This is a genomic window from Mariniflexile jejuense (genome assembly GCF_042675665.1).
GTDB lineage: Bacteria > Bacteroidota > Bacteroidia > Flavobacteriales > Flavobacteriaceae > Mariniflexile > Mariniflexile jejuense.
Window position 1 is genome coordinate 230,687 of sequence record NZ_JBHTJI010000042.1, and the last position, 115,343, is coordinate 346,029.

A 115,343-nucleotide genomic window follows, 5' to 3' on the forward strand; every position below is an offset into this window, starting at 1 on the left:
TGTTCTATTAAATAGTCAAAATCTTCACGCGAAATTTCAAGCTGCTTTGCAACACCTAATAAGAAGTTATATTCTATATTCTTTATATCTTTGTCATACTTCGCAAAAGCTATCATTTCAGACAAAAGACTTAATTTTTCTACTCTATTAATCATATCTAAAGGGATTAATTAAACTATAACATAAAGATACACACAAGAGTAATTTAATAATCGTAGATAATATGTAACTTATCGAAAACACAAACGTAGTTGGTCGTGAATTTTATTTATTTCATCAATAAAAAAAATAAAAGCACTTTAAAAACAACCTGTTTTTAACATCATTTTTAAAATGATTTACAACATTTTAAAATTTTAAATTGCTGATAATCAATTATTTGTGTTTTTAAAAATTATACAATGTTAAATGAACTTTAATGAAATTTTAAGGTATCTTTACCAAAAATTAGAAAAACGCTAGAAAAGCACCTTCATAAATACATTATCGATAAACGGTAAGGGTAATTTTAGCTTAAATTTTAAGAATATGACAAACAATGATATATTAAAAAAACTACGTGTTGCATTAAAGCTTAGAGATGATGATATTGTAAAAATTTTAGAGCTTGTAGACTTTAGGATTTCTAAAAGTGAATTAGGTGCTTTTTTTAGAAATGAAGATCATCCGAAGTATATGGAATGCGGCGACCAAATTTTAAGAAACTTTTTAAATGGTTTGGTTATTCATTTACGCGGACCAATGCCTGCTAAAAATTCTAACAAAGAAAAAGACGCAAATTCTAAAACTGTATCTCAACAAAGCGAAGCTTCCGCGAAAGCGCCACAGAAAAAATTTGTAAAGAAGAAAAGTTTATTACATTCTAAAACAAACAAAAAGAGCAACGGTTAAGGTTGCTCTTTTTTTATAATAATATTTCTGCTTCCGCAGAAACGATTAAGCCAATACTTGTTGCACTTTATCTGCAGCTTCTTGAAATTCTGTAGCACTTAATACTGCTAAACCAGAATTATCAATTAATTCTTTTGCAATATCTGCGTTTGTTCCTTGTAAACGTACAATAATTGGTACATTAATAGTTCCCATGTTTTTGTAAGCATCAATAACACCTTGCGCCACACGATCGCAACGTACAATACCACCAAAAATATTGATTAAAATAGCTTTTACAGCTGGATCTTTTAATATGATTTTGAAGGCAGCTTCAACACGAGCAGCATCAGCAGTTCCACCAACATCTAAAAAGTTTGCTGGCTCGCCACCTGCTTGTTTAATTAAATCCATAGTTGCCATTGCTAAACCAGCACCGTTAACCATACATCCAACATTTCCATCTAAATCTACATAGTTTAAGCCTTTTTCGCCAGCTTCAACTTCAATAGCGCTTTCCTCACGAATATCTCGTAAATCTACATAATCTTTATGACGATAAAGTGCATTATCATCTATAGTAACTTTAGCATCAACAGCTAAAATTTTGTTATCGCTTGTTTTTAAAACTGGGTTAATCTCAAATAAAGATGAATCCGATTTTACATAAGCAGTATATAAATTGGTAACAAACTTTGTCATTTCTTTAAAAGCTGTACCAGATAATCCTAAATTAAAAGCAACACGTCTTGCTTGAAAAGGTAAAAGTCCAACTGCAGGATCTATTTCCTCGGTAAAAATTAAATGAGGTGTTTCTTCAGCTACAGTTTCAATATCCATTCCACCTTCGGTAGAATACATAATCATATTACGACCTGTTCCTCTATTTAACAATACAGACACATAAAATTCGCTTGTTTCACTTTCACCAGGATAGTAAACATCTTCAGCAACCAACACTTGGTGTACTTTTTTACCAGCAGCAGACGTTTGAGGCGTAACTAGGTTCATACCTATTATATTTCCTGCAATTTCTTCTACTTCTTTAATGTTCTTAGCAAGTTTTACACCGCCACCTTTACCACGACCACCTGCATGAACTTGTGCTTTTATAACATACCAACTTGTGCCAGTTTCTGCTGTTAATTGTTTTGCTGCTACTACCGCGTCTTGTGCATTTTGAGCAACAATACCACGTTGGATGCGTACTCCAAAGCTGCTTAATATTTCTTTACCTTGATATTCGTGTAAATTCATAATTTGCTAAATAGTTTAAGAAGCGCAAATGTAATGTTTAATTATGAAATATAAAATACGTATTATGAATTGTACTTGATGATTTTGAATTTTTTCATTAATTAATATTTCATTCCATATATCAATTGTTAAATAATTAACTTTTTGTTTAATTTGTTTAATTTTTGATTTATTTCTTTTTTATTAATTCTAAAGAAATATCTTTGACGAAAATTTTAAAATTATGTTGGAAAATCAATTGCTGAAAATTGCACAAGATTTTGGAAGTCCGGTATATGTTTATGATGCCGAAAAAATTGAGTATCAATACAAAAGATTAACAAATGCTTTTAAAAATGTAAAGCATCTTAAAATAAACTATGCAGTAAAAGCATTATCAAACATATCTATATTAAAGTTATTTAATACGTTGGGTTCTGGTATTGATACGGTTTCAATACAAGAAGTTCAATTAGGTTTAGCTGCTGGTTTTACGCCTGAGCAAATTATTTTTACACCAAACGGTGTTTCTTTAAATGAAATTGAAGAGGCTGCAAAAATGGGCGTAAAAATTAACATTGATAACCTTTCTATTTTAGAGCAATTTGGCACAAAACACCCAAAAACACCCGTTTGTATTCGTATAAATCCTCACGTTATGGCTGGTGGAAATGCTAATATTTCAGTTGGTCATATCGATTCTAAATTTGGAATTTCAATTCATCAAATACCACACATTTTACGTATTGTTGAAAATACTAAAATGACCATTAACGGTATTCATATGCATACTGGTAGCGATATTTTAGATATTGAAGTATTTCTTTATGCAAGTGAAATTTTGTTTGAAACTGCAAAACAATTTAAAAATTTAGATTTTATTGATTTTGGTTCTGGTTTTAAAGTGCCATACAAACCTGGTGATATTGAAACGAATATTGAGGAATTAGGCGAAAAACTATCGGCTAAATTCAATTCGTTTTGCAAAGAATATGGTAAAGATTTAACCTTAGCTTTTGAACCTGGTAAATTTTTAGTGAGCGAATCTGGAAGCTTTTTAACTAAAGTAAATGCTATAAAACAAACAACCTCAACAGTTTTTGCACAGGTAGACTCTGGATTTAATCATTTAATTCGCCCAATGTTTTATGGTTCGCACCACGAAATTATTAATATTTCAAATCCTAAAGGACGCGAGCGTTTTTATACCGTTGTAGGTTATATTTGCGAAACAGACACCTTTGGTAACAACCGTAGAATAAACGAAATTAATGAAGGTGATGTGTTATGCTTCAAAAATGCCGGTGCATACTGTTTCTCTATGGCGAGTAACTATAACTCTAGATTTCGTCCTGCAGAAGTATTATGGTACAACAATGAAGCGCATTTAATAAGAAAAAGAGAAACATTTGATGATATTATAAATAATCAAATAGAAATAAATTTTGCTAGTAAAAAGGAAAAACAACTTGTTAAATAAACTTTACCAACCAAACCTTTTTGTAAAATGCTTAACATTTGTTAAGCATTTTTTTGTTAAATAACATTTTTCATTAATATTATTGAAATAACTTGTTAATTTTCAATATTTTCTTTAATATTAAGGTAATATTTCCCTAAGTCTTTTTTTATTAATAGCATTAAACAAAAAAGACACTATGTATTCGCACTCTCAACGTATCTCCGTAAATTATCTACATATATTTTATTACTTAAAATGAATTTGTTCAATATTTAAACAATGAAAACAAATCAAGCAACCAAAATATTAATTGTAGAAGACGAAATGATAATTGCCGCTAACATGTCGTTACAACTTGCTACGCTTGGTTACGATGTTACGGGTATTATGCTAAAAGGCGAAGATGCTTTAGTACATATTAAACAAAACATTCCAGATATTATTTTATTAGATATTCAACTAAAAGGTACACTAGATGGTATAGAAACAGCACAAATAATACAGCAAGATTATAACATTCCTATTATATATGTTACTGCAAATTCAGATGATGCTAATTTTAATAAAGCAAAATCTACAAATCCTTACGGTTTCATATCAAAACCTTTTAAAAAGCAAGACTTACAACGCAGCATTGAATTGGCTTTAAACAGGTTTTATTCTGAAAATGAACCACAACCAGAACTAGAACATGACGAAGAAAACACTGCGCCATTTATATTAAGCGATTGCATTTTTGTACGCCACCAAGATAAAATGGTAAAAGTTCAAATAGATGATATTCTTTATATTGAAGCAGAACGAAACTATTCGCGTATCCATTCTAAAAACAAAGAATATTTATTGGTAGTAACACTTAAAGATTTGGAAGACAAACTACCCGAAAATCACTTTATTCGCATCCATAGATCATTTATTGTAAACCTCTCACAAATTGATGAAATTGCAACATCACATATAGTTATTTCAAAAAAAGCAATTCCTATAAGTGCAGAATCAAAAAAACAACTACTTCAACACATTCAAAAAGTTTAAAATAGCTATGAAAAAATTAGTGTTCATTCTTATTTTTTTCTCGGTTTGTGTATTTAGTCAAGATAACAGCATCGATGTTTTACAACAAAAACTAAATTCTGAAAAACAAGCAATTAAGCAATTAGAACTAATAAACGAGATGGTTGCTGTTGCCTTTAATCAAAATATTGCAGAAGCTTTAAAATACGCAAAGCAAGGTGTAAAACTATCAGAAGAAATAGGTGATAAAAATTGGCAACCCAAATTTTATGAAATGCAAGGTAGAATGCATGCCAATTTACTAGAATTAGACGCTGCTACCTTATTCTTCAACAAAGCTATAAAAGGTTATGAAGCAGTAAAAAATGTACGAGGAAAAGCAACAACTTTATTCAAGTTATCTTGGGTTGATAAGAAAAAGGGCAATTTAGAACAAGCATTACAAAAAGACCTTTCTGCATTAAAAATTATGGAAACTTTAAAAGACAATCAAGGTATTTGTGATGCTTTAACCAGAGTTTCAGAAGATTTAACACGCCAAAATAGATTAACTGAAGCTTTACAATACGCCGAAAAAGCAATTGCTATTGCAGAAAAACATAACCTAACTTCTGAAAAATTTTATGTAAATTTTAATGCCGCTAATGTAGCAATGGCAAAAAGTAATTATGCACAATCACTTGAATATTACAATCATGCTTTAGCTATTTGCAAAACTCAAAATATGGGTTTAGCCACCGAAGCAGATGTAACGAATGGTGTTGGAAATGCATTAAAACGACTAGGAAAATACCCTGAAGCGTTAGAAAGTTACAAAAGCTGTTTAGCATTAGCCAAAGCCGCCAATTACCCAAACGCTATTTCAACAGTAACAGCAAATTTGGGTGAAATTAACATGCTTTTAGGCAACTTTAAAGAAGCCTTAAACTATCAATTAGAAACTGTAAAATTACAGGAAAGTAATAACGATTTTTCTAATTTAATTGAAAATTACAACCACGTAAGCACAATTTATACCAATTTAGGTGATTTTAAAGCTGCCTTAAAATACAAGCAAAAAGCATATTTATTAAAAGATAGTATAGCATCCATTGAAAGTGATGCTAAAATGTCTGAGCTATTAACCCAATACGAAACCACCAAAAAAGAAGAAACAATAGCAAATCAAGAAGATAAAATTTCGCAACAAAAACGCATTCAAACTTTAAGTTTTGGTTTACTAGTGTTATTAATTGGCTTACTCATTTTTGGTTTTATTAGTTATAGAAACCGAAGTAGAGCAAACAAACTATTGGCTTCAAAAAACACTGAAATAGAACTATTATTAAAAGAAGTACATCATAGAGTAAAAAACAACTTAGAAATTGTTTCTAGTTTACTGGCGCTTCAATCTGCCCAAATAGAAGACCCAAACACCAAAGAAGCCATGGTTGAAAGTCAAAATCGTGTTAACTCCATTGGCATTGTTCACCAAAAATTATACAGAGGTACAAATTTAGGCGCCATTGAAATGAAAGATTATGTTCTAAATTTAAGCGAAAACATACTTGATAGTTTTGGTGCTGAAAATAAAGTCCAGTTAAATTTAGCCATGAACAATCTTGATTTAGATATTGATACAGCTGTTCCTTTAGGCTTAATTATTAATGAATTACTAACAAACACCATTAAATACGCTTTTCCTGAAAATAGTAATGGTACAATTACTATCAAGCTTGAAAAACAAGAAAATAACATGTTACACCTTGAAGTTGCCGATAATGGTATTGGAAAATCTGGCGTTACACATGGTACTGGTTTTGGGTCTCAATTAATCACATTACTTACGCGCCAATTAAATGGTACTGTTAAGGAAGATTATTCAAATGGCACGTCAATTAAATTCAATTTTCAATTAGGTTAGCCTTACAAAACAATCACCATTTCAATATCAAATTCATTTTCAACTATTTACATCATTCGATAATTAAACAGTACGTTTCGGACAGAATAACACCCACTTCGTCCTAACCCGCTTTTTATTACAGTTTTATATATGTTACTTAGGGTAAGTTTATAATTATGAGTTAGTCACTTTTTATAAACCAACCAAACCCTAACCTACAAGCTTATGTGCTCTAAAAATACTAGTGAGCATAAACTTGTAGGTTTTTAATTTTTTAAAATGAAAAAAACAGGCATCATAGGCGGTTCAGGTTTTATTGGCAGTTATATAACCAAGCAATTTCTAGACCATGGTTTTCAAGTAAAAGTATCGACAACCGATATTGCTCGAAAAGATAAGTACGAACACTTGATGGTTTTTAATCATTCGGATAACCTATATATAAGTGAATTAAATGTTACTGATAAAGTTGCTTTAAAAGATTTTGTAAGCGATTGCGATGTGGTAATACATTGTGGAACGCCTTTTATTTTAGATTTTGAAGACCCAAAAGTTGAATTATTTGCCCCAACAATTAAGGGAACAGAAAATTTCTTAGCCGTTGTTAATAATACGCCAAGTATTGAAAAAGTGGTATTTATAGCATCTGTTGCTGCCTTTAATACCAACTTTCCGTTTCCGGCAGGCACAAAAAGTTTTACTGATACTTTTGATGAAACTGACACGCCTTTTTATAGCGATGAAAGTCATCCGTATGCACAAGCTAAATTTATAGCAAATGAAACTGTTGAAAATTTCATAAAAAAAAATACCGATTTGCATTTTGAAATTAGCACCGTTTCACCAGTTATGGTCATTGGGAACTCATTATCTAAACGGGAAGATTCAACTTCGGGCAGTTTACAATTTCTCATAAAAAACAACATAGCACCAAACGATTTTTTAAAAGTTGTATTTGATAACGATGTACCATTTGCTATGGTAAATGTTGAAGATGTGGCTATTGCTACATACAAAACTGCAATTACAAAAGAGTTACATGGTAAAAACTATTTATTAAGTAGTGAAACTTATAAAGTATCAGATATTCATGAGATGCTTAACAAAAAAGAACCTAAAGAAAATTCAAAAATTATTTATAAAAACAAATTAGCTGAACAGGATTTACATTTTCAATTCAAAACTGTAAAAGAAACATTAAACAATTATTTAAATGAATAAAATGAAAACATTAATTAATCACATAACTTAAAACCATTCAAAATGAAAACAAAAACACTTTTATTAGTACTCGCTTTTATAAGCACAACAACATTATTTGCACAGAAAAAATCAAACGGCACGGTTTATATTGACCATCCTGCTATTACAACCGTTGAAGCCATGACCAAAGCTTTTGTAGCTGGAGATTCTACTAAAGTAGCCAGTTATTTAGCTGATGATTTTAAATCCTATAATGGCGTAGGCACAAGAACCAATGACAAAGGTCAAGATAAAGCTTCCTTTCTAAATAGTGTAAAAGGTTGGAATAATGCACTTGATTATTTTTCAATAACCCGTACAAAAGGTGCTTACCCAGACGCTATTGAATACAAAGAAGATAACCAAAAAGATGTGGTTTGGGTTCAAACCTGGGAAGATATAAAAGGTGTACACAAAAAAACCGGCGTAAAAGTTAATATGCCAGTACACAGACTATATGTAGTAAACAAAAACAACAAAATACAAACAGTAATAAGCTACACCAACGAAAGTATTTTTGATGAAATAGGTGCTAGTAATGCAAATAGAACTAATGGCACTATCTATAACCATCATGATAATATTAATACTGTTAGAAAACTAACGTATGCTTATGAAAATGGCGATCTTGAAGCAACCATGAGCTACTACAGTGATGATGCTAGATTTAGCGACATAAACGATGAATTTGGGAAATCGCACACTAAAGAAGAAGTTAAAAAAATGTGGAAAAAGTTTTTAGATGATTATGAAATAATAAGTATAGACATGATAGGCTACCCTGATTATTTGGAATATGAAATGAGTAATGGCCGTGAAGTATTATCATGGTGGAATTACCATTTAATTCGCAAATCAGATAAAAAACGACTTACAGTACCTTTCCACTTTAGTGATAGCTTTGATGCAGATGGAAAGATTGTTGGCGAAATGGCATATTACAGTTTACCACTACTAACTGCTAAATAATAAATTCAAATAAAAAAGGTAGCTTGAAGTATTAAGCTACCTTTTTTTAAACCTAATTTCACTTATAAAACGAAACCATATGAAACCTTCAATAATATTATTTCTGATAGCAACAGGATTTTCTTTTTTGTCCTGTGATAATGCAAAAACTGATAAAAACATTAAAATGTACACACAAGTTTGGGATGATATAGTTAATAAAGGAGACATTGATAAAATTAACACGACCAATTTTGATGAAAATATCACAGCCATATCAAGTCCTGAAAACATTGTAGGTATTGAAAATTTCAAAGCCTACTACCAAAACTTCATAACAGGATTTTCAGATATTAAATTTACTGTAGTAGATGTTTTTGGTGAAGGCGACAACATCATGAAACATTGGAATTTTAAAGGAAAACATACTGGCGATTTCTTTGGGATTCCACCAACAGGAAAACAAGTTGATATTGAAGGTGTTACCATAACAAAAATGAAAAACGGTAAAATTGCACAAGAACAAGATTTTATGGATAACACGGTATTTATGCAACAACTAGGCATTGCATCATCACCAGAAAATGTTAGTTTAATTAATTCATTATATAACTTTTTTGCCGTTGGAGATATCCCTAATGTGTTAGCCAATTTAGATGCAAATGTTGTATGGAACGAGGCAGAAGGTAACACCTATGCAGATAAAAACCCGTATATAGGACCAGATGCTGTTTTAAATGGTGTGTTTGTTCGCTTAGGTAATGATTGGAACGATTTTAAGTTGACTGATATTAAATTACACGAAATGTCAAACAACCAGGTATTAGCAACGTTGCGATACAATGGTACTTACAAAAAAACCAACAAACCCATAAATGCTCAAGTTGCACATTTATGGACTCTTAAAGATGGTAAAGTGACTGCTTTCCAGCAATTTGTTGATACTAAACAATTGGCAAATGCCGAGAAAAAATAAAGTTTACCATAAGTAAATAGCACTTAGTCTGTAAAAAAACTTAATATTAAATACATTAAAAAAGTTGAAATATTCTCAAATGGTTAGTTTTATTATCTTTAACATAAAGCTAACCATTTAAAATTATTAAATTCAATATGAATGTAGCTAAACCAACCCGAATAGAATCCATAGATATTTTAAGAGGTATTGTTATGGTAATAATGGCTTTGGACCATGTTAGAGATTATTTTCACATTTATGCTTGGACAGACAACCCATTGAATTTACAAACAACCACTCCAGCACTTTATTTCACGCGTTATATTACCCATTTCTGCGCGCCAACATTTGTTTTTCTTTCTGGCGTTTCTATTTATTTACAAAGCTTACGAAAAACGAAACCCGAATTAAGTACTTTTTTAATGAAACGTGGTTTATGGCTTATTTTTATTGAATTAACCATCGTTTCTTTTGCGTGGTCATTCAATCCTAACTTCGAGCGTTTTCCACTTGGTGTAATTTGGGCAATTGGTATTAGCATGTTTTTACTAGGTTTTCTTATTCGATTACCTTATAAAATAATTTTAGGATTAGGATTGCTAATTGTTTTCGGGCATAATTTGTTAGATTATATTGAAGCTTCAAATGGATTTAAAGGTGGTTTTTGGATGGATTTATTGCATAGTAGTAGATGGTCGTCTTATCAAATTATTGGAGATTACAACCTAATAATAGCATATCCATTTCTACCATGGTTGGGCTTAATGCTAATGGGTTATTGCATTGGAAAACTATTTGCACCACAATTTGATAGTTACAAAAGGAAGAAACTTTTAACCCAAATGGGAATTGGTTTGCTTATTTTATTCGTCATTTTAAGAAGCTTCAACATTTATGGAGATCCTGAACCATGGTCGCAACAACAAAACGGATTATATACTTTCTTTTCTTTTATTAATATTTATAAATACCCGCCATCTCTCCTGTATATGTGTGTAACAATTGGCTGTGTGTTATTATTATTGCCTCTTTTTGAAAATTTGAAAAATAGATTCACCAAAATTATGATAGTTTTTGGTCGTACTGCTTTCTTTTATTACATCTTGCATTTATACCTAATACACATTTTGGCAATGATTAGTTTTTATATTCATGGGCATACTTTGGCTGAAATTGCTGAAGGTGAAAGTATTTTTAGATGGAAATTTGTAGTACCTGGTGAAGGTTTTGACTTATTTGGAGTTTATGCTGTTTGGATTTTTGTAATTATTTGTTTGTATCCAATTTGCAAATGGTATGACACCTATAAAACCAAACATAAAGAAAAATGGTGGTTAAGTTATTTGTAAAAGTTATTGCTTAACCTTTCCGCTAAACAAATTTACTTTAGAATTAAATGGGTTTCCAGATGCACGGCGCAACAAAACCACCTGTCCGCAATGCCACAAAGTATCGGAAATTGGACCATTTATAATATTCCAAAAAGGTACTTCTGAATCTTCTAATTTATAAGCTTCAGAAGTATTTATTAAAGTTTCAGAAACTAACTTAAAATTCCATAACGTTTGTTTTCGCATAGATTCAAAATCAAGTTTTTCTTTATTAGCATCTTTATTATTTGTTAAAACACTATTTCTAATAAACTTAGATAAATTATAAATATGCTCAATAGTCTCAATTGTTTCTCTACCTGTTTCACTTGGTTTGTAATTCAAATCGTCTTTTCGCAATCCTTCTGTTGCCCAATAATAGCGAAAACCTAAACCATCAACCATTCTAGCAGTTACAGAATTTGCTGTGTAAGTTTCATTATAATCGGGTATTTCATAGTATGGCAATACTTCATCTGCTTGAGCTTTCATAATAACAGAATTAAATAACATAAAAATTAATACCAAGTACTTCATTATTAGTGGTTTATTGTTAAAATATAAATTATTTAATTCCGTATTTATCAAACAAATACACCAAAGCTGTCATTGTTGCAGCACCAAGCTCTAATTCGCGTTTATTAACAGCATCAAACGTGTCATTACTAGCGTGATGATGGTCGAAATAGCGTTGTGAATCTGGGCGTAAGCCTGCTAAAACATTTTTTTCTGATTTAAGCGGACCAACATCTGCACCACTTCCACCCTTCTCAAAATAGTGAATTAAATAGGGTTTAAATAGTTGTTGCCAACTTAACACCTGATTAAAATTTGCATCATTACAATCGAAACTAAAACCTCGAGGTGTAAAACCACCAGCATCACTTTCTAAGGCAAATACGTGGTTTTCATTTTTTTGTTTGGCTTCTTCGGCATATTTATTACCACCACGTAATCCGTTTTCTTCGTTCATAAATAAAACCACGCGAATACTACGTTTAGGCTTAATACCACTTTCTTTTAAAAGTCTTAGTACTTCCATTGATTGTACAACGCCTGCGCCATCGTCATGCGAGCCATCACCCAAATCCCAAGAATCTAAATGACCGCCAACAACCATGTATTGATTAGGAAATTCGCTACCAGTTATTTCGCCAATAACGTTATATGATTGTACATCTGCAAGTTGCTTACAGTTTTGTTTAAAATAAAGCTTTATATTTTTATCAAGTTCTAACATGGTACTTAATACTTCGGCATCTTTAGTACTAATGGCTGCTGCTGGAATTCGCTTTTCAACAGGAATATCATCATAAGTCATGCTTCCTGTATGTGGTAAATCGTCTAATCGCAAATTCATAGACCTTACAATAATACCTACTGCACCATATTTTGAAGCTTCAACAGCGCCTTTGTACCGCTGATTTACGCAACCGCCGTAAGCATCAAACGTGCTAATTAAATCGGCTTGCATAGGGCGATTGTAAAACACAATTTTACCTTCAATAGTTTCTTTTCCTAAAGTTGCTAATTCTTCAAAATTATTAACCTCAACAATTTTTGCTTTTATACCTAATGCTGGTGTTGCAACCGAACCACCTAAGGCACAAATGTTTACGGTATTCGTTTTACCAGGTATTGTTTCAATATAAGCATATTCTTTTGCGCCTCGAACCCAACGTGGAACCATAACGGGTTGTAACCAAACTTTATCTAAACCCAGTTTTTCTAATTCTTCTTTTGTATAGGTTATGGCTCTTTCTGCACCTAATGATCCTGATAAACGACTCCCAATTTGGTTTGATAAATGGTTTAACCAATCGTAACTTTTACCATTTGTTAACGATGTATTGTATATTTTTTTTATGGTAGCTTCATCGGTTTGAGCTTTTAAATTTGTGAAAATTATTAAACAGATTATTAGTGCAAAGGTTCTTATCATAGCTTTAAAATTCAAAAGTTTAAAAATAGTATTTATTAAAAGCTACTAGTCTAAAAGAAATCATAAAAAAATTTAAACTTTCAAAAATTATTCGCTTTCTAATTCTTTTTTATACAATTCAATATTTGCTTTAATGGCATCATCCAATTCTGGTTCTTGTATATCGGTATATTTAGATAAGGTATCATACATAATTTTAGCAACTATATATCGGGCAGTATCTTTATCATCTGCTGGAATAATGTGCCAAGGCGCATAAGGTTTTGAGGTTCTATTTATAGCATCTTCATAGCAGAATTGGTAGTTATCCCAAAGTTTTCGCTCTTTTAAATCGCCTGCTGAAAATTTCCAATTTTTTTCCTGCTTTTCTAAACGACGAAGTAATCTGCTTTTTTGTTCTTCTTTTGAAAGGTTTAAAAAGAATTTGAAAATAATAGTTCCATTTTCTGCAACATGCTTTTCAAAATTATTTATTTGTTCAAAACGTGTATCCCAAAAAGCATCATTTATATCATCAACCGAATTAATAGTTGGTATATTTTCACCTAAAATATAATTTGGATGTACACGCGTAACCAATACATTTTCATAATGCGTTCTATTAAAAACCGCAAACTTGCCTCGCTCAGGAAGCGCAATATAATGTCGCCATAAATAATCATGACTAAGTTCAAGCTCTGTTGGTACTTTAAAACTATGCACTACAACGCCTCTTACATTAAACTCCTTAAAAACTTCTCTAATTAAACTATCTTTTCCTGAAGTATCCATACCTTGTAAACACACTAAAACCGAATATTTATCATGTGCATACATGGTATCTTGAAGTTTACCTAAATCTTTACGTAAATCTTCTAATTTCCTATCTGCTTTTTTTATTACAACTTTAGTTTTGGTGTTTTTTAATGAAATTGATGTTGTTACTTTATATTTCTCGATTAAATTATCTTCCATGTGCTGTATTTTGTTTTGCTAATTATATCCTATAAATATAGTAAATCCAATAATTTCGACGAACTACACAGCTATGTTTTATGTTTTTGATACTTTAGCCCAACCTATTTATGATTTAACCCTAACCTATATGAAACACTTTTACCTATTTTTTGTTTTAATTACCTCATTATCAATTAACGGACAAACCGATTGTGATAACGCCAATTATTACCTTGTAAGTGCTTATTCGCATGTAAAAACATCCTATGATGCCAATAATATTAGTCATTTAAAATATTCTGCAAACCGCTCGGTTGAATCGTTGAAACTTTCTAAAAAAACCCTAGCCAACTGTAATTGTGAAAAAGCTCTAGAACTTGCTAACAAAGCTATTGTATTATTAAGTAAAGTTGAAGCTGCTGAAACCTATGAAGATGGCAGATATTTTGTGAAACAAGGTAGAGATATTTGTAAAGAAAGTGTTATTGAAATTGACAGATGTGCAACAACTACATATACTATTGAAACAACAACTACCTCGCAAACATTAAGTGATTTAGAAAAAGAACAACTAAAACTAAAGCAACAACAAGAAGTGTTAAAACTTAAAGAAGCTGAAATAAAAATGAAATTGGCTGAACAAAACGAAAAAGAAGTTTTGCTAAAAAAAGAACAATTAATTTTGAATTACAAAACACTTATAGCTTCAAATATTAAAACCTACAATGAAACTTTAAAAAGCTGTGGCTGTAACCATAAAACCATTTCTAACAATGATACTTTAGAAAATACTTCAAACAAAAGTTTGGACGATATTAAATTGTTTTATGTAACAAACTTAAAAACCTTGGCTTCAAATTATTTGGCAGAATTGAATAATTGTAATTAATAATTAATTTGTTTTTGTTCTCCATTAGTCATATTTACACTAATGGTATTAGCATCCTTACTAACGTTTATATTTCGTATTGGCATTAACTCTTTGTTGGTAAAAACATCTCCAGATTTTTTCCAAAGCATTAAAGTTGCATAAATTTTATTTGAACTTTTATTAGAAACAACATTAATTACTTTGCTCGATTCACTTTCAGGGTGAAGTCCTTTAGTTGAAATTACCTCTGTTGCTTCCCAACCCAAAAGTGGTATCATGGCTAATTGGTATTTACCGTTATCAATAATTGTAACTTCAAACCCTTTAACTTTTTTGGTTACTGCTTTTATTTCACTACCTAATTGAGGTAATGCATAATGCCCTAAACGCATTGCTATTGGCTTGTTACTATCATTAGTATCAACTCTTAAAATTCCATTTGCTAAAGGCACATCAGCTAAACGAAATTTGATAGTTTCGTCGGTTTCTAAAACCACATCTCTATAATAAACACCAGCTTCAAACTTTTTAAAAGTATATAAACGAAAGGCTTCCCAATTAAGTTGATTGTTTTTAATAACGTAATTCATAGCTACTTCACCATCATCACCATCAGCTTGCCAAGGAAATGCGCTATTGTATGATAACCGATTATAGTTTTCTGTAGAACGAAATTTTTGCCAATCGTCTTTTACTTTTTCATGACACCAAGCTCTAATTTCCGATGCGCCAATATTGGGATAGTTGGTTATTAAAATTTCTGAAGCTTTTTGATACTTATTATAAACTTCATCCTTTTTAAATTCAGTTTCCCAAGCACCGTTATTTTCTGTAGCTTTCCAAAACAGATTTTCGTCTGGAATTAACAATCCTAAAAATGCTTTTCCCATCCAATACACACTTCCTCTGCAACTATAATTTTGAACAGCTGGCTCAAAAGCACCATAAAAACCTAAAGTTGGCACCTTATCATTCATAAAATCTGGATGTGTAAAAAACTGTTTGATAACTCCTGAAGAAATACGGCGCATCCAACCATAATTTATGTTTTCATTAGGATTTAACCCCATAAGTGGAAACGGAATAATAGCCCCAATTCTGTAACTTATGCTTCTACCATACATAATCATTGTTCCATTTTCACTAAACAAATAGGGATAATTAGTTTTTAAATCGTTAAAATTATTTTTGAATTTTAAGGCAATTTCAGGATAGTATTTATTTCCAAAGTATTCAGACCATATTGCACCATACATTTGAAATGCCCACATGCTGTAATAATCGTAAGCAGGACTGTCGTTATACCACCCTTGTCCGCGATAGTGTGTTAATGATTTTTCTAAATACTCTACTAATAATTTTTCATTAACAACATAACCCTGTTCCTTAAAAAAACTAAGCACAAAAATGTTAAAAAATTTCCAGTTAGAATCTACCGTTGGACCATCGCCGTAACTAAGCATTGTATTTGCTAAAGCATCTTTTTGATGTTGCGGTAGCGGATTCCATAGAACTTCAGGATTAATAAGCATTGAAACAGCTAATGCACCAAACTCAACTAAATTTTGACTTGGACCACCATTTTTTGCTCTTGGTATAATGTAGGATTCACTTGAAAAATCTACCAATTTTGTTATTTGGTATCTATAATAATCGGCTACTTTTATATTGTTTATTATTAAGTTAGGATTATCCTTTAATAATGGCGCAGCTACAAACAAAGTTCTACATAAGCCTTCTAATTTTTCGGTGGGAATTTGACTTTCTTTTTGCGGATAACTTTTACCAGATTGTTTAGGGAATTTCATCGGGTCATCCAACGTATGTATATAGCTAAAAGCACCTTCTAGTAAATACATAGCTGCATCGCGCCAATGTTGTTTGGTCATGCCTGTATAAGGACTTACTTTATAATCTGGATTAACTATTTGAAAAACTTTTGAACCTTCATTTTGAGACCAAACACTTAATGACAAAAAGCTACAAAGTAAAACAACTAATAATCTGCACATTACATTAATTACTTTTAAACCTGATAATTGAAAACGAATACGCTGGCATTTTATAATTAAACGCATTTGAAACTTTGATAGTTGAAGTTACAGGCTTTTGATGTTCATCATTAGGTTGTCCTTGTAAAACTGTTAACGTTGCATCTAAACCATTAGCAACAATATTATTTAAATTGATGTTTGAATTAACCTCAACCGGAAGTACATTTACCAATTTAAGAATTAAGTCGCCCGTTTTAGAATCTTTCACTACCGATGATGCGATGCGCTGTTTTACTTTAGCATCTTGGTTTGATAATTTAATATCGCTAGACATATACGTTTCTCCATAGTTATTACCATAAAGTTGTTGCACATAATAATCAACTGTTGGAAACACTTCTGTATTATTAAAATATATGAGGTCTGGATTCCATTGTGTATGTCCATGTTTTGCTAATAAAGGTGCAAAAGAGGTCATGCTAACCACATCGCCATTACGCTCTACCGATGCTAAATATAAAGCTTCAGCAAGTGCTGTTTGGATATTCATTCGTCGATTAGGAACATGAGCAGCATATTCACCTAAATATACTTTAGATTTACTTCTATCATACGAATCATAAAAATCTTGATTATTTATAAACCAACCTGGAGGCTGATAATAATGTTCGTCTACCATTGGTACTTTTAATTTGGTAGCAACATCCCAACCTTCTTCATAATCGGTTCCCATGTAAAAAGGGCCAACAGTACCTATAACAGTGATTTCTGGGTATTTTTCTTTTATTGCATTGAAAATCATAGTAAAACGTTCTTCGAAAACATCAGTTATTAAATCTTCATTACCAATACCAATATATTTTAAATTGAAAGGTTTAGGATGCCCTAACTTAGCTCTTATATTTCCCCATTTGGTGTTTACACCACCATTTGCCCATTCAATTAAATCTAAAATATCTTGAATGTAACTATCCATATCATCCATAGAAACGCCACATTGTTGACCATGACCTCCTGTTGAAGAATTTTGACAAGGCACACCTGCCGCAATAACTGGTAATGGTTCTGCATTGATATCTTCACAAAACTGAAAATATTCAAAATAACCTAAGCCAACGGTTTGATGATAACGCCATATATTGGGCTGAGGTAAACGTTCTTCTAAATTACCAATGGTGTTTTTCCATTTGTAAATATTATCTATACCATCGCCATGCGCTACACAACCACCTGGAAATCGTACAAATTTGGGTTTTAAGTTTGCAATGGTTTCAGCTAAATCTTTACGCAAACCATTAGGCCTATTTTTATAGGTTTTTTGGGGAAATAACGAAATCATATCCAAAGCCAATTTACCTGTTGTATTGGGTGCAATTTCAATAATGGCATTGTTTACTGTTTGTGTTGCTTTTATAACACCTTTGTATTTACCCCATGTGTTTCCAATATTTTTCAACAATGTTTGCCCGATAATTGTCCCATTTTCATCTTTTAACTGAATGTTTAAATGCTTAATTTCTTTGTTATATGATTTTGCAAAAAGTGAAATGTTGTAGGCTTCATCTTTTTTTATTGGAATGCCATCAAACCCTTTATTAATTAAGCCATAACCTGCTTTTTTCACATCAATTACAGCATAATTAGGGTTGTTTTTATGTATAGGAGTGTCATTATTAATAACTATAGTCATGGCTTCTGGGTTTATGTACCATGCTTTGGTGCTTGTCCAGGTAGTATCTCTATTTTTTGTATCAGACAATTTGTATTCAAAATCACGATTTTGAATTAATTCAGCATATAAACCACCATCGGCTGCGTAATTAATATCTTCAAAAAACACACCTATCAACAAATCGCTTATGGATTTTGTGTGTTCAGGAAGTAAAGTGATGTTTGCCTCTATTGGCTTTAAATTGCTAAAACGAACTGGGTCATCGTTTAAATTTTCATCTCTTTCGCTATTATGAAACTTAACCCATTGTTCATTCTTAATAAGTTTATCAACTAAATCCCAAGTTACTTTATGTATGATACCTTGGTACTTTTTCCCATTAATTACGACATCTTTCCGTTCATTTTTTCTATTTGATAGTAACATTTTTTCTGCCTTTGAATAGCTTTTAAAATTAGTTGTAGTCATTTTAAAAGCTTCTTTTTCAGAGCCATTACTTTTACTTATCCATGAAATTACATAATTATTTTTAGTACTATCAAAAAACACTTCAGGTTCTAAAAAATTATTAGTGTCATCAATTTGCGGGTAAGATTGCCTTTTCCATTCATATAAATTACTAGAAGCGGCATGAGCAAACATGTTAACCTCTTCATTTAAACTCCATATACAATGCCACAAACCTTCTTTATCTTGAAATAAATAAGGCGAATACATGCGTTTTTGAGAACCCCAACTGCCAAAATCGGAAGCTAAAAATGTATGATTATCTCCTATGGAATGCCATGTAATTTCATCGATGCTCCACGCAAAATTCAAACCACTTTTCCCGTCGTTTGATGCGTAAGCAAACAAATAAACTTGACCCGGATTTATTGTTAAATTCGTAGCCTTTAAAAATTTAATTTGAAATACGCAAAGTACTATTAGTATAAGTTGGTTTAATTTCATGATATAATAAAACGATGTGTTTTTTAAAAATTTGGTTTTTCTATAAAGCGTTTAAATACAGTATTAAAAGAACTTTAAAATATAACTATATGAATAGTTGCCATCTTCTAAACGATACGGCTTATGCGGATATGCTCCCCAACTGGTATCGCCACCTACACCACGTTGCTTAAAATCGATATGCAAATATACTTTATCGTTTTCAACATGAATATCAGTAGTATGTGTTTGAGATTTTTTTTCGCCGCCATCTAATGTTTCGGCACTCATATTTAAGGCACTAAAACATAAAGGTTGTTCTCCTACTATTTTTAAAGTTTGATTGTTTTTGTCACTTAAAGTTAGCCATCTTACATCGGTTTTATAACCTGCTTCTTGTGGCCGTATATACTCCCATGTATATTGGTTTTCAACTTCATCTTTGTAAATACCTAAAAATGACGCTGTATTTCTATCAGAATAATTTTCCCAAGGACCTCGACCATAATATGACAAATTATCATAACTACCATCTAAAAGCATTCGCATACCAAATCTAGGTAATTCAGGTAAGTCTTTTCCTGTGGTGTTCATACTTGCTGTAATTTTTATGGAACCATCATGGTTAATAATATAATTTACGGTATACGAAACATTTAAATTTGCAATGGTAAAATTAACTGTAATGGGTAATCCTTGTGCTGTTATTTTTCCAACTGTAACGTTATCAACTTTTAAATTGCTGTGTGCATATTTCCAAACACCCAAACGCTCAGGCATTTTATTGCCGTAATCATTATCGGTAGGTGCGCGCCAAAAATAGGGTTCTGGGTAGTTTAAAATTGATTTATTATTTTTGTCTTCTAGTAATTTATAAAGGATTAATTTACCTTGAATCAAATCGAAACTACCAACTATATTACCGCTTGCAAAATGTAATGTTTTACGGATTGTTTTATACTCCAACTTACCTTTGCTTTCTGTTTTATTATTAAAAAACGCGGTGTTTCCTATTTTAAATTGTTCTCTAGCAATTTCGTAATTAGCTGGTATTGTTTTAGTTTCTTGTTTTGTAAACGCATAAACCTCTAGATAATATTCGTTTTCTTTGTTTAACTCAGGTAGTTCTACTACAATATCTATAGCTGCATTTGAAGTTGCTGATACTTGAAACGTACGTTCTTTAACAACTTCGCCATTGGCTTTTAATATCCATTTAAAATTGAAATTATCTAAATTGGTGAAATTATAACGATTAGAAACTGTTAATATGTGGTTTTCGTTTAAGCTAAATGCAATGTCCTGATATACTTTTTTTACTTCATTAAGTGCAGGATGCATTGTTCTGTTGGCTGATACTAAACCGTTAGCACAAAAGTTTTGGTCGTGTTGCAAGTTTTCAGCACCTAAATCGCCACCATAAGCCCAAAAAGTTCTACCATCTTGTGTTTTTGTTTTCAAGCCTTGATCAACCCAATCCCATACAAACCCACCTTGCATTTTCTTATTTGTGCTTATAACATCAAAGTATTCTTTAAAATTACCATTACTATTGCCCATTGCATGCGAGTACTCACACATAATAAATGGTCTTATTTTAGCTGGATTTGACGCATACTCATTCATGCTTTTAATACTAGGATACATTGGAGCTACAATATCAGTATTACTATTTTCATCGGCTTGTTCAAACATAACAAAACGTGTTTCATCTTGCTGCTTTAGCCATTTATATGCATCATAAAAAACAGGTCCGTTGCCACACTCATTTCCCATAGACCAAACAATTATAGATGTATTATTTTTATTCTGTTTATACATCCGTTGTATTCTATCTAAATGTGCTGCTGCCCATTCTGGTAAATATGCAGGATGTTTTGTTTTATCAAACTTGCCTTGTTTTTCTGCACCCATAGCATGTGTTTCTATATTAGCTTCATCAACAATATACATACCATATTCATCACACAATGTATATAAGTAAGGATCGTGTGGATAATGGCTCATTCGGATGGCATTGATATTATTTTGCTTCATCAATTTTATATCTTCTAGCATCGTTTGTTTGTCTGGTGCATGCCCTTTTGTTTCATGATGTTCATGAAGATTTACACCATTTACCATTAAAGGTTGCCCGTTTACCATTAATTGAGATGCTTTAATTTCAACTTTTCTAAAACCTATTTTTTTTGAAATAACTTGTGTTTGTTTTTTATCAGATAATTTCAAAACATATCTGTATAAATTAGGCTGTTCTGCACTCCATTTTGAAACTTGGTTTAAGGTAGATGAAAAACTAATTTTGGTGTCTGAAGATTTAAGTTTTTTTTCTTCAGAATAAACTACATGCGCATTTTCATCTAAAAGACTAATAGAAAGTGTTTGCTTTTTTGATGGTTTGCTTGCAAAATTTCTTAAATCTGCTTCAACTTTAAATATTCCATTAGTGTAAGTAGCATCTAAATTTGCTTCAACAAAATAATCCCAAATAGTTGATTTTGGCATTGCTTGCAAATACACATCTCGTTCAATACCACTTAATCTCCAAAAATCCTGGTCTTCTAAATAACTACCATCATGCCAACGAAATACTTGAACTGCTAGTAAATTTTCACCTGCTTTTAAAAATTTAGTTATATTAAATTCTGCTGCTGTTTTTGAAGCTTTCGTCATACCTACTTCTTCATCATTTATAAATATTCTGGCATAACCCGAAATAGAACCAAAATGCAGAATCACTTCTTTATGTTTCCAATCTTCAGAAATTTTAAAGGTTTTTCGGTAGCTACCAACAGGATTATAAGCACCATCTATAAAAGGTGGATTTTTAGGAAAAGGATACACAATATTCGTATAAATAGGCGTATCAAACCCTTGTAATTCCCAATTTGAAGGCACTTCAATTGTTTTCCAATTTGAATCGTTTATGGTTGTTTTATAAAAATCTAATGGTCTTTCTGATGGTTTTTTAACAATATCAAACTTCCAAGTTCCATTTAAACTTTGGTATAGCTTAGACGCTTCTGGTTTGCCCTCAATTGCTGAAGCTTCATTGTGATATGAAACAAAAAAAGCACGACCTTGTTCTTTATTTCTATCAATTATTTGAGGATTTTCCCATTCGTTTGCATGTTCTTGAGAAAAACTTAAATTAAAAAAAAGCAATAATATGGATGATGCAATTAATTTAGACATTTCTTATTTAGTATTTTATAGTTGGTTTAATTGGTTTTTATAGCGTATCATGGCTTCTATTAAATAATAATCGCCATACGAAAGTGGTGTGTCAATTTCGGTTTTTTTAGGCATATTACCAACACCATGTTTTAGTAAGAACCCGCCGTTTTTACCCATTTCAGATATATATTCTGGTGTTAATAAGTTATCAAGAATAGTTTTAGCTTCATTAAAATAATGCTTTTTGGTTTTTTTATTTGAATATTCACTTAACTCTAACAAAGCTGAAGCAATTATAGCTGCTGCTGAAGAATCTCTTAACGCATTTGGAATATTTGGTGCATTAAAATCCCAGTACGGAATTTTATCTTTTGGCAAATTAGAATGATTTAAAATATAATTTGCAATGCGTTGCGCATGTTTTAAATATTTAACATCCTTTGTTTCTCTATACATTACTGTATATCCATACAAACCCCAAGCTTGACCACGTGCCCACGACGAATTATCGGCAGCTCCTTGGTTGGTAATTTGTGCTTTTACTTTACCCGTTTTCTCATCATAAATAACCTCATGAAACGAACTGTAATCATTTCTAAAGTGATTTTTAAGTGTTTTATCGGCATGATTTACTGCAACATTATAATACAAACTATCACCACTTTGCTTGGTTGCCCAAAAAAGCATTTCTAAATTCATCATATTATCTATAATAACTACTAAATCATCTTCGCCTGCTTTATTCCATGAAGCACTATCCCAAGAGCGAATACATTTTACGGTATCATTATATCTTGAAGCTAATGATTTTGCACTATTCATCAACACGTTTTCATATTCAGTATTTGCATTTAATCGTATAGCATTTCCAAAACTGCAATACATCATAAAACCTAAATCGTGTGTTGATTTATTATATTGTTCTTTTTTTAAATCGTTTAAAATACTTTTAATATCCGAAGTGAAAATTTGACTATTTGAAGCTTCGTTTAAATAAATTAAAGTACCTGGATAAAAACCACTGCACCACCAACTTGAAGTACTAGTTTCTAATTTATCATTGTCTGAGTGATACGTTTTTGGATATAAACCTAATGGTACGTTAGTCTTTAAAAAACTGTACTGTTTAATTGCTTCGGTTATGGTTTTATCAATTTTAAAGCCCAATAAATCTTTTTTTTGAGCCCAACTATTTGATACTATAAGTACCAAAATTACAATTAGCAACTGTTTTTTCATTTATTACAAAATCTTAATTTATTTTTTTTAAATGTTTAATTTCCAATACATTTACACTTGAAGCATTTTGATTTGCAATACCTTCTCCATCAATTTGCAATACATTTTGCATAAAAACATGTAGCTTTTTTTTATTATTCCATAAAGCGATGTCAAAATTTGGTTCCCAATCGCCTACCGATAGTTTGCTTAAATCTGTAACATGCCAATTAGAAATTTCATTTAAACTTGAATAAGCTAAAGATACTTTATTACCTCGTTCTTCATCCCTAAATAATATTGATACTACTGTTTTATTATTTATGTTATCAATAAAAATATCGGGTCTAGATATTGGAAGTTTTTTTGTTCCACCGCCACCTAAATTGAAAGTTGAATTTCTAAATCCTGTATTTACTTTTTTCCAATTGCCAGCTTCTAAATATACTATTTGATATTGTGTTAAACCATTTTCATTCCAATAGGTTGCAATATAAGGATTGCTGTTTTTATCAAAACTTATAGATGTTTGATTTATAAGATTACTTTTTTGCGGAATTTTACAAGCATATTCTGCTGAAGCTAATGTAATTGGCAATAGGTATTTTTCACCTTTAGATGTTTCCCAAGTTTTACCGCCATCGTTTGAACGAGCGTAACACATATCATGATTTGTTTCTACATCCCACGTTTCTCTCCAAACCCACGAAACATGTATTGTTCCTTTACTATCAACACAAGCTTGCCAATAAGCGCTTCGGATGTTTTCACCATCAATAAGATTACTTTGTAATTGCGTCCATTTTTTAGAAGCTACATCATAAGAATTGATTACCAAGTTACCTCTGCCCGATTCACCAGAACGGTAAAAAAACAATACATTTCCGTTTGGTAAATTATAAAATTCAGGATAGGTAACTTTGTCTTCTTGCTTTCCAGTCATTATTAGTTCTTCACCTAACTCTAAGCCTAAAGGCATTATACTTTTAGCGTAACGAAGTTTTGTATTATGATGGTCCCAACTTACATGCAAATAGCCATTTCCATCAACTGCTAAACTGATGCTGTTATGAGCATCCTTAACGTTGCCTTTAAATGTTGTTACATGAGTTGTCCATGTTTTAGAATTTAGTTTTCGTTTACCTAAAACTAAATATCCAAATTCATTATAATAACCCACAAACTGTGTATTGCCAAAGGTGGTTAAAGCATGCTTTCTAAATTTTACTGCATTAACGGAATTACTACTCCAACCTTGACCAATATATGAAGATGATATATTTTTATTACAAGCTGTTAGACTGAAGAATATAATGATAATAACTAATGGTATATAATTTTTAAGCATTAAAATTAATTTACCATTAGTCATGTTAATATTTTAAATTACTTTGAAGCAAAAAGTTTCACATCTTGCTCACTTACTTCTGTACCGCCTAAAATAATTAAGCGTTCTACTACATTGCGAAGTTCTCTAATATTTCCTGTCCAATCGTAATCTTGAAGTAATTTTATAGCTTTATCTGAAAATGTTTTTTTGGCAGTACCTTGTTCGCTTGCTATTTTTTCGGTGAAATGATTTATTAACAACGGAATATCATCACGTCTGTTATTTAACGCAGGAACTTGTATTAATATAACGGCAAGTCTGTGGTATAAATCTTCACGAAATCTGCCTTCACTAATTTCTTTTTTTAAATCTTTATTAGTTGCTGCAACTACACGCACATTTACCTTAATATCTTTATCGCTACCAACACGTTGTATTCTACTTTCTTGTAATGCACGAAGTACTTTAGCTTGTGCAGGTAAACTCATATCGCCTATTTCATCTAAAAAAATAGTACCACCATTGGCAGCTTCAAACTTTCCTGCTCTATCTTTTACAGCACTTGTAAATGCACCTTTTACATGACCGAATAATTCACTTTCTATTAATTCGCTTGGTATTGCGGCACAATTTACTTCAATCATTGCGCCATTGGCACGTTCACTTTTTTGATGTAGCCAATGTGCTACTAATTCTTTACCAGTACCATTTGGACCTGTAATTAATACACGTGCATCGGTTTGAGCTACTTTTTCAATAATTTCTTTTATATGAGAAATGGCGTCACTTTCACCAATCATTTCAAAATTTTTGCTCACTTTCTTTTTAAGCAATTTATTTTCAACAACCAGTTCTTTTCTATCTAAAGCATTTCTAACAGTATTTAAAAGTCTGTTTAAATCTGGTGGTTTTGAAATATAATCAAACGCTCCTAAACGCATGGTATTTACGGCGGTATCTAAATCGCCATGACCAGAAATCATTACCATTGGTATTTCAGGTTTTATTTTTTTTGTAGCTTCTAATACTTCAACACCATCCATTTTTGGCATTTTTATATCGCATAGAATTAAATCGTAATCGTCGTTTTTTATTTTTTCTATACCAATTAAACCGTCTTCAGCTTCTTCTACTTGGTATGTATCATTTTCTTCAGAAAGAATTTTTACTAATACACGTCTAATTGCTGCTTCGTCTTCTATTATTAAAATTTTTGGCATCTATTTTTAGATTTTTAGAAATTAGATGAAAGATAAAAGACATCTACATTTCCTTGATTTATTAATTTTTAATTATTGAATACTAATTTCCTTTAATCTTTACTTAAATTATTGTTCAATTCGGCTTGGTCAAACCTTAAACTTAAGCTTTGTTCTGGTTTTTGAATAATATGAATATCGCGTTGCGGAAACGGAATACTAATATTGTTTTCTCTAAAAAGTCTATCAATTTCAAATCTGATGGCACTTTTTGGGAAACGTGCATTAAAACTATCATCAATAGTAAATGCTATTTTAAAGTTAAGAGAACTTTCGCCAAAATCTGTAAATAACACAGCAGGTTCTGGTTCTTTTAAAACATCTGGCTGACTTAATGCCGCTTGAAGCAATAACTTTTTTACTAATTGTACATTGCTGCCATAGGCAACACCAACCTCTACACTTTCTCTGGTGGTTGTGCCATTTTGTGTCCAATTATAAAGGCTATTTTCTAGATACAAATGGTTTGGTATTATTAATATTTTATTATCGGCAGTTATGGCTCTTGTGGTTCTTAATTTTATTTCTTCAACACGACCTACTTTACCTTCTAATTCAATTATATCGCCTACATGAACTGTTTGATCAACTAAAATAAAAACACCTGAAATTATATCTTGAAACAGCGTTTGAAGTGCTAAACCAATACCTATCATTAATGCTGCCGAAGCTGCAAAAACTGCTGTTACATCTACACCAACAGCATGCAGTGTAATTAATAAAATTAGCAAATACACTAACCATCTAAAATAGCCAAATACGACGTTAAATTTGCCTTTATCATCATCAGGAAGTTTTCTTGTTATTACTTTTAAAACAATTCTTAAAACAACCGTAGTAGCAAAAATAACAGCAATAATAATTAGAACATCTTTTACTGAAATACTTATATGATCATTAAATTCATAGTGCTGATTTAGAAATGATGTCATCTTATTCCAAATTGAACTTTGCTCTACAACTTTTTCTATCTTTACTATTTCTTGTTGCGTCATTTTTTAATATTTAATCCATTTTATAAGTTCCTTATAACTTGGTTTTTTACCATACATTAAGATACCAACTCTATAAATTTTGGCAGCAAACCAAACTGTAAGCATAAAGTTAGCAATTAATAATAACAACGCTACCACTTGTTGCCAAATAGGTACACCAAACGGAATACGCATAAGCATAACCACTGGCGATGTTAATGGTATAAATGAAAATACGGTTGAAACTGTACCGTGCGGATCTTCAATAACCGTAAAAAACCCAATATAAACCGCCAAAATTAATGGCATAATAATAGGCATCATAAATTGTTGTGTATCCGTTTCATTATCAACAGCAGCACCAATAGCGGCGTATAATGAACTATATAGTAAGTAGCCGCCAATAAAAAATAATATAAATGCAATTATTAAATTAGCTAAAGGTAAATTGTAAAAAGCTGTAATTAAATCTTGTACTTGCATGCTTAACTCTGGGTTTGCCATAGCCTGCTCCATCATTTCCTTTTGTGGCGTTTGTACTTGCGACATATCTATACCAAAAATAATAGAAACAACCGTTAACAAAACACCACCTATAATAAGCCAAACTACAAACTGTGTAATGCCTGCCAACGAGGTTCCTATAATTTTACCTAGCATTAATTGAATTGGTTTTACTGAAGAAATAATAACTTCTATAATACGGCTTGTTTTTTCTTCAATTACACTTCGCATAATCATATTACCATAAATGATAATGAACATGAATAATAAATAGCCTGCTACACCGCCAAAAGCAAGCTTCATAACGCTATCAATTTTTGATGTTTTTTCGCCTGCAAAACTTTCTTGTGCTATGTTAACACTTATTTTTGAAGCGTTTATTTTTACCACATCAACACCGTTGTTTTGAAGGTTGATATCGGTTAATTTGTGTTCTAGTTTGCTTTCTAAATCTGAAATTAAACTAAGTGAAGGCGATTCTTCCGAATAAAATTTAATATGATTTTTAATATTAGTTACATCACTAACCTTATCTACATACAATAATCCATACGCATTTGTTTCTTTTACTAATGCTTTTGCATCATTAAAAGTCATGTTTTCTAAAACATTATATGTGGTGTGTTCTGTACTTTCAAAAGCATCTTTTATTAAACCCGATTCATCAAAAATAGCAATGGTGCGTACTTTATCATTATTTAATTGTGATAAATATGCAACTACCGAAATAAGTACAATCATAATAATTGGACTCATAAAAGTCATTACTATAAACGATTTGTTTCTAACCTTTGTTAAGTATTCGCGTTTTATTATAAGTGGTAAATGGTTCATTATGCTAATTGTTGCGCTTTACAGTTTGAATAAAAATATCGTTTACACTTGGTATCAATTCTACAAAATGAGATACTTCGCCTTTAGATGTTAAAAAGTTAAGTAAATCGTTTGGTTTGCTACCTTCAGAGAGTTTGATGTTTAATTTTAAATCATCATCCAATGTTCTAAAATTTGCTGTTGATATTTCAAATTTATCTGATAATTCGCGTTGTAAAATTTCATTGTTATCAGTTTTAATACCAACTTCAAATGTGTTAATTTTATATTGACGTTTAATATCAACCAATTTTCCGTCAAGAATTTTGTTTGATTTATGAATTAATGCAATATCATCACACAATTCTTCAACCGATTCCATACGGTGTGTTGAAAAAATAACCGTAGCACCTTGGTCTCGTAAATGCAAAATTTCATCTTTAATTAAATTCGCATTTATTGGGTCGAAGCCCGAAAAAGGTTCATCAAAAATTAACAGTTTTGGTTGATGCAACACAGTTACAACAAACTGTATTTTTTGCGCCATTCCTTTTGATAGTTCTTGAATTTTTTTGTTCCACCAGTCGCCAATTTCTAACCGCTCGAACCAATATTTTAAACGCTCTTTAGCTTCGGCTTTACTTAAGCCTTTTAATTGTGCTAAATACAATGCTTGCTCGCCTACTTTCATCGATTTGTACAAACCGCGCTCTTCAGGTAAATAACCAATATCCTTAATATGTGATGGGTTTAGTAAGGTGCCATCTAAATGAACCGTACCGGTATCTGGCATGGTAATTTGGTTAATAATTCTAATAAGAGTTGTTTTTCCAGCACCATTTGGACCTAATAGTCCAAAAATACTGCCTTTGGGTACTGAAATTGATGCGTTGTTAAGTGCTTTAAAGTCTCCAAAATTTTTAGAAACTTGGTTAACTTCTAGTAAGTTGCTCATTTAGTGTTTTATTGACTTGTAGATTGTAAATATATTAAATGTTATGCGAGAAGTTTTATGATTTGTACATAATTTATGAATAAATCCTTTTTTTAATGTAGCCACAAATACACGAATATTTATGCTTTACTGATAGCTGAAAACATATGGCAAAACCACTAAGATGCAAAGCTAAAAAGTATCCAAAAAAAAAACACTTATGTTAATATAGAAAAACATTCGTGTATTCGTGGCAAAATTTCACTAACTATATTAAAAACAAAACCCACCCTTAAAAAAGATTAAGGATGGGAAAAAAATTGCTATGAAAAAGAAAAATTACCACTAATGTTAATTAGTGATATTCAAATATAGGTTATTTTTTCTAAAAACTGTTAAAATTATTTAGGAACTTTTTAAAAAATAATCGATTACCTTAAATTTCTTTTCCACATTATTTTTATGAAAACATATCTTTTACCTTTTCAAAAAAAGATTTATCTGTGCTATCTGGCTTTGGTTCAAAATGCTCATCATTCTGCATAGCTTCAAAAAACTCTTTTTGCTGTTTGCTTAATGTTTTGGGTGTCCAAACATTAACATGTACCAACAAATCACCTCTGCCATAACCGTTAATACTAGGAATTCCTTTTCCGCGTAAACGTAAAATTTTACCAGATTGTACACCTGCTTCTACCTTAATACGTACTTTACCTGTTACGGTATCAATTTCTTTAGATGTACCTAAAACCGCATCGGGATAACTTACATACAAATCGTAATGTAAATTATCGCCTTCACGTTGCAGTTTTTCGTGTTGTTCTTCTTCAATTACAACAATAATATCACCCGAAATACCATTTCCTGGTGCTTCATTTCCTTTTCCAGATACTTTAAGTTGCATACCATCAACAACACCTGCTGGTATTTTGATAGATACCGTTTCTTCTGAAACTTTTAAACCTTGAGCATCAGCATCAGCAGGCTTTTTATCTATAGTTTGTCCTGCGCCACCACATACATTACAAGGTGCCGATGTTTGCATTCTACCTAAAATAGTATTTGCTATACGCGTTACTTGACCAGTACCATGGCAAGTAGAACAGGTTTTATAAGTAGTTCCTGGTGCTTGAACTTTACGTTTTACTTTTATTTTTTTCTCTACACCATTAGCAATTTCTTCTAAAGTTAGTTTTACGCGAATACGTAAATTACTGCCTTTAACACGACGTTGGCCACCGCCGCCACCAAAACCAGAAAAGCCGCCACCAAAGCCGCCGCCGCCAAAAATATCACCAAACTGACTGAATATGTCGTCCATATTCATACCGCCACCGCCAAAACCGCCGCCGCCTTCAAAGGCTTGATGACCGTATTGATCGTAACGTGCTTTTTTATTATCATCACTTAAAACCTCATAAGCCTCTGCTGCTTCTTTAAATTTTGCTTCAGCATCTTTATCATCTGGGTTTTTATCAGGATGAAATTCTATTGCCTTTTTTCGGTATGCTTTTTTAATTTCGGCAGCACTAGCACCTTTGCTAATACCTAATATGTCGTAGTAATCTTTTTTAGCCATGGTTTTGTTTTATTGCCCTATTACAACTTTAGGAAAACGAATTACTTTATCTCCTAACTTATATCCTTTTTCTATAACATCAATTATTTTACCTTTTAAATCGGGTGTTGGTGCAGGTATTTGTGTAATTGCTTCGTGGTTATCTGCATTAAAAACTTCGCCTTTATCAACTGCTAGTGCTTTAAGTCCTTTTTGCTCTAATGTTCCAATTAATTTATTATAAATTAGTAATACACCTTTGCGTAATGCTTCAGCTTCTTTATCATCGTCAATATGACTTAATGCACGTTCAAAATCATCTAAAACTGGCAGTAATGTTTTCATAACATCTTCACTTGCTGTTGAAAATAATTCGATGCGCTCTTTTGAGGTACGACGTTTATAATTTTCAAACTCTGCAAACAAACGTAAAAACTTATCTTTTTCTTGTTTTAATTCATTTTGAAGTTTTTCCTCAACTGTTTGTTCTTCAACAACTTGCTCTTCAACTTCTACCGTTTCATTTTGAACAGCATCTAGTTGCTCATTTTCTATATCGTGTTCTTTATCTTTTTTACTCATTGCTGTATCTCAATTTTATATAAATACTTAAATTGGTTGGCAAAAGTACTGCCATTCTTTTAAAAATGTCATAATGTCATTAAAATATTTTTTACCAAATTACACACTAAGTAAGAAAAAATACATTAAATTCGTTTGAATAACCTTTAAGTAAAATATTTAAATGAAAGAAAAAATACTATTGTTCTTAATTATATTTCTAAGTATTAATTGCTACTCACAAAACAACTTCAAAAGAGGATATTACATTAATAATTCTGATGAAAAAATAGAATGTTTCATCAAAACTAACTCCAGACTTAACCCTAAAGAGCTAACCTATAAACTAACTGAAGATTTAAATGAACAAATTGAAACAATTAAATCTGTTAAAGAATTTGGAATTTATGATGAATTAAAATATGTAAGAAGAACTATTGATATAGATACTTCTTCAAATATTTTGGCTAACTTAAGTAATGATTTATACCCCAATTTTAAAGAGAAAGAAATATTCTTAAATGTTTTGATAGAAGGTAAAGCTAATTTGTATTCATTTGAAAATAAATCTATAATAAGATATTTTTACAATGTAAATAATTCGGATATCATTCAACTTGTTTATAAACGATATAAAAAAATAAATGAAAATGTAGTTAGAAAAAATGAAGAATATAAAAGACAATTATGGAATGATTTAAAATGTGAAAACATTTCAATAAATGAAGCAAACAAGTTAGAATATAAAAAACAAAACTTGGTTGATTTTTTTATTAAATACAATACATGTAGCCGCTCAGAATTTTTACGCTTTGATAAAAAAGGGCAAAAAAGCGTATTCAATATTACCATAAGACCTGGCTTAACTAGCTCTTCTTTATCATTGCATGAAAATTCTACTAGAAAAACTACAGATTTTGATGATGAATCAGGCTTTAGGTTAGGTCTAGAAGCTGAATTTATTATAAACTCAATAAAAGCAAATAAATGGGCAATTTTTGTAGAACCTACGTATCAATTTTATAAATCGAGAAAAGAATGGCAAAATGCAAGTGGACAACAAACATATTACTTTAATATTGATTATAAATCGGTAGAAATCCCAATAGGAATAAGACATTATTTTTCTTTAAATAGGAAATCTAAAATTTTTGCCAATGGAGCAATTCTTTTTGACATTCCATTTAATTCATCATTAAATTCTAATTTTAGTCCAGGCCATTTAGATATTGAAACAAAATTTAATTTTGCTTTTGGACTAGGATATAAATATCATAACAAATTTAGTTTGGAATTAAGATCCATGACTAATCGAAATTTAACAAGTCATTATCTTAATTGGAAAGCAGATTACAATACATTATCAATAATTATAGGTTATACCTTATTATAAAAATAAGCTTTTATCAAATCAACAAATCCTCCAAAGCAGGTTGCAAGTGGTGGTATTTAAAATGAAAACCAGCATCTTCAATTTTTTTTGAGCTTATTCGTTGACTTTCATATAATAGTACATGCATTTCGCCTAAGACAAGTTTCATAAAAAATTTGGGGATATTAGGCAAAAACAAAGGCTTATTCAAAACAGTTGCGATGGTTTTTGTTAGTTCTTGGTTACTTACAGGGTTTGGTGCTACCGCATTGTAAACGCCTTCTAATTTATGATTTAAAACATACAAGAAGAGTTTAGCTAAATCGTTAATATGTACCCACGATTGCCACTGTTTACCACTGCCAAAGGCTGAACCAAAACCAAATTTAATGGGTTTTACCATTTCTAAAAGTGCACCGCCTTTATTTGATAATACTAAACCAATTCTAACTTTTGAAACTGTAATATTTAATTGCGAAAACACATCAACTTCACTTTCCCATACGTTTACAACCTCACTTAAAAAAGAGGTGTTTGAGGTTTTAAACGTTTCATCATAATAATTGGTTAAAGAATCTGGATACACACCAATAGCACTTGCTGAAACTACTTGTTTTATTGTATGCTTTGTGTTTTTTAAAGCATTAACCAACACTTGGGTGGTTTCTTTTCGGCTGGATAGTATTTCTTTTTTATAGGTAGACGTCCAACGCTTAGACACAGTTGCTCCAGCCAAATGAATAATGGCATCAACACCCGTAAAACAATTTTCATCAATAATTTGTTGTTTAGGATTCCAGTAAAAACCTTGATAATTTGACTTATTATTAATTTTCGATTTACTTGTTGTTAAATAATTTACTTCAATAGCATTTTTTAAACAAAGTTTTACAATCTCTTTTCCTATCAATCCTGTTGCACCTGTAATTAAAACTTTCATATTCAATTTTAGTATAAAGTTACGAAACGAGATTACTACAAACCATGATTTTGTATTAGGTTTAACAAATTAATTGACGATTGACAATGAATAATTAACAATTAAAAATAAAGAATGAATAACTAAATTGTTTAATAAAACTGTAAACTGAAATTAAAAACTATTTCGATTTTCTTAGCATTTTTCTCAAAATACTATTTTCCTTGAATCACAAAATGCTTCGTTGCGTGAAGCATTTTCCTCACGCCAAATGTTCAGAGTCTTTTCGTGGCTCTGAGCATTTCTCGTTTACCTGGTGGACCAGGTAGTTTTTCAACAAAAAAACCAACTGCTTGCATAGCTCTACGTACGCTACCTTTGGCTGCGTATGTTACTAAAACACCATTTTCTTTTAAGGCATCATACATTTTTTGAAATATGGTTTCGGTCCATAATTCGGGTTGAACGCGTGCTCCAAAGGCATCAAAATAGATTATATTGTAACCGTCTTTTTCTTTAATTTCTGAAAAAAATCGGTTTTGTTTTATTAAAAAAAAGTGCTTTGTAATTTCATGACTTTCTTCCCATGACGTTTCATGCATTGTTTTAAAAAGTGATGCTTTAATAGTAGCTTCTAGTTGTGTTGGATAATTGAGTTGTACTACTTCATTCATTGCAACAGGATAACCTTCAACCCCTAAATAGTTTACGTTTATGTTTAATTTTTCGGCTTCCAATAAGGTAATGAAAGCATTTAAACCTGTACCAAAACCAATTTCTAATATTGAAATATGATGTTTTGAGTTTGAAACTAGTTTAGAATCACAAAAATGATGCAATCCATGTTTTATAAACACATGATAAGCTTCTTGTATAGCACCGTGTTTGGAATGGTATTGCTCATCCCACTCTGGTAAGTGAATGGTTGACGAGCCATCGGCAGTAATAACAACTTCTCTTTCCAAACTATTGTTTTATTAATACACCATCTGCTTCAAAAGACAATGTTTTTTTAGGTTGTGTTATACTAGCAATTTCTTCGGCAGTTTTACCTACATCTTCAGCGTAATGACGTTGTTCATCAACCGAAACTTCTTCAACAAAAGCGTTTCCATTTACTATTACATATTCACCTGCTATATCTTTTGGGATAAAAAAACCATAGTCTTTAAATTTCACCATTACTTCGTTGCCATTTTCCAAATCCAAACGCATCCAACAGCCTTTTGCTTGACAAACACTATTAACTTTTGCTATTATTTTTGTGTTTATGGTATCGCCAACCTTCATAGTTTCATATTTTGATGCTATTAAAGACACATCGGCAGCAGCATCACTTATTATTTCCTTTCCAAAAGATTTATATACAATTTCTTCGGCTTGAGCCTCGGCTTTTTGTTTGCAGGAACTTAACATAAATACGCAAACGCATGCAAATAACACATTCTTCATAACTAAATTTTAAATTTTTATACGATTTGTTGTAAATATAAGTCTTTTTTAAAAGCGATTTTACTTAAATTTGTGACATAAAACATGGAGATTTATGAGCGCATTAATCAATGACATCGAGATTATAAAAGCAAAAACTACCAAAATAAATGAGGTAGACTTTGATAACTTAACATTTGGAAAAGTATTTTCAGACCATATGCTTGAGTGCGATTTTAAAAACGGAACTTGGCAAGCACCTAAAGTTGTACCTTACCAAGCTATTACTTTAGACCCATCGGCGAAAATTTTTCACTACGGGCAATCTGTTTTTGAAGGTATGAAAGCTTATAAAGATGCTAATGAAGATGTCTGGTTATTTCGCCCGTTAGAAAATTTTAAACGCTTAAATATTTCATCAAAACGTTTAGCAATTCCTGAATTGCCAGAAAGCTATTTTATGGAAGGTTTAAAAGCCTTGTTGGAAGTAGATAAAGATTGGATACCAACAAAAGAAGGTAGTTCATTATACATTCGTCCGTTTGTATTTGCTTCTGGAAATGGCTTTCATGCTTCGCCAGCAGATGAATATAAATTTTTAATTTGTACAGCACCATCTGGAGCTTATTTCTCTGGAAAGGTAAAAGTTTTAATTGAAGAAACGTATTCACGTTCTGCAAATGGTGGTGTTGGTTTTGCTAAAGCTGGTGGCAATTATGCTGGTCAATTTTACCCAACACAATTAGCTGTTGAAAAAGGTTACCAACAAGTTATTTGGACAGATGATACCAACCATGAATTTATAGAAGAAGCTGGCGCCATGAATATTTTTGTACGTATAAATGACACTTTAATTACAGGACCAACTAGCGATAGAATTTTAGATGGTATTACCCGTAAAAGTATTATTGATATAGCTAAAGCTGAAGGCATTCCTGTTGAAGTTAGAAAAATAGCTGTGAAAGAAGTTGTTGAAGCTGCCAAAAACGGTAGTTTAAAAGAAATGTTTGGTGCTGGTACAGCAGCTGTAATTTCGCCAATTTCTGGATTTGGATTTAAAGATACTGATTACGATTTACCAGAATTAGCAAACTCTTACGGTTCAAAATTAAAGAAAATTATAACGGATATTCAAACAAACAAATCTGAAGATCCTTTTGGATGGCGATTTAAAGTTGAATAACTTTTTAATAGTATTAATTATAACAAAAAAGAGAAGCATTTAGCTTCTCTTTTTTGTTTGTATTTATTTCTCTAAAATAGATTGAATATTTGGCTTAAAATAGTTTGGTCCTTTTAGTACTTTACCATCTTCACGATAAATTGGGTTACCATCTTCACCTAATTTACTCATATTGCTACGTTGTATTTCATCAAACACTTCTTCAATTTTGTATTGCATACCATGTTCTATAATAGTACCACATAAAATATAAAGCATATCGCCTAAAGCATCGGCAACTTCAACTAAGTCGTTATTATTGGCTGCTTCAAGGTATTCTTCGTTTTCTTCTTTCATTAAATTGAAACGAAGCCTATTTTTTTCTTTACCTAAATCTGCTTTTAATGTTTCGCTATGTCCTAATTTAAATGCCGTATGAAATGCTTTTACTGCTTCTATTTTATTTTTCATGTGTAATATTTATTGTTTTTCAATGGTCACATACTGTTCGCTATTTGTCATTACGTTAAATGAAAAAATTTTGAACATGCTCGTTTCATATATAATATTCTTATTTTTGTATAAAAATAACCATATGTTTAGTAAAGGTCAAATCATTTTCGGAGTTTTATTTTTTATTGTCTTCGCTATCATTATAGCATACACTTACCGAAAAGATTTAAAACTACATAAACGCTTTTACGCTGGAAGTATTTGGGTTTTAATTGCTTTTATTGCATTTATTTTATTAATTACTGCTATTAAGTTTATTTTTAAGTAACTATTTTTCAATAGAATAAAACATTTTTTAATTATTGTTGAAATTAGTTTAATAATTTAACGCAACCTTTTTAAAAACGCTGCATCTAATTAATAACTAAACACCAATAAAAATGAAAGTACTAATTATAATTAGCGTTCTTATTGTTATTAATCTTATTTTACTAGCTTTTAGTGTAAACAAAAAAACAGAACCTTGAAAGATTCTGCTTTTTTATAAAATTTAATTGCTTTAATTAATTCACTTCTGGCAAGAAATTATACTTTTTACTATACTCAAGCATTTGACCTGAAAACGTAGCTAGTTGTACTACTTTAACATCAATAATATCGCCTGCTTTATTTGTAACTGCTTCTAAAACTGGATTTACAAACCCTGAATATGGTGCCGATGTAAATTGTTTATTACGCTCTAAAACTTCAGCATGTAATTTTTGGTCTACTTTTACACCGTAACCTTCTACTAAAGCCTCAACTGCTTTATAATCGCCTTCAGATTTTATACGCTGTGTTTCGCGTAATAATTGCCCAAACAAATTTCTTAATTTGGCATAATCTGTAATGTTGTAATAGGTTTTTCCGTTGCGGGTTATTTTTTCAATAACATTATCTGCTTTTCCTTTTTCAAAAACCCAAGCCGAAACCCATTGACGGTTTCGCATGTGTGCTTCTTCAACATCATCGCCTAAATTTAAACGAATTAATTGCATTACAAGTCCGTTGCGTATATAATCATTATATGCCGCTTTTCCTGTTTTATCCCAATTATCTGTCAATCCTAATTCTTGAATTTTACTATCGTATAAATAGTATAACGCTACTAAATCTGCACGACCTTCTTCCAAGGTTGATGCGTAATTTTTTAAGGTTTCTTTAGTTTCACCAACTCCAGGATTTAATTGACCCGATGCATGCCCAACTACTTCGTGCAATGCTGTGTGTAATTTATCAGCTAATTTTCCGTATGTTTCATCTAGTTCTAATTCTTCAGCATCATTTACAAATTCTTTCAATCTATCTGAACTTCCTGCATTATCATAAGCGTCAACAATATTTCCTAACGATACCGATTTGCTTCCAACTGCCGCACGTATCCAGTTGGCATTTGGCAAGTTTACACCAATTGGTGTACTTGGTGAAGCATCGCCAGATTCGCCTGCTACATTAACCGTTTTATATGAAACACCTACAACGTTTTTCTTTTTGTGAGCGTCCATTAACGGTGAATTGTTTTCAAACCATTGCGCGTTTTCTGATAAAACTGCCATTTTTTTAGACATATCAAAATCTTTGATTTGTATGATAGATTCATAAGAACCTCTGTAGCCTAATGGGTCGTTATACACTTCTATGAAGCTATTTATATAGTCAATATTACCTTCGGTAGCAGCTGTCCAAGCTACATTATAATCGTCCCAAATTTGTAAATCGCCAATTTTATAATATGAAATAAGCAATCCTAAAGCATTGGCCTGCTTTTCGTTTTCTGCAACACCTTTGGCTAGTTCTAACCATTTTACAATTTCATCAATAGCCGAACCATATAAACCACCTGATTTGTAAACGCGTTCTTTTAAAACACCATTTTCTTTTACCAATTGCGAGTTTAACCCAAATGATAATGGTTTAGTAGCATCTGGTGATTTTTTTGACGCATAAAATGTTTCAACATCTTTATTTGTAACGCCATCGCCATAAAAATTAACAGCCGATAAACCTACATTATCAATACCTTTAGCTTGATTTACTTTTTTGAAATCGGCTTCATTAAAAATAACATTAAAAGCATCACCTTCTAAAGTGGTGTTGGTTTCAGAAAATAGTTGTTTTAAATAATCTGAAGAAAATTCAGGTTTAATTTTATCGTTTGAATAATGGTGATGAATGCCATTACTAAACCAAACGCGTTTTAAATAGGTTTCAAAAGCTATCCAACTTTCACTTGTTTTATCACCAGAAAACTTAGTGTAAACGTTTTCTAAAGCTTTTCTAATTTTAAGATTGTGTTTGTAGTTTTGGTCCCAAATAATATCACGCCCAGACAAACCTGCTTGCGTTAAATAGTACACCAACTTTTTTTCTTTCAAGGTCAAATTTTCCCAACCAGGAATTTGATAACGCAGTACTTTTATATCTGCAAATTGCTCTACGTTATAATCAAAAGTAGTTTCTTCTGTTGTTAATACTTCTTGGTTTTCTTTGGGTTTATCTTTACCACAAGAAAACAACAAGGTGCTTGCTATTGCTACACCAAATATCAATTTTAGTTTCATTTGTATATATTTATTTGCTTTTGTTTGTTTTAAGAATTGTAATGCGTTTTTCATTTAAATACGATTTCTTATAAAAAAAGTACATTTATTCAATCTAAATTATTGATTATTTTATTATAACCCTTTTTGTTTGTTGAATATTTATTTTTTAAAGTACAAATGTAATAATTTATTAACGAGAATTTTAAATTGTTTATCTTTGATTTTATTCTCCCTAAAGAAAAAAAATAAATGAAAGCTTTTAAATACATAGCCTTTTTATTATTAATTGCCATAATAGGAACTTCTATATATATTTCTGTGCAACCTAACACGTTTGAAGTTACAAGAACGCGAACTATTAATGCACCTGTTGAAGTTGTTTATAACAATGTAATCGATTTTAAAAATTGGGCTAGTTGGTCGGCTTGGGTTGAAAAAGACCCAGATATGAAAATTACATTACCAAATAAAACGAGTGGTGTTGGAGGTTCTTATACATGGGAAGATAAAGATGGTATTGGCACAATGAAAACTGTTGAAACCATAATTAATGCCTTAATTGTACAAAAAATGCAATTTGCCAATTTTCCTGCTTCGGATATTAACTGGACGTTTAAACCGAATAAAAATGGAACAACCAATGTAACTTGGACTATAACTGGAAAAGATTTACCATTTGGTTTTAAAGCTTATGCCATTTTTTCGGGCGGAATGGATAAACAAATTGGACCATACTACGAACGAAGTCTTGAAAAACTTGAAAATGCCATACTTGAGGAAATGAAAAAATATAGTATTACCGTAAATGGCGTTACAAACCATAGCGGTGGTTACTTTTTGTACAATACGGCATCTTGTAAAATAAGCGAACTTGAAAGTAAAATTCAAGAAATGTTGCCTAAAGTTATTGATTATGCCAAAAGAAATCATGTAACAATTGCAGGTGTGCCATTTGTAAATTATCATAAATGGGATGAGGCTAACAATGCTACAATATTTTCTTGTGGTGTACCAACTATTGAACAAGTAATAACTGCTGAAGGCGATAACATTATAACCGGAAAATTTGAAAGTTTTAAAGCTGTAAAAACCACATTAAAAGGTAATTATAGCCATTTAAAAGAAGCTTGGGAAACAACAAAAAAATACATTCCTAAAAATGGTTTTGAGTTTTCTATTGATGGTCCAATGCTTGAAACATACATTAACAACCCCGAAAACACAATTAATCCTGCCAATTTAATTACAGAAATTTATATTGCAATAAAGGAAAAAGATACTTTAAATATAGAATGAAGCAACTAGTATTTGTTTTTTTAGGTGGTGGTTTTGGTAGTGTGCTTCGATATATAATTGGAAAATATTTGAATAATACTGAAACAGGTATTCCTTACGGCACATTTACTGCAAATATTTTAGGCAGTTTATTTATTGGTATTATACTTGGCTTAGCTGCTAAAAACAACACCTTATCACAAAACCAAACGTTGTTATTAGCCACAGGATTTTGTGGTGGTTTTACAACCTTCTCAACCTTTGCTTATGAAAACCATGTGTTTTTAAAAGCGGGCGATTTTACAAGTTTTGCTATTTACACTATAGCAAGTTTTATTATTGGATTTTTAGCAGTGTTTTTGGGAATGTATTTGGTTAGATTGTTAGAAGGGTAGATTGATAGAAATGTTAGATTGTTAGACTTTTAGAAAGATAGATTTTAGAGACAAGAACCAAGAGCCAAGACTTAAAAACTCAACAATAAACGACTAACAACTAACAACCAACTTAATGTTTTCCAAAAGCCATAACACCAGCTTCAACTCTGGTTTTTAAATAATTTTCTCTAGGTACTATTGGGCAAGAGTATTTATCATTATAAGCACAATATGGATTATATGCTTTATTAAAATCAATTTCCATGGTATCCCCTTTTGGAATTCTAGCATCAATATAACGTCCGCCACCATAGCTTTCTAATCCGCTAGTTTCATCTATAAATGGTAAAAACAAATAATCTTCATACCCTTCACGAGTCATCAACTCCAAATTTTGATATATGTTTAATTTATAAGATTTTCCTTTTAATTCAAAAGTCAATTCACCATACTTTACATACATCGGGCGTCTTTCGGTAGTGGTCTTCATTTCAAACGGTTTTTCATCAGGAAATCTCTTAAAACTTGCTTGTACAACATAAGCTGTATCAAACTTAAAAAATGCTAAAGTTTCAAAATCTTTTCGGTCTTTATCTTTAAGTGGCGATGTACTTGCGTCTTTATAAGCAGCATTTAAATCTCGCTGAAATTCAGTTTCACCAAGAATTGGTTGCTTTTTTTGTGCGCAACTTGTTAATGAAATTAATACTACCAAGAATGTTATTAAAGGCTTCATCACATATAATTTAGGATTCAAAAATACAACTTACAATTATTTTCTATATGTTTGTAATTGAAAAAAATAAATATGCGTAGCAACGTCACAATTTGTAAAATGAAATCGACCACTTCTTGTTTAAGAAGTCGGACTCATTATATAATGTGATGCTATAACTATATAATATTGCACAATATAAAAGTCCGACTTCACAGTCGGACTTTTTGTTTTTAATCAATTTACAACCTCATTAAACTATATTATAAAAATGCAACAATTATTTAAAAACTACATAAACACGTTTAGAGGCTTATCAAAAGAAATATGGTGGCTTGCTTTAATAACGCTAATAAATAGAGCTGGTACTATGGTTATTCCATTTTTGTCACTATACCTAAAAGAAGATTTACATTTTACTGTAAGTCATGTGGGTTGGGTAATGAGTGCTTTTGGGTTAGGATCGGTTGCAGGTTCTTGGCTAGGTGGCAAATTAACAGATATGTTTGGGTTTTATAAAATAATGATTTGGAGCTTATTAGCAACTGGATTTTTATTCATCGCACTACAATTTATAAATACCTTCGAATCTATTTGCATAGGCATTTTTATAGTAATGATGGTTGCAGATGCTTTTAGACCTGCCATGTTTGTTGCTCTAAATGCTTATAGTAAACCTGAAAATAAAATACGGTCGTTAACACTTATTAGATTAGCAATTAACTTAGGTTTTTCAGCAGGACCAGCTATTGGTGGTCTTATTATTACTGGACTTGGATATGCTGGCCTATTTTGGGTTGATGGTTTAACTTGCATAATTGCTACTTTGGTTATGATAAATGTGTTGCATCCTAAAAAAGCAAAAGTTTTAGATGAAATAAAAAATGAGTATCCAATTTCAGCTTATAAAGATGGTACGTTTCTAATATTTTTACTTGCTATGGCACTATTTGGTATTGTATTTTTACAATATTTTTCAACTATAACTATTTATTATAAAGACATTCACAGCTTAAGTGAACTGCAAATTGGATTAATTTTAGGCTTAAACGGGTTGCTTATTTTTATTTTTGAAATGCCTCTTATAAAATGGCTTGAAAACACAACTTACACAAAACTTAAACTGATGCTGTTTGGTGTGGTTTTAACAGGTTTAAGCTTGTTAGTACTTAATTTAACAAGTTGGTCTGGAATTTTAATAGCAGGTATGATTTTAATGACTATTGGTGAAATGATAGCATTCCCATTTTCTAATGCCTTTGCTGTTGAAAGAGCTCAAAAAGGCAACCAAGGAGAATATATGGCGTTGTATTCAATATCATTTTCAATAGCACATATCTTTGGGCATAATGCAGGCTTACAAATGACTTATAAATTTGGATTTGATATTACTTGGTATCTTGTAGCATTAGTAGCATTTGTTTGTGCCATCATTTTGTATTTTTTAAACAAAAAGTTAAAAACAATAACAAACTAATATTATTTAACAGGCTTTACCTCCTTAAAACGGGTAACATGTGATAACACAATTTGCGTTTTTGTTTCTCCATAAATAATAAGCTGATCGATAAACGTTTCTAAGTGCTTTTGGTTTTTTAAAAGCACTTCCATAACAATGTTTTCATTACCTGTAATTCGATAACAATTTAAAACTTCATCATACGTTTTTACTTTTTCAAGAAATGGTTTTAGCTTACCAATAAACGCATGCAATGTAATAATAGCTTTTAATTGATATCCCATATCTAATGGCGAAACTACCGTTTTATAACCTAAAATAATACCGGCATCTTCCATTCGTTTAATTCGCTCGGAAACTGCTGGAGAACTTATACCAACATTTCTACCAATTTCAGCGTTTGATTGTCGTGCATTTTCTTGCAAACACTTCAAAATCTTCCAGTTAAGTGCATCTAAATCCATAATTAAAGAATTTTAACATCAATAAATTAATATTTAAAGTAAATATACACTTTTACTTTAAATATTAAAGCTATATGTGATTACTTGTGAGTAATTTTGATAAAGCTGCTAAGAAAAAAAGAATATGTTATCTAATACCCCATCAAACCTATCGGAATTACCGATTTACAAAAAAGCCATTGAGATATTTGCCTTATCTCAGAGTATTTCTATGTATTTAAATCATGACCTTTCAACATTAAAAAATGATGGATCTGAAGATATAAATATTTATTTTTCAGGAGATATTGTTCAACAATCAGTATCATTAGCTCCAGAAATTGTAAATGCTGAATTAGAACGTTATTCAGATAGAAAATACAAGCACATAGCTTCTTTAAGACGTCTTACAAACATGCTTTATAAAAATTCTTACCGTTTAGAACATTCAAATAGTAACGGAAAAGATTTTTTACCCATTCTTAGAAGTGAATTGAAAAAGTTTAAGCAATTACAACGCAGTTGGATGTTAACGCTTTAAAAACTCTAATTTGATAACTAAATTATAAAATAGTTAAAGTATCAAATATTTACTTACCTTTGCCGCTTGAAATAATTCCTCAGAGTGAGGATGTGTTGCTAGAAGGTTAGGTTTAAGTATGTCGATTCGCTTCTTATGTAACACCACATAATACAATCGAATACTTATACAACAGAATGAGCACATTCCAAGATTTAGGTCTTAATGACGACCTATTACAAGCCATTACCGACTTAGGTTTTACAAAACCAAGTGAAGTACAAAGTAAGGCAATCCCAATTCTATTAGAAAATGAAACCGATTTAGTAGCATTAGCACAAACAGGTACTGGTAAAACAGCTGCTTTTGGTTTCCCAATGTTACACAAAATAAATATTGATAGCCGCACAACACAAGGCTTAATATTATCACCAACGCGTGAACTTTGTTTACAAATTACCAACGAAATGAAATTGTATGGTAAATACTGTAAAGGTCTTAACGTAGTTGCAGTTTACGGTGGTTCTAGCATCACAGATCAAGCAAGAGATGTTAAAAAAGGTGCTCAAATTATTGTTGCAACACCAGGACGTATTAAAGATATGATTAACAGAAAGTTAGTTGATATTTCTAAAATTGAATACGCCGTTTTAGATGAAGCTGATGAAATGTTAAATATGGGTTTTTATGAAGATATAACCGATATTTTATCAAACACACCAGAAGATAAATGTACATGGTTATTTTCTGCAACCATGCCAAAAGAAGTTTCTGTGATTGCAAAAAAATTCATGGAAAACCCACAAGAAATTACTGTTGGAAATAAAAATGAAAGTACCAGTCAGGTTACTCATGAATACTATTTGGTAAATTCGAGAGACCGTTACGATGCTTTAAAACGTTTAGCAGACGCAAATCCGGATATTTTTTCGGTAGTTTTCTGTAGAACTAAAAATGACACACAAAAAGTTGCCGAACGTTTAATTGAAGATGGGTATAGTGCTGGCGCTTTACATGGCGATTTAAGTCAAAACCAACGCGATTTGGTTATGAAATCGTTTAGAAATAACCAAATACAAATGCTTGTAGCGACAGATGTTGCTGCGCGTGGTATTGATGTAGACGATATTACACACGTAATAAACTACCAACTTCCTGATGAAATTGAAACTTACACACACCGTTCTGGTCGTACAGGTCGTGCAGGAAAAACAGGTGTTTCCATGGTTATTGTTTCAAAAAGTGAAGTGCGTAAAATAAAAAGCATCGAACGTATTATTAAACGTGAATTCGAGAAAAAAGATATTCCAGATGGTTCTGAAATTTGTGAAGTACAATTAATGTCGCTTGCCAATAAAATTCACAATACAGAAATAAACCATGAAATTGATAAGCATTTAGCAAGCATCAATGCATTGTTTGAAGACACTTCAAAAGATGAATTAATTAAAAAATTCTTTTCGGTTGAGTTCACACGTTTCTTCAATTATTACCAAAAATCTAAAAACTTAAATATATCTGAAGGTGATATTCGCGATAGAGATGGCGGACGTGATGGTGGTCGTGATTTTGGAGGCAATTCAGATTCTACGCGTTACTTTATTAACGTTGGTAGTAAAGATGGTTTCGATTGGATGCAATTGAAAGATTTCCTTAAAGAAGTTTTAGAACTTGGTAGAGACGATGTTTTTAAAGTGGAAGTAAAAGATAGCTTCTCTTTCTTCAATACTGAAAATGAATTAAAAGATAAAATATTAGCCTTCTTTACCGATTACAAACATAACGGACGCTTTGTAAATGTTGAAGTTTCTGAAAACCGCGGTGGCGGAGGAAGACGTAACGACAGACGTGGTGGCGGAAGACGTGATGGTGGCAACCGAAGCGATAGACGTAGTGGTGGCGGTGAACGTCGTTCAAGTTCAAGAGGCGATTCTGGAAATAGAGGTGATAGAAGAAGCGGTGGCGATGAATCAAAACCAAGACGTTCAGGTGAATTTAAATCTGATAACTCAGGTTCAAACAGAGCTGCAAGACGTTCTGGTGGTGAATTTAAACCAAAAGATACTAGCGTTTCTAGACCAAGACGTTCTAGACGTTAATTAAACCGTTTTGTTAATTTTAAGTCAAAATAAAACCTGTACATTTATTTTTCAGGTTTTGTTTATTACTTTTATAACCATATTTAGCGTAAACCAATTAATTGCATGAAGAATTATTTACTCCTTTTTATTTGCCTATCTATTTCTACCATAACTATGGCTCAAGAATTAAATAGCGTGATGGGAGTTGTTGTAAATGCTTCAAATGGCGAAGCACTTGAAAATGTTAACATTGTTAACCTTAATCAAGTAATTGGTACAGCTACAGGTAAGGAAGGAAGTTTTCAAATTGCAGCTAAAGCAAACGATACATTACATTTTTCGTATTTAGGTTTTAAATCAATAAAAGTTAGGGTTACTAACGATTGGTTGAAATTTGGTAGTTCTAAAATTGAACTTACCGAATTAGCTTTAGCACTTGAAGAAGTAGTTGTAAATCAACTAAAACTAACGGGTTATTTAGAAGTAGATATAAAACAAGTACCAATAATAAATAACAATTACCGTTATAGTATTTCAGGTTTGCCTAGTGGTTATGAAGCTTCAAAACCTTCAACCATAACCAAAATTATGGGTTCAATTTTTAATCCGGTAGATTTTTTACATCGTATGTTTGGTAAAAACCCAAACGAAATGCGAAAGCTAAAAAAGATGAAGGAAGATGATGAAATTAGAAACCTACTATCATCACGCTTTGATAGAGAAATGCTAATTGCTTTATTACAAGTAGATCGTGTAGATTTAGATGAAATTGTGAGTCAATGCAACTATTCTAAAGAATTTATTAGAACAGCAAACGATTTACAAATTCTTGACGCCATAAGCGAATGTTATGAAGAATATAAAGTTTTAAACAGAAACCGAGGTAATAAAATATAACTAAAAAGGGAAGCAAGTTGCTTCCCTTTTTTATGTTTATACGTTTGTTTTTATTTTTCTAATATTTGTTTTAAACTAGTTAAACCTTCTTCAAAATCTTTTCCAACGGTTTTATCTATATTAAAAAATAACATAAAAATATTAAATGGTATTGGGTTTTTACCTGAAAACCCCCAAGTTACTGTAGTAATACCACTTGTTAAACTTTCAATAGTTAAATAAGCATCTGATTCAGATTTCCAAGGTTTCAAAAAACGCAATTTTGTTTTAATATATTCATTTTCACTAATGCTTAAAATTTCTTGTTCACCCATTCCTACATCTTTATTGCCTTGCCATTTTGAAATAAAGCCTACTTGACCATCTTCACCTAAAAATGTTTGTTTCATATTTGGGTCTTTCTTTTTCCAAGGCGACCATTCATCTTGATTTTTGATGAATTTTAAATACTGAAAAACTTCATTTTTTGGTTTGTTAATTACTATATGTCTTTTAATATCATACTGTTTGGGAGCTATCAACACCAAAATAATTAACAAAAAAACAATAGCACTTAAAATATAAAACACTATCATCATAACTTACTAGTTTTTAGAATATTAAATGTACAAAAAAAAGTTATTCAGCATAATATCTAGCCACAATATCATCATAACTTTTTATTGTTTTTTTTATCCAATCTAAACGCTTTTCAATCACTTCATTTTCAGTTAGTTTCCAATTTAAATTTGATTGTCTCAATTTGGTAGTAACATGCTGTAAAATGATGGCTGCCGATACCGATATATTTAAACTTTCAGTAAAACCAACCATAGGGATTTTCAAATAACAATCTGCTGCATTTAAAACATCATCAGAAAGTCCTTCGGTTTCTCTTCCAAAGAAAAAACATGATTTTTTAGTTACATCAAAATCATGTAATTCACAATCGTTAGTATGTGGCGTGGTTGCAACTATTTGATAGCCATTTGCTTTTAAATTGGCAATACAATCTTTAACTGTATGAAACCTATTCAAATCAACCCACTTTTGTGCGCCCATAGCAATTTCTCTGTCTATGCGTTTAGAGTTTCGCTCTTCAACTATATTAACTTCTTGAATTCCAAACACATCACAACTTCTTATTACCGCACTTGTATTATGTAATTGATACACATCTTCTGTGGCTACCGTAAAATGTTTGGTGCGTTGTGCTAAAACTTTTTCAAATTTTTCTTTTCTAGAATCTGTTAAAAAGGTTTCTAAATGGCCTAGTAATTTTGTGTCTATCATGAATCAAAAATAATAAACATTTTGGCATTACTAAGGAAATTTGATTGAAGTAAACCTGTAACATTCTCTCTTAAATTTATTAAATTCAGAATTAACAGATTGCTTCACACCTCACATTAACGGAAAATTTGTTTATTTTTATTAAATGAAAAAACACATAGTTGTATTAACTGGCGCAGGTATAAGTGCCGAAAGTGGTATTAAAACCTTTAGAGATGCCGATGGGTTGTGGGAAGGACACGATGTGATGGAAGTTGCAACACCTGAAGGTTTTGCGGCAAATCCTGAATTAGTTTTAAATTTTTATAACCAACGTAGAAAACAATTATTTGAAGTAGAACCTAACCAAGCTCACAAAGATTTAGCTAGCTTAGAAACTCATTTTAAAGTAAGCATCATTACCCAAAATGTAGATGATTTACACGAACGTGCAGGAAGTACCAATGTAATTCATTTACACGGTGAATTATTAAAAGTAAGAAGTACCATTAATGAAACTGATGTTTTTGAATGGAAAACCGATTTGCTTTTAGGTGATTTGTGTAGAAATGGACATCAACTTCGTCCGCATATTGTATGGTTTGGGGAAGATGTTCCAATGATTGAAACTGCTATAAACATATGTGAAACTGCCAATGTTTTAGTAATTATTGGTACTTCTATGCAAGTTTATCCTGCTGCTGGTTTAATGCATTATGTACCCGAAAATACGCCTACTTATTTTATTGACCTAAAACCAAATATTGCTAGTAAAAAGCATTTAACGGTTATTGCAGAAAAAGCAACTATTGGTGTTAGTCAATTATTCAATCTATTAACCCGTTCATAATTTAATAATTTCTGTGCTTCTTTTTGTTAGTAATTTAAAATCTTACATAAATTAATATAGAAAATTTAACTTCTTTCTTTTAAAAATCATATACTTTTGACCCAATGGTCTATTAGTGAATACCATAATTTTTGTAATACTTTAAAAAGTATGTGGTTACGTGTTAGTTTCGATTTGGTTTTTGATATAGAAATACCAACACCTTTTATCTTAATGTTACGCCCTAGAAGTGGCGCACAACAATGGGTAGCAAGAGAATCGTACAAAATAGAACCTAATATTCAAGCTTATGAATATACCGATGCCTTTGGTAATTTATGCCAACGTGTTATAGCACCTTCTGGTTTATTTTCTATTCAAACTGAAGCTGAAATTAAAACAGCAACCTATGTAGATGAAGCTCCAGATGCGCCTTTTGTAGAAATACAAAATTTACCAGATACCGTTTTAAGTTATTTATTACCAAGCAGATTTTGTGAATCGGATAGATTTAGTGATTTAGCAAATGCCATTACTGCTAATGCTTTACCAGGTTACAACCAAGTTGTAGCTATAGAATCTTGGTTATGTAATACAATTAGCTACATACCAGGTAGTAGCGATTATGCTATTTCTGCTATTGAAGTAAACAATAAGCAATGTGGCGTTTGTAGAGATTTAGCGCATTTAGGAATTGCACTTTGCAGAAGTTTAAGCATTCCTGCGCGTTTGGTGGTAGGCTATTTACATAATTTAGAACCTATGGATATGCATGCGTGGTTTGAAGCTTTTGTTGGCGGACGCTGGTATATTTTTGATGCTACACAATCTGGCAAAAAAGGTGGTTACGTATCTATAGGCTATGGAAGAGATGCAGCCGATGTGCCATTATTTAACCAATATGGACCAGCTGTATATCCCATAAAACATTTAGTGAAAGTTGAGCAAATAGCTAAAGAAAATTAATTTTCACCAACTATTTTAAGCGTGATTTTTTAATTTTTTCAAATTTACATTGTGATGAATAGTAAACCGAACGACGTTCCTGTTATAAAAATCAACACCTGATGGCCTTTGCTGAAACGCATTAAAATAACCCAATTCAAGTCCCATAATTTTTGTAGGCATGTATTGAATACTTCCTCCTACTCGATTCTGGTCAAACACATTGTTTACAATTTTTCCTCCAGCATTTATAAAAACTTCATCAAAAGCTTTTAATGTTACATTTTGAATAACATTATATTGTAATTCTAATCGATACCTTGCTCTTAAATTATTAAATTCGAAGCTTCCATCTGGCTGCTCAAAAAACCTAAAATCTGTCCAATACCGGTGTTCTAAGGCTAATTTATTTGACAATGTTTGTTTGTTGTAAACTTCAAATTGTGGCGTTAACTCTGTAATATTGTAATAGTTTTTAACTTCAGGATTTGTTGGTAATGACTGCTCTATAACTGTAAAACCCACTGCAGCTTTCCAACGGGTATTAAATATGCGTTCTAAACGTGTTCTTGCTAAAAATTGATGTTGGCGCCATGGTGACACAAAATTACGTTCATCAAATTCTTGTGTTATTTGATAAGAATCGTTTAATTTTAATTTTAGGTTATAGCGCAACCATAACAATTGCTGATTTTCTATATTTTTTTGAGCATGCACTTTTGCTATAGCAAAAAACACAAGTAACAAACTAATCAGCTTATATCTAAACATAATTTTCTTAATTATTTTTCACAAATATATTAATTCCTATTAAATATATAGAAATAATAGGTGTTAATTTATCCGAAAGCATTAATTAATTAAAAATAAGCATGTTACTTCTTTAAATCAATCTGTTTTAAATTCTCAATTCGGTTTCTAATTAAGAAATCGTCAATAGTTTCAAAATGTTCAATAACACGTTGGTCTTTAAACTCAAATACTTTTTGTGATAAACCTTGAAGAAAATCGCGGTCGTGTGACACAAGTATTAAAGTACCATCAAAATTCTTTAAAGCTTCCTTTAAAACATCTTTCGATTTTAAATCTAAATGGTTTGTTGGCTCATCCAGAATTAACAAATTGACAGGTTCTAAAAGCAATTTCACCATAGCTAATCGGGTTTTTTCACCACCAGAAAGCACACTTACTTTTTTATCAATATCATCGCCCTTAAACATAAAACCTCCTAATATGGTTTTTATTTGTGTGCGGATATCGCCTTCGGCAACTTCATCAACCGTTTGGAAAATAGTTAAATTTTCATCTAATAACGATGCTTGATTTTGTGCAAAATAACCAACCTTAACATTGTGTCCTAAAGCACATTTGCCTTCAAAATCTATTTCTCCTAAAATAGATTTAATCATGGTAGATTTTCCTTCACCATTTCTACCTACAAATGATACCTTTTCACCTCTGGATATAGACATGTTAGCATCTTTAAACACCACATGATCGTCATACGATTTTGATAAATCTTTTACCGTTACTGGATAATCGCCGGAACGTGGTGCTGGTGGGAAACGTAATTTTAACGCCGAAGTATCTACTTCATCTATTTCTATAATTTCCAGTTTTTCCAACATACGCTCTCGCGATGTAACTTGGTTGGTTTTTGAGTATGTTCCTTTAAAACGTTCTATAAACGCCACATTATCAGCTATAAATTTTTGTTGTTCTTGGTAAGCTTTTACTTGGTGTGCTCGTCTATCTTCGCGTAGTTGTAAATAGTGTGAATAGTTGGCTTTATAATCGTAAATACGACCCATAGTTACTTCTATGGTTCGGTTTGTAATATTATCAATAAAGGCTTTATCATGCGAAATAACCATGACTGCTTTGGCTTTGTTCAACAAAAAATCTTCCAACCAAATTACCGATTCAATATCAATATGGTTAGTAGGCTCATCTAAAAGAATTAAGTCTGGTTTTTGTAGTAAAATTTTAGCCAACTCAATTCGCATACGGTAACCACCACTAAATTCGCTGGTTAATCGGGTAAAATCATCGCGTTTAAAACCTAAACCTGTTAAAGCTTTTTCTACTTCGGCATCATAATTTACATCTTCTAAAGCATAGTATTTTTCACCTAAATCGGAAACCTTTTCTATAATTTTCATGTAGTCATCAGACTCATAATCGGTTCTTACTTCCAATTCTTTGTTTAAGCGTTCCATTTCATCACGCATTTCAAAAACATGTTCAAAAGCTTTTGATGCCTCTTCAAAAACGGTACAATTATCTTCAGTTAATAAATGTTGTGGTAAATAAGCTATTACAGCATCTTTTGGGTAGCGTACATTACCGCGACTTGCTTTTTGCTTGCCTGCAACAATTTTCATCATGGTACTTTTACCTGCACCATTTTTCCCCATAAGGGCAATTTTATCATTTTCATTTATGGTGAAAGATACCTCACTAAATAAGGCTGTTCCGCCAAATTCTACTGCTAAATTATCAACTGAAATCATAGTAATTTTTTAAAGTTGCAAAGCTATAAAAAGAAGTTAGATTTTAGATGATAGACATAAGATTTTAGCACTCAGAAAATAACGCTCAATTTAAACTTATTATCTTTTGTCTTTTATCTGATATCTAGTATCTTAAAAAATAGTATATTCGCGCCTTGTTTTAAAAAAATCACACTATGAAGCGCATCAACGAATACAAAAAATTATTTAACGTTGAAAAAGATATTGACCTTAAACAACTAAAATCTAGTTATAGAAATTTAGTAAAAGAATGGCATCCAGATAAGTTTCAAGCTAGTGATGAAAAAGCTATTGAAGCCGAATTAATGAGTCGTCAAATTATAGATGGTTACCATTTTTTAGTGAGTATTGCACCAGAAACCAAAGCGGCTAATTTAGATGAATATAACGAAACCATTAATAGTCCAATTATAGATTGGCAACATAAAGGTTTGGTTTTAGAAATTACTTTTTTAGATGGTAATACGTATGAATACTTTGGTGTTAATAAAGCTTTGTATATTAAACTTTGTCAATCTGACAAATTAACACGCTTTGCAAAACGCAATATTTTCAATTCGTTTACTTACAGAAAAATAAAGAAAAGTGAAGTTGAAGCTTAATTAAAAATTCTTACGCAACCTTTTCCCTTTTTACACATCTAGATAATAAAAACTGACCATGAAACAAAAACTGATTCTATTATTTTTTATTACCTCTTTTTTTACCTTGAATTTAAGTTGCGACACAAATAACACTTCAAAATCCAAAAGTATAGCAAAATACAAATCGAGTTTAAACGATTGGAATACCTTAAAAAATTTATATGAAAACTCTTATAAATATACCGTAAGCTCTAGTTCTGTTTTTGGGTTTGGCACTAATACCACAATTACAATTGTAAATAATATTGTTATTTCAAGAATGTACGAAGCTTTTTCAGTTTTTGATAAAAACAACAACTATATTGGCTATGAAAATAGATTAGTTTTTGAATCTTACACTGAAAATGCTGAAACTTTAAACGAACATGATTCGGGAGCAATAGCAGTTACAATTGATGCGCTTTATGAAACCTGTTTAAGCGCTTATTTATCAGTTGATTCAGACTCAAACAGCATTACATTTAATGTTGACAATAACAACCTTATAAAAGATTGCTATTATATACCGAATGGTTGTCAAGATGACTGTACTTTTGGTATAAAAATTTCTAGTTTTCAGTGGTTAAACATAGCTAGTAATTAATCTTTTTTATTCTTTTCTTCAATCCATTTACTCATAAACTTGGTGCTTTGCATGGTATTATGTTGTAGCATTTGTCCTGTGAAGTTGTTTAGGCGTTTGTGGTGAAGTTGTTGCCTTGTTTCTTCTAAAACAAGAGCGAATTGTTTTTGAAATTCTACCTTATTGAAACGTTTGTTTATTATTTTAAATCCGTTTTGCTGTTTTTCATCCCAAATATTTTCATGTTCATGTAATAAAACTGCTTTGTTTGCAAAAACTTCAGGTTCATCTTCAACAAAACCATTAGTGTCTAAATTACCATACATCCCTTCTGCTCCAATTGAAGTTGTTATACTTGGTGTACCATTTTGCATAGCATCAATTAATTTTCCTTTTAAACCTGCGCCAAACCTTACAGGTGCTAAACATACTTTAGCTTGTTGCATTACTTCATTCACATTATTAGCAAATCCTTTAATTAAAAAACCATCTTTTTGGTTGTGAAGTTGATTTACTTTTTGAGAAGCATATGCACCATAAACATGCATTTCGGCTTTAGGAAGTTGCTTTTTTATTAATGGCCATATGGTTTCTTTTAAATACAGAACTGCATTGTAATTAGGTTCATGCAAAAAATTTCCAATGGTTATAAAATGATTTCTTTCTTTAAATTTTGGAAGCGTTTGAATCGTTTCTTCTTTAATTTCATCTAGCATAAAGGGTAAATACACTAATAAATCGTCGGGTACATTAAAGTCGTTTTTAAGCATATCCAGTTCAACTTCAGAAATAATAATACTTAAATCGCTTCTATAAATACTTGCTATTTCGCGTTTAGCAAAATCGTTAAATAAATACGATTTATCAAATAGATTTCCATCTTTAAACGCTTGATGTCTGCCTTTTCTTAAACAATGTAAATCTTCGGTGTCTATAATTCTAATAGCATTTGGACATTGTTCTTCAACGCGCCAACCAAATTGTTCTTCCATCATAAAACGGTCAAACAATACAACATTTGGGTTTAATTGCTTTACAAAAACATCAAAACTTGAATTATTTAATTCAACTGTTTTTTGCAAAACACCAATAGTTTCTAAGTTAAATGCATTGTCGCTTTTTGCACATGGGCTTGCAAATGTAATTTGATAATTCTCTGATTGAAAAAAATTAATCAATTGCATCATTCTACTACCAGCCGCAGAACTTTTAGGTTCTGGCCACACAAAACCAATAATTAATAGATGCTTACGCATTATATTGTTCGATTTTTAGATATCTCATTTAAAAACCTACTCTGGTTGCGGCATTAAACTATAGGTTACACGAACTCTTTTTGCCCAATCTATGACAGCTTTTACTTGTGCATCTGTTAGTTTTGCTTCAGAATGTGCCCAAGTGTAAGATTCTAAAGGCATTTCTTTTTCTTCAACCATTTCAATAAGTTCTTCAAATTTATGGTCTTTACGTTTTACCGAATTGCCTTCCCAATTTGATATGTTGAAATGTTTTTTTCCATCCTTTACATGTGCTGCCAACCAATAATTTACAGGTGTAATGTTGTTATACCATGGATATTTGGTTACGTTACTATGGCAATCATTACAAGCTACTTCCAAAATTTGTTTTACATCTGCTGGCGGATTAGTTTCTGCATAAAACGCATCGATAGATGCTAAATCCCCTTCATTTTTTTCAGGTCCAAAAAATTGTGCAATAACAAATACTACTAATAAGAATAATGCGATTTTTTTTGCTAATTTCATGTGGATATATATTTTTAAATAATTAGTTTTAAATGTTCTTAGTTAAATATTTTCGATAATTTAAGCATTAAAAATAGCAAAATATAAATGATTTTAGCTGCATTATACCCAGAATTATCTTCAATAACCGCTTCGCGTGCAGATAGATTAAAATACGCAAATTTGGTTTTGAATGATTTAACCATATTACCAAAGCTTTTGGATATTGTTTTTATGGTTAATGATAAAACATCGTGTCGTGCTGCTTGGGTTTTGGAATTTGTTTGCGAAAAAAACAGTTATGCTATAATTCCTTATTTAGATGATTTTACGGCTAATTTAAAAAAACTTCATCTAGATTCTTCCATTAGACCTATGGCTAAAATCTGTTTTTTTATAGCCCAAAAACACAGTAACAGCAAACCAGATACCTTAAAAAGCAAACACAAAGAACTAATAATTGAAGCCTGTTTTGATTGGATGATAGGCAACCAAAAAATTGCTGCAAAAGCCTATGCTATGGATGCCTTATATTTACTCGGAAAAGAGTTTTCTTGGGTTCATCCACAATTGGTTGAAATATTAAAGCAAGATTTTCAATCGCAAAGTGCTGGATATAAAGTGAGAGCAAAACGCATTTTAAAAAAACTAAAAAATACTTGCTAAATTTAAATACTGCATATAGATTTCTACTTTTAACACGTCTTTTTTTCAACTTTAAAAATCATCAATCGTTAATCGTCATTCGTCAATCTATTTCATATCTTTGCAACTTCAAAAAAACCAAATAACACATGCCATTATCATCATTAAACGCCATCTCACCAATTGATGGACGCTATAGAAGTAAAGTAAACGAATTAGCACCTTTTTTTTCTGAGGAAGCCTTAATAAAATATCGTGTTCTTGTTGAAATCGAATATTTTATTGCACTTTGCGAAATTCCGTTACCACAACTTAAAGGTGTTAATGCAAGTGTATTTGATGATTTAAGAGCTATTTACAAGAATTTTTCTACGGAAGATGCTTTAGCCATAAAAAAGATTGAAAGTGTTACAAATCATGATGTTAAAGCCGTTGAATATTTTATAAAAGAAAAATTTGATGCTTTAAGTTTATCTCCATTTAAAGAGTTTATTCATTTTGGATTAACGTCGCAGGATATAAATAACACTGCCATTCCTTTAAGTATAAAAGAAGCTGTAAACACGGTTTATGTTCCAGAATATACTATTGTTTTAAACAAACTAAAAACATTATCAAAAGATTGGGCTGCAATTTCAATGTTGGCTAGAACCCACGGACAACCGGCATCTCCAACCCGACTTGGTAAAGAAATTGAAGTATTTGTAGTTAGGCTACAAGAACAGTTTAATTTATTGAATGATATACCAAGTGCTGCTAAATTTGGTGGTGCAACAGGAAATTTTAACGCACACCATGTAGCATACCCAAACATTGATTGGAAGGCTTTTGGAAGCAAATTTGTTCAAGAAAAATTAGGCTTACACCACTCATTTCCAACAACGCAAATTGAACATTACGACCATATGGCGGCATTGTTTGATACATTAAAACGCATTAACACCATTATAATTGACTTAAACCGAGATATTTGGACATACGTATCTATGGATTATTTCAAACAAAAAATTAAAGCAGGTGAAGTTGGAAGCTCTGCAATGCCACACAAAGTAAACCCTATTGATTTTGAAAATAGCGAAGGAAATTTAGGCATTGCAAATGCACTTTTTGAATACTTATCAGGAAAACTACCTGTTTCAAGATTACAACGCGATTTAACTGATAGTACCGTTTTAAGAAATGTGGGCGTTCCTTTTGGGCATACTATTATTGGTTTTAAATCTACTTTAAAAGGTTTAGATAAATTATTGTTGAATGAATCAAAATTTGCTGAAGATTTGGAAAACAATTGGGCGGTAGTTGCCGAAGCTATTCAAACTATTTTACGTCGTGAAGCATATCCAAATCCATATGAAGCTTTAAAAGGTTTAACACGTACCAACGAAAAAATAAACCAAACATCTATTTCAAATTTTATTGATACTTTAGAGGTATCTAACACAATAAAAGACGAATTAAAACGTATTACACCTAGTAATTACACAGGAATTTAATTTAAAATCATGCTTAACGACAGACAATCTTTAATACTTTGTGGCTTTGTAGCTGTTGGAATTTTTGTGTCTGGTATTTTAGATGTTTTAGATAATTACATTGTTAAAACCATTTTAACCATTATTTTTTTAGTGATTTTAGCTAACTTTTTTGTAGTCTATTCCAAATCAAAAAAAGAAGAACAAAACGATTTAAAATAAAAAAGGTTTGCCAAATTTGGCAAACCTTTTCTCTATTAACATTATTATAAGTTACTTAAAGAAATTCATAATATCTTTAACTTTTCCTTCATCAACATTGGCACTTTGTAAAACGCTTACTAAAGTTACCATTTTATCAGGACTCATATCATCACCTAATAAACGAACAATTCCGAATCCTAATTCTTTCGAGCTTCCAAAAACAATAACTTCATCTGCAACATCATCAGTACCAACATATTTCACAACTACTTTGTTTCCTTTGTCACTAAACTCCATGAGGTCGTTATATTTTTCATCTTTTAAAATTGTTTTAACTTTTGCTAATTCTAATTTTAAAGTTTCAGCATTGGTTTCATTTCCCTTAAAGCCTAAAAAATTTAACCTTTTTACTGAATTATAAGCTGCTTTTTGCTCGCTAGATAATTTAGACTCATCTATATTCAGCATTGTAATTGGAATATCTTGTGTTATAAAATTTTTAGACTCTTGGTTATCTACAAAATAGCGTTGTAAACTACCACTATCATTACAACTCACTAAAAATGATGCTGTAAATAGAATTGTTATAACATATTTAACTGTTCGATTCATAATTGATGATTTATTTTTTCTTTTTCTCTAAATGACTACCACCTGGTATATTCATTTTTTCGGTTAATTTAGAGATTTCATTTAAATTAATATCACCAGTAAGCGACACAATTACAGTTTCAATTCGGCGTTGCTGCCCATTAATATCAACCGATTCTTTAATAACTTTATCTATGCCGTTTACAAAAATTAAAAGCTCTTTAACATGGTTGGAATCTTTACCTTCTTTTACATAAAATTTCACTTCCGAACCGTTATCTTTTACTTGCATAAGCTCTTCTAAAGAACCAGAACGCGATTTTACCCATTTACTTATGTCGGCAGAAATAGTTTTATTATCAGTCATTATTGTTTTAAAACTGGTAATACTTTTTACCATATCCATATAAGCTTTTGCTTCAGGATCGCCTTCATTAATGCCCATTTTTGCAATCATTTGAAACATTTTTGGTTTTATGGATACAAAGGTTACATCGGAATTATCACTATATTTTTCAAAAATATCTTGTGCCATTCCTGATAGCGGCAATAACATAATTGCCATTACTAATACTATTATTTTCTTATTCATTTTTACTTGTTTTTAATATTAATTTGTTCGACTTTTTACTGAAAAACGTTCAGCTCGTTTTTTGTATTTATTTAAATATGATGCTTTTTGTGTTTTCAATTTCATTTAAATAATCGAGTGTTGATGTCCCTTTTTTTACTTCATCAAGGTAATTTACGGTTGAAACTCCTTTATTAAAATGAGTTGAAATCATTTCTAAATGTTTTGTAACTTCATTAAGCGCATCTTCAGGATTATTATAGGTTCCATAAGCATATTCTTCATAAGAAGAAACAACTGGTGTTTTAAAATAATACCCTAGTGTAAGAACAACAACAGCGGCAACAGCAATCCATTTATAGTTAAATACCTTTTTAGTTTTTAATGGAAGGGCTTTAGTAAATTGTTCTTGTTGGTTTACTAAAAAATAGTGAAACATAGGTTTGTACATTTCTAAATGTGGCGCTACAGTTTCTTGCGAAAAATAGTTTTTTAACTGCTGCTCTTCTTTAAGCGATGTTTCTCCGTTTTCATACTTTTCTAGTAACTTTTCTATACTATTTAATACCATAATTATGTGTATTAGTTAATTTTTCTCTTATTGTTTTTCTAGCTCTAGATAAGGCTACACGTACTGCAGTATTATTCATGTCTAACATTTTTGCAATCTCATCTAAATCATACTCTTCTATATCTCGTAATTGAATGACTAATTTTTGTTGTTCGGGCAAGTCTTCAATTATTTTTTCTACCCAAGTTACACTATCATTTAACTCAACTTGTTTTTGTAAAGATGCATTACCATCTTCATAATTATTATGCACAATTTTTAAATTTTGTGCTTGCTTTGATTTTAATTTATCAAAACAAAAATTCTTAGTCATAGTCATTGAAAATGCTTCAACGTTTTTATAATCTTCAATTTTTGTTTTGTTACTCCATAACTTCAACAATACCTCTTGTGTAGCATCTTCAGCTTCCTCAGTAGATACTAGCAAACGTTTTGCCAAACGAAATACTTTATCTTTAAAAGGCATCACAATATTTAAAAACTCTGTTTGAGTCATTTTTTTGGTTTGTTTTGGTTGGTTTAAAAGAACCCTTAGTAAGGTTATTTGATATTACGACGAACGATAATCTAATTTGTTACAAAATATTTTTAATTATATAATAATGTAATTACATTTACAGTTAAGGATTTTAAAATTTCGATTCATGAAAATAGAAAAGCTACTTTTAAATTTATTAATTATTTCATTTTTTTTTACCAATACTTTTACAAGTTGTAGTAAAAAAGATGAAACTGAAACAGAAGAATTAATAGAAACAACGCCAGTTGCTTTAAACAATGAAATTAATGATTTTGTTTGGGCTGGTTTAAATGAGGTTTACTTATGGCAACAAAATGTACCTAATTTAGCAGATGATAAATTTGCTTCCCAACACGATTACTATACCTTTTTAAATGGATATAATACTCCAGAAAATTTATTCAATTCTTTGTTATATAAAAAAGATGTGATTGACAAATTTAGCTTTTTAGTTGATGATTATATTGCACTAGAAAATTCATTTGAAGGCACAACAAAAACTGACGGATTAGATTTTGGTTTAGTACGTTTTTCTGGTTCAGATAATGTTTTTGGTTACGTTAGATATGTTGCTAATAATTCAAATGCCTCTACTAAAAATATAAAAAGAGGTGATTTTTTTTTAACTGTTGATGGAGAACAACTAACTGTTAATAATTATGCTAATTTATTATTTGGGAATAACGACACTTATACTTTAGGTATGGCGAATATTATAAACAATACTATTTCTTTAAATGGAAAGATAGTTAGCCTTACAAAATCAGAATTCACCGAAAACCCCATATTAATAAACAAAGTTATTGAAGTAAATAATATAAAAATTGGTTACTTAATGTATAATAGTTTTATAGCCAATTTTGATACTGCTCTAAATAACGCCATTGCTGAATTAAAATCTCAAGGTATAACAGAACTAGTATTAGATTTAAGATACAATCCAGGAGGTCGAGTTAGTTCTGCTATTTACTTATCAAGTATGATAACAGGACAATTCAATGGTGAAATTTTTTCTAAAGAACAATGGAATTCTAAATATCAAGCTTATTTTCAAACTAATTTTCCTGAAGACTTAATAAACCGTTTTACTGATAAATTATCTGACAGTACACCCATAACATCACTTAATTTAAATAAGATTTATGTTTTAACTACCAAAGGTTCTGCTTCTGCAAGCGAATTAGTAATAAACTGTTTAGATGCCTACATTAATGTAATACAAATTGGAACAAATACAACTGGTAAATATACCGCCTCGGTTACTTTGTATGATTCTCCTAACTTTGGAAGAGACAATGCAAATCCTAGACACACTTATGCTTTACAACCTTTAGTCTTAAAATCCGCAAATGCTAAAGGTATATCTGATTATTACAATGGTCTAATTCCTGACCATTTAATTACTTATCAAACAAGTTCAGGTACTACTGCTGAAGGTGAAAATATACTTAATTTAGGTGTTTTAGGTGATATTAACGAACCCTACTTACAAAAAGCAATAGCCTTAATTACAGGATCTACAACCAAAATTAACAATAAAAATACTAGTAAATTAATTAGTATAGATGTTGAACCAGTTGCTGATAAAAAAGATTTTACACCACTAGGAAAAGGTATGTATAAAACTTTAAAACTTAATAAATCACTATAAACCATGTTTATTAAACATATTTATGCTTTTCATATTAAACCTTTTTAGCCTAAGTTGTTATGAAAACACTAAAAGCCCTAATCCTACTATGTGCTATATCGGTTTTTACCACTAGTTGTTATGAAGATAAAGATGACACCCAAGTATCTGCTAGTGAGATAAATGATTTTGTTTGGAAAGGTATGAATGTTTTTTACCTGTATAAAGACAATATTCCTGACTTGGCTAACAATAGATTTACTTCAAACAAAACTTATGCTGAGTATTTACGTAGTTTTTCTAAGCCTGAAGATTTATTTGAAAGCTTAATTTACGAACGAGAAAGCATAGATAAATACAGTTGGATAGTTGATGATTATATAGCTTTAGAACAATTATTTAGTGGTGTTTCAACCAGTAATGGCATGGAGTTTAGGCTATTTTTACAACCTAATAGCTCCACAAATTTAATTGGTATAGTGCGTTTGGTTTTAAATGGCAGTGATGCCGAAAGCAAAGGTTTAAAACGTGGTGATGTTTTTAATGCTATAAATGGCACGCCTTTAACCACAAGTAATTATACAAGTTTAATTGCACCAAGTTCTTACACAATAAACTTAGCTACTTATAATACCAATGGAACACCAGAAAACACTGATGACACGGTGGTTTCCAACAATACAAGTATTACGCTCAATAAAGTTCAATATGCTGAAAACCCTATTTATAAAACTAAAATATTTACAGTAAAAGGTGAAAATGTTGGTTACCTAATGTATAATGGGTTTACAGCTAATTATGATACGCAACTTAATGCTGTTTTTGCCAATTTTAAAGCCAACAATGTAAAACACCTTATTTTAGATTTAAGATATAACCCTGGTGGTTCTGTAAATTCAGCCATTATATTATCAAGCATGATTACTGGGCAATTTAATGGTGAAATTTTTAGTACTGAACAATGGAATACCGAGTTTCAACAAGCTTTTGAAAACGAAAACCCAGAGTTATTAATTAACCGTTTTACTAACAACAATAAAGGTGCAGCATTAAACAGTTTAAACCTTAATAAGGTTTATGTTTTAGCAACAAATGCATCAGCTTCAGCCAGTGAACTTATTATAAATAGTTTAGACCCATACATAAATGTTGTACATATAGGCGATTTTACTACTGGAAAATACCAAGCATCAACAACATTATATGATTCTGATGATTTTGGACGTGATGGTGCTAACCCAAATCATGCATACGCTATGCAACCACTTATTTTTAAATCGTTAAATAAAGTTGGAAATACAGATTATTTTAACGGTTTAACACCCGATATTGAACTTAAAGAAAGCTACCTAAATTTAGGCATTATTGGTGACGAAAACGAAAAACTATTAGCTGCTGCTTTGGCTACAATTGATGGATCTATAAGCAAACTATCTGCTATAAAATCAAAACAGGTTGAAACCATTAAAGCGTTTAAAGATAGTAATAGCTTTGAACCGCATGCAAACGAGATGCATATTTACAAAAAACTGCCAAATGAGTTGATAAAAAGATTGAAATAAAAAAAGCCCAGTTGAAATTAAACTGGGCTTTTTGCTTTTTTATAAATTAATATTCAATCCTAAATTAACGTTTCTTCCTTTGGTTGTAAAATCTACTATTTCAATATAATCTTTGTTTAAAATATTTGTTACACCTACAAACAATTTCAACTTATTATTTTTTAATTTCTGACTGAAATAAAAATCAAATAATGAAAAATCGCCCAGTTTAACAACTTGGTATGTTGCATAATCGGTATCATTTCTACTACTAACAAACTGATAGTTTAAAGATGCAAACGTGTTGTTTGAAAAATTATACCCAAGATTAGCATTTACCTTATGCTTAGGTAATCGTAAACGCGAACCTTCTTTTAGCTCAGTAAACGTATAATTTGTGCTAATTGCTAAATTTTCAATTAATTTAACTTCAGCTTCTATTTCTACACCATGCACAGTAGCATTGGTTGTCGCATTCATATAGCCGGTTGTATAAATAATTGAATTTTCTTCTTTTCTGTTAAAGTATAACCCATTAATTCTAAATCCGTTTCTATTTGAAAATTCTATACCACCTTCAATTGTTATGTTTTCTTCTGGTTCTAAATCTGGATTTGCACCAAAATAACCAAATAATTGCGATAAATTAGGTGCTATAAATGATGTTGCATAAGAACCCATCAATTTAAAATATCCTGTTTCTACAGGTAAACTATACGACGGATTTAAGCTATAAACTAGTTTAGAACCATACGCACTGTGGTTATTAAAACGTGCGCCAGCATTTAAATTTAAGCCAAAACTAGACACATAAACAGCGTTTATGTATGGGTCTGTATTTGAAAAGCTTTCTTGAGTTGCAAACAAACTTTTAAAATTAGAGTGATTTACCCCAATAATGGTATAAAACGTTTTATTAAAAACGTATTTATTGAAAGCATCAACCACATAGGTTTCAGATTCATTTGTTGTTGGGAAATCTGAGATTGTTTCTCTGTTTATTTTAGAATAAGCTGCATTAATTTGGATGTTTCCATTATGGTAGCTAAACTTTGGTGCCAAAGCAATTCTAGTTTGGTCGGTTGCATAACTATCAAAGGTATCTCCTGGCGCGTATGTTGGCGCAGGATAACCATCAATATCCGTTTTTAAATTATCGTAACTTGCTAAAGCTGTAATTTCAAAAGCATTTGTTATTTGGTAGCCAATTTTTACATTGGTAGTATATCTTGAAAAGGCATCTTTTTCAGCATTATCAGCTTTAGCTGCCGATAATCCATCAACATATCTGTTTCCAAAGCTTGCTAAATAGCTTAATTTATTTGTGCTTCCGTTTACCGAAACATTGTTTGTAAAACTTGATGCATTATAATTCAAATCGTCTTGCGATTGATTTGTACCAACAACTGTTAAAAAGTTACCTGAAATGGTTTTTTTAGATGCTTTTTTTGTGGTGATACTAATTACTGCGGTTGCAGCGGCATTTCCATAAAGTGTACTTGCTGCACCTTTAATAATTTCGATAGATTCAACAGTATTTAAATCTAACAGGCGCAAATCAAATTCATTTGAAACTAATGATGGATCATTCACTTGAATACCGTCAACAAGCACCAAAACTTGTCTGTTATTACCACCACGAATGTAGTAACCTAAATTTTGACCTTCAGCACTTCTACTTCCATTAATTTCAATACCACTTTTAGCATTAATTAATTCTGAAATGCTTCGTCCTTGGCTATTTTCAATCTCTTTTTTAGAAATTTTAATAACCGTTTTTCCTGAATTTTCACGCTTCAAAGCAAAACGTGAATCTGAAATAACAACCTCATTTAGTTGTTCTACTTTTGTTGAATCTGCTTCTTGTTGTGCAAAACCAACCAATGACATACCAAAACATAGTACACCAAAAACATGTGTTTTTTTGTTCATTTTTAATGAATAATTACTCGAGAATCGCATGGATTACATACGCAAACTTTTATCCCGAAAGTTTAACTTATTTGTTTTGAAAATGGCAGGTCTCCTGACTTGCGTCTTCATGCTTGGTCTTCCCAAAGAAAAAATCTTCAGTGACATTGAAGTTTAGCATGAAGCTTTATAGCCTACAGTTGCGGGTACAGTTCAAGAATGAAGAATAACGAATTACAGATTATTGATTTCAGAATTTTTATTCAAAATTCGTTAATCACTAATAATCAATCATTAATCTTTTCACTTGATTCCCTTTTAATTTATTCACGTGAAATGAACAAAACCAAATTTCGATGCAAATGTAAATATTAACTTTAGAAACAGTTCACAATAGCTTACTTTTTCTTTGTCATTTTATAAATTAGATAAATAAATCCAATTAAAAAATGAGCAATTATAACAACAGCTACTATATATATTGTTAAATTTGAACCGTCTCGCATGGTTAATATTTTCATCAAAAATAACATGCCTAGAAACATTTAAAAATGACAAATGTCATCTTATGGTAATGAAACAACAATTCCTACTAATTACAATTCTATGCTTTCTTTTTAGTTGTAAAAGTGAACCTAAAAAACAATTAACAGAAGCTATTACTGGCGAAGAATTAGAATTAAGCTACGCAAAAGGCTTTTCGGTTACAGATTATGGTACTTATAAGATTTTAGAAATAAAAAACCCGTGGCCAAAAGCTGAAAAAACATACCGATTTGCACTTTTGAAAAAAAATTATGATGCCAATTTTTGGAGAACAGAAAAAGTGCGTTTTGATGACGTTATTGAAATTCCTATAAAAAAAATAGTTGTTACAAGTACAACGCACATTCCTGCTTTAGAGTTATTAAATGTAGAACAAACGTTGGTTGGTTTTCCTGGAACAGATTACATTTCTTCTGAAAAAACAAGAAACAGAATAGATAATAATTTGGTTAGAGAACTTGGTAAAAATGAAGGTATAAATACTGAAGTTTTGCTAGAATTAAAGTCTAATGTAGTAATTGGTTTTGGTATTGATGGTCCTAACAGAACGTTTGAAACCATAAAAAAATCTGGTATTCCTGTAATTTTTAATGGTGATTGGGTTGAAGCATCGCCTTTAGCAAAAGCTGAATGGATTAAGTTTTTTGGCGCATTATTTAATAAGGAAAAAGAAGCTAACGCTATTTTTAATACCATAAAAACCAATTATTTAGAAGCAAAACTACTAGCAAAAAACGCAAAAACAAAACCAACAATATTAAGTGGTGCCATGCATAATGATGTTTGGTTTTTACCAAATGGCAACAGTACCGAAGCACAAATTTTAAAAGATGCTAATACTAATTATTTATGGCATGATTCAGAAGGCACTGGTAGTTTATCGCTTAATTTTGAAAGGGTTTTTTCTAAAGCTAAAGACGCCGATATTTGGTTAAGCCCTTCAAATTATATTAGTAAACAAGCTCTTAAAAATGCAAATTCGCACCATGCTATGTTTAAGGCTTTTCAAAAAAACAACATTTATTCTTCAATAAATACTACGGGAACATCTGGTGGTATTTTGTATTTTGAACTTGGAATTACACGTCCAGATTTTGTTTTAAAAGATCTAATTAAAATTTGCCATCCAGAACTCTTAAAAAATTATGATCTTTATTTTTTTAAACCATTAAATTAATTGCCAAATACAAATACATACAAGCTATCATTTTTAGTATTAACCATTATACTTATAACTTGTTTTTTTACAAACATAAGTTTAGGTTCGGTTTATATTCCTTTTAAAGATGTTTTTAATAGCTTAATTGGCAGTTCTACAGAACAAGAAACTTGGCAACATATTATTCAAAATTACCGATTACCCAAAGCTTTTACAGCTATTTTAGTTGGTTCTGGGTTAGGCATTTCTGGTTTATTAATGCAAACACTATTTAGAAACCCTTTGGCTGGTCCGTTTGTACTTGGTATAAGTTCTGGTGCAAGTTTGGGTGTTGCTTTAATTATTTTAGGTTCTTCTGTTTTTGGAGGTGTTTTTGCAACATTTTTAATATCAAAATGGTCTATTGTTATTGCGGCTAGTTTGGGTAGTTTTTTAGTATTATTGGCGGTTTTAATGGTATCATTAAAAGTACGCGATACTATGGCAATACTAATTATTGGACTTATGTTTGCTAGCATTACAGCCGCAATTGTTAGTGTACTTTCATATTTTGGTTCTGCACAACAATTACAACAGTATATTTTTTGGGGTTTTGGTAGTTTAGGTAATTTATCGTGGGATGAATTAGTTGTTTTCTTTATAATTTACACCCTTGGCATTGTAATTAGTTTGGCATCAGTAAAATCATTAAACACCTTACTTTTAGGTGAAAACTATGCCAAAAGTTTGGGCTTGAATATTAGCAGAAGCAGGCTAGCCATCATCATAGCAACAAGTTTGTTAGCTGGTACTATTACCGCTTTTACTGGACCAATTGCATTTATTGGGTTGGCAATTCCGCATTTAACACGTCAAGTTTTTAATACGTCAAACCATAAAATATTATTGCCTGCTGTTTTTTTATTTGGTTCAATAGTTATGCTTATTTGCGACAGTATTGCCCAAGTACCTAATAGTGATTATACATTGCCAATTAATGCAATTACTTCACTAGTAGGTGCGCCAGTTGTAATTTGGTTATTAGTTAGAAAACGAAAAATGATATTTTGAATTAGGCTTATTAGATTTTTAGAAAAAACTTAAAGAATTAGTGAACAAAAAAAACCAACATATCATTTTAAAAACCAAAGATTTAGCCATTGGTTACGCTTCTAAAAAAGAACGCATCATTATTGCTTCTAATATTAATATTGAATTGCATAAAGGCGAATTAATTGGTTTGGTTGGTGGCAATGGTATTGGCAAATCAACGCTTTTACGAACACTTACCAATGTTCAAAATGAACTAAAAGGCGAGGTTTTTATTAATGAAAAGTCTATAAAACAATATCCTGCACTGGAATTAGCCAAAGTAATGAGCTTGGTGTTAACCGAACACATGATGTCTAAAAACCTATCCGTTTTTGAATTGGTTGCTTTAGGAAGACAACCATATACCAATTGGGTTGGAAACTTATCTGAAAACGATATTACCATTACAAACAAAGCCATAAACCAAACAAATATAGACGATTTAAAGCATAAAAAATGCTTTGAATTAAGTGATGGTCAATTACAAAAAGTCATGATTGCACGGGCTTTGGCACAAGATACCGATTTAATTATTTTAGATGAACCTACCTCGCATCTAGATATGTATCACAAAGCTTATATTTTAAAATTGCTTCAAAAACTAGCTAAAGAAACTGGAAAAACCATTTTATTTTCATCGCATGAAGTTGATTTAGCTATTCAATTATGCGATAAATTAATTGTAATGACAGAAAAAAACGTGGTGTCTGATACGCCATGTAATCTTATTTTAAACGGAACTTTTGAATCGTTGTTTCCAAAAGATTTAATTGCTTTTGATGAAAAAACAGGAAGTTTTAGGGTGAAGAAGTAAATAGTGTTTGCACTTAGCCTCTATTCAAAAAAAACTTCAGGCTTCCATCTTCCATCTTCAATCTAAAAAATATATCTTTGAATAAATCCTTTTTTTAATGAACGACAACCTTATTCTAATTCTCGCAATTCTAATTTCAGGAGGCATTGGTGCCTATATTGGCATGACAATTACCAAACTAAAAAGTAAAAGTGAACAAAGCACTCTGGAAGAACGTCAAAACCAAATGAGTTTAACAATTGATGAATTAAAACAAAACGCAATTAAAATTGAAAGTGAACGTGAAGAAATTAGAAGAGAAAAAGAGTTTTTAAATGCAGAATTAACTAGAAAAAATACCGAATACGAAAATTTACAACAACAAAATTTAAAACGCGATAAAGAATTGGAAGAACGCCAAGAGCAACTTCGCAAAGATTTTGAATTGTTGGCTAATAAAATTTTAGAAGAAAAATCGGAAAAATTCACTAATAAGAATAAAGAAAATATTGATGCTATTTTAAAACCACTTCAAGAAAAAATAAAAACCTTTGAAGATAAAGTAGATTTAACCCAAAAGGAAAGCATAAGCATGCATTCGGCTTTAAAAGAACAATTGTTAGGTTTAAAAGACCTAAACCAACAAATGACAAAAGAAGCAACCAATTTAACACGGGCATTAAAAGGCGATAGCAAAATGCAAGGAAATTGGGGCGAATTGGTTTTAGAACGTGTTTTAGAAAAATCTGGTTTAGAGAAAGATAGAGAATATTTTGTGCAACAAAGCTTTACTTTAGAAAATGGCTCACGCGTTTTACCCGATGTTGTTTTAAATCTTCCAGATGGCAAAAAAATGATTATTGACAGTAAAGTATCATTAACTGATTATGAACGTTTTGTAAATGCTGATGACGATGATAAACCACAGTTTTTAAAAGCGCACGTAAATTCTGTTAGAAAACATGTTGACCAACTTTCAGAAAAAAATTATCAAGATTTATACGATATTGAATCGCCCGATTTTGTATTAATGTTCATCCCTATTGAACCTGCTTTTGCTGTTGTTGTAAATGACGATAATAGTATTTACAACAAAGCTTTTGAAAAAAATATTGTTATAGTAACACCATCTACCCTATTGGCAACACTACGTACCATTGATAGCATGTGGAATAACGAAAAACAACAACAAAATGCTATTGAAATTGCACGACAAGCAGGTGCACTTTATGATAAATTTGATGGTTTAATGAGCGATTTAATTGGAATTGGTAAAAAAATTGACGCATCAAAATCTGACTACAATTCTGCAATGAACAAGTTATTTGATGGTAGTGGCAACTTAATAAATAGCGTTGAAAAACTTAAAAAACTTGGTGCCAAAGCAAAAAAATCGCTTCCTGAAAACATTATAAAACGAGCCGAAAAAGATATTGACTAACAAAATAAACGATGAAACTTTTAATAAAAATTGGAATTGGATTAGTACTCGCATTTATAGCATATTTCTGTTTTTTATATTTTGTTAGTTATAGCGAAGGTGTGCGAGCAGGCGAATTGGTTAAATTTAGCCACAAAGGTATCGCTTTCAAAACTTGGGAAGGCGAAATAAGTCAAGGCGTTTCAGAATCTCAAACCTTTATATTTTCAGTAGAAGACAACGAAAAACAAGTTATTGAAGACTTAAATAACTTTCAAGGAAAAATGGTAAAACTCCACTATTTTGAACGTTATAAAAAATTATTTTGGTTAGGAGATACTAAATATTTCATCACAAAAGTAGAAATAACACCTTAAAAACAATTCAAATATCACTTAAATATGTGATATATTTGTTTATCATGTAATTAAATGATATATTTGTTTATCACTTTATTAAGTGATATTAAACTTTAGGATTATGACAAGCGTAATTACAGGTGATATAATTAACTCTAGAAAACAAAAAGAACCTGAGATATGGATAAGAACATTAAAAAATGCGTTATCAAACTTAAGTTCTGAAACAAAATATTGGGAGTTATACCGTGGCGATAGTTTTCAAATAGAAATAACAGATTCCAGTTATAGTTTTATAGCAGCCATATACATAAAAGCATGCATAAAAATGATTAAAGGTTTAGATGTACGCTTAGCAATTGGCATTGGTAATAAAACGTATGATGGCAAAAACGTAACAGAATCTAACGGTGATGCATTTGTTTTTTCGGGTGAAGTTTTAGAAACTTTAAAAAAAGAAAAACAAAACTTAAAAATTAAAACCAAACACAAAAATACAGACAACGAATTAAATTTATATTTCAAATTAGCCTTAATAACTATGGATAATTGGAGTGTTAATTCAGCTGAAATAGTAAAATTAAGTATAGAAAATCCAAACGCATTACAAAGTGAATTAGGTAAACTAGTTGGTATTAATCAAAACGCTATAAGCAACCGTCAAAAGCGTGCGCATTTAGAAGAAATATTAGAACTAGACCGTATGTACAAACATAAAATTAGTTTATTATGATGATTTTAATAAAGCTGTTATTAGCACATTTTATAGGCGATTTTTTTCTTCAACCAAAAAAATGGGTGAAAGAAAAAGAAAAGAAAAAAATAAAATCGAATAAATTATATCTACACGTATTAATTCATATAATACTTACTAGCATTTTTCTTTGGGATGCTTCATTATGGCCAATTATTTTAACCATTGGTATTACTCACTTTATAGTTGATGCTACAAAACTTTTAATTCAGAAGAAAAAAACAAAACGCCTTTTATTTTTTATCGATCAATTACTTCATGTTTTAATCATTTTTATATGCTATTATAGCTTTACCGAAAGCAACTTCAATTTAAGCTATTGTATTACAGAAACCAACTTATTATTAGTAATGTGTTTGCTGTTTTTAACAATTCCTACGTCTATAATTATGAAAACCATTTTTTTAAAGTGGAATATTTCAGAACTTACTAAAAATAACGAATCGTTAGAAGATGCAGGGAAATATATTGGTATTTTAGAGCGGGTTTTGGTGTTCATTTTTATAATAGTTGGACACTGGGAAGCTGTTGGTTTTTTAATTACTGCTAAATCGGTTTTTAGATTTGGCGATTTAAAAGAATCAAAACACCGACAATTAACCGAATATATTTTAATAGGAACTTTAATAAGTTTTGGAATTGCAATAATAACAGGAATTATCTACTTGACTTTAATTTAATATCATGCTTAGAACAACCGAAGAATCGCAGATAACAATTACACAATTAATGCTACCATCGCACTCCAATTTTAGTGGTAAAATTCATGGTGGTTACATTTTAGGACTTATGGACCAAATAGCCTTTGCTTGTGCCTCTAAACATTCAAGAAACTATTGTGTAACAGCCTCGGTAAACAAAGTAGATTTTTTAAACCCAATTGAAGTTGGTGAATTGGTAACGCTAAAAGCATCGGTAAACTACACTGGAAAAACATCAATGGTTATTGGTGTTAGAGTAGAATCTGAAAACATACAAACAGGCGAAAAAAAACATTGTAATTCATCTTATTTCACAATGGTTGCTAAAGATGAAAATGGCAAAAATGTACCTGTTCCTGGTATTATTTTAGATACAAAAAACAAAGTTCGCCGTTTTGCCAGAAGTATTGCCAGACAAGAACAAGCTAAAAACAGAACTACTGCATTTAGAACTTCAGAATTTAAAATGGAATTGTATTTAGATTCTTTAAAAGGTCAAAATGCTAAAATTGAATTGATAGATACTAATTAATTCTATTGATTTTAAACAGAATTTACAACTCTAGTTTTAATAGTAAATTTGGGTCTGGGCAATTTTTTAAATAAAAATTCAAATCGGTTTTACTGCAAACACCAGGATAATCTCCGTTATAATATTCAATATCTTTAATTATTTGAAAATGCAAATGCGGTGGGTAATCGCCATTTATAGTTGCATCACCCAAAGTAGCTAGTTGATCTCCCTGTTTAAAAACCTGACCAACTTGCAAATGTTCAATAGATTTTAAACTTAAATGACCATAAAGTGTATAAAATTCAACCGTTTCAATTTCATGTTTTAAAATAATAGTTGGACCATAATCACCAAAATTGGCATTATTTTTAAAACTATGCACTATAGCATCTAGCGGAACAAAAACAGGTGAATTAGCGTCACACCATAAATCCATTCCTATATGAATGTTACGTTCATTGGCACTAGGTAAATTAAAATGATTACTACGTTTATAAATAGTTCTGGTTTCATTATAGCCACCAAAAGCAACTATACCATCGTTCTTTTTTATATGATTGGTTATAAAAATTTCTAATTTGGATGATGAAGAAACATCTACGGCTTGCAATTCTTTGTTGCTTTCAGATAAATCTAATTTAATGTATTTTAAGTTTTGAATAGAAACATCTAAAACCCTTAAAGGCTTGGTGTTTATACAAAAAAGGAACTCTGAAAAATTTAATCTATCTACCATAAAAGAATTTTATCAAAAGTATTAAAATATTACTTTTGCATCGATGGAGAATTTAGAACAGATTACAAAAAAATTACATCGAGTAACTGGTGAAGCCTTAGAACAATTTTCTATGATAGCTGCAGGCGATCGTATTATGGTATGCCTATCTGGAGGAAAAGACAGTTATACCATGCTTCACATGCTATTGCATTTCCAAAAAGTTGCACCAATTTCTTTTGAAATTATTGCTGTAAATCTCGATCAAAAACAACCTGGTTTCCCTGTAGAGGTTTTGCCCAATTATTTAAGCAAATTGGGTGTTGACTATAAAATTATAGAAAAGAACACTTATAAGGTGGTGATGGAAAAAACACCCGAAGGCAAAACAACGTGTAGTCTTTGCTCTAGATTACGACGCGGTACCTTGTATGAGGCGGCGAAAAACCTAAATTGCAACAAACTTGCTTTAGGACACCATAGAAACGATATTGTAGAAACGTTTTTGTTGAACTTCTTTTTTGCTGGAAAACTAGAAACCATGCCGCCTAAGTTAAAAAACGATGCAGGCGATTTAGTGATTTTAAGACCTTTAGCTTTATGTAAAGAAGAAGATATTGAGGTTTATTCCCAACACATGAATTTCCCTATAATACCATGTAACTTATGTGGTTCTCAAGAGAATTTACAACGGAAAAAGGTTAAGGAAATGATAGCCCATTGGGAAACTGAATTTCCAGACAGAACGTCTGTTATGATGAATGCATTACAAAACGTATCACCTTCTCACTTATTAGACCGTAAAATTTACGATTTTTCATTACTTCAAGATACGGTTTCTAATGATACATTGGTTTAAGAATACACTAATTATTATGAAGCTTGAACAAATAAAAAAAGTTTACAATATATTAACATTCAAATAATTAACAAATCCACTTAAAGAAATATTTTTATGCTTCAACCAAAGCATTGATTTTATGAAACTTGAAAATACTGAGGATTTTTTAAGAAAATTTGATTACCATTATGAACGACATGATAGTGAATTAATAGTTGACATGAACTTTTCTCAAAAAGTTTCAATTAACTTTTCCAACCCAAAACAAGTGGAAATAAAAAACAAATTGATTGGTTGGAATTTTTTAACAGGCTTTTTTCCATCAAGTATTAAAAATGCAGTATTGCTTAATTTAATTGGTGGTATCATTTTAAGCTTAATAATTTCACTTTATGATATCAAAGCAGGTGTATTTTTCTTTCTAGGATTTATGACTTGGCTATTAGTATGGTTTTCTTTTTACTATTCACAATTTGATAAATTGAAAGAATTTTTAATCAAATGGAATAATTAAACTACTGTACGATACCCATTTTTTTAAAATAACACTTCAGCAAACAAATCAAAATCAGCAGCTTCGGTAATTGTAACAGTTGCAAATTCACCTGTTTTTAAATAGGTTTTACTTGCGTCAATAAGCACTTCATTATCAACATCTGGCGAATCAAATTCGGTTCTACCTACAAAATAATTACCTTCTTTTCTATCAATTACAACTTTAAAAGTTTGCCCAATTTTTTGTTGATTCAATTCCCAAGAAATTTGCGATTGTATTTCCATAATTTCATTGGCACGCGCTTGCTTCACATCTTCAGGAACATCATCTTCTAAATTGTAAGCATGCGTGTTTTCTTCATGCGAATAGGTAAAACAACCCAAACGCTCAAAACGCATCTCTTTAACCCACTGTTTCAATATTTGGTAATCTTCTTCTGTTTCACCAGGATAGCCAACAATAAGTGTGGTTCTAATGGTCATATTTGGAACAGCTGCTCTAAAATCTTTAAGCAATTGTGTGGTTTTTTCTTTGGTAGTACCACGACGCATACTTTTAAGAATACTATCTGAAATATGTTGTAATGGAATATCTAAATAGTTGCAAATTTTAGGTTCGCGATTCATTACCTCTAAAACATCCATTGGAAATCCTGTTGGAAACGCATAATGTAAACGAATCCATTCAATGCCTTCTACTTTTACTAAAGCTTCAAGTAATTCGGCAAGGTTTCGTTTTTTATATAAGTCTAAACCGTAATAGGTTAAATCTTGTGCTATTAAAATAAGCTCTTTAACACCTTTTGCAGCCAACTTTTCAGCTTCAATTACAACTTCTTCAATAGGTGTGCTTTTATGCTTACCTCGCATTAATGGAATGGCACAAAAACTACATGGACGATCGCAACCTTCGGCAATTTTTAAATAAGCATAATTTTTTGGTGTAGTTGTTAATCGTTCACCAATTAATTCATGCTTATAATCGGCTCCTAAAGCTTTTAATAATCCTGGCAACTCGGTAGTACCAAAATATTCATCAACATTAGGTATTTCTTTTTGCAAATCTGGCTTATAACGCTCACTTAAACAACCTGTTACAAATACTTTATCAACTTCACCATCTTCCTTTTTCTGCATAAATTCTAAAATAGTATTTATGCTTTCTTCTTTGGCATTATTGATAAATCCGCAGGTATTAATAACTACAATATTACCTTCTTCTTCATGAACTACGTCTTTCCCACTGGCTTTTAATTGCCCCATTAACACTTCGCTGTCGTAAACATTTTTGCTACAACCAAGCGTTACTACATTGATTTTATTCTTTTTAAGCGATTTCGTTCTCATACCAAATTTTAAGTGTGCAAAGATACATAATGATTTATGATTAACGATTTTTGATTCAGGATTTTTAAGTTGCTCTTTATCGATGAAAAAATAGAAAAAACTACTTTTTAACTTTTAACATTCAAACTTTATAACTATTTATTATTAAACCTTTTATATATTTGAAAGTCCAAATATTAAAACCTACTTTATGAAATATCAATTCACTTTACTATTAATTGTGGTTGTGTCTTTTTTTAGTTGTTCTAAAGACGAACCCGTAAATGATAATTCAATATATTTTCCACCAATAAATTCTGAGACTTGGGAAACAAAATCTATAGCTGATTTAGGCTGGAATACTAATGCAGAACAACCTTTATATAATTTTTTGGAAACAAATGCTACCGATGCTTTTATGATTTTAAAAAATGGTAGAATAGTTGTTGAAAAATATTTTGGCACTTTTAATGAATCAAAAGTGCATTCATGGAACTCTGCCGCAAAAACTTTAACTGCTTTTACAGTTGGTATTGCTCAAGAAGAAGGATTTTTGGATATAAATAAGCCATCTTCAAATTACATGGGGGTTGGTTGGTCTTCTCTAACGCCACAGCAAGAAGCAAAAATTACAGTATGGAATCATTTAACTATGACTACTGGACTGGATTATAACGTGACTGAAAATTTTTGTACAGATAAAGCATGTTTAATATATAAAAATGAACCAAGTACGTATTGGTATTATCATCAGGCAGCTTACACCTTGCTTGATAATATTGTTACTCGTGCCGTAAAACAAGACTTTAAAGATTATTTCAATTCTAAAATTCGAAATAAAATAGGCATGACAGGAACATGGATTAAGACTGGCTACTTAAATCTATATTTTAGTAATGCTAGAAGTATGGCTCGTTTTGGATTATTAAATTTAAATAAAGGCGTTTGGGATAAAACAACCATACTAGCTGATAAAAACTACTTTAATGCCATGACTACAACTTCGCAAGATTTAAACAAATCTTACGGTTATTTATATTGGTTAAATGGAAAAAGTAATTATAAAATACCAGGTTCTGAAACTTTATATTCAGGAAAACTAATACCTAATGCACCAAATGATTTATTTTCTGGACTTGGTGCTTTCGACCAAAAATTATATATAATTCCAAGCAAAGGATTAGTAATTGTTCGTATGGGTGATAGTGGCGATGAAGATGAACTTGGTCCTACTGAATTTGATAATAATTTATGGGAAAAGATTAACGCATTAATTGATTAACTGCGTTCTTAAAAAGGAATAATAACATTTTTTTCCAAATAATTTTTTAACCCATTTAAAAGCATAGCCCAACAAAAAGACGCTGTTTTAAATTGATGATTGGCTTCTTGCCAATTTACATGACTGAACTTAACAAGTGTACCTTTTTCCTGTGTTTCAAAATCGAAACCAAAAGTGGTTGAATTCCAGTCAGAATCAGATTGTGTCATTTTTAAATAAAATGACTCATTTGTTTTTAATTTTGAAACTTTACAAAACCAATTATAATTGTCTGTAAAGTTTAAATTGTATTCTGAATGAAGTTCTGGTTTTCCTGAACTTTTTAAAGTCCATCAATTATTTAGATGCTTAGGCAACGACACCGCATCAAAAATAGCTTTAGGAGAAGTATTTATAACAAGGTTATGAAAGATAGAATAACTCATAATTGTAAAATTATGAAAAAATATCAATTAAAAAGATTCCTGCCTTCGCAGGAATTTTATTTAAAAAACGAATCTACAAACTCAAATTTATTGAAAACCTGTAAATCTTCAATACCTTCGCCAACTCCAATGTATTTTACAGGAATTTTAAACTGATCTGATATACCAATAACAACACCGCCTTTGGCTGTTCCATCCAATTTTGTAACGGCTAATGAAGTAACCTCGGTTGCAGCTGTAAACTGTTTTGCTTGTTCAAAAGCATTTTGGCCAGTTGATCCATCCAATACAAGTAAAACATCGTTTGGCGTATTGTCAACTACTTTTTGCATCACGCGTTTTACTTTAGTAAGCTCGTTCATTAAGTTTACTTTATTATGTAAACGACCTGCAGTATCGATAATAACTACATCAGCATTTTGAGTTACGGCACTTTTTAAGGTATCGAATGCCACAGAAGCAGGATCGCTACCCATGGATTGTTTTACCAACGGTACTCCTACACGGTCTGCCCAAACTTGTAGTTGGTCTATGGCTGCGGCTCTAAACGTATCGGCAGCTCCTAAAACTACATTCAATCCTTGTTTTTTAAATTGATATGCCAACTTGCCAATGGTAGTTGTTTTACCAACGCCATTAACACCTACAACCATAATAACGTACGGTTTTTTATCTTGTGGCACTGTAAATTCAGAATCGTTGCCTGTATTAGTTTCACTTAATAAACCTGCAATTTCCTCACGTAAGATGGTATTAAGTTCATCGGTTCCTAAATATTTATCTTTTGAAACGCGCGCTTCTATACGGGTAATAATTTTTAAAGTCGTATTTACGCCTACATCACTCGATACTAAAATTTCTTCAAGGTTATCTAAAACTTCATCATCTACTTTAGATTTTCCTGCAACAGCCTTACTTAATTTGCCAAAAAAGGTTGTTTTAGATTTTTCTAATCCTTTGTCTAAGGTTTCCTTTTTTTCTGATGAAAATATTTTTTTAAAAAAACTCATTACTATAGTTTATTCGTTGATTTGTTTATTTGTTGATGTGCTATTCTTTGCGTTAGGGATTGAGGCAATTGTTGGAGCTCCTCGCAGAGAGCGACTGCCGAAAGCCCGACCCGATAGGGTAACGCCCAAATACCTATGTCAAAAGTCTTACCAATAATTTTTACTGCTAATTTGGCAGAATCTAGTCAAATATAAACATAAAAAAGCTGCTTCCAATTACGAAAGCAGCTTGTATATTTTAAAAAGCTTATTTTTTTACTTTTTGTTGAAAAAGTCGTCTGCAAATTCAGGAGACATGATTGATTCAACAAACATGTAAGCACCTGTTTTAGGTGACTTTACCATTTTAATCGCTTTTGTTAATCTTTTAGAAGATGTTTGTAACGATGCTACTGTTTTCTTTGCCATGACTTATTATTTTATCTCTTTATGAACTGTCATACGCTTAAGGATAGGGTTGAATTTTTTAATTTCCATTCTATCAGGCGTATTCTTTTTATTTTTTTTAGTAACGTAACGTGAAGTTCCTGGTTGACCAGACTCTTTGTGCTCAGTACACTCTAAAATTACTTGTATTCTATTACCTTTCTTTGCCATTTCTTTTACTTATTAAATACAGCTATTATTTTAAAAATCCTTTAGATTTTGCATCCTTAATTGCTGCAGTAATACCTATTTTGTTGATAGTTTTTAAAGCAGATGTAGAAACTTTTAAAGTTATCCAGCTGTCTTCTTCTGGAATGTAAAAACGTTTCTTTACTAAATTCGCATTAAATTTGCGTTTAGTTTTATTCATTGCGTGAGACACGTTGTTTCCAACCATTGCCTTCTTACCTGTAAGTTCACAAACTCTTGACATTATTTATAACTTTAAAATTCTTTGTTGCTTAAAATCGAGGTGCAAATATACAAATTCTTTATATTATGACAACTTAAATTTTATCAATTTTTAAAAATTTCTTTCAGAAGCATTTCTAAGGCCTTATTTACTGCCTTATTTATCACTTTTATACGATGATTTCCTAACATAAATTTCTCTGAATATACGCCATTTTTTGTAGCAATAGCAATATAAACAGTTCCAACTTCTGCTTCAGAATCGCCTTTTGTTGGTCCTGCATTTCCTGTTGTTGCCACTGCATAATCTGACTGAAATAATTTTAATGCATTACTAGCCATAGCTTCAACAACTTGCGAACTTACTACTGAAAACGCATCGATATCTGTTTTAGAAACTCCTAAAACATTCATTTTAGATTCTGTTGAATAGGTTACCACGCCACCTTTAAAATAGGTTGATGCTCCAGGATGCATTGTAAATTGTTCTGCAATCATACCGCCTGTACAACTTTCTGCAATAGCAAGGGTTTTTCCTAATTTATTTAGCTGTTTTGCAATTACAACTTCAACCGAACCTTCTTCTTCTTCAAAACCTGCAAATTCATTTTTAATAAGTGGAATTACTTTATCAATTTCAGCTTGAACTGTAGTATTAACAAAATCTACATCCATACCTTTTGATGATAAACGTAACCTCATTTTACCTAAGCTTGGTAAATAGGCTAGCTTAATATGTTTTGGCAACGCATCTTCCCAAGCTTCAATACGTTCAGCTAAAGCGCTTTCACCTAGTCCATACACCAATAAGGTTTTGTGCAATATATATGGACAATTGTATTTGTCTTTTAATTTTGGAATGACCTCGTTTTCAACCAACGCATTCATTTCATAAGGAACACCAGGAAGTGAAATAAAAACTTTATCGTTTTTTTCCATCCACATACCAGGAGCTGTTCCTAAGGTATTCATTAAAACGGTTGCTTTTGAAGGCACAAGCGCTTGATCTCTATTTACTTGCAGTAGCAAACCACCTGTGTAATGTTTCCAAAGTTCTTCAATATTTTTTATTACAGAATCGTCTCTTATTAATGTATCATTAAAGTATTCGGCGATCGTTTTTTTTGTAATATCATCTTTTGTTGGCCCTAAACCACCTGTTAGAATAACGATATCTACATTTGCTTCAGCATCTTTTAACGCTTTAAGTATATGAGTTTTATCATCTTGAACTGATGTTATTTGATATACCGATACGCCTATTTTATTAAGGTGCTTTGCTATAAATGCGGAATTTGTGTCAATTACTTGACCAATTAAAAGTTCATCCCCTATGGTGATTATTTCTGCTAACATTTATAAATTAAAATCTGATTTTATTTCGGCAACTGTATTCTCAACTGCTGAAAGTACTATGGCTAATTGCGATGATATATCCATATCGCGTTTTTCAAACTTACCCCAATCTTGTACTTCTATTAAAATATCAAGTATGCCTAATTCAAATAAATCGATAGTTGGTTTCATTTTATGAGCCGCTTGGTACGCATTGTAATAATCGTTTTCTGCAACGGCTTTTTTTAGTCTTTCGGCGTCTTCGGGTACTTCTTCCAAAAAGGCTTCAGCTAATGTTGCAATAAAATCTTCGTCGTTGTCTGCCAACTCACGAACCCTAAATAATTTGTAATGTTGTTCCATTTTTATTTTACTGTTATTGAAAATAGTTCTTTATCTTCTATAAATCCTTTAAGTTTATCATTTGCAACTACCTTACCAACGCCTGCTGGTGTACCTGTAAATATAATATCTCCAATCTTTAAAGTGAAATATTTTGAGACATATTCTATAAGTTCATCAATTTTCCAAAGCATGTGGCTTGTATTTCCTAATTGTACAATTTTTTCATTCTTTTTTAAAGAAAATTGAATTGCATCTACATTTTTAAAGTCTGAAACGGGCAACCATTTACCTACTACCGCTGCACCATCAAATGATTTTGCTTTTTCCCAAGGCAAGCCTTTTGATTTTAATTCACTTTGTAAATCGCGGGCGGTAAAATCAATTCCTAAACCAATTTCATCATAATATTTATGAGCAAATTTTCTATCTATATACTTTCCTATTTTGTTTATCTTAACCAAAATTTCTACTTCATAATGTACATCATTTGAGAAATCTGGGATAAAAAACGGTTGCTTTTTTAACAGAATTGACGTGTCGGGTTTTAAAAACACCACTGGATCTGTTGGTTTTTCGTTTTCTAATTCTTTTATGTGTTCAGTGTAATTACGACCTATGCAAATGATTTTCATTGATGTTTGTTGTTTAATTGTTTGTCGTTAAGTTGTTTTTTGCATCGACTAAACGACTTAACAACACACGACTTAACTTCATCCTAATTTATTATTAAAACTTCTAAGTTTAATAGCTGTTAAAACCTTTTTTGTGTATAACGGAAAATCGGCATTTAATAACCACCCAAAATAACCTGGTTCGCTTTCTAAAACCTCGGTTACTAATTTGCCTTTATGCTTTCCGAAAGAAAAACATTCATCGCCATTTTTATTGTAAACTATAAAACCTGCAAAGTCTGCAAATTGCTTTCTAGAACTAAACTCAGCTAAAAACTTGGTGTCATTTTCAATTTCATCATATTTAGCTATTTGTGCCTTTAGCACTTCATAGGTTGCTCTCGTATCGGCTTCTGCACCGTGTGCGCCTTCTAATTCTTCATGACAATAAAACTTATATGCAGCACTTAATGTACGTTGTTCCATTTTATGAAAAATAGTTTGCACATCAACAGCTACGCGGTTTTTCATATCGAAATCAACTTCAGCACGCAATAATTCTTCGGCAAGTAAAGGAATATCAAATCTGTTTGAGTTAAAACCTGCTAAATCGGAATCTTTTATCATGTTGTAAATGTCTTTTGCAACTTCTTTAAATGTTGGCTTATTAGCAACATCTTCATTACTTATACCATGAATTGCAATTACTTCTTTAGGAATAACCATTTCAGGATTTACTAACCATGTTTTACTTTCTTCTTTTCCGTTAGGGTGTATTTTTAAAATAGCAATTTCAACTATTCTATCGGTTGTTATGTTGACACCTGTTGTTTCTAAATCGAAAAAACAGATGGGTTTTGTTAGGTTTAAATTCATTCCTACTTTTTGTTGTTTTACTTATCTATTGATTATCACAAAAATAGAAAAACCCAACCGTTTTACAGATTGGATTTGTCTTTTAACATTTATTTTTGATGTAATTCCTGATTTTACAAGAATTTTAAATTTCTCTATTACTATCCCAAGCTTCTAAATAATCTTTAACAGCTTTCACAAATTGTCCGCCTAAAGCACCATTTACTACACGATGGTCGTATGAGTGTGATAAAAACATGCGGTAGCGAATTCCTATAAAATCGCCTTCAGGAGTTTCTATTACTGCTGGCACTTTACGTATAGCACCCAATGCCAAAATACCAACTTGTGGTTGATTTATAATTGGCGTGCCCATAATACTACCAAAGGTTCCTACATTGGTAACCGTATAAGTACCACCTTGAATATCGTCTGGTTTTAATTGGTTTGCTCTGGCACGATTTGCTAAATCGTTAACTTGCTTTGTCATACCTACCAAATTAAGTTGGTCGGCATTTTTAATTACAGGTACAATTAAATTACCATCGGCAAGTGACGCTGCCATTCCTAAATTGATGTTTTTCTTTTTTACAATAGTTTCACCTTGCAATGAAATATTCATCATAGGAAAATCGCGCAATGCCTTTGCTACTGCTTCCATAAAAATGGGTGTAAAGGTTAAATTTTCACCTTCACGTTTTTGAAAAGCATCTTTAACTTTATTACGCCAATTCCAGATTTTAGTAACGTCTGCCTCAATAAAACTTTGTACATGTGCCGAAGTTTGAACCGATTCTACCATATGATGCGCTATAATTTTGCCCATTCTGGTCATTTCAATAATTTCATCTTCGCCACTTACTACAACAGGCATTGGCTTTGATACTTGTGTTGGTTTTGGTTGAATAATTGGCGTTTCTACTTCAGGTGCAACAACCTCTGTTTTTCCACTTCTGTTTTGAACGTAATTTAAAATATCGGATTTAGTAACACGGTTATCAATACCTGTGCCTACTATATTATCTAATTCTTGTTGCGAAACGCCTTCTTCTTTTGCTATATTTTTAACTAAAGGTGAATAAAAACGATCTTCGCTTGATACTACAGCCGATTGTAAAACCTCTTTAGCTTTTAAAATTGTTTGCTCAACTTTATCTACATAAACAGCTTCATCATCTACAGTTTCATTTGAAGATTGATTTGAAGATTCGTTTGAATAATCATTTGAAAATTCATTATTAACTGCAACTTCATTTGAAAAATTGTTGTTATATGATGTGTCTTCATTTAAAAATGTATCATTTGAAAAACCTTCATCATCATTACCGTCGGTTTCAATAATACCTATGGTTTGCCCAACTTGAACAACATCATCTACATTAAAAAATTTCTCAATTAAAATACCATCAACTTCACTTGGCACTTCACTATCAACTTTATCGGTAGCTATTTCTAACACCGCTTCATCAAGTTCAATAGTATCTCCAACTTCTTTTAACCAAGATGTTATAGTTGCCTCTGCAACACTTTCTCCCATTTTTGGTAACTTAAGTTCAAACTTTGCCATATCAATAATGTAATACTTAGTTTCTTTATTTGCGCTTGCAAAATTACTTAAAAAACATTGATTCCTTTATATTATTTTCAATAAATACTATTTTAAAACAACAACTTCTCCTCTACTTATTGCATTATCACTTCCTAATATAAAATTGGTATTTTGAGGTAGTATTTTGAATGTAATTAATTTATCTTTTTTTGTGCTTTCTAACATCGTTATTATTTCCTTATAAGTAAGTTTATTTGCATCAAAAATAACTTCGGTGGCATTTTCAAGATTATCTGTATTGGATTGCAACTTTACGTTTTTTGTTAAGATATCTTTTAGTTTATTATTCATTTTATCTGAAATAAAAACATACTTGCTTACTTGCTTTTGTTTGTTTTTTGGTGCTTTTCTAAAAAAATACACCAACCGAATACCTAACCAAACAAACACATCAAACAATACATTTTTTTTAAAATGCTTTTTATAAAATATTTGCATGGCGCCATAAAAACGACGTGCATAATGCTTATCGCGCAAGGTACTTTCACCTTTATAATGAATTACTGAGGTTGCACCGTAATAATAATTATCATACCCTAATTTTAATACTTTATACGACAAATCGATGTCTTCACCGTACATAAAATAATCTTCATCAAAACCACCTACTTTAGCATATAACTCTCTTTTTATCAACATAAAAGCACCTACTAAAACAGCCACTTTTCCTGTTTCATTTTTATTTAAATGATTGGCATAATACATTTTTGAATTGCCTAATATTTTTTTTAACGCTGTATTCACATAAGGAATATTCCGTTTACTTTCGGGTAAAAATGCACCCACACCATCTATGAGCTTACATCCTACAATTCCTAAATTAGCGGAGTTTTCGGCAAATTTCAAAATAGACGTAAAGGTGTCTTCTGCAACAACAGTATCTGGGTTTAAAATGCATATATAGTCGCCTTTTGCTTGAGAAACACCAATATTATTTCCTTTAGAAAAACCAAAATTTGTTTTGTTTTCAATAAGAATAACTTCTGGAAATAGTGTTTTTACCATTTGGCAAGAATCGTCTTCAGAAGCATTATCTATTACAATAATTTCTGCATCTATATTTACAATAGCTTTTTGCACGCTTTTTAAACAAAGTTCTAAAAAGTAACGTACGTTATAGTTTAGTATGACTACGGATAACTTCAAATGATGTTATATTTTTAAAGAAGATTCAAATGGTACGCGGTTAACAATACTTCTTCCTAACGTAATTTCATCGGCGTATTCTAATTCATCACCAACTGATATTCCTCTTGCAATGGTAGATGTAAAAACCTTATAATCTTGAATTTGTTTGAAAATATAAAAGTTGGTTGTATCGCCTTCCATAGTAGAGCTTAATGCAAAAATAAGCTCTTTTATTCTGCCTTCTTTTACTTTATTTACTAATGAAATAATATTTAAATCGTGCGGACCAACACCATCCATAGGCGAAATTTTTCCTCCTAAAACGTGGTACAAACCTTTAAATGAACTGGTATTTTCAATTGCCATAACATCACGAATATCTTCAACAACACAAACAAGTGTTTCATCTCTATTGGGGTTTGAACAAATTTCACATAAATCTACATCACTAATATTATGGCACGATTTACAAAACTTAACATCGTTTCGCATGTTTTGTAATGCTTCGGCTAATGCTGTGGTTTGCTCTTTAGGTTGCTTAAGCAAATGCAACACCAAACGTAATGCTGTTCGTTTACCAATACCAGGCAATTGAGACACTTCATTAACAGCACGCTCTAATAATTTAGATGAAAATTCCATAGCTGCGAATTTACAATATTTGTTTGTTTCTATGCTAATGATACTTTTGAAAATCTTTATTTGTATATTTCGGCACCATTCATAAAAATTATGCAACCTATACACGTTTTACTATTAATTGTAATTTATTTTGGCGTTTTAATTTTCATCTCTTATTTAACAAGTAAGGAAGATAGTAACGAATCTTTTTTTAAAGCGAATAAATCATCACCATGGTTTTTAGTTGCTTTTGGTATGATAGGCGCTTCATTAAGTGGTGTTACTTTTATTTCGGTTCCTGGTGATGTTGGTAGCAATATGTTTGGCTATATGCAGGTAGTTTTTGGCTATTTTCTTGGCTATATGGTAATTGCTTTTGTATTATTACCTGTTTACTATCGTTTAAATGTAACCTCAATTTATGAATATTTAGGTAATAGATTTGGAATAGTTAGTCATAAAACTGGTGCTGCATTCTTTTTTGTTTCAAGAGTTTTAGGTTCTGCATTTAGGCTATTTTTAGTTGCTAGTGTGCTACATGAATTTGTGTTTAAATATTGGAACTTTCCATTTCCTGTTACGGTTATTATTTCTGTATTATTAATATTGGCATATACTTTTAAAGGCGGTATAAAAACTGTAGTTTGGACTGATAGTATACAAACACTACTTATGCTAATTGCTTTGGTTGTTACCATTGTGCTTATTTACCAACAAATGGGTTGGGGATTAGGCGATTTTATTGGAAGCGAAGCCATAAAACAATATGATAAAGTTTTCTTTTTTGATGATATTTTAGCTAAAAACCACTTTATAAAACAATTTTTGGGTGGTATGTTTATTGCAATTTGTATGACGGGTTTAGACCAAGACATGATGCAGAAAAACCTAACCTGCAAGTCATTAAAAGATGCACAAAAAAACATGGTTACTTTTAGCATTGTGCTAGTTTTTGTAAACTTCATTTTTTTACTACTGGGCGCATTGTTATTTGTGTACGCAAGTACAAAAGGCATCAACGTACCTGTTGTAGATGGCGTAGTTAAAACAGATTTACTTTACCCAGAAATTGCATTAAATTCAAACTTAGGCTTGCCTGTAGCAATATTTTTTATGTTAGGTTTAATAGCTGCTGCTTACAGTAGTGCAGATAGTGCTTTAACATCATTAACAACCTCGTTTTGTATTGATTTTTTAAATATTGAAAAACGTGAATTAAGCACCCAAAAAGGTACTCGAAAAAAGGTTCATGTTGGCATGAGCATTTTAATGATTTTAGTAATCATTTGCTTTTATTACATACTAAATCAAAGTGTTATTAGTGGTATTTTAACCGTTGCTGGTTATACCTACGGACCGCTTTTAGGCTTATTTGCTTTTGGAATTTTAACAAATTTTAAAATTAACGACAAACTTGTGCCTTATGTAGCTTTAGCTTCAGTAGCCACATGTTATATTATTGCAAATATTCCATCAGCATATTTAGGCGGTTACAAATTTGGATACGAATTATTAATACTAAATGGTTTGCTAACCTTTTTAGGTTTAATATTGATTCGTAGAAAGTAAAACCAACGTGCAAGCTATTTCAAAAGGAATATTATTTTCATTTAGAATGGTATATAATTCAGGATTTTCAGTACCCGGATTAAAAATAACACGCTTAGGTTTTAAAGAAATTATATAATTATAGTAAGCTTGTTGATTTTTAGGATTTAAGTATAATGTTACTGTATGTAAATCATCAAATGGAAGCATTTCTGTATTTATTGTTACGTCCGAAACCTTACCAGATTTTAAACCAAAAGCAACCGTTTCAACAGCATTATTTACTAGCTTTTGAATTGCAAAATTTGAATATTTACTCGGGTTTAATGATGCACCAAGCACCAATGTTTTTTTGTTCATAATGTTAAAAAATGTTAATACTTGAAATATAATAGTAACAGATTACAATATTTGTCGTCTATTCTGTAATCAATCAAAAAAAACCAATCAAATGAAAAAACTATTCATTGCTTGTACCTTATTATTTTCAATAACAACTATACAAGCAACCAATTTAACATTCCCAGACGACAAAACGGGCACTATTACAGGAAAAGTATTAGACGCTACACTTAAACAACCCTTACCGTACGTAAACGTTATTGTAAAAAACGCAAAAGAAGAAATTTTAACAGGTGGCATTACTACTGAAGATGGTTCTTTTACCATTGAAAAAATTGAAGAAGGCAAACTAATTGTTAGCATTCAATACATAGGTTATAAAACTGTTAGAAAAGAAATTACCATTAAAAAAGGAAATTACGATGTAAACTTAGGTAGTATTTATTTAGAAGAATCGGCTGAAGGTTTAGATGAAGTTACTGTAGTTGCCGAAACCTCATCAATACAACAAAAAGTAGACAGAAAAGTAATTACTATAGGTAAAGATCTAACCACTACAGGCGCTACAGCTTCAGAAATTATGAACAACTTACCTTCTGTAAGTGTTGATAGCCAAAGTGGTGCCATAAGTTTAAGAGGTAACGATAATGTACGTGTGTTGGTTGATGGAAAACCAACGAATGTTCCTGCATCGCAATTACTAAAACAAATTCCTTCAACATCTATAAAAAGTATTGAGCTAATAACAAACCCTTCAGCTAAATACAACCCTGAAGGCATGAGTGGTATAATAAATATTGTTTTACATAAAAATGCCAATGTTGGTTTTAATGGAAGTTTAAACCTTGGATTAGCCCAAGAAATAAATGCCAATTTTAATAGCTCTATTGATATGAACTACCGCAATGGCAAATTTAATTTTTATGGAAATTATGGAAATAACATTGGTAAAGGGCAAAATTATGGTGCTATAGACCGTTTTGATGATAATACCCAACAACAATTTAACGGTATAAATTCAAACAAATCGCATTTATATAAATTAGGTGTAGACTATTATATAAATGATAAAAACACTTTCTCTGTTTATACCAATCAAAATTTATATGACGGAAAAAGTAGTAATACTGCTAATGTTATTTTTCTATTGGATAATCAACCCGATTTTAGTCAAAACAATTTTAGCGACTACGGAAATAATACAGAAACCTACAACGCTTCATTTACGCATAACTTTGATAAAGAAGGGCATAAAATACTTTTAGAAGGCGATTATAGCATTTTTAAAAGTGATGAAACTGCCAATTTTTCATTCAACACAGCTCCTTCGTATGTAGATTTGGTTGATAATAACCGAGAAAATACAGTAATAAACCTAGATTATGAAAACCCATTAAAAAACAATGCTAAATTAGAGCTCGGTTTAGAATACAGAAATAATATTTCAAAAAACCAATACAATACAAGTAATGCAACATTGTTTGATTCAGATTATGTATATGAAAGAAGCATATACTCATTTTATGCAACATTAGGAAAAACTTTTGATAAATGGTCTTACCAAGTAGGTGCCAGACTAGAGCAATACGATGTTCAAGCAGATTTTGCACAAGACACACAAGCAGATGCCACTTTTACTGATGAAAAATTTAGCATCTATCCGTCAGCATTTTTAAGCTACAAAACATCTGAAAAAGGCACGTTACAATTAAGCTTTAGCCGTCGTGTAGATCGCCCTGGGCTTGAACAAATTAACCCAATTAGAGAATGGAGTACACCAAGAATTACCTCTGTAGGAAACCCCGAACTAGTGCAACAGTTTACAAATTCATATGAATTAAACTTTACAAAACAAGTGAAAGGTGGAAATATAACTGCTGGAGCTTTTTTTAGAACCATTGAAGATGAAATTAACAGAGCTGTTTACTACGACCCACAAGACCCTAATGGCGACCGATTTTTATTAACTTATGATAATTTTGATAATAATTCAGCCTATGGTTTTGAAGCATCAAGCAATTATAAACCTTTAAAATGGTGGAGTTTTAATGCTAGTACTGAATATTTTTTAAAAACGGTTAAAGGTGTTGTTGATAATGAAAATATTGAAGTAGACAATGCTGTTTTTAACTTCAGGTTAAGTAATAACTTTACAGTAAACAAAAAACTAAGTCTATCATTATTTGGCATGTTTAGAGGTCCAGATGAAGGCTTACAATTCAAAAGAAAAACCATGACAATGGTTAATACCGGTTTACGCTATTCTTGTTTCAACGACAAAGCTACTTTCAGTTTTAGTTATAATGATATATTTAACAGTATGCGATTTGCTTTTGATGGTGATAGACCTTACCCATCATCTGGCCAATTTAATTGGGAAAGTAACCAGTGGCGCATAGGTTTAAACTACAGATTTGGTGGTAATAAATATCGTGCTTTAAATAGAAAACAACGCGATGATAATGAAACCAGTGGTAGTGGCGGCTTTATGTAATAAACGCTATTTAATATGCTGCATTAATAATTGATGGTTAGTATTAGTGCTTTTTATTAAATAAAAAATCCCAAAGCTAATTAGTTTTGGGATTTTGTTTTTTACAAATCAAAATGTTAAAGTTTATAAAAATTTTAAATTCATCACAATATCGACAGAATCAATACGTTATAGAAACATAACAATCTAGCCAAACGAAAGAATAATTATTTTAGAGTTAGTCACCTTCACATAAAAAATTTCGTAACAAAAGATTGATATAATAAAGTATAAAAACTCGAAAGGTTTCTTTCGAGTTTTTTTTGTATTATGTTAAAAATGAGTTAAATACAAAATTTCATGCAATAACTTCCAACTCATTACGTCTATTATAATAGATTCTTTCTTCACTATTTAAAGTGTTAGTTGAAGTTGATTAATAGCTAGAAAAACCCGAAACGTCTCCGTTTCGGGTTTTTCGTTTTAATATTTTTAAGTGATTAAGCCCATTTAATAATAGCACTTCCCCAAGTAAAGCCACTACCAAACGCTGCAAGAACTACATTATCGCCTGCTTTAATTTTACCTTCTTCCCAAGCTTCAGTAAGCGCTATAATTACAGAAGCTGCCGTGGTATTTCCGTATTTCATGATATTATTAAAAACTTGGTCATCTCTTAATTTAAACTTACTTTGAATGTATTGTGCAATTCGTAAATTGGCTTGATGCGGTATTAACATATCAATATCTTCCTTTTGTAAACCATTTTTTTCTAAACCTTCTATAATAACTTCACTAAAACGAACTACAGCATGTTTAAAAACAAACGTGCCGTCCATATACGGGAAATACGATACATCTTCATCACCTGCTTCTATAATTTCAGGCACCCAATGTGCAATACTTGGTCCAGCTACAATTAACTTATCGGCATATTTACCTTCGCTATGCAAATGTGTTGACAAAATACCTTTAGTTGTATCTTCTTCTCTGGTTAAAACACAAGCGCCTGCACCATCGCCAAAAATTACTGTAACACCTCTACCACGTGTTGTTTTATCCAATCCATTACTATGGTATTCAGCACCAATAACTAAAATATTTTTATACATACCTGTTTTTATAAACTGGTCTGCAACCGAAATAGCATATACAAACCCAGAACATTGGTTTCTTACATCCAAAGCACCTATGGTTGGCATGTCTAATAAATCTTGAATTTGCACACCACAACCTGGGAAGTAATAATCGGGACTTAAGGTAGCAAATACAATAAAATCAATATCATCTTTAGTTAAACTAGCACGTTCAATGGCAATTTTAGCTGCTTTTGCACCCATGGTTGCAGATGTATCATTGGTTCCAGCTTTTATCCAGCGGCGTTCTTGTATCCCTGTTCGTTCTTGTATCCAAGCATCATTGGTATCCATCATTTTTGATAAATCATCATTAGTAACCACATTATCTGGCACATATTTACCTAAACCTATAATCTTTGAATTGTACATATTCTTAATTTTTAATCACAAAGTACAACAACTAAAACTAAATTCCAATATTTTAAAATTCTAAGTTTCAAATTTCAAGTTGAACACTTTCTGTTCAAAATTCATTAATCGTTAATTATAAACTCGTTAATCAATAGTGTCAGTTTGTCACCTTTTCACTCTTGGTATTTTTTTTGACTATTACTTTTTCAATAAGTAAAAAATTAAAATTAATCAGATTTCCTTTTTAGGGAATGAAAAATTAAAACCATAATAATTATGACAAAAGGAAGTATTAATGTTTCAGTAGAAAACATTTTCCCACTCATTAAAAAATTCTTGTACAGCGACCACGAAATATTTTTACGTGAGTTAATTAGTAACGGTACCGATGCTACTTTAAAGCTAAAACACCTTACAAGCATTGGCGAATCTAAATCGGAATACGGCAATCCGCAAATTGACGTTAAAATTGATAAAGAAGGTAAAAAACTTCATATTATTGATCAAGGTTTGGGTATGACTGCTGAAGAAGTAGAAAAATACATTAACCAAGTAGCCTTTTCTGGCGCTGAAGAGTTTTTAGACAAATACAAAGATTCAGCTAAAGATTCTGGTATTATTGGGCATTTCGGTTTAGGTTTCTATTCAGCATTTATGGTTGCTGAAAAAGTTGAAATCATCACCAAATCGCATACTGATGCACCTGCTGCACATTGGACGTGTGATGGTTCGCCAGAATTCACTTTAGAAGCTTCAGACAAAACTGAAAGAGGAACTGAAATAATTCTTCATATAGCTGAAGACTCAACCGAATTTTTAGAAGAAGGTCGCATTCGCACATTACTTCAAAAGTATAATAAGTTTATGCCTATCCCAATTAAATTTGGAACTAAGGAAGTAAACGATCCAGAGCACGAACCAGCTACCATTACAGATAAAGATGGTAAGGAAACTAAAGAACCGCAACGTAAGATTACGGTTGATAATATTATAAACAACCCAAACCCTGCGTGGACAAAACAACCTGCCGATTTACAAGATGAAGATTACAAAGGTTTTTACCGCGAGTTATATCCAATGCAGTTTGAAGAACCGTTATTCAACATTCACTTAAATGTTGATTATCCGTTTAACTTAACTGGTATTTTGTATTTCCCAAAACTGTCTAACGACATGCAAATACAAAAAGATAAAATTCAACTTTACCAAAATCAAGTTTTTGTAACAGATAATGTTGAAGGTATTGTTCCTGAGTTTTTAACCATGCTTCGTGGTGTAATTGACTCGCCAGACATTCCATTAAACGTATCACGTTCATATTTACAAGCAGATGGTGCGGTTAAAAAGATTTCATCTTACATTACTAGAAAAGTTGCCGATAAATTAAAATCGTTATTCAACAATAACCGTGAAGATTTTGAAGCCAAATGGAACGATATTAAAATTGTGATTGAATATGGTATGCTTTCTGAAGAAAAATTCTTTGAAAAAGCAGGTGATTTTGCACTATACCCAACCGTAGATGGTACCTATTACACTTACGATGAATTATACAATAAGATAAAAGCAAACCAAACTGATAAAGATGATAAGCTTGTTATTTTATATGCTTCTAACAAAGATGCGCAACACGCCTACATTGAAACAGCTAAAGCAAAAGGTTATGAGGTGTTGTTGTTGGATTCGCCAATTGTACCACATTTAATTCAAAAATTAGAAAGCACTAAGGAAAATATTTCTTTTGCACGTGTTGATGGCGACCATATTGATAATTTAATAAAGAAAGACGAAACCACCATTTCTAAACTTACTGAAGAACAAAAAACAGAACTTGACACACTTTTGAAAGAAGTGATTCCTTCTGAAAAATTCATGGTACAACTAGAAGCTATGGATAGCGATGCATCACCTTTCATCATTACGCAACCAGAATTTATGCGTCGTATGAAAGAAATGCAACAAACTGGCGGAGGCGGTATGTTTGGCATGGGTAGTTTCCCTGAAATGTATAATTTAGTAGTAAACACAAACTCTAAATTAGTCGGCGATATTTTAGAAACCAAAACAAAAGCCAAACAAGAGCGTTTAATAAACCAAAGTTTAGATTTAGCACGTTTATCACAAGGCTTGTTAAAGGGTGAAGAACTTACCAAATTCATCAAACGCAGTTACGAGATGATTAAATAGGTTTTTAGGCTGTTAGATTTATAGACAGTTAAGAAAAATAAATATACATTATTACCAAAACCACTTTGCAAAAAACAAAGTGGTTTTTTTTTATATTTGGACATAAAAATTGCGTTATGAAAAACATTTTATTATTAACCGTTGTTTTTGTTCTATTTACTGCATGTAGCAAAGATGAAACAGTAGATTATGTAACAAAAAACGATGAACAAATTCAAGCTTATATTGCTGCAAACAATTTAACAGCCCAAAAAAGTAGCTCGGGTTTATATTATGTTATCGATACTCCTGGTACAGGTGCTCAACCTACCAGCACCAGTAATGTAACCATTGCGTATAAAGGTTATTTTTTAAACGGTACTGTTTTTGACCAAAATGCTAATGGTTATACAACGAACTTAAAACAGGTTATAAAAGGATGGACAGAAGGCATTACTTATTTTAAAGAAGGTGGTAGTGGAATATTGTTAATTCCAGCACATTTAGGGTATGGAAATGCTAATTATTATACCATTCCTGGTGGTTCTGTATTAATTTTTGATGTAGAACTCCTATCTGTTAATTAAAACTTATTTTTAACATTTTATATGAAACCACTTTGTACAAACAGAGTGGTTTTTTGTTATTTTTAATCCATGCAAGTTATATCAACCAACATAGCTAAACCAACAACCATTATTTTTGATGGCGAAGAAGTTATTACTGGCATCTACAAAACACCCACAAACCAACCTGTTTATTTAGGCAAAGAAACCGTTAAGGGTGATGAAGTAACAGATAGAGAAAACCACGGTGGCGAGTTTAAAGCATGTTACTTATTTTCAGAAAACCATTACGCCTATTGGAAAAACCTATACCCAAATCTAAATTGGGATTGGGGTATGTTTGGCGAAAACCTAACGGTAAAAAATTTAGACGAAACCAAAATTCACATAGGTGATATTTACAAACTAGGTTCGGCATTAGTACAAATAACCCAACCTCGAGAACCTTGTTATAAATTTGGGGTAAAATTTGGCACACAACGTGTTTTAAAACAATTTGTTAAACACGGTTGTCCTGGTACGTACGTTCGTATTTTAGAAGAAGGTTTTGTGAAAACTGGCGACTATTTTGAGTTAGTTGAAAAAGCAAAAAACAGCATAAGTACAGCTCAATTTTACAGCTTGCTTTTTTCAAAAATTAAAAATCAAGAACATTTAAAATTAGCAATAGTAAATGAAGCGCTTCCACCTTCAAAAAGAGAGAAACTACGTGAGTATATCACCTCGTAATTCGTAATTACTACATATATTTGCACAACTCAATTATTAAATGGCAATCACGTTACTTTCTTCACCACTACAAGGTTTTACCGATTTTAAATTTCGCAACGCATTCAATCATTACTTTGGAGGTATCGACACCTTTTATGCGCCTTACATTCGGTTGGATGGAAAAATGATAATAAAATCGTCGTACCAACGTGATTTACAACCCGAAAACAACACAACTTTGGAGGTTATTCCGCAGGTAATGACCAACAATCCCGATGAATTTCTGTTTGTGGTTAAATACATTCAGCAATTAGGTTATAAGGAACTTAACTGGAATTTGGGTTGTCCCTACCCCATGGTTACCAAACAAGGCATGGGTTCTGGACTTATTTGTAACCCCGAAAAAATTAATGAAGTACTAAAACGCGCGCACAACGAAACCGATGTGATTGTATCCATGAAAATGCGCATGGGTTACGAAAACCCTGAAGAAATTTTAGATGTATTCCCCATTCTGGACAACTATCCGCTTAAAAACATCGCCATACATGCACGCATTGGCAAGCAACTGTACAAAGGCGGCGTAAATTTAGAAGCCTTTCAAAAGTGTATAGAAAGCACCAAACACAAACTGTATTATAATGGTGATATCACTTCGGTTGCCAAGTTTCAAGAAATGCAAAACCGTTTCCCAAGCATCGACCATTTCTTGATTGGTCGCGGACTTATTGCTGACCCATTTTTACCTAGCATGATTAAAAATAATACCACCAAATATCCTGTAAATAGATGGCAAATCTTCAGTGAATTTCATGATACCATTTACCAACAATATGATGCAGCACTTTCTGGACCAACACCAATAAAAATGAAAATGTTAGGGTTTTGGGAATACTTTTCACAGTCATTTTCAAATCCACAAAAAACATACAAAAAAATTAAAAAAGCTACCAATCCAAGAGCGTACACACAAGCAGTTGCTGAAATTTTAAATAACGAAAGAACAATTAACAATTAACAATTAACAATTAACAATTAACAATTAACAATTAACAAAGCTAAAAAAACAATTTCAACCTTACCTGTAGTTCAAGAGTTTTTAGTTTTAACTTCTCAACTTTGACGCTTTGAATCTTTGCAACTACGCAACTTTGCTACAAGTACAAGTTTTAAATTATATTTGCCATATATTTTAATACAACATTTTGAAAGACCTTTTACTCATCACGCCACCGTTTACGCAATTAAACACACCGTATCCTGCAACGGCATACCTAAAAGGTTTTTTAAATACCAAAAACATTAGCTCTTTTCAAGTAGATTTGGGAATTGAAGTTATTATAAACCTATTTTCAAAAGAAACATTTAAAGAAATTTTTGATATTGCTTTTGAAAACAACTATATAATTTCAGAAAATGCACAAAGAATTTACGCATTAAAAGATTATTATTTAAACCCTTTAAATGATGTTATAGCATTTCTCCAAGGAAAAAAACCAAGTTTTGCCAGACAAATTTGTACCGATAATTTTTTACCACAAGCTTCTCGTTTCAATCAGTTAGACGATTTAGATTGGGCTTTTGGAAACATGGGCATGCAAGACAAAGCGAAACACTTGGCTACCTTGTATCTTGAAGATTTATCCGATTTCATTATTGAATGTATTGATGAAAATTTTGGTTTCAGTCGTTATGCCGAACGCTTGGGGCAAAGCGCTAATGCGTTTGATGAACTCTATACACATTTACAAGACGAGCCAACTTTTATAGATGATATCACTTTAAAAATCCTAGATGAAAAACTAAAAAACATAAAACCCAAATTGGTATGTTTTTCAGTACCATTTCCTGGAAATTTATACAGCGCCTTTCGTTGTGCGCAATATATAAAAACCAACTATCCTAATATCAAAATTGCTATGGGTGGTGGTTTTCCAAATACCGAATTACGCTCGGTAACAGACGTTCGTGTATTCGAGTTTTTCGATTTCATTACTTTAGATGATGGCGAATTACCCATAGAATTGCTAAATTTCAATATAGAAAACCAAAATTCCAACGAGTACAAGCGCACTTTTCTTCTAGAAAACGGAAACGTTGTTTACAAAAACAACAGTACAAAGCCAGACTACAAACAAGCCGATGTTGGCACACCTGATTATTCCGATTTATTGCTGAAAGACTACATTTCTGTCATCGAAATTGCAAACCCCATGCACAGTTTATGGAGCGATGGCCGCTGGAACAAACTAACTATGGCACACGGTTGCTATTGGGGAAAATGCACCTTTTGCGATATTTCTTTAGATTATATAAAAGTTTACGAACCCATTGCTGCCAAAATTTTGGTAGATAGAATGGAACAACTTATAGAACAAACTGCCGAAACAGGTTTCCATTTTGTTGATGAAGCGGCACCACCATCATTAATGAAAGCCTTAGCTTTAGAAATTATCAAAAGAAAACTAACTGTTACATGGTGGACAAACATTAGGTTTGAAAAAAACTTCACCAAAGATTTATGTTTACTGCTAAAAGCATCGGGTTGTATTGCCGTTTCTGGTGGTTTGGAAGTGGCTTCCGATAGGTTATTAAAATTGATTGACAAAGGCGTTACGGTAGCACAAGTAGCACAAGTAACTCGCCATTTTACCGAAGCCAACATTATGGTACATGCGTATTTAATGTATGGCTACCCAACGCAAACCGTACAAGAAACCGTTGATAGTTTAGAAATGGTGCGTCAACTTTTCGAAGTTGGTGTGTTACAATCAGGGTTTTGGCACCAGTTTGCATTAACGGCTCATAGCCCAATAGGGTTAAATCCTTCAGAATACAATATTATTCCAAACTATAAAAACATAAGTTTTGCCAATAACGATTTAGAATTTATAGATACTACAGGTATAGACCATAATCAGTTTAGTTTCGGTTTAAAAAAGTCGTTGTTCAATTTCATGCATGGTATTGGTTTTGATTTACCTTTACAAGATTGGTTTGAATTTAAAATACCAAAAACTAGCATTAACCCAGATTTTATATATAATTGCTTAGAAACACATCCAAACTTTAATACAAAACCAACAGCAAAAATTATTTGGTTAGGTACAAAACCACAAGTTACCGAACATATTAAAACCAAAAAAGGCAACACGTTTTATTCGTTAAAATTAACGTTTCATACTACTACCAATACCTTTGATATTACTTTAGAAAAAGATAAAGGCACATGGTTTTTAAATACTTTAGAAACCTTAAACCCACAAAACAACAAACTAGTTTCTTTTTCTGAATTAAAAACCGATTTTGAAACCCATTTTGAAGACTTTGAATTGTTTTGGTTTTCAAAACCTATAACCATTTTACGAGATAATGGGTTGTTGGTTTTGTGATGGATTTTGCATTTGATTTTATCGGAAAAAGAATTAAATTCGTTTTATTATTAATAATGTTTTAATGTGTAGTTTTTAAATAAATATGGAATTATTAGCAGATCACAACAAACTTAAAAATGACCCACTAGCAAAAGTTCTGGTCGAAAAAATTCAAAGTCTAGAAATAAATAATTCTAATTTATATTATAATTTTCCTTTTTATAGAGGTGAAACTAAAGAAGATTTAATTCAAGCACATGTTCTATTAGTTTCTTTACAGTATGGTGTTATATTTTTTAGATGCATAAACAATCAAGAATTATATAACGAAATAGAAAAGAAAAAGATGGATGATCTTGATGGTCATATATTTTCAAGAATTAATAAAGTTGATGAGTTAAGAATAAAAAGACGTGATTTAAAAATAAATGTAACTCCAAAAATTTTTATTAATGATGATAAAGTTAATTTAAATGAAGATTTTATAAATCTAAACCAAGTTAAAGAAATCATTATAAATAATGAGAAAAATATTCTTACGAACGAGGAGTTTCTTTTACTATCATCAGCGATTGAAGGAAGTATACATTTAAGACATAAGAAAGAAAGAGAAATTACTAAGGAACTATCAAAAGGTGATATTTTAAATATTATTCAAAATCAACATTCAGCCTTTGATATTGAACAGAAAAAAGCAGCATTAAATATTATTGACTCTCCTCAAAGAATTAGAGGGTTGGCAGGTTCAGGTAAAACAATTATTTTGGCAATGAAAGCTGCTCTTTATCATCTACAAAACCCTGAGTCAGAAATTCTTTATACATATTTCACCAAAGCTTTATATGGTCAAATAAAATATTTAATCGAAAAATATTATAGAGATTTTTCAGACAATAGAGAGCCAGATTTTACGAAAATAAATATATTACATGGTTGGGGAGGTGAAGGCTTAAGAGGTGTATATTCAGACACATGTCAAGAAAACAACATCACAACAATTGGTTTTATAGAAGCAAAAAGAAATGAACCTACAAACCCTTTCAACTACATATTTACCCAACTAAATAAAGTAGAACTTAAAGAAAAGTATGATTTAACATTAATCGATGAAGGACAAGATTTCCCTTCTTCCTTCTATAAAGTATGTCGTAAAATAACAAAAGATCTGAGAATTGTTTGGGCTTATGATGATTTTCAAAATATTTTTGATGTGAATATTCAAGATGAAAAAGAAACTTTTGGAAAAAATGATGAAGGTCAATATTATGTAGATTTTTCTAGAGATGAAAATATTTTGCAAGACATAGTTTTACACAAATGTTACAGAAATCCAAGGTTAGCTTTAATTAATGCTTTTGCTTTAGGTTTAGGCATTTATAACGATAAAGTTTTACAAAGATTAGAAAACAATAATCATTGGATAGATTTAGGTTTTGAGGTTGAAAAAGGAGATTCAACTGATAATTGTGAAATGATTATATCTCGTCCATTAGAAAATAGTCCAATAAAAACAAATGAATTCTTTAAAGAAGATTCAATTCAAATAGAAATTTTTGATGATGTAAATAAAGAATGTGCTTATGTATGCTCTAAAATCATAAATGATATAAGAAACGAGAACTTGAAACCTGATGATATTAGTGTAATAGGGATTGATAATAAACATATTAAAATATATTTTAGTATTATAGAAAGAATTTTAAATGAAAACAACATTTATACTTTTAATCTACTTACTGCTTCCAATAATAATATTAAATATTCTATTGAAAATCGAGTAACATTATCTACTCTCAATAAAGCAAAAGGCAATGAATCTGGTATGGTTTATATTGTTGGAACCGAATATGCATTTCAAAATAAAGACTATATAATTGATAGAAACAAAATATTTACAGCAATTACAAGGAGCAAAGGATGGGTTGTGTTAACTGGTTTTAAAAAAGCAAATCAGTGTAAAAAAGAAATGGATTTACTTAAACAAAATGATTATAAGTTTATTTTTAAACAACCTAGTGTAAAGCAAACAAAAACAATTTTGAGAGGAATATCAAAACAACAGAGTATTTTGAATGAAATTAACACTAAAATTCAAGCATTGGCCAAAATTGGATTATCTCAGGAGGAGATTATTGATTTACTAAAAGACTTAGACAAGAATAAAAAATAATGACTCAAGGCAAATTCTTTTCTTCAATCAATGAGTCAGTAGAATTACTGAATAAATTTAAACTTTTAAAATCTAAAGGTTCTAAAGGGAATGGTGTATACTCAGAAGATTTTTTAAAAATGAGTAAAAGCAATAATATAGTCGAAATACACAAATGTGCTATAAAAAATGAAGATTATGACATACTTTTAAAAGACGAGTCTATCATTCAATTTCAAAAAATTAATGATGATTTACGATATGCATTTATTCAAAATCCTTATAAATTTATTTCTAAAGAAGAGTATGTAGCATTGATATATACAACAGAAGAACTTGAAGACTTCATAGGTTTCTCAATAGAAGAATTAATAAATGAAAATGAATACGAACAATTTTTAAATGAACAAAGTTTAAATTCTATTTCAAACTATTTTAGATACGATTGTTCTGCTGCGGGATATAAACCATTAGTTCATTCCTATTCTCATTTTCATATTGGAATGAATGGAAATGTACGAATACCTACATCAAAAATAATAACTCCACTAAAGTTTACTAAATTTTGCATTAAAAACACATATTTTGAAAATTGGAAAGATCAATTTAAAATAGACCCAAACTTTGAAAATGAAGTTATTAAAATAAAAAAAGATTGCTTACCATTACCTGAAAACAAATGGGATGCTATTGAAAACAATGATTTGCATTTAACATAATATTATTCTTATAATTTTAGTTAATTCAAAGATTTCATTTTAATAAGTAATGTCTAAGAGTGCAGAAACCACCTATCAAACATATTAAAATTCTTTTTCAACTCTTTATCATTCATTCCAAAACAACTTATTTATCAACTCATTATCAAAAAACTTAAATAATTAAAGCAATTTAGAAAAATCAAAACACCTCCTCCACATGTTTTTTAATATTTGCTGCTATTTTTTCAATAGGCAAATCGTTGGCATCAAAACCAAAAGGGTCTTCAATTTCTTCGGCAATTAATTCTAAACTTGCCAATACATAAAAAACAAAAACCACCACAGGTACAGCATAATAACCTAAGCTAAACACGTAGCCAAAAGGCAGAGTCATTATGTAAAAAAAGATGAATTTTTTAATAAACGCACTGTACGAATACGGAATGGGTGTGTTTTTAATACGTTCGCAAGCCCCACAAATATCGGTAAACGATTGTATTTCGGCATTTAAAATAATAAGCTGATCGCCCGTAATTTTGTTCTGTTCGTGCAAATCGTTCACCTTTTGGAAAATCATTTTTGCCACTTGGTTTGGGTGATGCTTGTGTTTGTCCATCTTTAAATTGGCATCATCAAAAAGTTGCAAACTCGTTTCTTTATTGGTTAAATGTTTCACCAAAATAGAAGCATAACTTGGTATTAACTTTTCAAAATAGGCTCTATCGTGTTCATCTTTTAAAATAACATGCAGTTTTATGGCTAAATTTCGGCTGTTGTTTACCAATGCACCCCATAATTTTCTACCTTCCCACCAACGGTCGTAAGCAGTATTGGTTCTAAAAACCAACAATAAGGAAATTACAAACCCCAACATACCATGCATTACCGTAATGTTTGATAAATGGTTTTTTTCTGAAAGTTTCCAATATTCAAGTTCCAAAAAGCCAACACCATAGGTATAAAGCCCGATAAAAATCATCATTGGAAACAATTTCCTAAATGTATCCGACTTGTGAAATCTAAAAATAAATGTAATCCAATCTTTAGGGTTGTATTGTACCATAGGTAATTGCGCTTATTATTTAATTGTAAAATTAGAAAATGTTTTACACCTAAATGCTTCAAATTAACTAAAATTACCCTATTAACTTTTATGTATCTTTGTAGCAAACTATAATTCATGTCATTTAAAGACTTACAACTTAACCGACCAATTTTAAGAGCTGTTGCCGAAGCTGGTTATGATAACCCAACATTGGTACAAGAAAAAACCATCCCGTTAGTATTAGCTAAAAAAGATGTGATTGTATCTGCACAAACAGGCACTGGTAAAACTGCTGCTTTTGCATTGCCTATTTTACAACAATTGTTCGATAAGCAAGATGCTAGTAAAAAAGGTAAAAAAATTAGAGCTTTAATAGTAAGTCCAACGCGTGAATTAGCAACGCAAATAGCCGATAATTTCAAAACATACAGTACTTACACAAATTTAAGAACCACAGTTATTTTTGGCGGAACTTCAATAGAACCGCAAATTGATATACTAAAAAAAGGTGTTGATATTTTAATTGCAACTCCTGGTCGTTTGCTAGACTTACACAAACAAGATATTATAAACCTTGATTATATTGAAACTTTAGTTTTAGATGAAGCCGATTTGATGCTAGATATGGGCTTTATTGATGATGTAAAGAAAATTGAACGTTTATGTACCCAAGAAAAACAGATTTTATTGTTTTCGGCTACCATTCCGTTTAAAGTTGAGCAACTTGCAAATACAATTTTAAATGAACCAGAACGTGTTGAAGTGGCGCAAAATTCATCAACTTCAAAAAACATCAATCAAGTATTGTATTACGTACCGAAGCGCAATAAAATTGAATTGTGTTTACATTTGCTAAGAAACACTATAAAAGGCAGTATTCTTATTTTTAGACGAACCAAATTCGGGGTTGATAAATTAGAACAAACCCTTATAAAAAACGGCTATAAAGTGGCTAGTTTGCATGGTGATAAAAGTCAGAATTTAAGAGACGATGCTTTAAATAGTTTCAAACAAAACACTGTAAATATTTTAATAGCCACCGATGTTGCAGCACGTGGTATTGATATTAATGAATTGGATGCTGTTATAAATTTCGATTTACCAAACGTACCAGAAACCTATGTACACCGCGTAGGCAGAACTGCTAGAGCAGGAAAAACAGGAACGTCGTATTCATTTTGTTCTGCTGATGAAAAAACCTATGTGGCAACCATTCAACAACTTATTCAATTGCAATTAGATGTAATTGAAGACCACCCGTATCCGTTAGACCCAAAAGCTAAAAAAGAAATTCACAGAACACCAGGAAAAAGTAAACACAAAAAAGGACGTAAAAGCGAAAGTTCTAAAAAGAAAAAGAAACGTTGGTATTAGTTTTAGGCTTTAGGCTTTAGGCTTTAGGCTTTAGGCTTTAGGCTTTAGGCTTTAGGCAAAAAAGGAAATTTATTTAACAGTAACGTGTATGTTTCTAATTTGTTTTTTTTTGACAGACTTTCTTCTGTATATTTTTTTTAGATTAATTTTCAAAGCGTTGGTTTAAATGGTGTTTCAAAATAGGTATTTGTACACAAACCATAATTGCAAAAAGCACAAACGCATAAATAACTGTTTTTGAAATTGTGATGTTTTGAAATTTTAAATTAGCTAGCATCTGGCTTATTTTATTATTTGAAAATAAACTAAAATTAACTGAATCTAACCATCCTGAAGTCTCGGTTTGTGTTGTAAAAACAGCATAAATTACAATAGTAATAAAGCCTACCAATATAAAGCTCCAAACTGTTTTTGAAATAAGTGGTTTGTAAGCAGTTACTTTATTTTTACTTATAGCCGTAACATGCTGCATTACCGAATTGGTAAAGTTAAATGAAGGTGTTTCTAAATGTGAAGACCTCATCATCTTATCCACTAATTCATCTACATTTTTAGTTACTTTCTCTTTCATACTGCTCAATTATTTCTGGTTCTAATCGTTCTTTTAAAATGGTAGCTAGCTTCTTTCTACTTCTAAACAATTTTACTTTTACATTGTTTGGCGATAAATTCATTGCTTTCGAAATTTCATCTAATGATTGTTCTTCAAAGTAAAATAAAGTTAATAAAAAAGCATCGTCACTTGGTAATAATGCTATACAATCTTGAATGGTTTGCTCCTGTTCTTTAATTTCTAAATGATGCAAAACATTATCTATTGTTTTAATTTGGTGTTCTGTAAATTGATCAATAGGTACATCATTAAAAAACTTTTTATTCTTTTTTAATCTATCTAAACATGAATTATAAGCTATTTTATATATCCATGTTGAAAATTTAGAATCGCCTTTAAACTTATTTAAAGATTTATAAACTTTAATGAATGTATCTTGAGAAACTTCTTCGGCTTCTTCCCTATTTTTTAACATTCGTAAGGTTAATGTATATACCAAATCTTTATACCGATCTACCAATACGGAAAACGCATTGGTATCGCCACTTATTACTAAATTGATATAATGTTGGTCGTTGATGGTCATTTGATACTAAGACGATATAAAATACTATTAGGTTACACATTACTTAGAAAAAAAATAATTTACTTGTTTTTGTAACCTAAATTCAAAACACATCGTCATAAGCTATGAACACATTAAATTTAATCAATTAAAAAACAAACAATCATGGAAGAAATTTTAATACCAATTAGTTTATTTCTAGCTATTTTCGGGATAGTCTATTTATACTTATCCACAAGAAACAAAGAACGCTTAGCACTAATAGAAAAAGGTGCAGATGCTAGTATTTTTATGAGAGGAAAACAACATGCAGCACCAATTTGGAAAATTTTAATTTTAAATCTAGCATTACTATTAATGGCTATAGGACTTGGTGTATTTATAGCATCATTTTTACACTATAACTTAGGTGTAGATGATGATGTTGCTTATCCTGGTACTATTTTCTTAATGTCTGGAATTGGTTTATTTATTGGTTTTAATATGACCAAAAATTTAGATAAAGAATAAAAATTAACATCAATCAAAAAACAAACATACCTGTCTTTTTTAAGGCAGGTATTTTATTTTACAGGAAAATTAAAATATGTATTTGGAAAAGGCTCATTTTTAAGAGTAAAATGCCACCATTCTTTTGGGTAATTTTTAAAGCCATACTTAAGCATAACGGTTTGCAGAAGTTTTCTATTTGCTTTTTGTTCATTAGTAATATTTTGATAATCAACCCATGATGCTTCACCAAAAAAATCGTAATTACTTCCCATATCTATAGGCTTTCCAGTGTTGCTATCAATAATAGTAACATCTACTGTACTACCTTTACTATGTCCAGAACGTGCAGCTATGTATTCTTCTACAAATAAATTCAATTTATCAACATCAGGATAAAAGGCTTTCTTATTTACGGTATCGGCTAAATTTTCTGCCCAACGCATAAAATGATTTACTGCTTTTTGTGGTCTATAACCATCATATACTAATAAACATAAATTTTGACTAAGTAACTCTTCCTGAACTTGTTTTAAAGCTAAAGCCGTTTCTTTTGTTAAAATGAGCTTATTTGATTGGTAACCATCAATACGTTTGCCTATAAAATTATTTTTTGTGTTGTAACGTAGTTCTACATCTAGATCTGGTATAATAGATTTTGCGTACATAAAACCTTTTGGCAATTGTGCAAAGGCATTTAAACCTATAAATAAGAACAAAAATGTTATGTTAAACTTCATAAGCAATTTTAATTATGCTAATTTAGAAAAATTAAAACGTAATTTATGAACTATCCTTGGCATTTATACGCAATGGCATTACTTTACGTAGTTGCAGGCTTTATGCATTTTATAAAACCTAAAATGTATTTACGCATTATGCCAAAATATTTACCAAACCACAAATTTTTAGTTCTTTTAAGTGGCATTTCTGAAATTATTTTAGGATTAGGCATTTGCCTTCCATTAACAAAAAAACCAACTATTTACTTAATTATAGCTATGTTGCTAGTTTTTTTAACAGTACATATTTACATGTTAACCAACAAAAAGGCATCGGCTGGTTTGCCAAAATGGTTACTTGTTTTAAGAATTCCAATGCAATTTGCACTTATGTATTGGGCTTATTCCTATTTAAATTTGTAAATTAATTTTTTACGAAAGTATATAAAACAAAAAAACCGAGTTCCCTCAAACTCGGTTTTCTCTAATTTGCTTTTTTATTACAATGTAGATTTAGGGTCTCTATTTCAACAACATAATGCAAATATTAATTAATTAATCCATTGAACTAAAAAGTATGTCATTTAGTACACTTCAAAGATATAACTATAAATGAATTTAAACGCTGAAATACACTAATATTCGATGAAATGCATTTAATTTTAACACTAATCGGTAAAAAATTGCATTTCGTCGATAAAAAAGGTATTTTTAGATACCTTCAAAATAATAAAAACTAATCTTATATAATGATTACAAGTTTCATTTTTATAGTAAATTTGTAATACTAAACATGAACAATAATTGACTACAAAATTAATATCCAGCTTACAAAACCCATTTATTCGACAACTGGTTCAGTTAAAAGATAAGTCGCGCGAACGTAAAAAAACAGGCTTATTTTTAATTGAAGGCGTTCGAGAAATCTCTTTGGCAGTAAAAGGAAATTATGAACTGGAAACCATTTTGTTTTACCCTGAATTATTTACGGAAGAACAACTAAACAGCTTAACTACCAAGCACCTTAACACCATCGAAATTACAAAAGAGATTTACGAAAAATTAGCGTATCGTGATACTACCGAAGGTATTTTGGCAGTTGCAAAAAGCAAACCACATACCATCAATAATTTAAAACTGAGCAAAGAAAATCCTTTAATTTTAGTTGCCGAAGCACCTGAAAAACCAGGTAATATTGGTGCTATTTTACGAACTGCTGATGCAGCTAATGTTGATGCGGTAATAATTGCCAATCCTAAATCTGATTTATATAACCCAAATATTATACGTTCAAGCGTTGGTTGTGTTTTTACAAATAGTATTGCTATGGGTACAACCGCAGAAATTATAACCTTTTTAAAAGCAAAAAACATCAATATTTATTGTGCGGCTTTACAAGCTTCGGTTAATTATCACATGCAAGATTTCACAAAACCAACAGCCATTATTGTTGGAACAGAAGCTACAGGTTTAAGTAACAATTGGTTAGAAAATGCAACGCAAAACATTGTTATTCCTATGCAAGGTGATATTGATTCTATGAATGTATCTGTTGCTGCAGGAATTCTTATTTTTGAAGCTAAAAGACAGCGTAATTTTTTATAAAAATTTCTCAATAAAAACAACAAAATCCAATCAGATACTTTGGAATTTGAAATTTAAAAAATTGTAATTTATTTATATGACATCAACAACATTATTCTACATCATCATTACTATCATCATTCTCAATTTCATTATTGATAAAGTTTTAGATGCATTAAACGCCAACCATTTTAATGATAAACTTCCTGAAGAATTGCAAGATGTTTATGATGAAGCTGAATACAAAAAATCGCAAAACTACAAAGCAACAAACTATAAATTTGGCATTTTAACGTCTACATTTTCTATCATATTAACTATAGGCTTTTTATTGTTTGATGGCTTTGAGTTTGTTGATAATATTGCTAGAAATTACAGTGAAAACCCAATTGTAATTGCTTTAATTTTCTTCGGAATTATAATGATAGGTAGTGATATTTTAACAACGCCGTTTTCTTATTACAGTACATTTGTTATTGAAGAAAAATTTGGTTTCAACAAAACAACACTTAAAACGTTCATATTTGACAAAATAAAAAGTTGGTTGATGATGGCACTTGTTGGTGGTGGTATTTTAGCCTTAATTATATGGTTTTACCAATCTACTGGAAGTAACTTTTGGCTATATACTTGGGGCTTAGTTGCAGTTTTTACCCTGTTTATGAACATGTTTTACTCAAAACTAATAGTACCTTTATTTAACAAACAAACACCTTTAGAAGCTGGAAATTTAAGAGACAACATTTCTGAATATGCTAGCACTGTTGGTTTTAAATTGGATAAAATTTTTGTAATTGATGGCTCCAAACGAAGCACAAAAGCAAACGCTTATTTTTCTGGTTTTGGAAGTGAAAAACGCGTAACACTTTATGATACACTAATTAATGATTTAGAAACTGATGAAATTGTTGCTGTTTTAGCACATGAAGTTGGACATTACAAAAAGAAACATATTATTTTTAATTTGATTGCTTCAATTGTATTAACAGGGTTTACACTTTTTATACTTTCTTTATTTATTTCAAATCCGTTACTATCAAATGCTTTAGGTGTTGAAATTGCTAGTTTTCATATTGGATTAATTGCTTTTGGATTGTTGTATGCTCCTATTTCAGAAATTACGGGCTTAATTATGAATGTGTTTTCAAGAAAATTTGAATACCAAGCAGATGATTATGCAAAAAACACGTTTAAAGCAGAACCTTTAATTGCATCACTTAAAAAACTTTCAAAAAATAGCTTGAGTAATTTAACGCCACATCCTGCATACGTTTTTATGCATTATTCACACCCAACATTATTACAGCGTATTAAAAATTTAAGGAAATAATTGTTTTCAATAAAAACCAACAAAAAAAAACACTCATATTTCTATGGGTGTTTTTTTTAAATTGATTATAGATATAGCAGAACCCATAATCATGTTGATAATTAGCAATTTACATAAAATAAAACTTACAAAAAGTAGTTTTACAATAATTATGCTAAGATAATACTTATAAAAAAATTAAAATTATAAAAACAACTATTGTATTGATATATGTCAATATTTGTTTTTATTTCAAATTTACAATTCCAATCTAGATAAGGTTTCTGGGCGTATACTAAGTAATGAAGCTAAATATTTTTTTGGTAAGCGTTTTACAATTTCTGGATTTGAAATTTTAATAAAATGATCATATCTATCTTTTGCTTTTGGTATTCTTGCCATAAATGCTCGGTATTCTGCATGCAAATAATACTGTTCCATTAAAATTCTGTTTAATGTATTCATATCTTTAAAATTTTGCAAAGCAAAATGCATATCTTCATAACTTATACTTTCAGTGTATGTATCTTCTAAACATTGTATATTTTCTATAGATGTTTCTCTCTTAAAATAGCCAGTTATTGAGGTTACCATTTCATTATCTACACTTACCCATGTGGTTATTTCTTTGTTCTTATAATCAAAATAACCTCGCACCAACCCCTTTCTAACTAAATGGATTCTGTTACAAATTTCCCCACTTTTTACAATAAAATCTCCTTTTTTAAAATGACTAGATACTAGAACATTTGACAAAAATTTGTTTAATGACTTTGATAATGGATAAATAGAATTTAGCAGTACGATACTAAACAGATTATTGTACTTTGTTGTATTCATAATTAATATTAAAGTTTCTAAGCACTCTATTGTTATAAAAAAAACCTCATGATTGTAACACGAGGTTCATATATATTGTTTTAAGGATTAGTATTTAATCTATATTTACATTACTATTAAAATTAACAATAGAACTTTCTATTTCATAATAACGTTCAGATTTTATTATGTTTATTAACCATTCTAAATGATTTTTTGACTGTCTTTTAAAATTGTAATTTAATGCTGTTTTCATAGGTACATGATTTAATTATTTGGGTAAAAGGTGTTTAATTATTAACTTAAACATTGTAAAATTACTTATGAAAATACGCACCTAAAAATTTCATAAAGAATATTAGTTCAAGGGTTTACATATAACTATAAGTTGCTTAAGAATGCAAAAAAAAGCGATGAAATAACTTAATAGAATTGTTATTTCATCGCTTTTTTGATGTTATAAAAAATAAGAAACTACATATTTCTTCTATATTGTCCTCCTACTTCAAACAATGCATTGGTAATTTGCCCTAGTGAACACACTTTGCAAACTTCCATTAAAGCTTCAAAAATATTTTCATTTTGTATGGCTTTCTGTTGAAGGTTTTTTAAAATTTCAAATGTGTCGTTTGCTTTATGAAGATTTTTTAATGTTTTTATTTGAAGTTGTTTCTCTTCTTCGGTAGCACGAATTACTTCTGCAGGTAACACTGTTGGCGAACCTTTACTACTTAAAAATGTGTTTACACCTATTATTGGGAAATCGCCATTATGCTTCAAAGTTTCATAATACAAACTTTCTTCCTGTATCTTACTACGTTGGTACATAGTTTCCATAGCGCCTAAAACACCACCACGTTCGGTAATTCTATCAAATTCTAAAAGCACTGCTTCTTCTACCAAATCGGTTAATTCTTCAATAATAAACGATCCTTGAATTGGGTTTTCATTTTTTGCTAACCCTAATTCTTTATTAATAATAAGCTGAATAGCCATAGCACGACGTACAGATTCTTCAGTTGGGGTTGTAATGGCTTCATCATAAGCATTAGTGTGAAGCGAATTACAATTATCATAAATAGCGTATAAGGCTTGCAGTGTTGTGCGAATATCATTAAAATCAATTTCTTGCGCATGTAAACTTCTACCTGATGTTTGAATGTGGTATTTAAGCATTTGCGCACGTTCATTTGCATGGTATTTATGCTTCATTGCTTTTGCCCAAATTTTTCTGGCTACACGACCAATTACTGCATATTCTGGGTCGATGCCGTTTGAAAAAAAGAAGGACAAATTAGGTCCGAATTTATTAATATCCATACCACGACTTAAATAATATTCCACGTAAGTGAAACCGTTAGATAAGGTCAATGCTAATTGCGTGATTGGATTTGCACCTGCTTCGGCAATATGATACCCAGAAATAGAAACAGAATAAAAATTTCGAACGTTATTAGTAATGAAATACTCTTGAATATCGCCCATTAAGCGCAAAGCAAATTCCGTTGAAAAAATACAGGTATTTTGTGCTTGATCTTCTTTTAAAATATCGGCTTGTACCGTACCACGAACTTGGGCTACGGTTTTAGCTTTAATAGTATTGTAAACGTCTTTTGGTAAAACCTCATCACCTGTAACACCAAGTAACATTAAGCCTAAACCGTTATTTCCTTCTGGTAATTGCCCATTGTATTTCGGGCGTTCCTTATCTTTATATAATGCTGAAATTTTAGCTTCAACATCATTTTCTAAGCCATGTTCTTTAATGTAAATTTCGCATTGTTGGTCTATGGCGGCATTCATAAAAAACCCTAAAAGCATAGGTGCTGGACCATTAATGGTCATACTTACCGAAGTCATTTCATTTGCCAAATTAAACCCTGAATAAAGCTTTTTAGCATCATCTAAACAACAAATACTTACCCCTGCATTTCCTATTTTACCATAAATATCTGGTCGTAAATCTGGATCGTTTCCATACAAAGTAACACTATCAAACGCCGTTGATAATCGTTTAGCTGGCAAACCCATACTTACATAATGAAAACGACGGTTGGTACGCTCTGGCGCACCTTCACCTGCAAACATGCGTGCAGGATCTTCACCTGTTCTTTTAAAAGGATACAAACCTGAAGCAAATGGAAATTCTCCAGGAACGTTTTCTTGTAAAACCCAATTTAAAATATCGCCCCAAGCTTGGTATTTTGGCAATGCTACTTTTGGTATTTGCAAATGTGACAACGATTCTGTGTGTGTTTCAATTTTTAGTTCTTTATCTCGAACTTTAAAACTGTAAATTGGATTTTTGTATTTGTTTACTTTTTCTTCCCAACCTAAAATAGTATCCCAATGGTTTGGATCTAAATTACGTTTAACACGATCAAATTCTTTAAACAATAATGATAGAAGCTGTTGATTTTCTTTATCGGCTAGTTTTAGAATTTCTTCTTGATTTAAGCCTAAGTTATTAAGAAAAGATTGCTTTGTTTCACTCGCAATGACGTTTAAAACAGACTCAATAGTTTTATAAATACCGTAAAGTTTTTGAGCAAACTCAACTTGCTTTTTTGCATTGGAATCATAATTGCGGTTATTTTCGGCAATTTCAGACAAATAACGTGTTCTTGATGGTGGAATTACAAAAATTTTCTCACTCATTTCATTTGAAATAGTGAAGGTAGATTTTAAGTTAGAACCCGCTTTTTCAACCAAAGTATCCATCACAGCTTTGTAAAGCGAGTTCATACCTGGATCATTAAATTGTGAAGCTATGGTGCCAAAAACAGGCAGTTTATCTTGTGGTGTATCCCACAAATTATTGTTGCGCATATACTGTTTTTTCACATCACGCAGGGCATCTAAAGCACCTCGCTTATCAAATTTATTAATGGCTACTAAATCGGCAAAATCGAGCATGTCAATTTTTTCTAATTGTGTAGCTGCACCAAACTCGGGCGTCATTACATATAATGACACATCACTATGTTCTATAATTTCGGTATCACTTTGCCCAATACCAGATGTTTCTAAAATAATTAAATCGTATTCGGAAGCCTTTAACACTTCAATAGCTTCATTTACGTGTTTAGATAAGGCTAAATTAGATTGTCGGGTTGCCAAACTACGCATATAAACACGCGGATTATTAATGGCATTCATACGAATTCTGTCACCTAGCAATGCGCCACCAGTTTTTCGTTTTGATGGATCGACGGAAATAATTCCGACTGTTTTTTCTGGAAAATCAATTAAAAAACGACGCACCAACTCATCAACCAAACTCGATTTTCCGGCACCACCTGTTCCTGTAATTCCTAAAACAATTGTTTTGGACTTTTCATTCTTTGCGTGAATGGCTTCTAATGTATTTTTAGCTATTTCAGGAAAATTTTCAGCAGAGGAAATAACGCGGGCAATATCCTTTGTATTCTTATTTTTAAGCGAATTAACATCAATAGTTAGTTTATTTCCAATGGCAAAATCCGATTGTTCAACCAAATCATTAATCATGCCTTGCAAACCCATGTCTCGTCCATCATCAGGCGAATAAATTCGAGTTATTCCATAAGCCATTAATTCTTTTATTTCTGATGGTAAAATAACGCCACCGCCGCCGCCAAATATTTTAATATGATTTACACCACGTTCCTTCAACAAATCGTACATATATTTAAAATACTCATTATGACCACCTTGATAAGAGGTTAAACAGATAGCGTTCACATCTTCTTGAATGGCAGTATTTACAACCTCTTCAACACTTCTATCATGACCTAAATGAATTACCTCAACGCCAGTAGCTTGAATAATTCGTCGCATAATGTTTATAGACGCATCGTGTCCATCAAAAAGGGATGCTGCCGTTACTATACGTACATTGTGTTTAGGCTTATAGGGTGTAATCTGCATCATTCTAAAATAAAATTATTATATACGGTTCAAATTTACGAAATATTCAAAAAAACAAAGCATTTACAAACGATTATCTAAAATTATAATCTCATCAACATGGTATCTAATTTTTAAGTTAATTTTGAACATCAATTATTTCAATTCGCATGCAAAAGATTACCATATTAATACATTGTAAAGACCGACCAAATATTATAGCTACTGTTACCAATTTTGTTGCTGAAAAACAGGGTAATATTGTTTATATAGACCAACATGTTGATAGGGAACAAAACATCTTTTTTATGCGTTTGGAAAGTGAATTTGTTCATGAAACGTTTTCTGCTGATGCTTTTAGAGATGCTTTTAAAAATACGTTAGCAGATAATTTTGATATGAAATGGCGTATATATTCATCGGCTAGAAAACCGAAAATGGCGTTGTTTATTTCTAAATACGACCATTGTTTGTATGATTTATTAGGACGTTATAATTCTGGAGAACTTAATTTAGAAATTCCTTTCATAATAAGTAATCATCTAGACTTAAAGCCAATTGCTGATAGTTTTAAAATTCCGTTTTTTCACATACCTGTTACTAAAGATACCAAAGAATTGGCTGAACAACAACAATTGGAATTACTAGAAAGCCACAACATCGATTTTATTGTGCTAGCACGATATATGCAAATTATTTCACCAAAATTAATTAGCAAATACCCAAATAAAATAATCAATATTCACCACTCGTTTTTACCTGCATTTGTTGGTGCAAAACCATATCATTCTGCTTTTAAACGTGGTGTAAAAATTATAGGTGCTACAAGCCATTATGTGACCGAAGAGTTAGATGCGGGTCCAATTATAGACCAAGGTGTAGCACGCGTTTCGCACACACATTCTATTGAAGATTTAATTGCTAAAGGTCGCGATTTAGAAAAAATAGTTTTAGCAAATGCCGTTAAGTTACACACCAACCGAAAAGTGATGGTTTACAATAATAAAACCGTTATTTTTTCTTAATTGATTATATTTACAACACTTAAATCCCCAAAATCAAAATACAATGATTCGCAAATTTTTAGTTTTTCTTTTAGTTATCAATCTTACGGCTTGTGCAGAATTGCAACAAGTTGTTAATCAATTACCACAAGGTGGCGGTGGCATTCTTACTAATACCGATATAGCAGCGGGTTTAAGACAAGCTTTAG

Annotated in this window: 109 protein-coding genes, 1 pseudogene and 1 riboswitch (2 of these 111 running past the window's edge); of the genes and pseudogenes, 53 read left to right on the plus strand and 57 right to left on the minus strand. The window is 31.1% G+C overall.

The window, feature by feature from the left end; all coding sequences use genetic code 11:
* A protein-coding gene (locus ACFQ1R_RS14030; protein ID WP_379926907.1) for a TerB family tellurite resistance protein crosses the window boundary here: on the minus strand, positions 1-155 show its 5' end (the start). 253 nt of this gene lie to the left of the window's left edge; 155 of the gene's 408 nt are visible here — the first part of the coding sequence; it begins with the start codon at positions 153-155; its stop codon lies off the left edge, out of view.
* Between the two features lie 373 nt (positions 156-528).
* Here ACFQ1R_RS14030 and ACFQ1R_RS14035 point away from each other — a divergent pair, with 373 nt between their 5' ends.
* Entirely contained in the window at positions 529-891 is a 363-nt protein-coding gene (locus tag ACFQ1R_RS14035) for a DUF1456 family protein (RefSeq protein ID WP_379926908.1), read from the plus strand.
* A 45-nt stretch (positions 892-936) separates the two neighbouring features.
* Here ACFQ1R_RS14035 and sucC read toward each other — a convergent pair whose 3' ends face one another.
* A complete protein-coding gene (sucC, locus tag ACFQ1R_RS14040) occupies positions 937-2,127 on the minus strand; it encodes an ADP-forming succinate--CoA ligase subunit beta (protein WP_379926909.1) in 1,191 nt (396 codons plus the stop codon).
* A 223-nt stretch (positions 2,128-2,350) separates the two neighbouring features.
* On the opposite strand from sucC, the gene lysA reads away from it, so the two are divergent.
* From lysA to ACFQ1R_RS14075, 7 genes are all read left to right on the plus strand, one after another.
* Positions 2,351-3,586: a diaminopimelate decarboxylase gene (lysA, locus tag ACFQ1R_RS14045; protein ID WP_379926910.1), complete on the plus strand. Its 1,236-nt coding sequence runs from the start codon at positions 2,351-2,353 to the stop codon at positions 3,584-3,586.
* A 261-nt stretch (positions 3,587-3,847) separates the two neighbouring features.
* A complete protein-coding gene (locus tag ACFQ1R_RS14050; protein ID WP_379926911.1) occupies positions 3,848-4,603 on the plus strand; it encodes a LytR/AlgR family response regulator transcription factor in 756 nt (251 codons plus the stop codon).
* A gap of 7 nt (positions 4,604-4,610) precedes the next feature.
* Positions 4,611-6,485, plus strand: coding sequence for a histidine kinase dimerization/phosphoacceptor domain -containing protein (locus ACFQ1R_RS14055; RefSeq protein ID WP_379926912.1), 1,875 nt, complete (start codon positions 4,611-4,613; stop codon positions 6,483-6,485).
* 261 nt (positions 6,486-6,746) lie between these two features.
* Positions 6,747-7,688 (plus strand): NAD-dependent epimerase/dehydratase family protein, encoded by a 942-nt coding sequence (locus ACFQ1R_RS14060; protein WP_379926913.1) that lies wholly within the window; start codon positions 6,747-6,749, stop codon positions 7,686-7,688.
* Positions 7,689-7,730: 42 nt separating this feature from the next.
* Positions 7,731-8,678 (plus strand): nuclear transport factor 2 family protein, encoded by a 948-nt coding sequence (locus ACFQ1R_RS14065; RefSeq protein WP_379926914.1) that lies wholly within the window; start codon positions 7,731-7,733, stop codon positions 8,676-8,678.
* Between the two features lie 79 nt (positions 8,679-8,757).
* Positions 8,758-9,633, plus strand: a complete 876-nt coding sequence (locus ACFQ1R_RS14070; protein ID WP_379926915.1) for an ester cyclase — start codon at positions 8,758-8,760, stop codon at positions 9,631-9,633.
* Between the two features lie 137 nt (positions 9,634-9,770).
* Complete coding sequence (locus ACFQ1R_RS14075) at positions 9,771-10,964, plus strand: DUF1624 domain-containing protein (protein ID WP_379926916.1); 1,194 nt, start codon at positions 9,771-9,773, stop codon at positions 10,962-10,964.
* A 3-nt stretch (positions 10,965-10,967) separates the two neighbouring features.
* Here the strand turns inward: ACFQ1R_RS14075 and ACFQ1R_RS14080 are convergent, their stop codons facing one another.
* From ACFQ1R_RS14080 to ACFQ1R_RS14090, 3 genes are all read right to left on the minus strand, one after another.
* On the minus strand, positions 10,968-11,522 hold the full coding sequence (locus tag ACFQ1R_RS14080; protein ID WP_379926917.1) for a hypothetical protein: 555 nt from the start codon (positions 11,520-11,522) through the stop codon (positions 10,968-10,970).
* Positions 11,523-11,550: 28 nt separating this feature from the next.
* On the minus strand, positions 11,551-12,927 hold the full coding sequence (locus ACFQ1R_RS14085; protein WP_379926918.1) for a M20/M25/M40 family metallo-hydrolase: 1,377 nt from the start codon (positions 12,925-12,927) through the stop codon (positions 11,551-11,553).
* Between the two features lie 87 nt (positions 12,928-13,014).
* Complete coding sequence (locus ACFQ1R_RS14090) at positions 13,015-13,881, minus strand: PPK2 family polyphosphate kinase (RefSeq protein WP_379926919.1); 867 nt, start codon at positions 13,879-13,881, stop codon at positions 13,015-13,017.
* A 130-nt stretch (positions 13,882-14,011) separates the two neighbouring features.
* Here ACFQ1R_RS14090 and ACFQ1R_RS14095 point away from each other — a divergent pair, with 130 nt between their 5' ends.
* Positions 14,012-14,752 (plus strand): hypothetical protein, encoded by a 741-nt coding sequence (locus ACFQ1R_RS14095; RefSeq protein WP_379926920.1) that lies wholly within the window; start codon positions 14,012-14,014, stop codon positions 14,750-14,752.
* Here the strand turns inward: ACFQ1R_RS14095 and ACFQ1R_RS14100 are convergent.
* The 11 genes from ACFQ1R_RS14100 to ACFQ1R_RS14150 form a co-directional block, all read right to left on the minus strand.
* The gene (locus ACFQ1R_RS14100) at positions 14,749-16,812 is read right to left on the minus strand and encodes a DUF2264 domain-containing protein (protein ID WP_379926921.1); all 2,064 of its coding nucleotides are present in this window, start codon (positions 16,810-16,812) and stop codon (positions 14,749-14,751) included. The genes ACFQ1R_RS14095 and ACFQ1R_RS14100 overlap by 4 nt on opposite strands.
* Complete coding sequence (locus ACFQ1R_RS14105) at positions 16,751-19,351, minus strand: alpha-L-arabinofuranosidase C-terminal domain-containing protein (protein ID WP_379926922.1); 2,601 nt, start codon at positions 19,349-19,351, stop codon at positions 16,751-16,753. The genes ACFQ1R_RS14100 and ACFQ1R_RS14105 overlap by 62 nt, the downstream gene beginning before the upstream one ends.
* Before the next feature lie 63 nt (positions 19,352-19,414).
* Entirely contained in the window at positions 19,415-22,525 is a 3,111-nt protein-coding gene (locus tag ACFQ1R_RS14110) for a glycoside hydrolase family 2 TIM barrel-domain containing protein (protein ID WP_379926923.1), read from the minus strand.
* 15 nt (positions 22,526-22,540) lie between these two features.
* Positions 22,541-23,746 carry a glycoside hydrolase gene (locus ACFQ1R_RS14115; protein WP_379926924.1) on the minus strand — a complete coding sequence of 402 codons (1,206 nt, stop codon included), beginning with the start codon at positions 23,744-23,746 and terminating at the stop codon, positions 22,541-22,543.
* 13 nt (positions 23,747-23,759) lie between these two features.
* Positions 23,760-25,097, minus strand: a complete 1,338-nt coding sequence (locus ACFQ1R_RS14120; RefSeq protein WP_379926925.1) for a BNR repeat-containing protein — start codon at positions 25,095-25,097, stop codon at positions 23,760-23,762.
* A gap of 14 nt (positions 25,098-25,111) precedes the next feature.
* A complete protein-coding gene (locus ACFQ1R_RS14125; RefSeq protein WP_379926926.1) occupies positions 25,112-26,275 on the minus strand; it encodes a sigma-54-dependent transcriptional regulator in 1,164 nt (387 codons plus the stop codon).
* 92 nt (positions 26,276-26,367) lie between these two features.
* A complete protein-coding gene (locus tag ACFQ1R_RS14130; RefSeq protein ID WP_379926927.1) occupies positions 26,368-27,309 on the minus strand; it encodes a mechanosensitive ion channel family protein in 942 nt (313 codons plus the stop codon).
* A 3-nt stretch (positions 27,310-27,312) separates the two neighbouring features.
* Positions 27,313-28,626, minus strand: a complete 1,314-nt coding sequence (locus ACFQ1R_RS14135) for an ABC transporter permease (protein ID WP_379926928.1) — start codon at positions 28,624-28,626, stop codon at positions 27,313-27,315.
* A gap of 4 nt (positions 28,627-28,630) precedes the next feature.
* Positions 28,631-29,560 carry an ABC transporter ATP-binding protein gene (locus ACFQ1R_RS14140; RefSeq protein WP_379926929.1) on the minus strand — a complete coding sequence of 310 codons (930 nt, stop codon included), beginning with the start codon at positions 29,558-29,560 and terminating at the stop codon, positions 28,631-28,633.
* 439 nt (positions 29,561-29,999) lie between these two features.
* Entirely contained in the window at positions 30,000-31,118 is a 1,119-nt protein-coding gene (gene dnaJ / locus ACFQ1R_RS14145; protein ID WP_379926930.1) for a molecular chaperone DnaJ, read from the minus strand.
* Between the two features lie 9 nt (positions 31,119-31,127).
* Positions 31,128-31,679 (minus strand): nucleotide exchange factor GrpE, encoded by a 552-nt coding sequence (locus tag ACFQ1R_RS14150; RefSeq protein ID WP_379926931.1) that lies wholly within the window; start codon positions 31,677-31,679, stop codon positions 31,128-31,130.
* A gap of 163 nt (positions 31,680-31,842) precedes the next feature.
* On the opposite strand from ACFQ1R_RS14150, the gene ACFQ1R_RS14155 reads away from it, so the two are divergent.
* Positions 31,843-33,051, plus strand: a complete 1,209-nt coding sequence (locus ACFQ1R_RS14155; RefSeq protein WP_379926932.1) for a tRNA modification GTPase — start codon at positions 31,843-31,845, stop codon at positions 33,049-33,051.
* A 13-nt stretch (positions 33,052-33,064) separates the two neighbouring features.
* Here the strand turns inward: ACFQ1R_RS14155 and ACFQ1R_RS14160 are convergent, their stop codons facing one another.
* From ACFQ1R_RS14160 to ACFQ1R_RS14170, 3 genes are all read right to left on the minus strand, one after another.
* On the minus strand, positions 33,065-33,970 hold the full coding sequence (locus ACFQ1R_RS14160; RefSeq protein WP_379926933.1) for a TIGR01777 family oxidoreductase: 906 nt from the start codon (positions 33,968-33,970) through the stop codon (positions 33,065-33,067).
* Positions 33,971-34,224: 254 nt separating this feature from the next.
* Entirely contained in the window at positions 34,225-34,914 is a 690-nt protein-coding gene (mnmD, locus tag ACFQ1R_RS14165) for a tRNA (5-methylaminomethyl-2-thiouridine)(34)-methyltransferase MnmD (RefSeq protein WP_379926934.1), read from the minus strand.
* Between the two features lies 1 nt (position 34,915).
* A complete protein-coding gene (locus tag ACFQ1R_RS14170) occupies positions 34,916-35,401 on the minus strand; it encodes a DUF4920 domain-containing protein (protein WP_379926935.1) in 486 nt (161 codons plus the stop codon).
* A 94-nt stretch (positions 35,402-35,495) separates the two neighbouring features.
* Between ACFQ1R_RS14170 and ACFQ1R_RS14175 the strand changes: the two genes are divergently transcribed.
* Entirely contained in the window at positions 35,496-36,563 is a 1,068-nt protein-coding gene (locus ACFQ1R_RS14175) for a branched-chain amino acid aminotransferase (RefSeq protein WP_379926936.1), read from the plus strand.
* 63 nt (positions 36,564-36,626) lie between these two features.
* Here ACFQ1R_RS14175 and ACFQ1R_RS14180 read toward each other — a convergent pair whose 3' ends face one another.
* Both ACFQ1R_RS14180 and ACFQ1R_RS14185 read right to left on the minus strand, forming a co-directional pair.
* Positions 36,627-37,013 carry a pyrophosphohydrolase domain-containing protein gene (locus ACFQ1R_RS14180; RefSeq protein ID WP_379926937.1) on the minus strand — a complete coding sequence of 129 codons (387 nt, stop codon included), beginning with the start codon at positions 37,011-37,013 and terminating at the stop codon, positions 36,627-36,629.
* 545 nt (positions 37,014-37,558) lie between these two features.
* Positions 37,559-39,595 carry a dipeptidyl-peptidase 3 family protein gene (locus ACFQ1R_RS14185; protein ID WP_379927249.1) on the minus strand — a complete coding sequence of 679 codons (2,037 nt, stop codon included), beginning with the start codon at positions 39,593-39,595 and terminating at the stop codon, positions 37,559-37,561.
* A 231-nt stretch (positions 39,596-39,826) separates the two neighbouring features.
* Here ACFQ1R_RS14185 and ACFQ1R_RS14190 point away from each other — a divergent pair, with 231 nt between their 5' ends.
* Together ACFQ1R_RS14190 and crcB are read left to right on the plus strand one after the other, a co-directional pair.
* Complete coding sequence (locus ACFQ1R_RS14190; protein ID WP_379926938.1) at positions 39,827-40,873, plus strand: SRPBCC family protein; 1,047 nt, start codon at positions 39,827-39,829, stop codon at positions 40,871-40,873.
* A complete protein-coding gene (gene crcB / locus ACFQ1R_RS14195; RefSeq protein WP_379926939.1) occupies positions 40,870-41,247 on the plus strand; it encodes a fluoride efflux transporter CrcB in 378 nt (125 codons plus the stop codon). Before ACFQ1R_RS14190 ends, crcB begins: the two co-directional genes overlap by 4 nt.
* 112 nt (positions 41,248-41,359) lie before the next feature.
* Here the strand turns inward: crcB and ACFQ1R_RS14200 are convergent, their stop codons facing one another.
* Entirely contained in the window at positions 41,360-41,965 is a 606-nt protein-coding gene (locus ACFQ1R_RS14200; RefSeq protein ID WP_379926940.1) for a DUF1684 domain-containing protein, read from the minus strand.
* 250 nt (positions 41,966-42,215) lie between these two features.
* Here ACFQ1R_RS14200 and ACFQ1R_RS14205 point away from each other — a divergent pair, with 250 nt between their 5' ends.
* The gene (locus ACFQ1R_RS14205; protein WP_379926941.1) at positions 42,216-43,421 is read left to right on the plus strand and encodes an MFS transporter; all 1,206 of its coding nucleotides are present in this window, start codon (positions 42,216-42,218) and stop codon (positions 43,419-43,421) included.
* 2 nt (positions 43,422-43,423) lie between these two features.
* Here ACFQ1R_RS14205 and ACFQ1R_RS14210 read toward each other — a convergent pair whose 3' ends face one another.
* Entirely contained in the window at positions 43,424-43,867 is a 444-nt protein-coding gene (locus ACFQ1R_RS14210) for an Lrp/AsnC family transcriptional regulator (protein WP_379926942.1), read from the minus strand.
* 124 nt (positions 43,868-43,991) lie between these two features.
* Between ACFQ1R_RS14210 and ACFQ1R_RS14215 the strand changes: the two genes are divergently transcribed.
* The 3 genes from ACFQ1R_RS14215 to ACFQ1R_RS14225 all read left to right on the plus strand — a co-directional run bounded on the left by ACFQ1R_RS14215 (position 43,992) and on the right by ACFQ1R_RS14225 (position 47,344).
* A complete protein-coding gene (locus ACFQ1R_RS14215) occupies positions 43,992-44,387 on the plus strand; it encodes a hypothetical protein (protein ID WP_379926943.1) in 396 nt (131 codons plus the stop codon).
* A gap of 176 nt (positions 44,388-44,563) precedes the next feature.
* Positions 44,564-46,465, plus strand: coding sequence for a DEAD/DEAH box helicase (locus ACFQ1R_RS14220; RefSeq protein ID WP_379926944.1), 1,902 nt, complete (start codon positions 44,564-44,566; stop codon positions 46,463-46,465).
* A 105-nt stretch (positions 46,466-46,570) separates the two neighbouring features.
* Positions 46,571-47,344: a carboxypeptidase-like regulatory domain-containing protein gene (locus tag ACFQ1R_RS14225; protein ID WP_379926945.1), complete on the plus strand. Its 774-nt coding sequence runs from the start codon at positions 46,571-46,573 to the stop codon at positions 47,342-47,344.
* A 50-nt stretch (positions 47,345-47,394) separates the two neighbouring features.
* Here ACFQ1R_RS14225 and ACFQ1R_RS14230 read toward each other — a convergent pair whose 3' ends face one another.
* Positions 47,395-47,922, minus strand: coding sequence for an SRPBCC family protein (locus ACFQ1R_RS14230; RefSeq protein ID WP_379926946.1), 528 nt, complete (start codon positions 47,920-47,922; stop codon positions 47,395-47,397).
* Positions 47,923-47,962: 40 nt separating this feature from the next.
* The gene (locus tag ACFQ1R_RS14235) at positions 47,963-48,616 is read right to left on the minus strand and encodes a TrmH family RNA methyltransferase (RefSeq protein ID WP_379926947.1); all 654 of its coding nucleotides are present in this window, start codon (positions 48,614-48,616) and stop codon (positions 47,963-47,965) included.
* Positions 48,617-48,761: 145 nt separating this feature from the next.
* Between ACFQ1R_RS14235 and ACFQ1R_RS14240 the strand changes: the two genes are divergently transcribed.
* Both ACFQ1R_RS14240 and ACFQ1R_RS14245 read left to right on the plus strand, forming a co-directional pair.
* Positions 48,762-49,445: an SIR2 family NAD-dependent protein deacylase gene (locus tag ACFQ1R_RS14240; RefSeq protein ID WP_379926948.1), complete on the plus strand. Its 684-nt coding sequence runs from the start codon at positions 48,762-48,764 to the stop codon at positions 49,443-49,445.
* 150 nt (positions 49,446-49,595) lie between these two features.
* A complete protein-coding gene (locus ACFQ1R_RS14245; RefSeq protein ID WP_379926949.1) occupies positions 49,596-50,390 on the plus strand; it encodes a transglutaminase family protein in 795 nt (264 codons plus the stop codon).
* Between the two features lie 15 nt (positions 50,391-50,405).
* Here ACFQ1R_RS14245 and ACFQ1R_RS14250 read toward each other — a convergent pair whose 3' ends face one another.
* Together ACFQ1R_RS14250 and ACFQ1R_RS14255 are read right to left on the minus strand one after the other, a co-directional pair.
* Complete coding sequence (locus ACFQ1R_RS14250; RefSeq protein ID WP_379926950.1) at positions 50,406-51,140, minus strand: DUF2490 domain-containing protein; 735 nt, start codon at positions 51,138-51,140, stop codon at positions 50,406-50,408.
* Between the two features lie 104 nt (positions 51,141-51,244).
* Positions 51,245-52,882, minus strand: coding sequence for an ABC-F family ATP-binding cassette domain-containing protein (locus ACFQ1R_RS14255; protein ID WP_379926951.1), 1,638 nt, complete (start codon positions 52,880-52,882; stop codon positions 51,245-51,247).
* Between the two features lie 176 nt (positions 52,883-53,058).
* On the opposite strand from ACFQ1R_RS14255, the gene ACFQ1R_RS14260 reads away from it, so the two are divergent.
* Positions 53,059-53,505 (plus strand): KTSC domain-containing protein, encoded by a 447-nt coding sequence (locus ACFQ1R_RS14260; protein WP_379926952.1) that lies wholly within the window; start codon positions 53,059-53,061, stop codon positions 53,503-53,505.
* Between the two features lie 58 nt (positions 53,506-53,563).
* Positions 53,564-54,130, plus strand: a complete 567-nt coding sequence (locus ACFQ1R_RS14265) for a hypothetical protein (RefSeq protein WP_379926953.1) — start codon at positions 53,564-53,566, stop codon at positions 54,128-54,130.
* On the opposite strand, the gene ACFQ1R_RS14270 is transcribed toward ACFQ1R_RS14265, so the two are convergent.
* Both ACFQ1R_RS14270 and ACFQ1R_RS14275 read right to left on the minus strand, forming a co-directional pair.
* Positions 54,127-55,365: a glycosyltransferase gene (locus ACFQ1R_RS14270; RefSeq protein WP_379926954.1), complete on the minus strand. Its 1,239-nt coding sequence runs from the start codon at positions 55,363-55,365 to the stop codon at positions 54,127-54,129. The genes ACFQ1R_RS14265 and ACFQ1R_RS14270 overlap by 4 nt on opposite strands.
* A 36-nt stretch (positions 55,366-55,401) precedes the next feature.
* Positions 55,402-55,875: a heme-binding domain-containing protein gene (locus ACFQ1R_RS14275; RefSeq protein WP_379926955.1), complete on the minus strand. Its 474-nt coding sequence runs from the start codon at positions 55,873-55,875 to the stop codon at positions 55,402-55,404.
* Between the two features lie 87 nt (positions 55,876-55,962).
* On the opposite strand from ACFQ1R_RS14275, the gene ACFQ1R_RS14280 reads away from it, so the two are divergent.
* The 3 genes from ACFQ1R_RS14280 to ACFQ1R_RS14290 all read left to right on the plus strand — a co-directional run bounded on the left by ACFQ1R_RS14280 (position 55,963) and on the right by ACFQ1R_RS14290 (position 58,193).
* The gene (locus ACFQ1R_RS14280) at positions 55,963-56,520 is read left to right on the plus strand and encodes an adenylosuccinate lyase (protein ID WP_379926956.1); all 558 of its coding nucleotides are present in this window, start codon (positions 55,963-55,965) and stop codon (positions 56,518-56,520) included.
* 128 nt (positions 56,521-56,648) lie between these two features.
* Positions 56,649-57,992: an adenylosuccinate lyase gene (purB, locus tag ACFQ1R_RS14285; RefSeq protein ID WP_379926957.1), complete on the plus strand. Its 1,344-nt coding sequence runs from the start codon at positions 56,649-56,651 to the stop codon at positions 57,990-57,992.
* A 9-nt stretch (positions 57,993-58,001) separates the two neighbouring features.
* On the plus strand, positions 58,002-58,193 hold the full coding sequence (locus tag ACFQ1R_RS14290) for a hypothetical protein (RefSeq protein ID WP_379926958.1): 192 nt from the start codon (positions 58,002-58,004) through the stop codon (positions 58,191-58,193).
* A gap of 51 nt (positions 58,194-58,244) precedes the next feature.
* On the opposite strand, the gene ACFQ1R_RS14295 is transcribed toward ACFQ1R_RS14290, so the two are convergent.
* The 4 genes from ACFQ1R_RS14295 to ACFQ1R_RS14310 all read right to left on the minus strand — a co-directional run bounded on the left by ACFQ1R_RS14295 (position 58,245) and on the right by ACFQ1R_RS14310 (position 60,404).
* Positions 58,245-58,787, minus strand: a complete 543-nt coding sequence (locus ACFQ1R_RS14295) for a DUF4252 domain-containing protein (RefSeq protein ID WP_379926959.1) — start codon at positions 58,785-58,787, stop codon at positions 58,245-58,247.
* A gap of 10 nt (positions 58,788-58,797) precedes the next feature.
* Positions 58,798-59,358 carry a DUF4252 domain-containing protein gene (locus ACFQ1R_RS14300; RefSeq protein WP_379926960.1) on the minus strand — a complete coding sequence of 187 codons (561 nt, stop codon included), beginning with the start codon at positions 59,356-59,358 and terminating at the stop codon, positions 58,798-58,800.
* A 67-nt stretch (positions 59,359-59,425) separates the two neighbouring features.
* Positions 59,426-59,908, minus strand: a complete 483-nt coding sequence (locus ACFQ1R_RS14305) for a hypothetical protein (protein WP_379926961.1) — start codon at positions 59,906-59,908, stop codon at positions 59,426-59,428.
* Positions 59,895-60,404 (minus strand): RNA polymerase sigma factor, encoded by a 510-nt coding sequence (locus tag ACFQ1R_RS14310; RefSeq protein WP_379926962.1) that lies wholly within the window; start codon positions 60,402-60,404, stop codon positions 59,895-59,897. The genes ACFQ1R_RS14305 and ACFQ1R_RS14310 overlap by 14 nt, the downstream gene beginning before the upstream one ends.
* 148 nt (positions 60,405-60,552) lie before the next feature.
* On the opposite strand from ACFQ1R_RS14310, the gene ACFQ1R_RS14315 reads away from it, so the two are divergent.
* Together ACFQ1R_RS14315 and ACFQ1R_RS14320 are read left to right on the plus strand one after the other, a co-directional pair.
* On the plus strand, positions 60,553-62,079 hold the full coding sequence (locus tag ACFQ1R_RS14315) for a S41 family peptidase (protein ID WP_379926963.1): 1,527 nt from the start codon (positions 60,553-60,555) through the stop codon (positions 62,077-62,079).
* A 59-nt stretch (positions 62,080-62,138) separates the two neighbouring features.
* Positions 62,139-63,620 carry a S41 family peptidase gene (locus ACFQ1R_RS14320; RefSeq protein WP_379926964.1) on the plus strand — a complete coding sequence of 494 codons (1,482 nt, stop codon included), beginning with the start codon at positions 62,139-62,141 and terminating at the stop codon, positions 63,618-63,620.
* A 39-nt stretch (positions 63,621-63,659) separates the two neighbouring features.
* On the opposite strand, the gene ACFQ1R_RS14325 is transcribed toward ACFQ1R_RS14320, so the two are convergent.
* Positions 63,660-65,531, minus strand: coding sequence for a TonB-dependent receptor plug domain-containing protein (locus ACFQ1R_RS14325; RefSeq protein WP_379926965.1), 1,872 nt, complete (start codon positions 65,529-65,531; stop codon positions 63,660-63,662).
* A 67-nt stretch (positions 65,532-65,598) separates the two neighbouring features.
* A riboswitch (cobalamin riboswitch) is annotated at positions 65,599-65,876 on the minus strand.
* Between the two features lie 208 nt (positions 65,877-66,084).
* On the opposite strand from ACFQ1R_RS14325, the gene ACFQ1R_RS14330 reads away from it, so the two are divergent.
* The 8 genes from ACFQ1R_RS14330 (at position 66,085) to ACFQ1R_RS14365 (ending at position 72,845) form a co-directional block, all read left to right on the plus strand.
* The gene (locus tag ACFQ1R_RS14330) at positions 66,085-67,233 is read left to right on the plus strand and encodes an ABC transporter substrate-binding protein (protein WP_379926966.1); all 1,149 of its coding nucleotides are present in this window, start codon (positions 66,085-66,087) and stop codon (positions 67,231-67,233) included.
* Positions 67,234-68,265 (plus strand): FecCD family ABC transporter permease, encoded by a 1,032-nt coding sequence (locus tag ACFQ1R_RS14335; protein ID WP_379926967.1) that lies wholly within the window; start codon positions 67,234-67,236, stop codon positions 68,263-68,265.
* A 40-nt stretch (positions 68,266-68,305) separates the two neighbouring features.
* Positions 68,306-69,100, plus strand: a complete 795-nt coding sequence (locus ACFQ1R_RS14340) for an ABC transporter ATP-binding protein (protein ID WP_379926968.1) — start codon at positions 68,306-68,308, stop codon at positions 69,098-69,100.
* Between the two features lie 97 nt (positions 69,101-69,197).
* Complete coding sequence (locus ACFQ1R_RS14345; RefSeq protein ID WP_379926969.1) at positions 69,198-70,520, plus strand: DNA recombination protein RmuC; 1,323 nt, start codon at positions 69,198-69,200, stop codon at positions 70,518-70,520.
* Positions 70,521-70,531: 11 nt separating this feature from the next.
* Positions 70,532-70,876: a 6-phosphogluconate dehydrogenase gene (locus ACFQ1R_RS14350; protein WP_379926970.1), complete on the plus strand. Its 345-nt coding sequence runs from the start codon at positions 70,532-70,534 to the stop codon at positions 70,874-70,876.
* 103 nt (positions 70,877-70,979) lie between these two features.
* Positions 70,980-71,591: a transcriptional regulator gene (locus tag ACFQ1R_RS14355; protein ID WP_379926971.1), complete on the plus strand. Its 612-nt coding sequence runs from the start codon at positions 70,980-70,982 to the stop codon at positions 71,589-71,591.
* A complete protein-coding gene (locus ACFQ1R_RS14360) occupies positions 71,588-72,292 on the plus strand; it encodes a DUF3307 domain-containing protein (protein ID WP_379926972.1) in 705 nt (234 codons plus the stop codon). The genes ACFQ1R_RS14355 and ACFQ1R_RS14360 overlap by 4 nt, the downstream gene beginning before the upstream one ends.
* 4 nt (positions 72,293-72,296) lie before the next feature.
* Positions 72,297-72,845: an acyl-CoA thioesterase gene (locus ACFQ1R_RS14365; RefSeq protein ID WP_379926973.1), complete on the plus strand. Its 549-nt coding sequence runs from the start codon at positions 72,297-72,299 to the stop codon at positions 72,843-72,845.
* A 22-nt stretch (positions 72,846-72,867) separates the two neighbouring features.
* On the opposite strand, the gene ACFQ1R_RS14370 is transcribed toward ACFQ1R_RS14365, so the two are convergent.
* The gene (locus tag ACFQ1R_RS14370) at positions 72,868-73,563 is read right to left on the minus strand and encodes a peptidoglycan DD-metalloendopeptidase family protein (RefSeq protein WP_379926974.1); all 696 of its coding nucleotides are present in this window, start codon (positions 73,561-73,563) and stop codon (positions 72,868-72,870) included.
* A gap of 43 nt (positions 73,564-73,606) precedes the next feature.
* Here ACFQ1R_RS14370 and ttcA point away from each other — a divergent pair, with 43 nt between their 5' ends.
* A complete protein-coding gene (gene ttcA, locus ACFQ1R_RS14375) occupies positions 73,607-74,401 on the plus strand; it encodes a tRNA 2-thiocytidine(32) synthetase TtcA (protein ID WP_379926975.1) in 795 nt (264 codons plus the stop codon).
* A 121-nt stretch (positions 74,402-74,522) separates the two neighbouring features.
* Complete coding sequence (locus ACFQ1R_RS14380; protein ID WP_379926976.1) at positions 74,523-74,897, plus strand: hypothetical protein; 375 nt, start codon at positions 74,523-74,525, stop codon at positions 74,895-74,897.
* A 23-nt stretch (positions 74,898-74,920) separates the two neighbouring features.
* Here ACFQ1R_RS14380 and rimO read toward each other — a convergent pair whose 3' ends face one another.
* Positions 74,921-76,225, minus strand: coding sequence for a 30S ribosomal protein S12 methylthiotransferase RimO (gene rimO / locus ACFQ1R_RS14385; protein ID WP_379926977.1), 1,305 nt, complete (start codon positions 76,223-76,225; stop codon positions 74,921-74,923).
* Positions 76,226-76,415: 190 nt separating this feature from the next.
* On the opposite strand from rimO, the gene ACFQ1R_RS14390 reads away from it, so the two are divergent.
* Entirely contained in the window at positions 76,416-77,486 is a 1,071-nt protein-coding gene (locus ACFQ1R_RS14390; protein ID WP_379926978.1) for a serine hydrolase domain-containing protein, read from the plus strand.
* 8 nt (positions 77,487-77,494) lie between these two features.
* Here ACFQ1R_RS14390 and ACFQ1R_RS14395 read toward each other — a convergent pair.
* From ACFQ1R_RS14395 to recR, 12 genes and pseudogenes are all read right to left on the minus strand, one after another.
* Positions 77,495-77,749, minus strand: a pseudogene (locus ACFQ1R_RS14395) (SRPBCC domain-containing protein); the annotation flags it as partial.
* Between the two features lie 218 nt (positions 77,750-77,967).
* Positions 77,968-78,921: a signal recognition particle-docking protein FtsY gene (gene ftsY, locus ACFQ1R_RS14400; RefSeq protein WP_379926979.1), complete on the minus strand. Its 954-nt coding sequence runs from the start codon at positions 78,919-78,921 to the stop codon at positions 77,968-77,970.
* A 255-nt stretch (positions 78,922-79,176) separates the two neighbouring features.
* Positions 79,177-79,329 carry a DUF4295 domain-containing protein gene (locus ACFQ1R_RS14405; protein ID WP_117176235.1) on the minus strand — a complete coding sequence of 51 codons (153 nt, stop codon included), beginning with the start codon at positions 79,327-79,329 and terminating at the stop codon, positions 79,177-79,179.
* 6 nt (positions 79,330-79,335) lie between these two features.
* The gene (gene rpmG / locus ACFQ1R_RS14410) at positions 79,336-79,518 is read right to left on the minus strand and encodes a 50S ribosomal protein L33 (RefSeq protein ID WP_132218687.1); all 183 of its coding nucleotides are present in this window, start codon (positions 79,516-79,518) and stop codon (positions 79,336-79,338) included.
* A gap of 25 nt (positions 79,519-79,543) precedes the next feature.
* Positions 79,544-79,780 carry a 50S ribosomal protein L28 gene (gene rpmB / locus ACFQ1R_RS14415; protein ID WP_111309066.1) on the minus strand — a complete coding sequence of 79 codons (237 nt, stop codon included), beginning with the start codon at positions 79,778-79,780 and terminating at the stop codon, positions 79,544-79,546.
* Between the two features lie 83 nt (positions 79,781-79,863).
* Positions 79,864-81,114, minus strand: coding sequence for a competence/damage-inducible protein A (locus ACFQ1R_RS14420; protein ID WP_379926980.1), 1,251 nt, complete (start codon positions 81,112-81,114; stop codon positions 79,864-79,866).
* On the minus strand, positions 81,115-81,456 hold the full coding sequence (locus tag ACFQ1R_RS14425; RefSeq protein ID WP_379926981.1) for an Hpt domain-containing protein: 342 nt from the start codon (positions 81,454-81,456) through the stop codon (positions 81,115-81,117).
* Positions 81,457-81,458: 2 nt separating this feature from the next.
* Positions 81,459-82,070, minus strand: a complete 612-nt coding sequence (locus ACFQ1R_RS14430) for a fumarylacetoacetate hydrolase family protein (RefSeq protein WP_379926982.1) — start codon at positions 82,068-82,070, stop codon at positions 81,459-81,461.
* Positions 82,071-82,148: 78 nt separating this feature from the next.
* Entirely contained in the window at positions 82,149-82,925 is a 777-nt protein-coding gene (locus ACFQ1R_RS14435) for an exonuclease domain-containing protein (RefSeq protein WP_379926983.1), read from the minus strand.
* 124 nt (positions 82,926-83,049) lie between these two features.
* On the minus strand, positions 83,050-84,471 hold the full coding sequence (locus ACFQ1R_RS14440) for a dihydrolipoamide acetyltransferase family protein (RefSeq protein ID WP_379926984.1): 1,422 nt from the start codon (positions 84,469-84,471) through the stop codon (positions 83,050-83,052).
* A gap of 87 nt (positions 84,472-84,558) precedes the next feature.
* Entirely contained in the window at positions 84,559-85,659 is a 1,101-nt protein-coding gene (locus ACFQ1R_RS14445) for a glycosyltransferase family 2 protein (protein WP_379926985.1), read from the minus strand.
* Positions 85,660-85,665: 6 nt separating this feature from the next.
* Positions 85,666-86,283 carry a recombination mediator RecR gene (recR, locus tag ACFQ1R_RS14450; RefSeq protein ID WP_379926986.1) on the minus strand — a complete coding sequence of 206 codons (618 nt, stop codon included), beginning with the start codon at positions 86,281-86,283 and terminating at the stop codon, positions 85,666-85,668.
* Positions 86,284-86,373: 90 nt separating this feature from the next.
* On the opposite strand from recR, the gene ACFQ1R_RS14455 reads away from it, so the two are divergent.
* A complete protein-coding gene (locus ACFQ1R_RS14455; protein WP_379926987.1) occupies positions 86,374-87,831 on the plus strand; it encodes a sodium:solute symporter in 1,458 nt (485 codons plus the stop codon).
* Here ACFQ1R_RS14455 and ACFQ1R_RS14460 read toward each other — a convergent pair.
* Positions 87,808-88,170, minus strand: coding sequence for a CoA-binding protein (locus ACFQ1R_RS14460; RefSeq protein ID WP_379926988.1), 363 nt, complete (start codon positions 88,168-88,170; stop codon positions 87,808-87,810). The genes ACFQ1R_RS14455 and ACFQ1R_RS14460 overlap by 24 nt on opposite strands.
* A 91-nt stretch (positions 88,171-88,261) precedes the next feature.
* Here ACFQ1R_RS14460 and ACFQ1R_RS14465 point away from each other — a divergent pair, with 91 nt between their 5' ends.
* Positions 88,262-90,646, plus strand: a complete 2,385-nt coding sequence (locus ACFQ1R_RS14465) for a TonB-dependent receptor domain-containing protein (RefSeq protein ID WP_379926989.1) — start codon at positions 88,262-88,264, stop codon at positions 90,644-90,646.
* Between the two features lie 479 nt (positions 90,647-91,125).
* On the opposite strand, the gene ACFQ1R_RS14470 is transcribed toward ACFQ1R_RS14465, so the two are convergent.
* Positions 91,126-92,133 (minus strand): 3-oxoacyl-ACP synthase III family protein, encoded by a 1,008-nt coding sequence (locus ACFQ1R_RS14470; RefSeq protein ID WP_379926990.1) that lies wholly within the window; start codon positions 92,131-92,133, stop codon positions 91,126-91,128.
* Between the two features lie 258 nt (positions 92,134-92,391).
* Between ACFQ1R_RS14470 and htpG the strand changes: the two genes are divergently transcribed.
* From htpG to ACFQ1R_RS14505, 7 genes are all read left to right on the plus strand, one after another.
* Positions 92,392-94,302, plus strand: a complete 1,911-nt coding sequence (gene htpG / locus ACFQ1R_RS14475; protein ID WP_379926991.1) for a molecular chaperone HtpG — start codon at positions 92,392-92,394, stop codon at positions 94,300-94,302.
* 116 nt (positions 94,303-94,418) lie between these two features.
* Positions 94,419-94,868, plus strand: coding sequence for an FKBP-type peptidyl-prolyl cis-trans isomerase (locus ACFQ1R_RS14480; protein WP_379926992.1), 450 nt, complete (start codon positions 94,419-94,421; stop codon positions 94,866-94,868).
* A 69-nt stretch (positions 94,869-94,937) separates the two neighbouring features.
* Complete coding sequence (locus tag ACFQ1R_RS14485) at positions 94,938-95,576, plus strand: MOSC domain-containing protein (protein ID WP_379926993.1); 639 nt, start codon at positions 94,938-94,940, stop codon at positions 95,574-95,576.
* Between the two features lie 40 nt (positions 95,577-95,616).
* Complete coding sequence (locus ACFQ1R_RS14490; RefSeq protein ID WP_379926994.1) at positions 95,617-96,576, plus strand: tRNA dihydrouridine synthase; 960 nt, start codon at positions 95,617-95,619, stop codon at positions 96,574-96,576.
* 187 nt (positions 96,577-96,763) lie between these two features.
* On the plus strand, positions 96,764-98,950 hold the full coding sequence (locus ACFQ1R_RS14495) for a B12-binding domain-containing radical SAM protein (RefSeq protein ID WP_379926995.1): 2,187 nt from the start codon (positions 96,764-96,766) through the stop codon (positions 98,948-98,950).
* 85 nt (positions 98,951-99,035) lie between these two features.
* A complete protein-coding gene (locus ACFQ1R_RS14500; RefSeq protein WP_379926996.1) occupies positions 99,036-101,102 on the plus strand; it encodes a DEAD/DEAH box helicase in 2,067 nt (688 codons plus the stop codon).
* Positions 101,102-101,800 carry a DUF2290 domain-containing protein gene (locus tag ACFQ1R_RS14505; protein ID WP_379926997.1) on the plus strand — a complete coding sequence of 233 codons (699 nt, stop codon included), beginning with the start codon at positions 101,102-101,104 and terminating at the stop codon, positions 101,798-101,800. Before ACFQ1R_RS14500 ends, ACFQ1R_RS14505 begins: the two co-directional genes overlap by 1 nt.
* 181 nt (positions 101,801-101,981) lie before the next feature.
* Here the strand turns inward: ACFQ1R_RS14505 and ACFQ1R_RS14510 are convergent, their stop codons facing one another.
* On the minus strand, positions 101,982-102,845 hold the full coding sequence (locus ACFQ1R_RS14510; RefSeq protein ID WP_379926998.1) for a bestrophin family protein: 864 nt from the start codon (positions 102,843-102,845) through the stop codon (positions 101,982-101,984).
* Positions 102,846-102,962: 117 nt separating this feature from the next.
* On the opposite strand from ACFQ1R_RS14510, the gene ACFQ1R_RS14515 reads away from it, so the two are divergent.
* Positions 102,963-104,201, plus strand: coding sequence for a DEAD/DEAH box helicase (locus ACFQ1R_RS14515; RefSeq protein WP_379926999.1), 1,239 nt, complete (start codon positions 102,963-102,965; stop codon positions 104,199-104,201).
* A gap of 142 nt (positions 104,202-104,343) precedes the next feature.
* Here the strand turns inward: ACFQ1R_RS14515 and ACFQ1R_RS14520 are convergent, their stop codons facing one another.
* On the minus strand, positions 104,344-104,772 hold the full coding sequence (locus ACFQ1R_RS14520; protein ID WP_379927000.1) for a hypothetical protein: 429 nt from the start codon (positions 104,770-104,772) through the stop codon (positions 104,344-104,346).
* Positions 104,753-105,340 (minus strand): RNA polymerase sigma factor, encoded by a 588-nt coding sequence (locus ACFQ1R_RS14525; RefSeq protein WP_379927001.1) that lies wholly within the window; start codon positions 105,338-105,340, stop codon positions 104,753-104,755. The genes ACFQ1R_RS14520 and ACFQ1R_RS14525 overlap by 20 nt, the downstream gene beginning before the upstream one ends.
* Positions 105,341-105,484: 144 nt before the next feature.
* Here ACFQ1R_RS14525 and ACFQ1R_RS14530 point away from each other — a divergent pair, with 144 nt between their 5' ends.
* Positions 105,485-105,829, plus strand: coding sequence for a DUF6249 domain-containing protein (locus ACFQ1R_RS14530; RefSeq protein ID WP_379927002.1), 345 nt, complete (start codon positions 105,485-105,487; stop codon positions 105,827-105,829).
* A 53-nt stretch (positions 105,830-105,882) separates the two neighbouring features.
* On the opposite strand, the gene ACFQ1R_RS14535 is transcribed toward ACFQ1R_RS14530, so the two are convergent.
* A complete protein-coding gene (locus ACFQ1R_RS14535) occupies positions 105,883-106,548 on the minus strand; it encodes a M15 family metallopeptidase (protein ID WP_379927003.1) in 666 nt (221 codons plus the stop codon).
* A gap of 45 nt (positions 106,549-106,593) precedes the next feature.
* Between ACFQ1R_RS14535 and ACFQ1R_RS14540 the strand changes: the two genes are divergently transcribed.
* The 3 genes from ACFQ1R_RS14540 (at position 106,594) to ACFQ1R_RS14550 (ending at position 109,444) form a co-directional block, all read left to right on the plus strand.
* Positions 106,594-106,953 (plus strand): DoxX family protein, encoded by a 360-nt coding sequence (locus ACFQ1R_RS14540; protein ID WP_379927004.1) that lies wholly within the window; start codon positions 106,594-106,596, stop codon positions 106,951-106,953.
* Positions 106,954-107,334: 381 nt separating this feature from the next.
* A complete protein-coding gene (locus tag ACFQ1R_RS14545; RefSeq protein WP_379927005.1) occupies positions 107,335-108,135 on the plus strand; it encodes a TrmH family RNA methyltransferase in 801 nt (266 codons plus the stop codon).
* A gap of 76 nt (positions 108,136-108,211) precedes the next feature.
* On the plus strand, positions 108,212-109,444 hold the full coding sequence (locus tag ACFQ1R_RS14550) for a M48 family metallopeptidase (RefSeq protein WP_379927006.1): 1,233 nt from the start codon (positions 108,212-108,214) through the stop codon (positions 109,442-109,444).
* Positions 109,445-109,681: 237 nt separating this feature from the next.
* Here the strand turns inward: ACFQ1R_RS14550 and ACFQ1R_RS14555 are convergent, their stop codons facing one another.
* The 3 genes from ACFQ1R_RS14555 to ACFQ1R_RS14565 form a co-directional block, all read right to left on the minus strand.
* Positions 109,682-110,263, minus strand: coding sequence for a Crp/Fnr family transcriptional regulator (locus ACFQ1R_RS14555; protein ID WP_379927007.1), 582 nt, complete (start codon positions 110,261-110,263; stop codon positions 109,682-109,684).
* Between the two features lie 94 nt (positions 110,264-110,357).
* A complete protein-coding gene (locus tag ACFQ1R_RS14560) occupies positions 110,358-110,498 on the minus strand; it encodes a hypothetical protein (RefSeq protein ID WP_379927008.1) in 141 nt (46 codons plus the stop codon).
* A gap of 218 nt (positions 110,499-110,716) precedes the next feature.
* Positions 110,717-114,154 (minus strand): methylmalonyl-CoA mutase family protein, encoded by a 3,438-nt coding sequence (locus tag ACFQ1R_RS14565; protein ID WP_379927009.1) that lies wholly within the window; start codon positions 114,152-114,154, stop codon positions 110,717-110,719.
* Positions 114,155-114,300: 146 nt separating this feature from the next.
* Between ACFQ1R_RS14565 and purU the strand changes: the two genes are divergently transcribed.
* Positions 114,301-115,155: a formyltetrahydrofolate deformylase gene (gene purU, locus ACFQ1R_RS14570; protein ID WP_379927010.1), complete on the plus strand. Its 855-nt coding sequence runs from the start codon at positions 114,301-114,303 to the stop codon at positions 115,153-115,155.
* Positions 115,156-115,198: 43 nt separating this feature from the next.
* Positions 115,199-115,343, plus strand: partial view of a DUF4197 domain-containing protein gene (locus ACFQ1R_RS14575; RefSeq protein WP_379927011.1) — the 5' end (the start) only. It continues 566 nt past the right edge of the window; 145 of the gene's 711 nt are visible here — the first part of the coding sequence; its start codon is at positions 115,199-115,201; the stop codon falls past the right edge of the window.

What these genes read in the sequence shown, in the direction of transcription:
- ACFQ1R_RS14525 (WP_379927001.1), bottom strand. Translation starts at nt 105,340, where the DNA reads ATGACCATCAACGACCAACATTATATCAATTTAGTAATAAGTGGCGAT.
- htpG (WP_379926991.1), top strand. Translation starts at nt 92,392, where the DNA reads ATGACAAAAGGAAGTATTAATGTTTCAGTAGAAAACATTTTCCCACTC.
- ACFQ1R_RS14140 (WP_379926929.1), bottom strand. Translation starts at nt 29,560, where the DNA reads ATGAGCAACTTACTAGAAGTTAACCAAGTTTCTAAAAATTTTGGAGAC.
- ACFQ1R_RS14330 (WP_379926966.1), top strand. Translation starts at nt 66,085, where the DNA reads ATGAAACAACAATTCCTACTAATTACAATTCTATGCTTTCTTTTTAGT.
- lysA (WP_379926910.1), top strand. Translation starts at nt 2,351, where the DNA reads ATGTTGGAAAATCAATTGCTGAAAATTGCACAAGATTTTGGAAGTCCG.
- ACFQ1R_RS14250 (WP_379926950.1), bottom strand. Translation starts at nt 51,140, where the DNA reads ATGTTTAGATATAAGCTGATTAGTTTGTTACTTGTGTTTTTTGCTATA.
- ACFQ1R_RS14235 (WP_379926947.1), bottom strand. Translation starts at nt 48,616, where the DNA reads ATGATAGACACAAAATTACTAGGCCATTTAGAAACCTTTTTAACAGAT.
- recR (WP_379926986.1), bottom strand. Translation starts at nt 86,283, where the DNA reads ATGGAATTTTCATCTAAATTATTAGAGCGTGCTGTTAATGAAGTGTCT.
- rpmB (WP_111309066.1), bottom strand. Translation starts at nt 79,780, where the DNA reads ATGTCAAGAGTTTGTGAACTTACAGGTAAGAAGGCAATGGTTGGAAAC.
- ACFQ1R_RS14320 (WP_379926964.1), top strand. Translation starts at nt 62,139, where the DNA reads ATGAAAACACTAAAAGCCCTAATCCTACTATGTGCTATATCGGTTTTT.
- ftsY (WP_379926979.1), bottom strand. Translation starts at nt 78,921, where the DNA reads ATGAGTTTTTTTAAAAAAATATTTTCATCAGAAAAAAAGGAAACCTTA.
- ACFQ1R_RS14430 (WP_379926982.1), bottom strand. Translation starts at nt 82,070, where the DNA reads ATGAAAATCATTTGCATAGGTCGTAATTACACTGAACACATAAAAGAA.
- ACFQ1R_RS14480 (WP_379926992.1), top strand. Translation starts at nt 94,419, where the DNA reads ATGAAAAACATTTTATTATTAACCGTTGTTTTTGTTCTATTTACTGCA.
- ACFQ1R_RS14470 (WP_379926990.1), bottom strand. Translation starts at nt 92,133, where the DNA reads ATGTACAATTCAAAGATTATAGGTTTAGGTAAATATGTGCCAGATAAT.
- ACFQ1R_RS14540 (WP_379927004.1), top strand. Translation starts at nt 106,594, where the DNA reads ATGAACTATCCTTGGCATTTATACGCAATGGCATTACTTTACGTAGTT.
- ACFQ1R_RS14455 (WP_379926987.1), top strand. Translation starts at nt 86,374, where the DNA reads ATGCAACCTATACACGTTTTACTATTAATTGTAATTTATTTTGGCGTT.
- ACFQ1R_RS14515 (WP_379926999.1), top strand. Translation starts at nt 102,963, where the DNA reads ATGTCATTTAAAGACTTACAACTTAACCGACCAATTTTAAGAGCTGTT.
- ACFQ1R_RS14245 (WP_379926949.1), top strand. Translation starts at nt 49,596, where the DNA reads ATGTGGTTACGTGTTAGTTTCGATTTGGTTTTTGATATAGAAATACCA.
- ACFQ1R_RS14510 (WP_379926998.1), bottom strand. Translation starts at nt 102,845, where the DNA reads ATGGTACAATACAACCCTAAAGATTGGATTACATTTATTTTTAGATTT.
- ACFQ1R_RS14100 (WP_379926921.1), bottom strand. Translation starts at nt 16,812, where the DNA reads ATGCGTTTAATTATAAAATGCCAGCGTATTCGTTTTCAATTATCAGGT.
- ACFQ1R_RS14530 (WP_379927002.1), top strand. Translation starts at nt 105,485, where the DNA reads ATGGAAGAAATTTTAATACCAATTAGTTTATTTCTAGCTATTTTCGGG.
- ACFQ1R_RS14435 (WP_379926983.1), bottom strand. Translation starts at nt 82,925, where the DNA reads ATGAATTTAAACCTAACAAAACCCATCTGTTTTTTCGATTTAGAAACA.
- ACFQ1R_RS14215 (WP_379926943.1), top strand. Translation starts at nt 43,992, where the DNA reads ATGTTATCTAATACCCCATCAAACCTATCGGAATTACCGATTTACAAA.
- ACFQ1R_RS14555 (WP_379927007.1), bottom strand. Translation starts at nt 110,263, where the DNA reads ATGAATACAACAAAGTACAATAATCTGTTTAGTATCGTACTGCTAAAT.
- ACFQ1R_RS14405 (WP_117176235.1), bottom strand. Translation starts at nt 79,329, where the DNA reads ATGGCAAAGAAAACAGTAGCATCGTTACAAACATCTTCTAAAAGATTA.
- ACFQ1R_RS14275 (WP_379926955.1), bottom strand. Translation starts at nt 55,875, where the DNA reads ATGAAATTAGCAAAAAAAATCGCATTATTCTTATTAGTAGTATTTGTT.
- ACFQ1R_RS14325 (WP_379926965.1), bottom strand. Translation starts at nt 65,531, where the DNA reads ATGAACAAAAAAACACATGTTTTTGGTGTACTATGTTTTGGTATGTCA.
- ACFQ1R_RS14440 (WP_379926984.1), bottom strand. Translation starts at nt 84,471, where the DNA reads ATGGCAAAGTTTGAACTTAAGTTACCAAAAATGGGAGAAAGTGTTGCA.
- ACFQ1R_RS14075 (WP_379926916.1), top strand. Translation starts at nt 9,771, where the DNA reads ATGAATGTAGCTAAACCAACCCGAATAGAATCCATAGATATTTTAAGA.
- ACFQ1R_RS14240 (WP_379926948.1), top strand. Translation starts at nt 48,762, where the DNA reads ATGAAAAAACACATAGTTGTATTAACTGGCGCAGGTATAAGTGCCGAA.
- ACFQ1R_RS14080 (WP_379926917.1), bottom strand. Translation starts at nt 11,522, where the DNA reads ATGAAGTACTTGGTATTAATTTTTATGTTATTTAATTCTGTTATTATG.
- ACFQ1R_RS14310 (WP_379926962.1), bottom strand. Translation starts at nt 60,404, where the DNA reads ATGACTCAAACAGAGTTTTTAAATATTGTGATGCCTTTTAAAGATAAA.
- ACFQ1R_RS14210 (WP_379926942.1), bottom strand. Translation starts at nt 43,867, where the DNA reads ATGGATTTAGATGCACTTAACTGGAAGATTTTGAAGTGTTTGCAAGAA.
- ACFQ1R_RS14505 (WP_379926997.1), top strand. Translation starts at nt 101,102, where the DNA reads ATGACTCAAGGCAAATTCTTTTCTTCAATCAATGAGTCAGTAGAATTA.
- purU (WP_379927010.1), top strand. Translation starts at nt 114,301, where the DNA reads ATGCAAAAGATTACCATATTAATACATTGTAAAGACCGACCAAATATT.
- ACFQ1R_RS14290 (WP_379926958.1), top strand. Translation starts at nt 58,002, where the DNA reads ATGCTTAACGACAGACAATCTTTAATACTTTGTGGCTTTGTAGCTGTT.
- ACFQ1R_RS14345 (WP_379926969.1), top strand. Translation starts at nt 69,198, where the DNA reads ATGAACGACAACCTTATTCTAATTCTCGCAATTCTAATTTCAGGAGGC.
- ACFQ1R_RS14270 (WP_379926954.1), bottom strand. Translation starts at nt 55,365, where the DNA reads ATGCGTAAGCATCTATTAATTATTGGTTTTGTGTGGCCAGAACCTAAA.
- ACFQ1R_RS14255 (WP_379926951.1), bottom strand. Translation starts at nt 52,882, where the DNA reads ATGATTTCAGTTGATAATTTAGCAGTAGAATTTGGCGGAACAGCCTTA.
- ACFQ1R_RS14110 (WP_379926923.1), bottom strand. Translation starts at nt 22,525, where the DNA reads ATGTCTAAATTAATTGCATCATCCATATTATTGCTTTTTTTTAATTTA.
- ttcA (WP_379926975.1), top strand. Translation starts at nt 73,607, where the DNA reads ATGGAGAATTTAGAACAGATTACAAAAAAATTACATCGAGTAACTGGT.
- ACFQ1R_RS14300 (WP_379926960.1), bottom strand. Translation starts at nt 59,358, where the DNA reads ATGAATAAGAAAATAATAGTATTAGTAATGGCAATTATGTTATTGCCG.
- ACFQ1R_RS14220 (WP_379926944.1), top strand. Translation starts at nt 44,564, where the DNA reads ATGAGCACATTCCAAGATTTAGGTCTTAATGACGACCTATTACAAGCC.
- ACFQ1R_RS14105 (WP_379926922.1), bottom strand. Translation starts at nt 19,351, where the DNA reads ATGAAATTAAACCAACTTATACTAATAGTACTTTGCGTATTTCAAATT.
- purB (WP_379926957.1), top strand. Translation starts at nt 56,649, where the DNA reads ATGCCATTATCATCATTAAACGCCATCTCACCAATTGATGGACGCTAT.
- ACFQ1R_RS14150 (WP_379926931.1), bottom strand. Translation starts at nt 31,679, where the DNA reads ATGAGTAAAAAAGATAAAGAACACGATATAGAAAATGAGCAACTAGAT.
- ACFQ1R_RS14170 (WP_379926935.1), bottom strand. Translation starts at nt 35,401, where the DNA reads ATGAAGAATGTGTTATTTGCATGCGTTTGCGTATTTATGTTAAGTTCC.
- ACFQ1R_RS14180 (WP_379926937.1), bottom strand. Translation starts at nt 37,013, where the DNA reads ATGAAAAATAAAATAGAAGCAGTAAAAGCATTTCATACGGCATTTAAA.
- dnaJ (WP_379926930.1), bottom strand. Translation starts at nt 31,118, where the DNA reads ATGGCTAAAAAAGATTACTACGACATATTAGGTATTAGCAAAGGTGCT.
- ACFQ1R_RS14520 (WP_379927000.1), bottom strand. Translation starts at nt 104,772, where the DNA reads ATGAAAGAGAAAGTAACTAAAAATGTAGATGAATTAGTGGATAAGATG.
- ACFQ1R_RS14260 (WP_379926952.1), top strand. Translation starts at nt 53,059, where the DNA reads ATGAAGCGCATCAACGAATACAAAAAATTATTTAACGTTGAAAAAGAT.
- ACFQ1R_RS14200 (WP_379926940.1), bottom strand. Translation starts at nt 41,965, where the DNA reads ATGAAGCCTTTAATAACATTCTTGGTAGTATTAATTTCATTAACAAGT.
- ACFQ1R_RS14425 (WP_379926981.1), bottom strand. Translation starts at nt 81,456, where the DNA reads ATGGAACAACATTACAAATTATTTAGGGTTCGTGAGTTGGCAGACAAC.
- ACFQ1R_RS14070 (WP_379926915.1), top strand. Translation starts at nt 8,758, where the DNA reads ATGAAACCTTCAATAATATTATTTCTGATAGCAACAGGATTTTCTTTT.
- ACFQ1R_RS14060 (WP_379926913.1), top strand. Translation starts at nt 6,747, where the DNA reads ATGAAAAAAACAGGCATCATAGGCGGTTCAGGTTTTATTGGCAGTTAT.
- ACFQ1R_RS14175 (WP_379926936.1), top strand. Translation starts at nt 35,496, where the DNA reads ATGAGCGCATTAATCAATGACATCGAGATTATAAAAGCAAAAACTACC.
- ACFQ1R_RS14280 (WP_379926956.1), top strand. Translation starts at nt 55,963, where the DNA reads ATGATTTTAGCTGCATTATACCCAGAATTATCTTCAATAACCGCTTCG.
- ACFQ1R_RS14265 (WP_379926953.1), top strand. Translation starts at nt 53,564, where the DNA reads ATGAAACAAAAACTGATTCTATTATTTTTTATTACCTCTTTTTTTACC.
- ACFQ1R_RS14185 (WP_379927249.1), bottom strand. Translation starts at nt 39,595, where the DNA reads ATGAAACTAAAATTGATATTTGGTGTAGCAATAGCAAGCACCTTGTTG.
- ACFQ1R_RS14565 (WP_379927009.1), bottom strand. Translation starts at nt 114,154, where the DNA reads ATGATGCAGATTACACCCTATAAGCCTAAACACAATGTACGTATAGTA.
- rpmG (WP_132218687.1), bottom strand. Translation starts at nt 79,518, where the DNA reads ATGGCAAAGAAAGGTAATAGAATACAAGTAATTTTAGAGTGTACTGAG.
- ACFQ1R_RS14095 (WP_379926920.1), top strand. Translation starts at nt 14,012, where the DNA reads ATGAAACACTTTTACCTATTTTTTGTTTTAATTACCTCATTATCAATT.
- ACFQ1R_RS14225 (WP_379926945.1), top strand. Translation starts at nt 46,571, where the DNA reads ATGAAGAATTATTTACTCCTTTTTATTTGCCTATCTATTTCTACCATA.
- ACFQ1R_RS14365 (WP_379926973.1), top strand. Translation starts at nt 72,297, where the DNA reads ATGCTTAGAACAACCGAAGAATCGCAGATAACAATTACACAATTAATG.
- ACFQ1R_RS14065 (WP_379926914.1), top strand. Translation starts at nt 7,731, where the DNA reads ATGAAAACAAAAACACTTTTATTAGTACTCGCTTTTATAAGCACAACA.
- ACFQ1R_RS14115 (WP_379926924.1), bottom strand. Translation starts at nt 23,746, where the DNA reads ATGAAAAAACAGTTGCTAATTGTAATTTTGGTACTTATAGTATCAAAT.
- ACFQ1R_RS14035 (WP_379926908.1), top strand. Translation starts at nt 529, where the DNA reads ATGACAAACAATGATATATTAAAAAAACTACGTGTTGCATTAAAGCTT.
- ACFQ1R_RS14295 (WP_379926959.1), bottom strand. Translation starts at nt 58,787, where the DNA reads ATGAATCGAACAGTTAAATATGTTATAACAATTCTATTTACAGCATCA.
- ACFQ1R_RS14560 (WP_379927008.1), bottom strand. Translation starts at nt 110,498, where the DNA reads ATGAAAACAGCATTAAATTACAATTTTAAAAGACAGTCAAAAAATCAT.
- ACFQ1R_RS14500 (WP_379926996.1), top strand. Translation starts at nt 99,036, where the DNA reads ATGGAATTATTAGCAGATCACAACAAACTTAAAAATGACCCACTAGCA.
- ACFQ1R_RS14355 (WP_379926971.1), top strand. Translation starts at nt 70,980, where the DNA reads ATGACAAGCGTAATTACAGGTGATATAATTAACTCTAGAAAACAAAAA.
- ACFQ1R_RS14085 (WP_379926918.1), bottom strand. Translation starts at nt 12,927, where the DNA reads ATGATAAGAACCTTTGCACTAATAATCTGTTTAATAATTTTCACAAAT.
- ACFQ1R_RS14485 (WP_379926993.1), top strand. Translation starts at nt 94,938, where the DNA reads ATGCAAGTTATATCAACCAACATAGCTAAACCAACAACCATTATTTTT.
- ACFQ1R_RS14390 (WP_379926978.1), top strand. Translation starts at nt 76,416, where the DNA reads ATGAAATATCAATTCACTTTACTATTAATTGTGGTTGTGTCTTTTTTT.
- ACFQ1R_RS14130 (WP_379926927.1), bottom strand. Translation starts at nt 27,309, where the DNA reads ATGACGCAACAAGAAATAGTAAAGATAGAAAAAGTTGTAGAGCAAAGT.
- ACFQ1R_RS14205 (WP_379926941.1), top strand. Translation starts at nt 42,216, where the DNA reads ATGCAACAATTATTTAAAAACTACATAAACACGTTTAGAGGCTTATCA.
- ACFQ1R_RS14230 (WP_379926946.1), bottom strand. Translation starts at nt 47,922, where the DNA reads ATGATGATAGTGTTTTATATTTTAAGTGCTATTGTTTTTTTGTTAATT.
- ACFQ1R_RS14360 (WP_379926972.1), top strand. Translation starts at nt 71,588, where the DNA reads ATGATGATTTTAATAAAGCTGTTATTAGCACATTTTATAGGCGATTTT.
- ACFQ1R_RS14420 (WP_379926980.1), bottom strand. Translation starts at nt 81,114, where the DNA reads ATGTTAGCAGAAATAATCACCATAGGGGATGAACTTTTAATTGGTCAA.
- rimO (WP_379926977.1), bottom strand. Translation starts at nt 76,225, where the DNA reads ATGAGAACGAAATCGCTTAAAAAGAATAAAATCAATGTAGTAACGCTT.
- sucC (WP_379926909.1), bottom strand. Translation starts at nt 2,127, where the DNA reads ATGAATTTACACGAATATCAAGGTAAAGAAATATTAAGCAGCTTTGGA.
- ACFQ1R_RS14490 (WP_379926994.1), top strand. Translation starts at nt 95,617, where the DNA reads ATGGCAATCACGTTACTTTCTTCACCACTACAAGGTTTTACCGATTTT.
- ACFQ1R_RS14305 (WP_379926961.1), bottom strand. Translation starts at nt 59,908, where the DNA reads ATGGTATTAAATAGTATAGAAAAGTTACTAGAAAAGTATGAAAACGGA.
- ACFQ1R_RS14350 (WP_379926970.1), top strand. Translation starts at nt 70,532, where the DNA reads ATGAAACTTTTAATAAAAATTGGAATTGGATTAGTACTCGCATTTATA.
- ACFQ1R_RS14370 (WP_379926974.1), bottom strand. Translation starts at nt 73,563, where the DNA reads ATGGTAGATAGATTAAATTTTTCAGAGTTCCTTTTTTGTATAAACACC.
- ACFQ1R_RS14315 (WP_379926963.1), top strand. Translation starts at nt 60,553, where the DNA reads ATGAAAATAGAAAAGCTACTTTTAAATTTATTAATTATTTCATTTTTT.
- ACFQ1R_RS14055 (WP_379926912.1), top strand. Translation starts at nt 4,611, where the DNA reads ATGAAAAAATTAGTGTTCATTCTTATTTTTTTCTCGGTTTGTGTATTT.
- ACFQ1R_RS14535 (WP_379927003.1), bottom strand. Translation starts at nt 106,548, where the DNA reads ATGAAGTTTAACATAACATTTTTGTTCTTATTTATAGGTTTAAATGCC.
- ACFQ1R_RS14465 (WP_379926989.1), top strand. Translation starts at nt 88,262, where the DNA reads ATGAAAAAACTATTCATTGCTTGTACCTTATTATTTTCAATAACAACT.
- ACFQ1R_RS14050 (WP_379926911.1), top strand. Translation starts at nt 3,848, where the DNA reads ATGAAAACAAATCAAGCAACCAAAATATTAATTGTAGAAGACGAAATG.
- ACFQ1R_RS14125 (WP_379926926.1), bottom strand. Translation starts at nt 26,275, where the DNA reads ATGCCAAAAATTTTAATAATAGAAGACGAAGCAGCAATTAGACGTGTA.
- ACFQ1R_RS14190 (WP_379926938.1), top strand. Translation starts at nt 39,827, where the DNA reads ATGAAAGCTTTTAAATACATAGCCTTTTTATTATTAATTGCCATAATA.
- ACFQ1R_RS14550 (WP_379927006.1), top strand. Translation starts at nt 108,212, where the DNA reads ATGACATCAACAACATTATTCTACATCATCATTACTATCATCATTCTC.
- ACFQ1R_RS14120 (WP_379926925.1), bottom strand. Translation starts at nt 25,097, where the DNA reads ATGACTAATGGTAAATTAATTTTAATGCTTAAAAATTATATACCATTA.
- ACFQ1R_RS14155 (WP_379926932.1), top strand. Translation starts at nt 31,843, where the DNA reads ATGAAAGAAAAAATACTATTGTTCTTAATTATATTTCTAAGTATTAAT.
- crcB (WP_379926939.1), top strand. Translation starts at nt 40,870, where the DNA reads ATGAAGCAACTAGTATTTGTTTTTTTAGGTGGTGGTTTTGGTAGTGTG.
- ACFQ1R_RS14160 (WP_379926933.1), bottom strand. Translation starts at nt 33,970, where the DNA reads ATGAAAGTTTTAATTACAGGTGCAACAGGATTGATAGGAAAAGAGATT.
- ACFQ1R_RS14135 (WP_379926928.1), bottom strand. Translation starts at nt 28,626, where the DNA reads ATGAACCATTTACCACTTATAATAAAACGCGAATACTTAACAAAGGTT.
- ACFQ1R_RS14090 (WP_379926919.1), bottom strand. Translation starts at nt 13,881, where the DNA reads ATGGAAGATAATTTAATCGAGAAATATAAAGTAACAACATCAATTTCA.
- ACFQ1R_RS14460 (WP_379926988.1), bottom strand. Translation starts at nt 88,170, where the DNA reads ATGAACAAAAAAACATTGGTGCTTGGTGCATCATTAAACCCGAGTAAA.
- ACFQ1R_RS14380 (WP_379926976.1), top strand. Translation starts at nt 74,523, where the DNA reads ATGAAACTTGAAAATACTGAGGATTTTTTAAGAAAATTTGATTACCAT.